Raw genomic sequence first — 110,161 nt, forward strand, 5'->3', positions numbered from 1 at the left:
TCCGGGGCGAGGCCGTCATAGGAGCGTTTCTTGATGCTTTTGTCCATCACGGCCATCTTGTAGATGAAGTTCATCCACTCCCATTTCGTGCGCAGTTGACGCGCCTGCGGGGTGCGCCGGAAATTCTCGTAGTATTGGCGCACGAAATGGCTCCACACGCCGTCGATCAGATTCAACTCGTCCGCGTCGGGAAGCTCGGGGCCGATAGGCTCCAACTCCTCGAACGTCCAATCCTCCGGCACCTCTTTCAACGGCGCGGCATTCCCATAGCCGCCGCCGATGTCAGGCTTCGCCGCCTTCCTTCCGTTTCCTGCCATGTCCTCCGGCCTTCCGCCCATGACGGGCATCACGCTCGACGGTGCGTGAGACGTGGCGTCCCAGACACCGATAGTGAAAGATCGTCTTGTTCCGCAACGAAGGCTCGCCGCCGTCGGCCAACGGCACGATCCACGCGGGAGTGCCCAGATCAGGCGACTCGTAATCACGGGACGCGGGCAACCCGCACTCGTGACACAAGCCATTACATGAATCCCACACGTCCGCTTCGGTGAACGACACGTACGCCATACGCCGTTTCGGCTTCTCCGGTATCGGTATGGACGACACCACCGGCAACGGCGACGCATCCAACGGCAACGGGGACTTCCTGCGTTTGCGCTCGAACCGTTTACGGCATCTCGCGGAACAGAACTTGCGAGACGAACGTTCCAACAGGAACGGACGCCCGCAGAACAAACACAATCGGGAACGCCGCCGTCTGACTGGATCACCCGAATAGTACTGCCGGTTGTAATGCGACCGGCACAACCCTTTGCTGATGGCCGGTTCGTCGCATCCGTCGATCAGGCACTCGAACGTCGATACGCCGGGTGCGAATACCATTCGTCTTCCCTCCGACGCTTCCGGTTCTCACGCCGCTGCTCCGCGGACTCGCGCGCGGTCTTCTGCGCATGATGCCAGTCGCACAACGCCCACAGATTCGACGGTGAGTCATCATCCGGTTCGCCGTTGCGGGCTCGTACCTTGTGATCGACCTCGTTCGCCGGCAGGCCGCACGGACTCACCACCCCGAAATCATCCACTACAGGCCACTGACACCGGTAATCATCCCGCTGCAGTATCAGCCTGCGCGTGCGAGGCCAATCCGGATTGAACCGTGTCTTACGCTTCGAGTTCATCCAACGCGCCACGATCCACTCCTTAACATAGGACGGCGTCGATGGGTGCGTGGCAGGTGATATGAAGCCAAAGGGATTAGCCCAGAACACAAGGGAGCGGCCCACGATCGCATCGACGCCTAGTGCATCATGCAGGAATCGAACCTGTAACCCAAGGCTTAAAAGGCCTCTGCTCTACCGATTGAGCTAATGATGCGTGAGATAATGAAACGCATGGAGTTGATGAACCACGCGGTATCTAAAGGCCCGGTGATTCCACCGAGCATCGAACAGTATTTAAACCTCGTCACGACGATCAGCATGAACGACAGAGAAGTAAACGCTCTTTCCATCGCCTTGCGATGGCCGCCTACCCGGGAATGCGACCTTTGATGATTAGATTGTCGGAAGTCGGCATATCCTCAGAGCTTGGAGCGAGGTAGTTCGCCACGTCGCGTAGAATATCGGCGGCGAGTCGGCGCATGCTCTCGTCGCTTGAAGCCCCCATCGTTTGCATGGAAGAACTGACATGCCCATTGTCGAGTTGATAGTCTCTTTCATCGTGCGAGGTCATCGGGATCCTTTCTGTCTAGAGCCGCCAGCGGGACTCGAACCCGCGCCTGCACCTTGGGAGGGTGCCGCTCTACCACCTGAGCTATGACCGCAAGCGGGTGCGCCGATCGGCCGCACCCATGTTTTCAGTTATCGTCCCCATCCAGGCATGAAGCCCTCGTGGAGACAGGCGGCGGTCGCGTCACCGCCAAAGCAAGCCACGTACGCGGCTTCGCATACCCGGTCGGACTCGAACCGACGACCCTAGGTTTTGGAGACCTACGCTCTAGCCATCTGAGCTACGGGCATGTACGGGAGTCACTTGTTTACGGTGGTCGACTCGACAAACCCACACAGCGGAGAGAGCGGGAGTCGAACCCACACGCGCATACACGCAAACTGTTTTCGAAACAGTCGCCGCCACCCATCGGCTGGCCTCTCCAAAATCTCGCAGTACCGGGTTAGTCCGTGCTGATCGGCTATCTTCCACGCGCATCTAGAATCCCGCGTGGCTGCTCTATCATGACGGCCACGGCATGAAGCCGCCCGCCGGGCGTAATGAGCTACCTGCGATTGTGGCGGCAGAGAGAATCGAACTCCCAGCATCCGAAGACAGTCGGGTTACAGCCGACCCGCACCCCACGTGCATACCGCCATGACCGCAGTTGTTTATTTGCCTTGGGACGCGCGATCAAACGTCCCCCGCGGATGATGAGGGGATCGAACCCCCGGACGCATTACCGTCTACGGCCTAGCAAGCCGCCGCATTACCACTCTGCCAATCATCCGAATCGAGGTGGTGGATTGCGTTTTACCACCAACGCCGAGCTTGTGATGCACTTACCGTGTACCGCTGTAGCGTTCCTCATCCCACTTCCGCCGCTAAGCGGTGCCGCTAAGCCGGGACGCAGCCTTAACCGGGCATACAAGCAATCCCGGTTTATTCGGCCAACCTCATAACACGACAGGGGAGCGACCCTTGCCGCATCGCAGCGATGAGAGGACTCGAACCTCCACTATTCCGATCTTGAATCGGACGCCTCTACCATTGGGCTACACCGCCTCATATTTGCTGGACAGTCTTTCGCAATGCTTGACCACGAAAAAGAGCAGCAAAGTTCCGATGTACCCCATCAGAACCAGAAAGACCGCAGCGATTCGTGCTGTCGCAGTGCCGCTGGAAACGCAGGCCGGCATGACCAAGCCGCACAGAAGCATTCCGACGAACACGCCCCATACGACATACAGCCAGACGTTGTCCATTCGTGCTCCCGCCAATAAAAATCCCGCCGCCAGAAGCGAACGGGATGATGTCGAATCATTGTTCTCGACCGAGCTACGCTCCGTCACCAACAACATATCCAAGCGATAGCTTACTCAGACAACACGTTGCAGGCTACGTTGCACAAAAAAATCTTCTGCGAAGCCCCACTGATTCCAACGATCCCAGCTCCGCGAGCATGGCAAACGATACGCAACGAATGCTTCAAACCTCAATGATTCCAACGGTTCGCGGCATGTCACGCTAATTCAAAAAAGCCCTGAAAACAGCATTCACGGCCAGAACCAGAGACCAAGCGGCCGAGTTTTTGATGTCGGGGGTACCCCTCCCCGCCCGGGGTTGTTGTATGTGCAACTGTTGTATGTGGAGCAATGGTACGGTTGTTCGCGCCTCGTTTCGAGGGGTATGGTACAGATGTTCGTTTTGTCCGTATTGTGGTCGTGGTTTGACGTGTGGTTGCGTTGTGTGGTATTCGCGCGTGCGTTGCGCGTGACGTGACGTAGGCGGGACGCGCGGGACGTGTGGCGTACGCCTATGAAGTGCGTATGTCTCTGTGCATAGGTGTGGCAGTGATAGGCAGTGTGTGACGTCATAGCGTCGCGTATGGCGGTATGCGCTCAGGCAGTGTGTGGCGTCGCGTAGGTATGTGAGTGGTGTGATTTTTGGTGTGGTTTTGTGGGTTGCGACACGCCGATGGATACTAGTGTTTGCAATGTGTTTGGCGCGGTTGTTCCATGCTCGATTTGCTATACGTTCGTATACCGCGTATTGTGTGAGTTGTCAGCCGGAAGGGCGGACAGAGAACAGACAGACAGCGAGGTACAGAGATGAGTCACAGACCAACCACTAGACCGGCCGGCATCGATCGCATGACATGGCGCGAGTACACGACACGGGTAGCCGAGGAACGCAACCCGGTACGGCGCAAACGATTGGCCGACAAATACGGGTTGCCATACATCCCACTAGCTGAGATGTGACAGCGCCGCCGATAGGCGGGTACCGGGTTCGAGTCCCGGCGGCGCACTTATCCACGCTGATATGTGAGAGGTATCGACGTGCGAACTGGATGCTTGATAACTGAACAGTGTTGCCGAATGTCGGTGGCTTCCAGCGGAAAACATTCCCAAGGCGTGAGCCGGGCGGGATATGCGAGTACGTCATACATGGAAGCTGTCAAATGGTGTAGCGGCCTACCGGCGTTCATCGTGTCGAGTGAGACGACATGGTGGTGAGGATAAGGGAGCGGCACGGTAGAGTGCTGCGAGTCGGTGCGTAGCGTAATGGCGGCCACGAGATGGTAGAGCGCACTAGGCGATTAGGTATGATTGGACTCACCATAGATAGCAAGGTGGTGGGTCAATGAGTCTTAAGGAATGGCGGGAAAAACGCGGCTTGACGCAACGTCAACTAGCCGATAAATCGGGCGTGCCGCATAGTCGTATCGCGGCAACCGAGACGGGAGCGCGGCCGATTGAGCAAGCCTCATTTGGTACCGTGCTTAGATTGGCTGATGCTTTGCGTGTGTCTAACCCGCGTAAGCTATTGGACGACTCAACGAGTCAGAAAGAAAACAACGCCGACTAGTTCGGCGTGTGTGTGCCCTAAGACTATTACGAATCTTTTCACGTCCACTCCGTACGGCCGGCCAATTGGCCGGGTAAGGCGGTTGTCTATGACGTGAGCCCTACGGGTAGCGGGGTGCGGTAAAGCTATGCTACCCGGCCTGACCGATTGTCTTTACGGCAGTAGTCAGGCGCGATAAGTGTATCCCAAGGTGGACGGGATACACTGGTTACTACTAGTGAAAGGTGGTGTGTGTGCCGCTTGGTGATGTTGTAGTCGATCCGCGTGTTAACGTGCGTCACCCTGACGTGTCCGAGTATTCGGTATATGTCGCGTGGCGTAACGTCGTGCGGTTCATGCCGCGTGAGGGTACCGACCCGTTGCGTTATGTGGCGGTCGGATACGACGAGCGTGGTCGTTTGTTGGAAATGGTCGCGGTGCTGGACGAGTCGGATAGGTGGCATGTGTTTCATGCCATGAAGGCGACGCCGAAGGTGTTGCGTGAGTTGGGAATCTCGTAAGGGGGTTGTCATGGCTTTTGTTGCTAAGGGTGGCCGTGTGGTCACTGACGAGATGCTGGACGAGTGGGCGGACGCTGCGGATAACGGAGAGTTCGGCGGTGAGCCGGGTGCCGTGTATTCAGGGCCGGTTGTTCCGGTTGCTCAGGCGGACGCGGTTAGTCGTACGTTCTCGTTTAGTGCCGACATGTCGGCCATGTTGGATGCCGTGGCGAAACGTCGTGGTGTGTCCGCTGATGATGTCATGCGGCATGCGCTCGTACGTGAATTCGCATCTGTTTGAGTGAATCGGCGTGCTCGTTTGCGACACGCCGATTTGTTTACCGCAGAATGACGCTGTATAGTGTCAAATATCAAGCTCAATCGAGCAAGACAATCGTTGTTTGAGAACTCAAGAGTGTTTCCCTACATGCAAATGACACCGTCTGGTGTCATAATCGGACTCACCTACTACTGAGAAGGCAGGTGAGTCTATGGGACTTAAGGAAGTGCGCAAGGCTAGGGAGCTGACGCAAGTACAGCTTTCCAAACGTTCCGGCATCCCGCGTAGCGTGATCAGCGATTACGAAACGGGGATAAGGGACGTGCGCAACATGACATTAGCCACGGCTAAGAGTCTGTGCGACGCCTTGAACTGTCACCCCTACGATCTTCTGGGGTAAAAGAATGCGCCTAACCGGCGGCCACCGGGTAGGCGCGTGCCTTAAGTTGAGTTCTCAATCACAAGTAACCAATTCGAGGCGTGCTATATTCTAGCACGTCTCACAAGGAAGTGAGGAATAATCATGGAAAACTACAACTATTCTGACGCCGTCCGTTCGGATATCCTCGATTGGCTCGAGGACAATCACTCGCTTTACATGGACGCGGACGACGCTCGGGACTCGTGCGAACTAACCGTAACCGGCAATGACAACGGTTCCTACACGTGCAGTTCGTACCAGGCCGCCGAATACGTGCGGCCGTTCATCTGGGGTAGCGAGTGGGACGCGTTCACCGACTACGTTACCGATGAACTGGGTATGGATATGGGCAAGGCCATGCAGGACGCGGAAACATTAGACGTGTACGTGCGCTTCTACTACTTCGGTCAAGTATGGCAAGAGTTGGTCGACGATATCGAGGACTGGGGCGACTTGGACGTAGCCGAGCTGCGCAAGGCTGCCTGACTCTCAATCTTGTAGCGTCGCGCGGCGCTTCCAATACCGCGCTTCTAGCCCATTCGGGCAAATCAAATCACATTCAATCAATCACTTATTCAACGAGGGAGTTTCATCATGCTTGTTACATCTGCAATGCTTATCGCCGCCATCAGTGTCGCGCCCGCGCCGCAAGCGCCTGTCGCGTCGGTTGACGTGGATGCTACCGCCATCGCCGTAGTTCGGGGTGATTACGGTACCGGCGAGGAACGCCGCGCCCGGTTGGGTGCCGATTACGATGTCGTTCAGTCCCGCGTTAACGAGCTGCTGGACGCCGTGGGCTACACAGTCGACTATGTGGAGCCGGAGACGGTAGCGCCCGCCGTGGTACCTGAGCCGGTACAGACTGAACCAGTGCCGGTGGAAACGGTGTCCGAGCCGCCGGCGGTAGAATCCGTGCAGACCGAGGCTGAGCAGGTCGGGCCGCAATCGTATACCGTCGAGGATATTTACGATCTCGCCATGTCGGAGGACATGCCGATGTGCATGTTGGAAGACGGTAGTGATCGGCCGATGTGCTACTGGCATGACGAAAATACCGGTATTGATTCGCCGTCGGTTGACATCGTGTACATGCCTGACGGGTACGGGTATCAGGTGACCGGTGATACGACGGTGAGCGTGTTCCAGCGGAATACGTGGGAATGATGTCGTGGCGTCGCGCGGCGCTTCCAATACCGCGCTTCTAGCCCATTCGGGCAAATTCAATTCTATTCAATCTATCGCACTAAGGGGTGTGTCATGGGTAAATACGTTTTTAATCATCCTGTTCTGAAGCGGCTTCTGGATATTGACAGTGAGCTTGGCGGTGGGTTCGTTGTCTGTGATCCGTACAACGTGCCCAATGGTGGCATAATCGCGCCGCTCAAGTACAACGGCGTGCAAGTCGGCCGTTTCTGGTTCCGAAACGGGACGCTTCGCCGTGTCCATATTGATGGTGGCGGTTATATCAAGGCGCGTCGTCGGCGTGCTGTCAACATCGCCGCGGACATTATGAAGGCGGTGGCGTGATGAATCTGCATGATATCAAGACGTTCATTCGTGATTACATCACGAACTGTGGTTTTTCGCCGTCTGATTGGGATGTGGACGCGTGGGCGCGTGAAGCGCGCGACTACATGGCCGCGCACGGTTTGACCGACTGTGATGCCATCGACGCGGACGTGTGGACGATGATGGCTCAGGGCAATGATCGGACTGGTGCGTGATGTCATGGCGGTTCAATTGTTTTCCGGCCGCTTGCGCCATGCGCGCCATGCTCGAGGCTCGAGGCTTCCACGCGGTAATCATGCGATGGGGGAGAGGCTGGCGGGTATGCGTCGCCTGATTCCCCTCGTGGTCACTGTCGTATTGTGCGCGACTGTTGCCGTGTTCGCGCGTCCTATCCCGGACTGTCGCAGTGTTTATGGTGTGGATGATCCCGGCACGTGCGTGTATGGGGGTTATCCGTATCGGCATGGCGAGCAGGTCGGCTAATTCATTCGTGCCGGCGTGGCGAGGTTGTCGCGCCGGCTTCAAATCAAGGTTTTCAACGTAAGCGAGGTTATTGTTATGGTCAGTCGTACCGGTTTCTGGGTTGACGCTGAGAATACGCGCGTGTTGTGGGCGCGTGACAATGGCAGTGATAAGCGTAGTGAGTTGTGGGAGCTGGCTGTTACCGCTGATTCGTATGAGTGGCGGGACGTTTCGGCGGAGTTCAAGCCGTATGGTTTTGCCGGGTATATGGGCGTGCTTCAGTATCGCGGGTATGTGTGCGTGCAGCAGCCGAACGGGTTCACGCGCAACATGGTGGAATTGCCGAAACTGCCGTATCCCAGCGGGTTGCTGGCTGGCACTACGGCTGAAGACGGCGCGTGGCGGTACGTGCCGGCGCAGACCGTGGAACCGTCCGCGGACACACCGGGCTACACGATTTCAGGCTATTGGACGTGTCCCAAGGCGGCGGGCACTGATAGCGTGGATGATCTGCCCGACATGCTGCCCGACGATAGTGTGCCTGATAGTGGCGTGTGGGATGATGCGGAGCCTACGCCGGCTGAGACGGCCGAGTATTACGCGATGCTGGCGGACGATTACGCGCCTACCGAGGAGTTTCCGGAAGTACCGCCGACGGTCAATGCGGACGCTACCGTTATTGTCGCGGTCGAGTCGGTGATACCGGCCGGCGTCATGAGCAAGGACATACCCGCGCTCAAGCCCTATAAGCGTAAGAATGTGCGTTACTTCCGTGACAAGACGGGCCGCAAGCTCGCCTATGTCGGGCATGACGACACGTCATGCGCCGTCGTGTGGCGTGACTGGTATATGCATGATGATGCCGAGCTGGATGCCGAGGTCGCCGATTACGTGACGTCGCTCGGCTATCGTCTCGCCGCCTGATCGTTCTTATGGTGCTGGCGCGGCACCGTTTCCGCGCCATTTTCAACCAAGATTTTTACAAAGGAGTTTATTATGTTCGTGTATTTCGATTCCGGTAGCGTTCTGCTGGTGCTGCCGTTCGCCAAGAAGATGTTCCTGTGCGATACGAGGAATGATCTGACGTATGGTACGGGTATTCGTGTCGAGGTGCGTTCCGTGGCTTTGGTCATGAACGATCTCGCTAAGCGTGGTTATGAGAGTGATTTTAGCGTGCCTCAGATCGAGATGATGTCCAAGCGTATCCGCAAGGCCGTCGATCTGTTGACCGAGGCGGCGTGATTATGAGTGAGATTCGTGACATGGCGACGCGGCTGACGTTGAGGGCCGCGTATGAGATGGCCGAAGACAATGAGTCTGATTTGTCCGCTGTCTTCGATTGTCAGCATGGGTTCATCGATGAGCTGCGTAGGCGTGCGATGTGCATGCTGGACGATAATTGTCCGCCGCCCGTCGCCGATGAGATGGAGCGGCTTATCGGTGAGAGCGGTTTATCGATGGACATGCTGGACAGGCGTGCTCGAGAAACGTACGGCCGTCCGTATTCCACCGTCTCCGAACGTTACCTGTGCGCCATCGGCTGGTGCATCGATGACATGCTGGGAGAGAACGCATGAACGTGAGGATATCGATGGAGCTGATTCGTGCCGTATTGGAGGCGCGCGGCGTACAGTACACGGACGCGAACATCAAGGCCGTGAAGGCCGCGATACCCGATCATCTCACGGATATGGTGCTTGCCGTGGTCGACATCACGAAGATGCCTGACGCGGCGATCATGGTGCCGATGTTCTGAAGTCTTGCCGTCCGGTATTCTTCCTCGCTTCGCCGGACGGCATATTACTTTTGTTAACCGTTTTGGTATATGATATGTACCATCTAGTCACCAATGATAAGGGGGTTGTGATGGGTAAGCTGGTTGCCAACGTCGATGACGATGTGAAGGCGCGTGCCGCCGAACTGTACGAGTCGATGGGCATGAGCCTGAGCACCGCCGTGAACATGTTCCTGCGCCAGTCGATAGCGGACAACGGTATGCCGTTCAGGCCGCGCCGCTACGAGGGCGTGCGTCTGACGCCGACCGAGACGACGCGCAAGGCCATGATCGAGGCCGAGGCCAAGGAGCTGGGCATCATCCCGGACGATTCCACCGCATGCGACACGGCAGGGTCGGCGCGTGAGCATCTGCGCAAGCTACGGGAGGCCGAGTGACGTACCGTATCGTGTTCGAGCCGCAGTTCGATGCCGATTACACCGAACTGAGCCGCGTGCATCCCGAGCTGATGGACGATCTGGACGACGCCATCGACTATTTGCAGGAGTACGGCGAACTGCCCGAAGGGTACATGCCTCACGTGCTGAACAATTCGGGCGGCAACTACAACGGCCATTGGGAGTTTCACTTGGCCGGCGACATCGACGTGCTCGTCTTGTATTGGAAGCGTGCCGATCGTACCGTGATACGCATGGTGCGCATAGGTTCGCATTCCGAGCTGTTTCAGGGTGAGCTGGTCTAGGCTCGTTCTTATACAATCATCATTATGGGCGCTGTAGGAGGTTCCTACGGCGCCCATTCTTATACAAACTATCATTAAGCGGCGTTGTTTTATGCCGCTAATGGTTGATGAATCGATTAACTGACCAATAGGCGCGTCTAACTCGCATGTTTTCGCGCCGTTAATGTGCAAAAGGGGCAATAGCAATGAACGATCTTGAAAAACTGTGGGACATGGTGTCCGAGCGTGGATTGGCCGAGTTGAGTCAGACGACCACGGTCGGGGAGAACGGGACGACGTGCCTGTTCACGTCGTTCGCGATCAGGTGTGGTGAGAATGCGTTGTACGTGGTGGTGCCGTGGACGACGTTGCAGGACGTGGCCGACGTGCTGCGGGAGCGCTTGGAATCGTATGACGTTGACACGGAGGGCCGTCGCCTGATGGACAGTGGCGTGGGCATCATGGAGGCCGCGCAACAGGCCGGCCGCGTGCGTAACAAGCTGGAGAGCATCGTGGGTTTGGCCGACGAACTGTTGCATCCCACGTCATCGTATTGCGTCGTCAAGCATGTCGTGACCGAGGAGTCGGCGTCGTTCGATGGCCCCGCCGGCATGGACCCGGACGAGGCCGAACGCTGGTTCGGGGAGAACGTGGACGAGGACGATCTGAACTGGATGGGCGGCGACGTCATCGACAGCAGCATCGAAAACGTGACCGAGGAGGAATAGTGATGGAACGCAGTCTTGAAAAGGTTCTCGCTGCTGGTGTTGACGAGTGCGAGGGCGTGTGGTTCGGCAACGGGGACCATTGGGCGTGGCTGCCGATGGTCATGCCCGAGGACGTGGACGAGGAAAGCATTGTCTGGTCGGGGTTGGACAACGTCATCCGATACGGGGTGGCGCGCTTCTACGGTCGTGACACGTTGACCGCGTCCATGCTGAGCGTGTCCGAGCATCTGGCGGAGCTTGCTTGCACCCTGTGGAAGCGCGGCGAGTACGACGCGACGATAACCGTCCTGCTGGAGTATTGCGAAAAGGTGCATGTGACACTGCGCATGCGTTTCGAGAAGGAGATGATGCGATGAAAGTCTACCGTTACGTGGGTTTCGACCCGGAATCGAACCGTGAAAGGTGGCGGCGCGTCCACTGGCTGCGCTTGCGCGTGGACTGGCTGCGTGCCCTGCTGGCGGGCGATCGGTGCGCCAAGGCCGGCTATCGGGCGTGGCTGTACTGCAACGTCACCGAGGGCGACATGTGCACCGTGGAAATGCTGGACTGGAAACAGGAGGTAATCAGATGAACCCCGAACGCATGTATGAAGCATTGAGCGAGGTACTGCCGTACTACGACGAGGCCGGAGAAGCCGGGCGCAACTACGAGATCAGCCCGGACAATCTACGCCGGTTCGCCGCCGACCTGTGCAAGGAATACGAAAGCAGCGCGGGGGACGTGACCATGAAGAAGGAGGCATCGGAATGAGTGGGTATGAGCAGTTGCCCGACCGTCTCGTGTCGGAGTGGCTGGGTGGCGGCTACGCGCCGCGCACCGTGAAGAAATAGCGGACGGCGCTCGAGTCTTGGACTGCATGGTGCCGCGACCATGAGCTTGGCATGCTGTATGTTACCCGTCCGGATATCGAGGCGTTTTCCAAGCATCTGGAAGCGACCGCGTCGCCCAACTACCGGTATTCCACGCTGTCCGCCGTCCGGTCGCTCTACCGGTACGCGCACGAGGAGGGATGGATACCGGACGATCCGGGCGCTTTGGTGCGCATGCCCGCACGTCCCCGCTATTCGACCGGCACGTGGCTCACCAAGGACGAGGCTCGGCGCATGATGGACGCGGCCGCGCGTGATCCTGATCCTCGTGCCGGCGCGTTCTACATGATGCTGTTATTGACCGGCATCCGCATGGCCGAGGCGTTGGCGTTGGACGTGACGGATATCGAGGAACATGGTGATGTGCGTACTGTCACGGTGGCGCGAAAGCGTGCCGGCGGCGAACTGTGCGAGCAAAAGCTGCGGTTGCCGAACGCCGCGTATGACGCGATCCGCCGCATGCTCGGCACCCGGTCCGAGGGCGCGTTGTTCCTGAGCCTGACCAGCCGGCGGTTGGATGATGATGCGGCGAACCGGTTGCTCAAACGTCTCGCCGCGGAGTCTGGCATCGACAAGACGATCACGGCGCACTCGTTGCGACGCACGTTCTGCACATTGTCCTTGGATGCGGGCGTATCGCCGCGTGACATCATGGCGTCCGCCAACTGGCACAGTGCCCGGATGCTGCAACGGTACGACTGCGAACGCGCCGCCGTCGACCGTCAGGCCGGTGTGCGGTTGTCCGAATGGCTGGACGCGGATGAGTGATGGGTAGCCGAATATCTGTTCACGTTCGGAGAGATTGAATCAACCAAGGTGAGTCCGATTGTACAAACACATGTAGATGGTGTGAAGCCCTCGAAACCGGTATACGACATACCGGTTTCGAGGGCTTCACACTGTTAGAGTCCCAGTTCTTTGATGGCGGTGTCCCATAGTGCGAGGTCGGGCAGTTCGACGCTCGTGCTCGACGTGACGGGGATGCCGTTGTCGATGAACGGGATGCGCCCGTCGTCCTCGCGTTTGCACGTGTATTTGCGGCGTCCCTGTCGTGCCAGTGCGACGAGTTCCGCTAATGGTTTGCGGCTGATCGTGTGCGCCGTGTACAGGGCGTTGATCGTGTTGCGGATGATCATCACGTTCTGATAATCCAGTTGTTTCTGTGTGAGCTGGGGCATTTATTGTTTCCTCATTTCCTCGATGATGATGGCGATGATGAGCAGGATGAGCAGGCCGAGTGGCAGTGCGAGCATTACAGTTCCCCTTTGATCCTGCGCGTGTAATACTCTTCGGCGGTCAGCACTTCGCGGGGATGCATGTCCCCGGCCAGGACATCCCATGCGCTGTATGTGTTCTCGGATACGAGATACGTATTGTTGTTGCCGGTCCGTGAGAAAACCGGATCGGGTATGACGAGCAGCTTATGCCAGCCGTTCTCGTTCCTCAGCCAGTATTCCCCGCCGCGTGTCGGAACCGTGACGCGATGCGTGTCGGACAGGGGTCGTGTCGCGTACGCGAAATCACGGTACAGGATGACCACGTTCGGCATCACGTCTGAGAAGCCGTCTCCGATGGGGTGGATGCCGGCGTCGTTGAAGTCCACGAAAGAGTACTCCGTACCTTCGACCGGCGCGAAGCCCCCCGCTTTGGTGAGACGGTCCTTGCCATGCTGGACGAACCGGTACGTGTTCTTGCTGCCCTTGACATGGATCAGGTCGCCGGGCAGGAGCTCGTCCCATGTAACGCGCATGTTCTTGGTCATTTCTTCCTCCGTTTCTTGGTAAGTCCGCTGATCTGAATGCTGGGATACTTCTTGTGGACGGCGGCACGCACCTTGGCCTTCTCGGAAGAGTTGCCGTGTTGCGCCACCCGAGAGAGGGCGCTGATAGCCCTTGCCCTTGTGTCGATCGGATAAGCGCGTTTCGACGGCAACGCGAACGAACTGGCCTTCATGCGTTTGCGTCCGCGACTCGTGAGCTTCGCCATCAGTCATCATCTCCCGCACGAACTAATTCGCTGTTTTTCAGGGCTATTGCCGCGTCCAACAGGCCACGCTCATATACATGGTGATGGGGGTAGGGCGAGATGATGCAGACATCCTCCCAGACCATGCTCGCGTCTACAACGACCACGTACGGTAGTGCGAGTATGTCATCAAGCGCTTCGCGCACTTGTTTTGTCATCCTCCAACGTGCGGAAGATTCAGATATCCCATCCCGTTGATCTTTCGTGTACTGCATTAGTCTTTTACCTCCAGTTTGTAATCGGTCTTATCGTCTGCGGTAGTGAAGAAAGTGTCAGTCATCCCATCGAACGTTAGAAACGCCCAATAGTCTTCGTATTGAACTTCGAGTTTGATCTTCGTGATTTTGCCGGTAATATGCGGCAACCCGTCACGATACAAGGTCGCGGTTTTGCCTTTCAGCGTGAGGGGAATATCCGGGAGTCGGTACACGCTCATGACATGTCCTTCTGGAATGCGGTTTGGAATGCCTCGCACGCGCTGTTGAACGCGTAGACGATGCGGCGTGAATCGTCCACGTAGCCGGTGATCCCGTTGATGTCGCGATAACTGTCCGATGCTTTGCCGTCCGTGATGTACGGCAGGTTCAACGTGAGCGTCCCCGTATGCTCATTGCCGCTGGGAGTGAGGGGAATGCTGACCGTGTGCTTGAGTTTCATGCGTCTACATCCCTGTCCAGGTCGATGCCGAGCTTGCCGGCGCAATCGTACAGGGCTTCGCGCAGTTCGCCGCCGACGCGGATGAGCCGGTTCACGACATCCTCGGGTACGGGCAGCTTGTGTTCCTGCGGGTTGTTGTCGTGCAGCAGGGCGACGCTGTTGAGCCGTTTCCACGCGTCGTCCAACTGCCAGACGGCCTCTTTGATCTGCATGTCGTCATCGAGCGTGTCCACGATCTCGGTATGGGCTGGTTGAATGGCGGTGACGTTGGAGAACGGGACGATCATGGTGAGCATGCCGTCGGGGTCATCGTTCTGTTCGTAGTCGTCGGAGTCGTCTCCCCACTGGGTTTCGCACAGGAGGAAACCGACGTTGGGTAGGAGGGACATGCCGGCCGCGAACACGACGTGATGTCCCATGACCGGGGTGGCGAGGTGAACGAGCACGGCTTCCACGCCAAGGTATTTCGGCAGGTCGAGTTCCGTGATCTCCGAACGCAGGGCGGTGGTGAGCGGCAGGGTGATGTTCATGATGGTTCCTTTCATGCGGTGATTTCGAGGGTCGGCTGATCCTCGGCTTGGCTGATGGTTTTCTGTAAGGTGTGTTCGTTCCAGCGCCGGTGCAAGAGGGCGAGTCCCTTGCGGGTGACGCGCACGGTCGGCGGGTAGAGGAACGTGGTGCCGTCCGAATGGGTACCGTGATCGCGATGATCCTTCATAAACAGGTATCCGTCATCGATGCGTTCCTGCTTCGCGGCCCATGCGCCGTCACGCCGGTAGATCCAGCCGAGTTCGTACATGAACTGGAACAGGCGGTCACGGCCGATCGGCGCTCCCGCGTTGGAGATCAGGTTGGCCGCAGCGGCCACGCTCATGGTCCCCTCGACGTTCGTGAAATCGTCCAACGCTTTGGCCTTCGGCTCCAGTTGCGAGTTACGGGACGCGAGCTGGCGGTTCTCGGTCTGGACACGGTCAAGCTCGAGGAACACGCCGGCAATCGCTTTCGGATCACGCATGAACGCCCTCGCAAGGTCCAGTCCAACGCCGGAATCTTCCACGCGGATGGCTGCGCCCTTGTTGAAATAGTTGTCAAGGGCATCGGCTGCCTCGTCCTGATATTCGTCCACCTTTGCCCGAACTGCCATGTCGGGGATACGGTTGGTGTCGATTTCGGCAAGCCATACGGTCATGGTTTTCCGGTCGATTCCTACCATTTCGCGGGTTTTCCCGTCCGCGCCAACTGTGGTGAAACCTGCCACGGTTGCCCATTTCTTGGCTTTGAGCTTTTTAAGCTGCGAACTGTACTCGACGCCGAGGTTTTCGCAGAGCCGGCGCAGGGACACCAGCCAGGTGCCGTCTCCGCGCCATACTGCTTCAATGGTGTCCCCGTGGAACGGGATGGACTGGATCTGGTTGCTCATGGTTACTCCTTCGTGTTGATCGTTTGCCAGATGTTGTCGGATGGTGTGGTTGGTGGTGTGGGGCCTTCGGTGGCGAGACGGTATGCGTCGGCCAGCCGGTAGACGGGTTTCGAGCATTCGTTTTCGCCGGCTTGGGGCAACTGTCCGCGGTGTACCCAGCTGCGCATGGTGGTCTTGTTGACGTGTACGCCGCATGCCTTGAGCAGTTCCGTCAGTTCCGACTGGGTGCCGAGCTTCGGGCTGCGGAGGATGCGTTCGCGTCGTTGCGCGATGAGATAGTCGGTCGCCCACCTGCTGTGGCAGTGCGGGCATTGCACGTCCTTCGCGTCCATGCGTCCCGACAATGGGGTGCCGCAATCCTTGGCGGGGCAGGGGCCGAGGATGACGGTTTTCCCGTCGTCGGGTTCGAGGAAGCGGCGCAACCGGGTCACCTGTTCGTGGAGTTGGCGCGCGTACACGGGTGTGGCGGGGTTTTCCATGAGCCGGTAGCAGGTGCGCAGACGATGCGTCAATGATGCGAGAGCGCATGCGGCGGGCACGTTCAACGCGAGGCTTCGCGCCCACTCGTACAGGGTGGGTTGCAGTCCGGGATACCCTTGGTCGTCCGCACGGTACAACAGATCGCTCAAGGTTTCGCGCAATGGTGCGGGCGCGGTGCCGGACGATCCGCCGGCACCTTCCCCGTGCCCGTACGCGCGGTTGATCCGGTAATGCTCGAGATCGTCGAGGTTGCGGGCGAGCCAGTCGAACTCGTCGCGCACCTGACGCTCATGCACCATGCACATGAGCGACTTGTTCTCGGCGACGATCACCCCGATCAGTGGGGAGGGGGCGTCGGTGACGACCTCGCGCCAGCACGTCGCATACGCGCAGATACGAGGGGCGGTGGTTTGAATCTGACTTGTTTCAGACAACACGAATCCTAACCTTGGTGGTCCAAGGTCAGGCGTTCAACAAGATCGACATTACTCCCCGACACGCGGGAACTCGGACAGTTTCGTCTTCCGTTCCCTGCGTTGCCGTCGACGCCGTTCCAGATGGGCCTCGTATGCGGCGGGATCGTTCGCCCGCATGGCGGCCATCTTCTCCCTGCGTCGCCGGTTCTCCCGCTCCCGTGCTTCGGGATGGTTTCGATAGTAGCGGCGGTGCCGTTCCGCGCACGCCTCCCGGTTCTTCCGTTCCCAGCGTTTCTGGTTCTCGCGCTGGCGTGCCGTCTGTTCCGGCGTCGGCTCATGCGATTGCCGCCATTCACGCATCCTGTCGAGCTGCGCCTGCCGGTACTCGGGGTCGGAATTGTATTTCAACCGGCGTTGCTCGTTGCGCGCGTCGTGGTCGAGATTGCGGAAGTAGGCGCGCAGCTCCTCCCTGTGCGCTTCCCGGTATGCGGCCTGTCTGCGGCGGATCTTCTCACGGTTCGCCTCGTAATAGGCTTTCTGCCGGATCTTCTTGCGGGCTTCGGCGTCCGGTGGAGCATTGCGCAGCTCCGACACCATCAGCTTGATCTCGGGGTCATCCAAGTCGATGTTCACGGTGAAACCTCCGATAGGCTAAAACGTCACGTAATCGGGTCGTACACGCGCTTCCATGCGAAACGCGACTCATTGCCCATGTCCGGTTCCGATCACGTCTGTGAGACTGATTTTCAGATTCGGGTTGAAGCCGACGCCCGGGCGCGGCCGCTTCTTCGGCTTCGCCGCTTCGATCTGTGGCCGGTAACCGGTCGCGATCCGGTTCGCCTCAGCCTGCGGCTTGCCCAACATGCGCTGTCTGCGGTACATCCACGACTGGTCCGCATCCAAACCCAAGCGTTCGCATTCACGGCCGATCTGCGCCTCCGTGGGCTTCGACTGGTTACGCATGCCGGTGACGATCGCGTTCACGTTGCCGGCCATGCACCAACGGCCGGTCACATCCTGCGAATAGAAGCGCCTGACAGCCTCCAACGCCTCCGCCACGGTCATCGACTCCTTCAACTCGCTGCGGAACTGCTCCACCTGCTGCGCGTCGATCATCGCATTGCCATGATGGCTGCGGATCGCGGCGAGAACCACGCCCGCCTCACTAAGCGAAAGCATCCGAATGCTCCTTCCGGTAACGGTCGCGTTCCTCCGGGGTCATCAAATCCCACACGACCTGACGATTGTGATCCAAATTCTGCTGACTGCGGCTCACGGGCGGCTTCACGAACGCCGACTGGGATGGCGGCAACTGCTTCTGCCAGTTGCGCGCGTACAGCTCCTGCGCGAGGAACCGGCTGAACCGGCACACGTAGCATTCCTCCGTCGCATCCACGTACGCGCGACACTTCGCCTCGAAGAACGACACGGGGTCAGCGTCGCCGGCAGCTCGGATGACCTTCGGCCATTCAGCCTCCAAATCGAACCTGACCTGCGTCACCCGACCATCGAACCTGTTCGTCGGATAGAACGATTCGACCCGATCCAGCAGCCTGTCGAAATCAGGCCGCGAGGGGGTAGGGGGAGTGAAAGAAGAATGTTCTGTAGTTCTGTTGTTCTGTAGTTCTGTAGTTTGTCCCGAAACGGCGTCGTTTTTCGGCGCTTCGGCGGAGGTTTCGGCACTTTTTTGTACCGTATCGTCCGAATCGGGGAACAAAAGCGGCACTTCGGCGGAGGTTTTCGCGTTTTCCGGTACCGAATCAGCATCATTCGGTGTCTTATTGGCTGAATTGGTGCTGCGTTTCTTTGTTACCTGCTCGTTACTGCGGTTATGGCGCAGGTAATCGTGCACCATGTAATTGTCGCCGGTCTCGTCCTTGACGAGCATTTCGACCCCGCACAGGGCGTTAATCTCCTCGTCGGATGCGCCGATCACGTATCGCAAATCGTTGTACGTGATCCAACCGTCCGACAGTTTGAACCCGCAATACGACAGCACCATCGAGAACACGCCCAACGCGGTCGGCGCGGTTTCGCGTAGTCGGCGCACCTTCCAGTTCATGAAATAGCTGTTGACCAGCTGCACATATCCTTCAGTGGGTTTCCGAGCCATTGTTATGTCCTTTTCTGAAGTCGATTACCTTGGTGTGCTTCCACGAGTTGCACGATTGGCATAGCGTCTGGAAGTTGTCGATGTCGTCCCGGCCGCCCATCGACCACGGATAGATGTGATCGATGGTGAGGTTCTTGGTGCTTCCGCAACGAAGGCATTTGTATCCGTCACGGGCGTAGACCCGTTTGCGGGTGCGTTTAGGAATCGGCACGCGATTCTCTAATTCGGAGCGAGTGCGATCTGCTTGACACTCGTGAAAATCATGTATCAGCCAACCGCCAGGCACAGGCTCGAAAAATCTGCTCTTTTCTAGTACTGTCAGGTCTCTCTTTTTCGCAGCGAGGGTCGTAGCTGCTACCGATGTCGGCACGAAACCGTCCGTGAGATTACGAACCGCGTACATGATCGCCCACGTCCACACGCGATACGCGGACGGATGATCGAGCGCGAGAGTCATGAGTTTCGGATTCTCATAGCCCCTCGCGCTGAACTTCGCGAAGATCTCCATGTCGTCAGCCATGTTCCTGGGTCTCCTCTAGCAGTTCGGATAGTATGACGGGGATCATTTCGGTGTCTTCGGCCAGCAACGCCAGCCAGAAGTCATGTTCCGTGCCGGTCACGGTGTCCGCTTTCATACGCAACAGCGTGCCGGACCAGTAGATGGACTCGATGCCGCTGACGTTGGAGTCGCTGGCATCCCTGTCGCACTCATGGAACGCTTCACCGTTCTGCATGGCCCGGTTCGCGTACCAGAGCGCCTTCTGCAGATCCTCGACGGGATGGCCTTTCAGCCTGTATCGCCATACGTATTTGATCATGTTGCCGACATTGAACGAGTATTGTTCCGTGAGTAGGATGCACTCATACGGGCCGGACTCGTAATGCTGAGGATGTTCGACGTTGTCAGTCATTGTCGCGTCCTTCCAATCGTTGTTCGGTCAACCCGATCAAATCAAGCCATGCCTCCCATGCGACGCCCGGACTTGTATACCAGCCGGTGCTCATATGCCCCCGCGGGCATGCGTACCGGTAGATGGACGACCACGAGTCGTTCGCACCATGCCGGACGATCGGCCTCCACCCACATACGGGGCAGCACAACCGCTTGTCGGTTTGACGTCGTTTTATTCCGAACATTCGTATCTCCTGATGTCGTGAAGCAGGTTCTTGTAGCTGTTGCGGTCGGAAGGGGTCAGGCTCGTCGTGGTGACGAGCCTGCCGTCGCGAGTGATCTTCCAATGGCTGGAGTTAGCGAGTTCCACCGTGTACCCCTTGCGTTCCAGCCATCGGCGTATCTTCCTGTCGTCGCCGCGTGAGGTCATGATCATTCCCGCACCAGGTACAGGGGATGGTCGAGACAGTATCGGCGTAGGACGCGCAGCCAGTTGGTCGCGCCGGCGACGCTGCCCCAATTGTTCGCAGGATTGTACAGATCGGCGAGCATGCCCTGATCCTCTTGTTCGATGTCGCGTAATGCGGTGTCGATGCGGTGGGCGCACTCCTTGGCTGTCAATCCGTCCAAGTCGCGTATCGGGTTGACCTTGTATGCGGTGAGGAACCGGCCGAGATTGTACGTGTAGTTGAAATACGCGCCAGTATCGGGATCGCCATACGATTCGATGCCGGTGTCGTAGCCGCGCGTGTCAGAACATGCGTCCCACAGATCGTCTTCGCCTACCGTCGCCGGTGCGACGAACAGGTCGTAGCTCATGATTTACTCCTTATATATAAGGTGCGTTGTCTTCTCTCGTTGATGAACTCGATGTCGGCGAGCATCAACGCCAACAGTTCCGGATCACTGCGTTTCATCGAATACGGGCCGATATGCCGGCCAGTGCGGTCGGGGTTCGATTTGACGGTGCTGCCGCGTATCGGTTGGGGATGATTGCTATACGGCATCGCTCACCTAAAGAAAGCCACGAGAGAGAAGACGATGGCTCCGCTGAACAGCATCCACAGGAACGCTCCCAACCAAAGGTCTTCGTCCAGCAGGTAGAAGGCCGGCGCGAACACGAACGCCAGTCCCAATCCGACTGCTCCCATGTACAAGAGCATCGGCAGCAGGTAGTTGGTGAGATAGTCGATCATTCAATGTCCTCCATGACCAAAGTGATGATGTGAAGCCCTTTCGGGGCGGGATGGTCGGCCTTCCGATAGTCGGGGCCGACCAGATGCATGCTGTCGTCATCGGGAAAATAGCCGGCTGTGGTGCATGCGTCGATAGCCGCTTTGACCATAGGGGAGGCGTTACCGGGATCGTATCGGCGCGCGTTGGGCGGGTAGGCGATGTACGCGGTCACATGACATTTCTCGAAGACAGGGGAGCGCAGCTTGTGTTGGGTTTTCAGGTTCCTGGCCTTGATCCACGTCAGCTCCTTGACCGCGCGCGTCCGTTTCCATTTCTTCTGCCACGGGCCACGACTGTTGCTCGTCCACCACAAGTCGGAGGGAATCGTCAACTCCAGTTCGAGTCTCACTCATCCCTCCAACCGTCGTACGGGTCGTCATGCAGCCGTTCCTCCATGCAATGCCCCCACGCGTTCAACGGGCTACCGCACAAAGGGCAGCATTCGTCGTCAGGCGGCGTCTCATCCGCGTACAGGTGCAGTGTCATCTGTCTCGCTCCCGTACGGGTTGATGGTCGGGTGTTCGATATGGATGCGGTCGTGAGTGCCGGCTACATCGTTCAGGCACGCCAAGTAGCCCGCGTTCCACGCGGCACGTTTGACATGTCGCAGAATCGACGCCGGTTTCGAGGATTCAGTTTGCGTCTTGCCCATCGGATTCCTCTTCCTTCTTCTTAAGCGGCGTCTTGATCTCGATGACGTGCCATTCCATGTTCCGCAGCTTGTCGATCGTCAGGTAGCCCCACGTCGCAAGACACACGGCCTGGATCGTGAAGGCCGGCCAATTCGTCCGCGCGAGGAAGAACCCAGCCCAGAACGCGCTCCAGACGATCCAGAACAGGTCCCACCACAAGCCCTTGAAATCAGGGCGTTCCCCATGACGGTAGATCAGCACGATTCCTCCTTGAACAGTCGCTTGGATTCGATACGAACCACGGACGTGAGCGCCGTGATGATCTCCCGGCTTTCCATGTCCTCGGGAATCGACTCGCACTCCCACGACTTCGTGTCACGGTTGTACGTGTACTCGACTACGTCGTTGTCGTCGTAATAGACGTCGATACGATCGATGATCTGGCCTAGCATTGCTTCACCTCGATCGACCTGGTCCAACAGTCAGGGCAGTACCAGTCGTCATCCTCTTCCACCCAGCCGGTCGCATCATCAGGACGGAACCTGCCGCACACGTCACACTGCACATGCCTGCAATCCGGACAATAATGAGCGCCGTCATGCTCCTGCCAGCCGTCATCCACGGCAGCATCCTCGGCCTGCTGTGGGTAAAACCACCAGTCGAAGTCGTCACCCTCATACGGGTGCCCGCACTGGTCGCACACCACGCGGTAGAACAATGCGTTCTCATAACTCATGTTTCCCCCTGTAGTACGTATCAGTCAGCTCGATAAGGATGCCGATGGCCTGCGCGATGGCACCGGACGGGAATAGGGCGAACACGCAGGTATGCCGTTCCGCGTATATGGTGGGCCGGCTCGTTCGTGTTTTCGCATACACGTTCCAACAGAACGGGATGATCGTCCATCTCACCTCGACGTAGCCAAAGTCGTCGTGATAGGAATGAACCAGATTGTTCATGATTCCTCCAATTCGATTCGTGTGATGATGTCGAACCGACTCGCCGCGATCAGTTCGCGCAGCTGATCGGGATAGACGCCGTGGTTGCTGGTCTCCACATCGCAGGACAGAACGTTTTTCTCGAAGCAAGGGGGATAGCGGTCCGGCATAATGTTGCGAAGCCCCTCGATGACGACCTTCATGATTCCTCCGGTTCGCTGATGTCCGTGGGGTGAAGCCATTGTTCCAATCGGTCGGCTTGCTCCTGTGGGGTGCTGCCGTCCCATTCGGGCGCATGCTCGTATTCGGGAATGTCGAACAGATCCCAGTACTTGAGCTCGTAATGGTTCGCGACGATGCCTGTATCCAAGGAAGCCCACACGATGAACCAACCGCCACCGAAGCAAGGCTTGCCGTCCGCATGCACCTTGGACTTGCCGATACTCCCGTCGGCAATGGTCCCGTTCTCTTCGGCGGCCAGATGCGCGGCGATCGCGTACATGACGTTGAGGAACGCCGCGTTGTACAGCATTCGATACCGGTACAATTCCCCGAACGTGTGATACCCGTCCGACGTGGAATCACCCACCGGCTCGCCATGCTGGTCGTACAGTTCATCCGCCGCGTCCTTGGTCGTGTACAACGCTTTCGCGGGCGCATGCTCGTAGTCGTAGATTGCGGCAGAGATGACATCACGGAACTCCTCGCGCGTGAACACTTTGCCGGTATTCACCAGACCACCTCCGCGATCTCGTCCTCGCCGATCAGCAGCGTGCATGTTGAACCGTACCGCCATCCACTACTGCCCGTCTCCATATCGATCTCGGCCAGCTTTTCGTTCTCATGGAACACGGTCACCTTCAACGTCGCCGGAGGATTGTCTTCACCAGCGTCTTCGGAAACGGTTTCGACTTTGGTGATGACCCCCTCACCGTGGAACGCGATCTCACCATCGGCGTACGTGCAAGCGCACTGGTCGCAATCCTCGATGAAATGAATCTCTTCCCCGTCGATGTAATATTTGCCGTCCTTGGCGGTGATCCTTGTTCCAAGAAGCACGTTTGTAATGTCGCTCATGGGTTTCCTCTCCCTGTACATGTCTTCGATGAATGCCATGACCTGCCGGAACGCGTTACTGCTCCCGTCGTATCCGGCGGCCGTGTACTTGTAACCGCCTGCGACGCATCGCTCGTGTTGTGCATCGTCTTCGTTGCGTCGTTTGATGAGCCAATCCCACAAGCGGCGCATTTCCTCACTCATGGTCGGCCTCCGGCTTGTTGATGTAGCGTTTGTGAATCTCATAGACACCGGGATATGCTCGCGCCGCGGCTTCCGCTTCCCCATAGGTATTGAACGACATCCAGCTCATAGCATCGTGTTTCAGCACATCCTCGACAATGAAAATAACGTCAGTCTTCATCGTCGTCACTCCTCGCCTAGCACGACATGTCCGGGATGGAATGGTGCATACCCCTCGATATCAGCTTCACAAACAAGCATCGCCTGTCGGAGATTGAACATGGGGCTGGGCGCACCTTCGGTCTTCATGACGCATAGTCCATCCGGTTCCACGTTCCATGCGAGCCAAACAGCGCCTTCATTGTCCACCCACAGGCCGGGCTTATCCGGCAGTTGAAGCTTCCGGCGTAGCACGTAGCGGATTTCACCGACGTCGAGGCTAAAGGGTGAACCGGGGTCCTCAAGCGTGCGGCATTTGACGAAGTCACTGCCCTCACGCGTGGCAAGAACCTTGTATCGGTTCCCTATGAGAGTGACGATGAGATCACCCTCGCGCAGATCATGACGACCGGTGATACGCTCATAGGAGGGATCATCCAACGGTTCGATGGACACGACATTCGGATCGAGTGCTCGCATGTCATCATCGGTGATGTACAGTCCCGTGTTTTCCTCTCCTAGCAGGGGACACAGATCCGCATCCTCATTCACGATCGGACCGGTATAGATTCCGCCGCTCTTATACGTGACCTTGGCTTGTTCTCGTTCGCCCATTTTCAGGTTCTGCCACCAATGCTTTTCACTCGTAGTCATGTTCCTGCTCCCATTCGGTTTTCAATCGGTTGAATACCTCTGGCGGGAGTTGTTCCCACCAGAGGGGATAGAAAGGCTGTTGTTCGCGTTTGATGGCGTCTACGTCAACGGACTTGCACACGGCGTCCACCCGCCCTCGTCGTCCAACAACACCCAGCCGTGCAGTCTGGTCAGGACCGGCACCAGTTCCGGGTGGTCGTCATAGCCGCTGACGATCCACCCGTATGCCTTGGCTTCCGTCTGGTGGGTGTGCACCCACAGGTGACAGCCCTCGGCGCTGCCGTTCCCACACAGGAGAATCAGATTCGACGCTTCATGCAACCGTGGGTAGGGATGGCTGCGCAAATGCCGGTGATGACGGCTGAAACCCGCCCAATGGTAGGTTTCCCCGCATCGCATGCACCGCCAGCCATCCCGCGCGTCCACCAAGTCGCATACGCGCACGCTCGGCTGTTTGCGCTTAGACGAACCCGCCATCGTTGTACCTCTGCGCCCACGGTTCCGTCGGCTGCTGTTGCGGATACTGTTGCACGCCCTGTACGGGTTGCGCGTCCCCGAACGGATTCTGATTCGAGAAACCATCCTGCGGCTGATACTGTTGCGGTGGGAGAGCGCCGTTCGGGCTTGCGCCCTTCTTCGGTTTCGCGCTCAACAACGCGATCGTGTCGGCCGCGATATCCAGATTCTCGTAGGTTTTCCCGTCCTTCTGACTGATACGCTTCGACAGCGTGCCGCGCACCAGCACCTTGACGCTCAACCCCTGCGACTTGTATTGGCGGATCATGTCGATAGCGTCCTTCGCGTCATTCGACAGGGGATGCACGTCGAAGTACAAGGTCGGCTTGTCGACGTATTGGCCGGTGTTCTTGTCCTTGTAGGACGGCGTGTTCGCGACCTTGACGACGCAGCCACCGTTCTGGAAGTCCTTCACGTCGACCACATATGCCTTGCCGTCAACGTTGAACTCGTTAGCCATAGTATTTCCTCATCTTCCTGCGTTTCCTCTCCCGGTCGTCCGCGATCTTGCGGGGGCAGTCGTAACGCTCATCCACTGCGTGAGGGCAGAAATCCCGGCCTTTGTCGGGACGATGACAGTAACCGCAGATCACTCGTCGGCCTCCGGATAGTACATGCCGACGTTCATGCTGACGCGGGCGAACGGGAAACGATGCGCCGCCAAGGAACGCTTCAGGAACGTGCCCGCGCCCACGGTCGGCGTGCCGGTGGCCGGCGCGAGCTTGCCCTCACTATCCAACACGGGCGCGTACAACTTCCCGTCGAACTTCCACACGGAACCGGTCGCGGCACGGTAGAAGCCTGGCTCCTTCGGAAGATCATCCTGTGTCCACGAATCGTATGGGCGTCGTTCCGCATAATCGAACACGTACGAGAAGCCGTTCGGCTCGTAGCGCGCGTCATAGCCTTCCAGGAACCTCGGATCATCCACGAATTTGATGCTCACGCCTTGGGCTTCGTACAGTTCGCCGGACCGCATCGCATCATAGACACCTTCGACCTTCGTCTCGCCCTTGTGCAGATGCACGCGGTCGCCCTGACGCAGATCGTGAATGTCGGTGATACGCAGCATGGCCGGCTCATCATCCTCGGCAGCCTGCGGGCCGTCCTCTTCCGTGTGGCCGAGCGGACGATAACAGGAACGCAACTGCCAGGAATTTTCGTCTTCGCCCACGCAATATCCGGGGGTCATGTTCTCGAACCACACGTGGAGCAAACCGTCATCTTCCGGACATTGCGTGACCAATGTCACGATCCCGTTCACCGTGGTCAACCTCTTGCCGATGGACAGCAGGTCGCCCGGCTTCACGTCCTCGATATGGTCAATGCGTTCGTTCGTCCGCTCATCCGACAACGGTGACGGATCATCCGACGGGATACGGCCGATGAAGATGTCCTTCATCAGATCGGACAGGCCACTGCCCGGCTTCACGGTCGCAGTGAACGTCATCTCACTGTAAGTGGTTTCATGCTTCGTTTCCATTGGTTTCCTCCTTGTTGGTGGTTTTCTGAATGTTGTTGTACGAATCGATGAACTGTTGCGCGTCCAAGCCGGTCAACTGCTTGTACGCGACGCCACGGTTCAACACCTTGCTGATGAACTGGCTCTCGAAACCGGGAGCGACCTTGTACTCGTTGAGAATCCGGTCGATGGCCTGCTGCTGGTCGTCGGTCATGCCGCCCGAACCATGACGCCGATACCCTGAGGTTTCGCCGTCGTCATCCGTGGTCGCCAAACCGAACGCGGCAAGAGTCGAATACCGTCTGGCGTAGGTGAGCGCCGAACCGAGCGCCTGCATGACGCTCATGCCACGACTGTCACCCACCTCGACGGGAATCCAACAACACGTGTCCTCCCATTTCGATTCGCCCTGTCTGCGGATCATCGTGTTGACGTACAATCGTCCGTCCTTCACGTCGGTCGGCCAACGCAGCTCATACCCGTGGTCCTCCACGTAGTTCACGACCTGTTCGAGCGTCGCGTACCGGCCTCTGCCGCCTTGGGCTTTCTTCTTGATCACCGCCATGAGTCGATCTCCGTCTCCTCCTCCAGCAGCTTCCAATCAGGGAACTGGATGGGCTGCGGCGTCTTGTCGTAACCCCAGTCACGCATCGCCTTCAACGGGTCCTTGTGGTTGTCGCGGAACCATTTGATGCCCTCGAGCGCATGGTCGATCTGCTTCGCGGCGATCTCCGTGATCTCCGGACTGTCCTCGTCGAACCGCCATTCCATCCAGTCGTACGGAGTCTGTTTCTCCTGCACGATGAACGAGAAGCCCAAGCGTTGCCGACGCAATTCCGGATAGCACAAGCGCCACAGGCGCAAGTAGAACGCGGCTTGAACGTGATAGCCGAACATCCAGCAGGCTCGGGGGAACTCGGTCGCCGGCTTTGACGTGGTCTTGTAGTCGTAGATGCGCAGAATCCCGTCGTCATCCGGCTTGGAGGGGAGCCAGTCGGCCTTGCCCTTCAACGGCAACCCGGTCTTCGCGTCCTCGGCGAACATGGCCTGTTCCGGCCTGCCGTCCAACTTGGCGAAGAACCCGCGGGTCATGTCGGCCATCATGTGAACCGCATCCCAATCATCCTGGGACAGCCACACGATGTCCTCGCCGTCATGCTCGGCCAGCAGCTCCTCATACTCCGTCTTGCCGGCCTTCGACCGCAGACTCGGCTTCACCAACACGCTCGGACCACTGCCCAATACGAGACTGTGAGCCGCCTTGCCGAACTCCAACACCGAAGACGACGGGTGCTCGCCCGTCACATACTCCGCGTACGCGAGCGGACTGATCAGATACTTCTTCAACGACGTCTGGTCGATCGCCGGATCAGCGAAATACTCGCTGTCACTCATCGTCAGCACCGGCATCGTTGACTCCTTTCTCCGCTTCCAACACGGTGATCCGATCCTGCAGGACACTGATCTGCTTCAACAGGGCCTTACGCTCCTTCAACAACTCCGTCCGCGCATTGAACAACGCTTGCAACGAGTCCGCCACCGAGTCCAGAAACTCGTCAACCGGATCAGCGAAATACCATTCACGCCTCGAAAACACCGACGTTTTGCACGGGAACTCCACTTGCCGAACCTGCTTAGCGGTCACCAACATGACGACCCTCGCTTTCCAACCTGAGCTGTTCACGTCGTTCCAGCAGATCCGACTTCCTGTAGGTCATCGCATTGCCCTGCTTGACACCGCAGAACGGCTTGTAGTTCTCCTCGAAAAAGATCCGCGAAACCCCTAGAAACTCATAGGCTTTCGCATCGTTGGCGAAGATCTCGTCGAACAAATCCCGGAGCGTGCTGCGCAGCACGTCAGCCATGTTGTCCACGCGCCGGCCGACCAGTCGCGCCGTCTGATCAACAGCCATCAGCTCGTCTCCTTCCTTCCCAAAATCCGCGCATACACGTCGTACTTGCCCTGTGGATTGCGCCTGACCGCCGTCTCCGTCAGATACGGTCGGAACGCCTTGTTGCCATGTCTCAGGTTGCTTGCCAACGACTGCGCCTTCACCTTGTCGGGCTTCGTGTCCACGATCGCCCACTTGCCCAGGTGAGCCGGCATGGTCATGCTCGTCACGGCCTCAACCCATTTCGACCTGACCGTGCGCTTGGCCTCCAAGTCAGGCGGCAGCTCATCCACGTACCGGATCTTCTGCAGACTCACTTGTCCGACTCCTGAATGCGCGACCACACCGTCTCCATCAACGGCCGGTCGATCTCGTAATACAAGTACGAACTGCCATGCTTCGGCGGTTCGACGCCATGCGCCTTCTTATACGCGGTCGCCAGCTCGTACCCGAACCGGAGCGCGCTCTTCTTCAACGGCTCCACGCCCTTGCTGCGCATGAACGCGCTGATCGTCAACGTGGGAGACTCCACATTCGGCTTCGCATCCTCGAGCACGGACTCCACGTACATGTCGATCAGATGGTTCGCGCGACGTTCCAACTCGTCCTGCGGGACAATGCCGCGCGCCACGCCCAGCAATCTCATCTGATCGATCGGATTCAGTTTCTCCGCCATCATCGGCTCCTTACCTATAGAGGTGGTTAGTGGTTGTCCCATGAGCCGGGAGTTGAACGCCTGACCTTGGAGTTTTTGGAGACTCCCGGCCGGAACCGACTCTGGGGGATTCAGTTATGTGCGCGTCGTGGGGGAGAGTCGAACTCCCCGCATCCCGCCCAGTCCATTCGGAAAGCTGGGTTGATACGGCAATAGCCGGCACCACGACCACCACCCGACCGGGATCAAACATGTAAAAGGCTGGAACACGGGTTCGGCTGGTGTGTTCCACACCCGGTCGGGAAACTTCAGTTATGTTCCCCACAAAGGGGGAGTGGCCGGTCAAGGATTCGAACCTTGAGCGTCCCCTGTCACCGCGAACCACAACCAACCCGAGAGAAAGGAAGGCAACCGCAATGTGAATGACGAGTCCATTCCGAAAAGAACGATGACAAGGGGTAACGCGTCCAGACACCCGCAAGGGGTACCGGCCGGAATATCAGACTTCCTGCGGATAATCCAAGGATTCCCTGTCGTTGGTGGATCCCTCGCAGCTTTCAACGGTCATGACGCCGATCAGATCACGACAGGAATCCATTTTGACGTTGATAGAGGCCGAAAAGAACTCGTCGGGACGGAAATCGACGTAACCGCCGTTGGCGAGAATCATGCGATATTCCCCGTTCTCCCTCTTATATAGGTGACTGACGGGAACGGTATGCAGCCCGACTGGCTCATTGGGATCGGAATTGTAGAACACGGCACACGTGGGAGCCGTCACGCGATGCTTGAGCATCTGCGCGTACTCTTCCAAGGTGGAGAAGGCGCGAATCTGCTGATAATACGTGTAATCCTCATCTTGGGTATCCGGTTTACGATTAGTGTCGTTCATGACATCGCTCCTGTGAAAGGTGTTCATATGACTGGTGTGTTGTCCGAGATCGTCAACTGGTTGGCGATCCTCACGTTCGGCGCATTGCTATGGCAGTTGGTGAGAGCCGAAGGAGAGCAGCCGCCCGAATCGGTCGAAGTGGATATCGACTGGTTGGATGCGAGCAAGGTGATCGACTCGCATCTACCCGTATGGGTCGTTGACCTTTCGGTGACCGCAGAAACCGCCGGAGTCCTATATGACGTGAGCAGTAAACCGATCGGAGATGCGACTGCCATGCACCCGGACGCCGGCTTCGCCTCGTGTCTCATGCACGGCGATCACCCGGTCGTTTCCAGATTCGCCGCGCCAATCGGACGAACCATGAGAATACTGGTGCAGTGGCATTGCCTGTCTCCCGTCCTGAAACTGCCTGTAGCGCAGGCGGTGTTGCTGGAAATTGAGTCACCGCTACCGGGACGCCCCGACGGTTCAGCCAGACACATAGATAAATATGTGTGGCATTGGTTCTGGTTTGCTTGGCTGAGGCGTCTACTGAACGGCATCTTGGGGATGACAGCCATTGAATTCCGGTTTCGTCTCGGGGAATTCCGCAAGCCGAAGGAGTGGTGGAAGTCGACCCTTCCCGACGGTTCCTGGTTACGCTAACCATCATTGATCTTCATGTCATGCCGCCAGTTTCTGAGGAGAAGCAAGACGATGCTCGGTGACGATGGCGGGGAGGTTTTCTACCGTCTCCGTCGTGCGAATTGCCGTCAGCTCTTCTTGAAGGCGCTTCCCAGCTTCCGCAAGTTCTTCGATTCTTCGGTTCATCTGCTTTACCGCCTTTACGACGTTCTTGTCTGGCTTTTCTCTGACGATCGTTCGCTTTTCAGTGATGACCGTGGAGGGAGAAAGAACTCGCTTCTTGTTGCCGGACGCTTTTTCTCGTATGAAGTCTTCAACCGATTGCCCGTTTCCGTTCATGTGGTACGAAATAACGCTCGGAGTGCAGTCCAACAAGGTGGCCCATGCTCGTAGGTTTCCTTCCACGCCATCGACAGATATGATGGTTTCCGCTGCTTTCCGAGTGTTGTCGGCTGAGGAAATCCACTGGCAGTTAGCCGGTTCATAGTTGCCGTCGTTGTCGATGCGGTCAATAGATAAGCCTTCTGCGTAGCCGTTCGACAGCGCCCACTTTTCAAAACACTGAAACGAGTGCCATTCCGGGCAGACTCTGATTCCGCGCCCTCCATACCAGCGATAACTAGGCATCTTGGGATTCTCACAGCGGCGCTTCATGTTGTTCCATATGGCATACAGCTTTCGGTTCTCGATCATGCCGCCACCTCGGTTTCCACGGTTGTCGTTGCTCCAAAGAACTTCTGTCGCATGTCGATGGGAATGGAGAGCAGAGTGTCAAAGTCGACGCCAAGGATCTCGGCGATGGTATCGAGTTCATCCACCTTGAACGCGGGCTTCCCGGCGAGACGGCGAGAGAGCCTACTGACATCCCATCCGAGCTGTTTCGCCAGCCATCTCTGACTCTTGTTGCTGATGTAGAGGCGGTAGCGAATGCCTGCTGCGGAAAGGTTCTGTGTTGCGCTGTTCATGGCTTTTATAATATATGTTATATTCAAAAAGTCAAAGCATGACACGCCGTATCGCATATGTTATACTTTAGGTATGGCTAATACAGAAGAAACAAGAGTGCTAAGCGGCTTTGCCTTAGCATTTGCTATAGAATATAAGGCATATATGAAGGCGCATGGTATAACGCAGGTTCAGCTTGCGGATACCTTAGGGCGTACGCAGCCTTATGTCAGTAAGGGAATCAACGGGAAGCGTCCGCTCGACACGGATGATGTTGACGCCTTGGCTTCCTTGTCTGGCACTACAGGTCGTTCTCTGATGATCGAGCTGGCCCGACTGACCCGCGAGCAACTGCATCGTCCGGCCGGTCAATATCAGTCGGTTGTGGACCAGCTCGAACATGCGCTCGGCCGGAAGATTCAAGTCGAGAAGGCCGCCTATCGCGATCCAAACAAGGAAGTGGAGTCTGGCCACGGTGAAGACATGGAGTGACCTATGCGACGAGGCGGCTGATCTCGGCGTAGCTGTCCGAGATCGTCGCCTCCCCGCGGGCCAGTGCGGCGAATACGATCCCGACCTGCGAATCGCATACATTGATCCGAGCATGAGCGAGGAACAGCGGGTCTGCACACTCCAGCATGAGCTGATCCATGCTCAGCATTCGGACGATGGTTTGATGAAGCTGCTCTCCTCGGAAAAGGAGGAGAGGCTGACTCGCAGGGAAACTGCTCTTGCTTTAATTGACTCCTTCGAATACGCAAATGTAGAAAGGATCTACGAGGGCGAACCGTATGCTATGGCTGAGGCGTTGGGCGTAACTTACGCGGTGCTGATCGATTACCAGACATGGTTGCACGACACGGTGTTGCTCTAGGCGACGTGCGGTGTGTGATAAGTGACAGGTAGAATCTTCTTATCATCTAGTACAAGGAGGTTCTACCATGCCGTTGAATTTCACTGCCGTCGATTTTGAAACAGGCAACGGGGAAATATGCGCGATCGGAGCTGTCAAGTATAGAGATGGTCAGAAAATAGGAGAGTTCCATCATCTCGTCAACACAAATAATGGCGACTATACGAACATATTCGAGGTCAGAAAGAATGGTAATATAACCGCCGATATGGTCAAAAATGAGCCAGAGTGGCCTGAAATATACCCTTCGCTAATTGAATTTATTGAAGACGATATATTGGTTGCCCATAATGCGGCTGCGGCGGATAAAAAATATGTGGAGAGAGCTTGCCGGCGCTACCGCATTTACCCTCCTATAGGAGAATGGTTCTGCACTCAGATATTTTATGACAATGCGATGCCCGAGCATAAAGAGATGAAATACAAATATCAACAGGCATCTGATCTGAAAAGCGCGTCCCGAGTTGTCCTCGGAGAAAAACTTGAACACCATCATGACGCGTTGTGCGATGCATTGGCTTGCGCTCGTGTTGCTGTTGCCCTCGCAAACAATCTGTATGCGGACGACTTGCAGCAGGCGGATTCGTTGGCGAGAGAAAGGAGCGGGGCGTGGCGTTCCTCAATGATAGGTCCTATAGATGCTTTTCATTGTATTTTTCCTGAATCTGAGCTGAATGAGATGTTCAGAAACAGATACTAGCGGTGGTAAGACATGCGCATATAGGGAGGGGTGTTGCGGGTTTCCTGTTGGAACCTGCAACACCCCTCACTCGTTTTATTGGCTGGTCAGAGTCGTGTTTTGACCATGCCGATCACATCCGCGTTGATCTCGCGCATGTGCGGGTCGGCGAGCATCTGATCCACGGTCATCCACATGCAATCCTTCGAGTCCACATGGAACCGGTCGGCCTTCCACGCTTCCGGCATCCTGTGGATCGTCGCCTTGTACAGCGTGTAATCGTAGAAGCGCGTCTCCTTATGCTCGGTGGAGTACTTTTCGTGCGATTCCATCGTGACCCGTTCGAGAGTGAAATCCGACAGGGGGATGTCGAAGCCGTTGGACAGGTAGTCGGCAAGCAGTCGCAGGTTCTCCGACTCGTTCTCGTCGGTCGCATGGTTCGGGAAGAAGTCGCAATCCCAACCGGTGTCATGGTAGAGGAGATACCGGTTGCCATCGTTGATGGCGATGATGCTGCTGCGTATCATGATTGTTCCTTCCATTCGATCTGTTCCAAGTCCAGTTTCTCGCCGATCGTCTCCATGCCGGCGAACAGTTCCTCGATCGGCACCGTACGGTAATGCTCACTCATCGCGATGGACGAATGACCGAGGATGCGTTGGATGATGCCCGGATCCACGCCCATGCTGAACAGTATCGTGGCTGCACTGTTCCTACATTCATGCCCGTACCTGTGTTCGGGGTCGGGAATGCCGGCCTTGCGCATCAGATCACGGAACGTCGCGCGATCGTCGGTTGCGTCGATGGGCATGCCTTCCAGCGTGCGAAACAGCAGGTTGTATGGGTTGGGAATGTCCTTCGTCGCCTCCAGATAACGGCGGGTTACCTCGGCCAACTGGTTGACCACAGGGATGGTTTTCCCTCTGTGGGATTTCGGAGGAGTCAATGCGAACCGACCGCATAGCGGGATCATGTCATAGTCGTCCGGTGCCACCCATCGCGAGTACGGGCACTTTGACGGCATCTTGTATCCGCAGGGGTACAGGCCGTTCTTGTCCCGCTCGCCGCACCCGTGCCGACGGTTCAGCTGTTCCAGCTTCCAGTTCGCGGTGTACTGGCCGACCCAGATCTCCGGGCCTCCGGGCTGCTCCTTCTGAACGTTTCGCCACAATTTCAGATCGTCCAACGTGATTCCCAGAATCTCGCTTTGTCGCATGCCCATGAGCAGCCGCCACCAGTGCCGGGTGCCGAGCATGATATCATCCGTTGATGCCTCCAGCATTCGTATCATTTCCTGTGGCGTGAACGCATGACGGTTCTGCTTGCGGGATCGTTCGTCTTTTCGCATGCTTTCGTCCTCCTTGTCATCATCGTTGGGTTTCGGTTCGATCAGCGTGCCCGTTTTGATCGGGGAGAGTTTTTCGTCCTTCTCCTTCGGCACCAGCCCCTTGGTGACGGGACTGGTGGGAATGATGCGATCGGCGACGGCGCAATCGAAGACCTGGTTCAATACGCTGAGCAGTACCTTCCTGCGGCTTTGGGATGTCGGAGTGCCGTCGAGGTTCCTCATGTTCGCGAAAAGTCTTCTCAACAGGGAAGGCGTGACATCGGCGAGCTTCACATCACGGTATCTGGGCAGATGCACGTTCGTGACGGACTGGTACAGTTCAATGCTGCCGGGGTCCAGCGTGTGGCCTTTCGCCTCGAACCATTTATCCAGATATTCGCCGAGCGTGGTCTTCCTGTCGTACAGCATTCCCCATTCGCCGCGTTCACGGAGCTTGGCCTTGATCTTCTCGTCGCATGCCTTGAAGGTCTTGCCGGACACCCATTTGCCGTCCACCTTCGCATGCCAGTATTCGTGGATGGCGACGGTTCCGTCCTTGCGTTTGGTTTTCACCGTGTATTTGACCGGATAGATGGAGCCGGTTCGTCTTTGTCTTGGCATCACATCCCCCTGTTCTCGGTTTTAGCAAATTTTAGCAACATTCATTTGACGGTCAATGATACTTCAATGATATACCAATGACTTGTAAACGTTGGAATTGCAACGTTCTTGTTCTCAGACCCCTTTGTTATCAACAATACTAGCAGAACCACTTGTTCTGAGTGTGAAGTTCGCGCACGTCAGCGATCCGCAGCCAGTCGAGATTCGATCTTCTCGGCTGGCTGTTTCGTATTGGTCGCATGGGCGACCGCCTGCGCGTCCGCCACGCCGTTGGCCGCCGCCGACGCCGCGATGTCGAGCCGGTCGGCCTGCACGCGTACCAGCTGCATCTGCACACGGTCGGCCTCGATCGCCGCGATCTGACGAGAAAACACGATGAACCAGCCAAGGAAGAACGCGCATGCCAGCGCCTCGAGATTCGTGAGCGTATCGTAGCCGCGCAGCATGTAGATGCCGAACCCAGCGCAGATCGCGATCGCCAGATCGGAGATCGCGTACATCGCCTTCGGCATGCGCGGCGCCAGCCACGGCAGCGCGAGCAGCAGCACGCCCATGATGAGCGGCAGACCCTTCGCACACACGTTGTGCATGATGTAGTGCGGCGTGTAGCGGAACACGCCGATGCCGACGAACGCGAGTCCGGAGACGGTCAGCAGCAGCGAGAGGATCGCGATGCGCACCTTGAAATGCTTGATCTCGGGATGGTCGACCTCGTCGCCGTACTGTTCGTGCCACAGCCGCTCGAGCCGCTGCGTGGTGATCAGTTCGGACACGGCGAAGTAGCTGACGATGATGATGCACGTGCCGGCGAGGATGAGCGTCGCGTTGAACATAGTCGCCGCGAACGTGGTGCGGTCGCCGAGTTGCGAGAAGTTGTTGTGATACCAGTACGGGTCGTCGGTGGTCAATCCTGCGGTGCTGACTCCCGAGATCACGAAGAACGGCAGCAGCGAGGCGAGCGTCTTCGCGTTCATGAGTTCGGCCTGTACGAACGTCATGTAGCCGGCCACGCCCGCGAATCCGGCGCAGGCGGCCGGCATGTAGCCGGCGAGCAAGTGCATGCCCATCACCGTGTTCACGACGCTGAACAGGGCGAACGAGGACAGGAAGATCGTGGCCGCGTACACGACCGACAGTGCGAGGATCTCGAAGATGCGGCGGATCGGCACCCACCAGCCGTGCTTGAGCGTGAACGAACGCGAGTTGCTCGCATAGCCGATCACGAACGAGATCACACCGCATGCCGCGATGATGGCCGCCGCCACGCTGAACCGGCGTTGCGTCACCTGCCAGATCGCGGGGGCGAGGTCAAGATACAGTTTCATGCCGAAGAACGCGACGATCGCGCAGATCAGGAACGACACCAATCCCAACGTCTCCGCCCGCTGATGCCGTCCCATCGGTGAACCTCCCTGCCGTGTTCGCGCCGTATTGCGCTCCGACCTCATTGTAGTAGGGGAGCGGATGGCGCGGCATATGCCGTTTTGTGGCAGGGTGCGATCGCATGGTGCGATCGCATGGCCGAACGTGGGCGTGTCAGTCACGTCCACGCGTCCGGTACAATGGGTGATTGTCGTTTTCGCGTGGGCATGATTGTGCGTGACGACGGCATCGGGGCGTAGCGCAGCTTGGTAGCGCGCCTGCTTTGGGAGCAGGATGTCGCAGGTTCGAATCCTGTCGCCCCGACAAGAATGGCGGAATTTCAAGGGTTTTGGTGTCCTTGAGATTCGGGTCTCTGTCGATCGGGTACTAATCGGGTACATTGCTGGGGTTGTTTTCCCTTATTCCAGAGGAACGACGATCTGCTGTTCGACCCATTGGTCGAGGTCTCGTCGTCGGTATCGGATCAGGCGTCCGATCTTTGCGTACGGGAGTTCCCGTCGTTGCTGCTTTTGATCCATCGGATACTGATACATCAGCGTGTTTCTTCCTGTCATGTGACGAGACCTTCTCGTCGCGTCACACCTATGCGGCGAACGACGGGCGGAGACACGAAGACCCGCCCATGGCAATGAGCGGGTCTTCGTCGTATCGTTTACGGGTCGGTGTGGCGCGGGTCTCCGATTGCCGTTGGAGCGGCGTCTCACGTTGTCGTCATCGATTGGATAGGGGTATGAACATCATCTTCGACCGGTCGATGTGCCTGAATCCGTAATGCTCGTAGAAGCGGGTCGCCTGTTCCGTGGCGGGTTCCACCATGAGCGCCCGCGCTCCCACGATTTCCGCGGCGTTCATCGAACGGATGATGGCGTCGCGGAGCAGTTGTCCTCCGATGTGCTGCGTCTGGTAGCGTATGTCCACTCCGAGCATGCCGAGCAGAATGACCGGGATCGGGTCGGGGGTGTTGCGTTTCAGCCATCCGGAGGATTCGCCATGGCTGACGCTGTAGGCGCTGAGCGTATAGAAGCCGACGAGCGCATCGTCTGTGAAGACGCCGTACGCCACTGCGGTATGCTGTCGGGATGATTTGAGCAGGTGCCTGGCAAGCCAGTCGTTGATCAGAGGAAGACCGCAGTCGAATCCGTCGATATGGTCTTCCTGTCGTATGCGGCGTGGTCTTGAGATGTCGTTCATTGCCAGATGGGTTTCCTGCCGATCAGTTCCAGCGTCTGTTCGGGCATGGGGCCGTCCAGCGCGGATGCGAAGGATTCCCACGCCTCGTCGTCCAGTTGGATGGTGTGCGAGGACCTTATGTCCCGCTCGGCCGCATCCAATAGGTTCGACAGCGCCCACTGGGATGAGGATAGTCCTTTGTATTCGGCCGCCTGATCGATCCGGTCTCGCTGATCCTGTGTCAGCCGCATTTCGAAACGGCTGCTTTTCGTTGTATTTGCACTCACCATGCCATTTATTGTACGGCAAATGTACGACCGTTGGCCGTTCGTGGCCAAAGACATCGTCACGCCCTCTTTCCGGTGTAGTGCTCTATTGGCCCCCAAGGGTAGCCTCCTGTTGGAGTGAATCCCCTCAAATGCGGGACGGTCATATTGGACGAAGGCCGGTCGTCCGATGTTCATGGATGACCGGCCTTCCGATCTTTGAATTGATTAACCCCGAAATCCTCTCTGTCGCCGGTTCGGTTGCAGGGGACGACGGTGCCGGGTTTGCCGTCGGTGCCGCCTGGCACACACGTTGTCGTTGGTGTCCGCGTCGCTGGAGTTCCACCAGTTGGTGCCTACCTCATGCTCCTGCTGAGCTGGCTGTTGTATCGTCTGCTGCTGCGTGGTGTTTTGGGGTGTCGTCGGCTGGTCGGTCTGCTGCTGTGGGGGTGACCGTCGTCTGCGGGGTTGTGTTCGTGTGCGGATTTGGGATCAAGCCATTATTGCGACTGCATCGTGGGATGTTTACTGTATCGGAGGAGGATTGCCGCGCTATGTGCGTGTCGCGATTTGACGGAATCGCGATTGGCCTATACAGTACCTATCTGTTGTCTGAACAACGCACTCGTCCGGGTGGCGGAATGGTAGACGCGCTAGCTTGAGGTGCTAGTGCCTATTTTATACAGGCGTGTGGGTTCAAGTCCCATCTCGGACACGAGCGAAACCCCCGTGGAAACACGGGGTTTTCTTGTATCTGTCGCTGATCGCGGCGGCATATGCCGTCATATGCTTGCCTGATAAGGAGGGACCTCACATGCTCGTTGCGTCATGCGTGTTCGCGATGCTTGCCGGTCTGCTTCACGTGCTGATCTTCGTACTGGAATCGTTCCGGTGGACAGATCCGAAGACGATGCAGACGTTCTCCATCGACTCGGTCGAAGAGGCCGAAGCGACGAAGGAGATGGCCTACAATCAGGGATTCTACAATCTGTTCCTTGGCATCATGGCCTTGGCCGGTGCCGTGACCGTCCTGGCCGGGCATCATACCGTCGGCATCACGCTGATGGCGACGGGCACGCTGTCCATGGCGCTCGCCGCCGTGGTGCTGTTCGCGGGCAGCCCCGACAAGTGCGGGGCGGCCGTCAAGCAGTTCGCATTCCCCGCGCTCGCGCTGGCGTTCCTGCTGATCTCCGTCGTCCTGTAAGAGGCTTGCATCGCGTCGCACTGGCGACTGTTCGCGATCGACCGGCGTAGACAATCGCAAGGTGAATCATATGGAGCATCCAATACCGTTGCGTATCCGCGCATACCGACCGGATGATGCCGCCGCGACGATGGATGTGTTCCGCCGCGCCGTCACCGAGACCGCGTCGCGTGACTACGACGACGAGCAAGTTCGCACGTGGGCCGGCAATACGGGAACATCGACGCAGTGGGATGCGCGGCGGTCGGCCGTACACACGTGGGTCGCTGAGACGACGGATCGCCGGCCATTGATCGTGGGCTTCATCGATATCGACGACGACGGCTATATCGACATGCTGTTCGTTGATCCCGCGGTCGCGCGTCGCGGCGTCGCCTCGCGACTGTTCGACCAGGCGGAACAGTATGCGGCGGCCAACGATATCGCTCGGCTCTCCGTCCACGCCAGCATCACCGCGCGGCCGTTCTTCCGCCGTCACGGGTTCCGCACGGTCGAAACACGTCACCCGCGCATCGGCGAGGTGACGTTCGTCAACTATCTCATGATCAAACCGATGCCGGTATGATCGATGCCATGCGCATTGCGATCATCGGATACAGCGGCAGCGGCAAATCGACGTTGGCGAGGAAGCTCGGCGAACGGTTGGCCATCCCGGTCATGTACCTTGACCAAGTACACTGGCTGCCCGGATGGAAAGAACGTGATGACGATGACGCTCGTGCCGTCGTCGCCACGTTCATGAACGATCACGAATCGTGGGTCATCGAAGGCAACTATACGAATCTGCTGTATGACGAACGCATGACGCAAGCCGACGTCATCATCGTCATGCTGTTCGGCCGATTCCGATGCTTCGCGCGGGCCGTTCGCCGCTGGCTGCGCTACCGCGGCGCCAGTCGACCGGACATGACGCCAGGCTGTCCGGAGAAGATCGATGCCGAATTCGCATGGTGGCTGCTCATCAAGGGACGCAATGCCGCCCGCCGGCAACGATTCGTCGACACGGCGCATGCGCATCCCGACACGGCGATCATCGTACGCAATCCCGCGCAACTTGCACGTATACGCCGATATCGGATGATCCGCAGGAACAACCGGCAGACGGATGCAGTGACGGCTGCGCGACCGTATCGGAATCACCGCTGATGTCGGTGTCCGTCATGCAATGGGCGTATTGCCGGTATGCGGCAAACGTAGCATCATGATCGTCAGTCATATGTGAGACGCATGGTTGAAACGGTCAGAAAAAGGAAGGGACGGCATATGGTCACGTCGCATCGCAGTCGGGTAGTGATCGTCGGCACGGGCAGCGTCGGCGCGGCGACCGCCGGTGCCATCGTCCTGCAAGGGTTGTGCGATGAACTGGTGCTCATCAACCATAATCCCGACAAGGCGTCCGGACTGGCCATGGACCTCATGGACGGCTCCGATTACACGGGTCGGTTCGTATCCATCCGCCGTGGCGACTGGCCCGACTGCCGCGATGCCGACATCGTGATCGTCACGGCCGGGCCGAAGCCGAAACCCGGCGAGACGCGGTTCCAGGAGCTCGGTGCGGCCATCGACATCGTCGATCCGATCCTGTGCGCCATCCGCGATTCCGGATTCGACGGCATCCTCATCATGGTCTCCAATCCGGTCGACGTGCTCAGCTGGTTCGCATGGAAGCGCACCGGGCTGCCGCGCGCCCAGGTCATCGGCTCCGGCACGGCACTCGACACATCCCGCATGAAGGCGATCATCGGCGACATCACCAGGCTCGACCCGCGCATGGTGTCCGGCTATGTGATCGGCGAACACGGCGACTCCCAGTTCGTGCCGTGGTCGACAGTCTCGTTCGTCGGCAAAAGCTTTACCCGATATCTGCAGGACAATCGGTCCCGTTATGCGGATATCACCTTGGATGGCATCGAGGAGCGGACGCGGCGGCGCGGTCTGCTCATCAAGTCGCTGCGCGGCGGCACCAGTCAGGGCATCGCCGCCACCGTGGCCGGACTGGCGCGCACGATCCTGTGGGACGAGCGGCGCGTGGTCCCTGTCTCCACGCTGATCGACGGCGAATACGAATACGACGAGCACGACGTGTTCCTGAGTCTGCCGGTCGCGTTGAACGCCGACGGCGTGGGTGATTTCGTCGACCTGCATCTCGACGAGAGCGAACTGGCCAAGTTCCATCGGTCCGCGAGCATTGTGCGGGAGCATTGCGCGATGATCGCAGACCGCCTGTAGAGGGGCGCTTGGCCGTGATGGTGCCTGTGTACATCCGCACATACCGACCGGAGGACGCTGCAGCGACGATGGATGTGTTCCGCCGCGCTGTCACCGAGACCGCGTCGCGTGACTACGACGACGAACAGGTGCGCGCGTGGGCTGGCAATACGGGAACATCGACGCAATGGGATGCGCGGCGGTCGGCCGTGCACACGTGGGTCGCTGAGACGGCGGATCGCCGGCCATCGATCGTCGGTTTCATCGATATCGACGACGACGGGTACATCGACATGCTGTTCGTTGATCCCGCGGTCGTGGGTCGTGGCGTGGCTTCGCGACTGTTCGATCAAGTGGAGCGGTACGCGGCGGCCAGCAATATCGCTCGGCTCTCCGTCCACGCCAGCATCACCGCGCGGCCGTTCTTCCGCCGTCACGGGTTCCGCACGGTCGAAACACGTCACCCACACATCGGCGAGGTGACGTTCGTCAACTATCGTATGGTGAGGGAGATTCGGTTCCCGGGATTTTTCCGGAACAATCCCGGGAACCGAACCATGTCCATATGAACATGCACATGCGCGTCATGATGCGGTTGCCCGTCGTCAGGATGTTCGTTATTGTGCGGTTTCCGGTTCCCGGGATTGTCCCGGAACAATCCCGGGAACCGGATTCATACAGAAATCCTGTATCACACGTTGCTCTACCTGGACAGATGCCCAATAATCAAGGCATCAAATACCCGGACACAGGGGAGCGAGCATATCATGAAACGTCCGTCACATATCCGCACCGGCATCCTGCCGCGCATAATCATCGCCGTCGGCGTGGCCCTCGCCCTCGCGGCACTGCTGATCCCGCTGGGACGGTCGCTAACCGTGCGCGCGTCCTATGCGCACGTCGCCATCACGTCATCCGACCAGTGGGCCGATCATTGCAGCGATATCACAGCCGATGACGAGGCGCTCGCGATCGATCGTACGCGTGCCGTCATGATCAATGGCCAAGCCAATCCGCTGATGTGCACCTTCCGCGATCCGGCCTCCGCGTTGCGCGCGTTCCGTGACACCGCCGATCTGTCTGATATTCAACGGCACTGCATCCTGCCATTGAACGTGCTGACCTGGCGGTGCTATGCGGGCTGGGTCGCCGGGCATGCGCCGTACGATGATCCGCGGATCGCCGCATTCTTCGACATCTACGAGAACACGGACGACAACGACCGCATCGTCACGACGCTCGCCGCCATGCAGCGGCGCGCCGAGGACGGCACGCTCACCGACACACAGCTGAGCGAACTGGCCATGCTGTTTCCCGACTATGCGCCCGTCAGCCGGTATATGCATACGTATGCGGACGATGCGGCGACGGTCGATGACTGACGTCGACATAACCGGTCGATTGAGGGAAGCTGATATGACGGGCATCATGGACCGGATGACGGATGATCATGACGGCCGCGGCCGGATGTCGTCGATGATCGCGACGGTGCTCGCCGTTGCGGTGCCGGTGCTGTTCATCGCCGGCGGACATCGCCACCGTCGACCTCACTTGCGACGGCAGCGACAAATCGCTCACTTCAGGCGAACAGTCGATGACCGACTATCTGTATCTCAACGACGACGGCAGGACATGGACCGAAATCGACCACGGCAACGGCTGAGCAATCGTCAGCCGATGCTTGACGGACGTTCGCTTTTCGATGAACTGACGATTAGCCGGCGGCGCGGCATAATGGATGACGGCATCATTCATGCCGTCAAGGAGGAAAGTATGGCCATCGAGAACGCCAAGGCACTGATCATCGTGAACAACTGGGGCATCGAAGAGACGGAACTGACCCGTCCGCTGCGCGATCTCAAAGCCGCGGGCGCCAAGGTCACGCTCGCCGCGACCGAACTGGAACCGTGTGAAACCGTGCAGCACGACCGCTACGAGGGCGAGACGCTCACGCCGGACGTGAAGCTGTCCGACGTGCAGGCCGCCGACTACGATCTGCTCGTCGTGCCCGGCGGCACCTGCAACGTCGACCGTCTGCGCGTGAACGAGGACGCGATCACGCTCGCCCAGGAGTTCGCGCACGAAGGCAAGCCGATCGCCGCGATCTGCCACGGCGCATGGCTGCTCGTCAACGCCGGGCTGATGGAAGGCAAGACCGCGTCGCCGTGCCGCTACATCGCCGCCGACATCGAAAACGCGGGCGGCCATTACATCAACGAGGAAGTGACCGTCGACGACACGAACGGCTGGCGGTTCATCACCTCACGCACGCCCGCCGACCTCGACGCGTTCGTCGGCGCAATCAAGAACACGCTCGCCTGATCCGCCGGTGCCGCGACGATATCAACGTTGATTCCAACGTTCGCCGTACGACGGCAGTTCGTTGCGCGGATTGGCGTCCTGCGCGGCCTGCCAGTTGGTGCGGTCGGCGAACAGCAGACTGTCGTTGATTCCGTTGCGCACCGCGGTTTTGACGACGTAGTAGAGCATCAGCAGCACGACCGCGATGATCGCGATGCCGGCGGCCAGCCAGATGATGGCATACAACGGTTCCAGCATGACAAGCTCCTTTGCTTGTGTGAATGACGGTTGCTATCAAGAATATCGCGGGGGTACGTCAGGCGACGAAGCGCAGGTAGGTGCGGTCGTCGAAGGATGCCTGGCCGGGCGTGAAGCCTTTGGTGGTGCGGTAGTCGCGGATGAGCTGCGGGTCGTCGCGACGCAGACGGTCCAGTTCCCGCTCCGATTCGGCCAGCGTCGGGCGCAGCAGGGGATAGCCGTCCGAGGCGAGTACCACCTCGTCGCCAGGATCGATGGCGACCGTGCGAATCGGATACGTCGGGTCGGTGAACCCGTCGAACACGAAATAACCGTATTCGCCGCGCCGGTTCGCGAACCGCGACTGCAATCGCAGGAACGGCAGAATCATGTTACGGGCCGGATCATCCGCTCTGGACGTCGCCGTCCAGCCGATGGAGGCCGGTGACGATGCCATATCATCCTGCGTGCGGTCCGACGCATCGTCATCCAACGCCAACGCCTGCGCGGCGAACGATCGCAGTTCGCCCAGCAACTCGTCCACGCGCTTCACCGTCGGCGTCTGCACGCCGTTCACCATGATCTGACAGTCGCCGAACAGCCACGCCTCATGCCGGGCCGCACTGTAGACCACCGCGTTCGCCTGCAACCGTTCCCACGGTTCACGTTCGAACAGGCACGCGTCGGCAGTCATGTTGTATTGCGCCTGCAAGCAGCCATCCAACATTGACTGCACCTGCCGCATCGTCGCATCCGCCGGCAATCCAGCGATCGCGCCCAGCAACAGATCCTTCGCAACGACCCCGCCGCTCGGCCGCCACACATGCCGCACGCTCTTGCTCGTCACGCCATCCACCACAGCCGCGAACCCGTCCGTAACGACCAGACCATCCTCGTTCAACGACCGGTCGGCCCTCTTGCCCCGGCAGCACCGTTCGATCACACGCATGCCTCCACCATAGTCCCATAGCCGCAGCATGCGAATGCGGACGCGCACCCGCCGTTTTTCGATAGAACCGATACGATAAGGCACATGAGCGAAACGAACAATCCCGAACTGTGGCCCGCACCAACGGCGAACGGGCCGATCAACGCCACCGTCACCATCCCCGGCAGCAAATCACTGTCGAACCGCTACCTCATCCTCGCCGCACTCGGCTCCAAGCCGGTGAAGCTGGTCGGTCTGCTGCGCTCGCGCGACACCGAACTCATGATGGGCGCGCTCACCGCGCTCGGCGTGCGCTGCGACATCGATCCTGATGTTGAGACGACCGTCACCGTCACGCCTCCGGACTCCGGGCGATTCAGCGGCAACGTCGACGTATACTGCGGCCTCGCCGGCACGGTCATGCGCTTCGTGCCCGGACTGGCGCTGTTCGCCGACGGGCCGGTGCGGTTCGACGGCGACGAACAGGCGTATGCGCGTCCGATGAAGCCAGTGCTTGACGGACTCGAACAACTTGGCGCGACCGTCGACTACCACGGTGAGATTGGGCGGCTGCCGTTCACGATCACGCCGCCGGCGCAGTTGCCGGGCGCTGACGGTGCCTCTGGCGCCGCGCATGTCGCGATCGACTCGTCCGGCTCATCACAGTTCATCTCCGGACTGCTGCTGATCGGCTCGCGACTGCCCGGAGGACTATTGCTGACGCATACCGGCGAGAAGACGCCGAGCCTGCCGCACATCCGCATGACCGTCGCCGACGTGAACGGGGCCGGCGGACATGCGCTCGCCGACGAGAACGCACGCGTGTGGACGGTGCAGCCGGGCGCGTTGCAGCTGCCGGAACGCGTGGTCGTGGAACCGGACCTGTCGAACGCGGCGCCGTTCCTCGGTGCCGCGCTGATCGCGGGAGGCACGGTGCGTGTGCCGCATTGGCCGGTCGAGACGACCCAGCCGGGCGGCCTGCTGCCGGGATATCTGGAACGCATGGGCGCGACCGTCACGTTCCCGGAGCTCGACGGGATTCGCTACTGCGAAGTGACGGCCGCCGCCGGTGCGATTCGCGGTCTTGGCGACTTCGATCTGACGGCGGCGGGGGAGATCGCGCCGTCGCTGGCGGCGATCCTCGTATTCGCGGACGCGCCGACGCGCATGATCGGCATCGGGCACCTGCGTGGGCATGAGACGAACCGGCTCGAGGCGCTGGTCACTGAGATCCGACGCGTCGGGGGAGAAGCCCGCGAACTGCCGGACGGCATCGAGATCACGCCGGTGCCACGCGAGCAACTGCATGGTGCGGTGATGGAATCGTACGCCGATCACCGCATGGCCACGTTCGCCGCGATGATCGGACTCGCGGTACCGGGAGTGGAGATCGTGAATGTGGCGACCACGCGCAAGACACTGCCCGACTTTGTGGGCATGTGGACGGGCATGCTGATGTAGCCGTAGCGTAATGGTTCGTTCTCGACGCGCGGACATGAAGAAAGCCCCAACGGTGAAGACCGTCGGGGCTTTCTTCGCATCAGCCGATCAGCATCTCAGCAGACCGGTCTGAATGGCTCACTTGGCGAACTTGTTGCCGTAGGTGTCCTCGCCGGCTTCCGCGATGGCGGCGGACTTGCGGGCGATGGCCAGCTCCTCGTTGGTCGGGATCACGGCGATGACTGCGGACGAATCCGGGGTGGAGATGACGCGCGGCTCCTTGGAACGCTTCGCGTTCTTCTCCTCGTCGAGCTTGACGCCGAACGGGGCGAGCTTGTCGCACACCATCTTGCGCACGATGTCGTCGTTCTCGCCGACGCCGGCGGTGAAGGTGATCACGTCCACGCCACCCATCTGAGCGGTGTAGTTGCCGATGTAGCCGACGATGCGGTGCACGTACACGTCGAGCGCCAGCTTGGCGTCCTCATTGCCCTCGGCCACCAGACGGTGCACCTCGCGCAGATCGCCGAAGCCGGTCATGCCCATCATGCCGGAACGCTTGTTGAACAGGGCATCCAGCTCGTCCACGTTCATGTGGGCGTTGCGGATGAGGTGGAAGACAACGGCCGGGTCGATGTCGCCGGTGCGGCCACCCATGACGAGGCCCTCGAGCGGGGTCAGGCCCATCGAGGTCTCGACCGGCTTGCCAGAGATCTCGGCGGAGGCGGAGGCGCCGTTGCCGATGTGCAGGACGATCTGCTTGAGGCCCTCGGCCGGCTTGCCGATGACTTCCGGCACCACGGAGGAGATGAACTCGTGGGAGGTGCCGTGGGCGCCGTAACGGCGGATGTGGTACTGGTCGGCGATCTCCTTGTTCAGCGCGTAGGTGCTGGACGCCTTCGGCAGCTGGAAGAAGAAGGAGGAGTCGAACACGAAGATCTGCGGCACGTCCGGCAGCAGCGCGCGCATGACCTCGGCGCCCTTGGCCTCCGGGCCGTTGTGCAGCGGGGCGAGCACGGCCAGATCCTTGACCTGGTTGATGGTCTTGTCATTGACCAGAGCCGGCTTCGGGAAGAGGGAGCCGCCCTGGACCACGCGGTGGCCGACGGCGACGATGTTCGCGTCGGCGAGCTTCGGGCCGTACTCCTCGAAGAAGCCGAGCACGCGCTTCAAGCCCTGCTCGTGGTCGTGGATCGGCTCCTCGAGCTCGTGCTTCTCGCCGTTGTACTCGTGCTTGTAGTGGCCGTCGATCGGTTCGCCGATCTTCTCGACGAGGCCGGACGCGAGGCCTTCGCCGGACTCGAGATCAACCAGCTGGTACTTGATCGAGCTGGAACCGGAATTGATGACAAGGACGGTTTTCGCCATTGTGGGCATCCTCCATATTGTTTGCCGTGCCGCGAAAACGCGGCTTTCCAAATCTTCAGATTACTCGTTGCTTGCTACAAACGACGTGGCAGCATCACTGTTGGGCTTCGATGGCGGTGAGGGCGATCGTGTTGATGATGTCCTGCACGAGCGCGCCGCGCGACAGGTCGTTGACCGGCTTGTTGAGGCCCTGCAGCACCGGGCCGATGGCGAGCGCCCCGGAGGAGCGCTGCACGGCCTTGTATCCGATGTTGCCGGCGCACAGGTCGGGGAACACGAACACGTTCACGTGGCCGGCGACGTCGTTGCCCTTGGCCTTGGTGGCGGCCACGGTCGGCGACCATGCGGCGTCGAACTGGATGGAGCCGACGACCGGCAGATCCGGCGCCTTCTCCTTGACGATGCGGGTGGCCTCCTCGACGACGTCAACGTCCGGTCCCTTGCCTGATCCGAGCGTGGAGTAGGAGAGCATGCCGACCTTCGGCTCGATGCCGAACGCCTTCGCGGTCTCGGCGGACTGGATGGCGATGTCGGCCAGCTGTTCGGCGGTCGGGTTCAAGTTGATCGCACAGTCGGCGAAGACGGCCACATGGTCCTTGAAGCACATGAGGAACGAGCCGGAGACGAGCGACTGGCCGGGCTTGGTCTTGATGACCTGCAGGGCCGGACGCACGGTGTTCGCGGTCGAATTGACCGAACCGGAGACGAGGCCGTCCGCGTAGCCGAGCACGACGAGCATCGTGCCGAAGTAGCTCGCGTCCTTGAGCTGCTGGCGCGCCTGATCCTCGGTCATGCCCTTCTTGGCGCGCAGCTCGCACAGCTTGGCGACCATCGGCTTGACGATGTTCTCGTCGTTCATCGACTGGAAGCGCGCCTTGTCGAGCGAATGCAGCCCGAGCTCGGCCCCGCGGGCGAGAATCGCGTCGCGTTCGCCCACGATGATGAGGTTCGCGACCTCGCGTTCGAGCAGGTAGTCGGCCGCCTTGAGGATGCGGTCCTCCTCGCCCTCGGGCAGCACGATCGTCTTCTTGTTGACTTTCGCGCGGCCGAGCAGGCTGTGCTGGAACGCGTACGAGGTGACGGGGAAATCGATGTCGACGTCGAGCGCTTTGAGCACCTCTTCGGTCGGCACGTTGTCCTGGAACGCCTTGAGCGCGGCGTCCGCCTGCGATGCCTCGGTGAACGGGGTCTGCGGGATGGTCCACACGGGCAGGCCGAACTCGGCGAGCGTGTTCTTGACGAACACCGAATGGCGCGGGTCGCAACCGGTCACGAAGATGCCGAGCACCTTGTTGCCGGCTGCCTCCATGCCTTCGATCGACAGCTGCACGGTCTCGCGCAGCTCATCGGGCCAGCGGTCGATCGTGCATACGGCGAGGAAGACGCCGGCCTGCAGGTCGGCGGCGATGTTCGCGTTGAACTCGTAGGCGGTCGGATCGTTGACGTGCGATTTGTCGGTGCCGACGATCAGCGCCGCGTCGGCGCGCGAGACGCTCATCGCATCGTCGAACGCCGCGACGATGTCGCCGCGCGACGCCTCCTTGTCGCGGCGCACCTTGTGGATGTCGAGTCCGGAGGACAGCGCCACGCCGAGGCCGGCGTTCGATGCGTTCAGCAGGATCGGAGTGAAATGGTCGTGGTTGGACACGGCAGGACGGAACACCGCGGTCTTGTACTTGGTGGTCAACGCCTTGAGCACGCCGTATGCGACGACGTTGCGGCCGTTGGCCCCTTCGGGAGAGGCGATGTAGATGTTGGTGACTGCCACAGTGAAACTCCTTGCTTGGGAATGATGCTGCCGTGTGACCACGCTGTTCACACTTACCGTTCATTCTAGTACTCGGTCACCGCGGATACGGTTTGCCCCGCAATGTGACCTGCGTCACACTTGCGGGGCAAAGCTCCGTCGTCAGAGCACGTGATTACTTGTGGTAGAGGCTTACGCGCTCGTACTTCGGCTCGCAGCACACGTTGATGCCGAGCTTGCGGTACAGCGCCTCGTCGGTCGGGGAGAGGATGACCGAGAAGAACGCGTCGCAGCCGCGCAGCTGTTCCAGTCCGGCGATCACCTTCGCGGCGAGCGGGCTGACTGAGCTGGTGATCGATAGCGCGATGAGCGTTTCGTCGGAGTGCAGACGGCGGTTCGTGCTGTTGAGGTGCTCGGTCTTGAGCCGGCAGATCGGTTCGATCGTGTTGTCGTCGATCACCGGCAGTTCCGCGTCCACGCCGGTCACGGCCTTGAGCGCGTTCATGAGCAGCGCGCTGGCCGCTCCCATGAGCACGCCGGTCTTGCCGGTGACCACGCGGCCGTCGGGCAGCACCATCGCGCCGGCCGGAGCGCCGGTCAGCTCCTCCTTGCGCAATGCGGCCGCACGCGCCGGCGACAGGTTCTCGTCCACGCCGGCACGCTGCATGATCGAACGCAGCCGTTCGACCTGTTCCTCGCCGGTGCCAGTGCGCCTGAGTTGTTCGGCGGCGGTGAAATAGCGCCGCACGATCTCCATCTTCGCGGCTTCGCGGCACGCGTCATCGTCCGAGATCGCGTAGCCGGCCATGTTCACGCCCATGTCGGTGGGGCTCTGGTACGGGCTTTCGCCCATGATCCGCTCCATCATGGCCTTGAGGACGGGGAACGCCTCGACGTCGCGGTTGTAGTTGACCGTCGTCTTGCCGTATGCCTCGAGATGAAATGGGTCGATGATGTTCGCGTCGTCCAGATCGACGGTCGCCGCCTCGTACGCGATGTTGACCGGATGGTTGAGCGGCAGGTTCCAGATCGGGAACGTCTCGTATTTCGCGTAGCCGGCCGTGATGCCGCGCTGATGCTCGTGGTAGAGCTGCGACAGACAGGTGGCGAGCTTGCCGGAGCCGGGGCCAGGTGCGGTAACGACGACGAGCGGGCGGCTGGTTTCGATGTAGTCGTTGCGGCCGTAGCCTTCCGCCGACACGATGTGTTCGATGTCGTGCGGGTAGCCGGCGATGGGGTAGTGCAGGTGGCAGGTGACGCCGAGCTGGGCGAGACGGCGGCGGTAGACGTCGGCGGCCGGCTGATTCGCGTATTGCGTGAGCACGACCGAGCCGACGTGGAAGCCGCGTGAGTGGAACACGTCGATCAGGCGCAGCACGTCCTCGTCGTAGGTGATGCCGAGATCGCCGCGCATCTTGGCCTTTTCGATGTGGTTGGCGTTGATCGCGATGACGATCTCCACGTCCTGCTTCATGCTGTCGAGCATGCGGAATTTGGTGTCCGGCTGGAATCCGGGCAATACGCGCGAGGCATGGTAGTCGTCGAACAGCTTGCCGCCGAATTCCAGATACAGCTTGCCGCCGAACTGCGCGATGCGCTTTTTGATGTTGTCGGCCTGCAGCGCGATGTATTTGTCGTTGTCGAATCCCTGTCGCATGGGCGTCCATCCTTTTCGAACGTCGTCGTAAACGCAAGGATTATACCGGAAAACCGCTCCGGCCGCGACATACAAAAGCGGGTCGGAACCGTCATGATTCCGACCCGCCTGTTAGTTCCTTCAACCGGCAAGGACCATCTGGTGAAGGATTCCGAAGGAATAATTGAACAACGTGTGCGGCCTCTAGGCGCACCGAGGGAGAGCGTACTCAGTACGCCGACCGAGGAGCAACGACGAGGACGCTCCGTTGTTCAATTATTCCCATTCGATGGTTGCCGGGGGCTTCGAGGTGCAGTCCAGCACGACGCGGTTGATCTGGCGGCATTCGTTGGTGATGCGCGTGGAGATCGTGGCGAGGACGTCGTAGGGCAGGCGCGACCAGTCGGCGGTCATGGCGTCTTCGGAGGAGACGGGACGCAGGACGATGGGGGAACCGTAGGTACGCTCGTCGCCCTGGACGCCGACGGAGTGGACGTCGGCGAGGAGCACGACGGGGCACTGCCAGATGTCGCGGTCGAGACCGGCCTTGGTAAGCTCCTCGCGGGCGATGGCGTCGGCTTCGCGCAGCAGGTCGAGGCGTTCCTTGGTGATTTCGCCGATGATGCGGATGCCGAGGCCCGGGCCGGGGAACGGCTGGCGCCAGACGATCTCGTCGGGCAGACCGAGCTCGGTGCCGATGGCGCGCACCTCGTCCTTGAACAGGGTGCGCAGCGGTTCGACGAGCTGGAACTTGAGATCCTTGGGGAGTCCTCCGACGTTGTGGTGGCTCTTGATGTTGGCCGCGCCGTCGCCGCCGCCGGATTCGACGACGTCCGGATACAGCGTGCCCTGCACGAGGAACTTGACTTCCTTGCCGCGTGCGCCAGCCTCTTCGAGGACCTGGCGCTGGGCCTTTTCGAAGGTGCGGATGAACTTCTCGCCGATGATCTTGCGCTTCTTCTCCGGTTCGGAGACGCCCTTCAAGGCGGTGAGGAAGTCGTCGGCCGCGTCGACGGTGATCAGGCGGATGCCGGTGGCGGCGACGAAGTCGTGCTTGACCTGCTCGACTTCGCCCTTCCTGAGCAGGCCGTGGTCGACGAACACACAGGTGAGCTGGTCGCCGACGGCCTTGTGCACGAGGGCCGCGGCGACGGCGGAGTCGACGCCGCCGGACAGGCCGCAGATCACTTCGGCGTCGCCGACCTGTTCGCGGATCTTCTTGACCTGGTCTTCGATGATGCTGGAGGCGTCCCAGTCGTTGGGCAGGCCGGCGCACTGGTGCAGGAAGGTTTCGATGAGCTGCTGGCCCATCGGGGTGTGCTTGACCTCGGGGTGCCACTGCACGCCGTAGAGCTTGCGGGATTCGTCCTGCATGGCGGCGACGGGAGCGCCTTCGGTGTGGGCGAGGACCTCGAAGCCGGCCGGCGCGGTCTTGACGGCGACGCCGTGGCTCATCCACGTGTTCTGTTCGGCCGGGGAACCGGCGAGGATGCCGTCCGCGTGGTCGATCGTGGTTTCGGTCTTGCCGTATTCGCCGAGCGCGGCCTTGTCGACGTCGGCGCCGAGCGCGTAGGCCATCGCCTGGAAGCCGTAGCAGATGCCGAGCACGGGGACGCCGGCGTCGAACAGCTTCGTGTCGACGCGCGGGGCGCCCGGCTCGAAGACGGAGGCCGGGCCGCCGGACAGGATGATGGCCTTGGGATCCTTGGCGAGGATCTCGTCCGCGGGCATGGAATGGGGCACGAGTTCGGAGTACACGCCGGCCTCGCGCACGCGGCGCGCGATGAGCTGGGCGTACTGGGCTCCGAAGTCGACGACGAGCACAGGACCTGTTGCCATAATTCTCCCTTATATAACGAGATGACTGACGGACGGATAACAGATCCATTGTGGCGGCGCAAGGCGACATTGGGCCGTATCGCCACGCTGGTCAAGTAGATGACCGCAATGTGACATCGCGTTATGTTCAGTTGAACAACACGCGCGTGTCTATCGGGAGAAACGAACGCGGCGAAACGGTTCGAGATGCCGGTTTTACGCGAAATGGAGCCGTTTTTGGGTTACGATAGAGTGAACTGCGTGTTCACAAAACGACCATGAAAAGCAAACAAAAGAGAAAATTTCCATAACAATTACGAACACACATGCAAAAAAACGGCCAAAAGTCGGGCTTCGATCGTATGATGCCAAGTGATTGGGATTGAGCACGGCTAAATCGCAAGGTTCGGCACGGCCCATGACCTACCGATAACAATCAATCGCACAACACAGTGCAGGAGTACAGGAGTACATATGACGAGTCCTGTTATTGGCACCCCTTGGAAGAAGCTCAACGCTCCGGTTTCCGAGGAAGCCCTCGAAGGCGTTGACAAGTACTGGCGCGCCGCCAACTACCTTTCCATCGGCCAGATCTATCTGCGTTCCAACCCGCTGATGAAGGCGCCGTTCACCCGTGAAGACGTCAAGCACCGTCTGGTTGGCCACTGGGGCACCACTCCGGGCCTGAACTTCCTCATCGGCCACATCAACCGCTTCATCGCCGACCACGGCCAGAACACCGTGATCATCATGGGCCCGGGCCACGGCGGCCCGGCCGGTACCTCCCAGTCCTACCTGGACGGCACCTACACCGAGACCTTCCCGAAGATCACCAAGGACGAGGCTGGTCTGCAGAAGTTCTTCCGTCAGTTCTCCTACCCGGGCGGCATCCCGTCCCACTTCGCTCCGGAGACCCCGGGCTCCATCCACGAGGGTGGCGAGCTGGGTTACGCTCTGTCCCACGCTTACGGCGCCATCATGGACAACCCGTCCCTGTTCGTGCCGGCCATCGTCGGCGACGGTGAGGCCGAGACCGGCCCGCTGGCCACCGGTTGGCAGTCCAACAAGCTCGTGAACCCGCGCACCGACGGTATCGTGCTGCCGATCCTGCACCTCAACGGCTACAAGATCGCCAACCCGACCATCCTGTCGCGTATCTCCGACGAAGAGCTCCACGAGTTCTTCCACGGCATGGGCTACGAGCCGTACGAGTTCGTCGCCGGCTTCGACGATGAGGACCACATGTCCATCCATCGCCGCTTCGCCGAGCTGTGGGAGACCATCTGGGACGAGATCTGCGACATCAAGGCGACCGCCCAGACCGACAATGTGCATCGTCCGTTCTACCCGATGCTCATCTTCCGCACCCCGAAGGGCTGGACCTGCCCGAAGTACATCGACGGCAAGAAGACCGAGGGCTCCTGGCGTTCGCACCAGGTGCCGCTGGCTTCCGCCCGCGATACCGAGGCTCACTTCGAGGTCCTCAAGAACTGGCTCGAGTCCTACAAGCCGGAGGAGCTGTTCGACGAGAACGGCGCCGTGAAGGAAGACGTCACCGCCTTCATGCCGAAGGGCGAGCTGCGTATCGGTGCCAACCCGAACGCCAACGGCGGCGTGATCCGCAAGGATCTGGATCTGCCGAACCTCGAGGACTACGAGGTCAAGGAAGTCAAGAAGTACGGCCACGGCTGGGGCCAGCTCGAGGCCACCCGTACCCTCGGCGCCTACACCCGCGACATCATCGCCCGCAACATGCACGACTTCCGTATCTTCGGACCGGATGAGACCGCTTCCAACCGTCTGCAGGCCTCCTACGAGGTCACCAACAAGCAGTGGGATGCCGGCTACATCTCCGACGAGGTCGACGAGCACATGCACGTCTCCGGCCAGGTTGTCGAGCAGCTGTCCGAGCACCAGATGGAAGGCTTCCTCGAGGCCTACCTGCTCACCGGCCGTCACGGCATCTGGAGCTCCTACGAGTCCTTCGTGCACGTGATCGACTCCATGCTCAACCAGCACGCCAAGTGGCTTGAGGCTACCGTCCGCGAGATCCCGTGGCGCAAGCCGATCGCCTCCATGAACCTGCTGGTCTCCTCGCACGTGTGGCGTCAGGATCACAACGGCTTCTCGCACCAGGACCCGGGCGTCACCTCCGTCCTGCTGAACAAGTGCTTCCACAACGACCACGTCATCGGCATCTACTTCGCGACCGACGCGAACATGCTGCTGGCCATCGCCGAGAAGTGCTACAAGTCCACCAACAAGATCAACGCCATCATCGCCGGCAAGCAGCCGGCCGCCACCTGGCTGACCCTCGACGAGGCTCGCGCCGAGCTCGAGAAGGGTGCCGCCGCTTGGGATTGGGCTTCCACCGCGAAGACCAACGATGAGGCCGAGGTCGTGCTTGCCGCCGCCGGCGATGTCCCGACTCAGGAGATCATGGCCGCCTCCGACAAGCTGAAGGAACTGGGCATCAAGTTCAAGGTCGTCAACGTGGCTGATCTGCTCTCCCTGCAGTCCGCCAAGGAGAACGACGAGGCCCTGACCGACGAGGAGTTCGCCGACATCTTCACCGCCGACAAGCCGGTGCTGTTCGCGTACCACTCCTACGCTCACGACGTGCGCGGCCTGATCTACGATCGTCCGAACCACGACAACTTCAATGTCCACGGCTACGAGGAGGAAGGCTCCACCACCACGCCGTACGACATGGTTCGCGTGAACCGCATCGATCGTTACGAGCTGACCGCTGAGGCCCTGCGCATGATCGACGCCGACAAGTACGCCGACAAGATCGCCGAGCTCGAGGCCTTCCGTCAGGAAGCCTTCCAGTTCGCGGTCGACAACGGCTACGATCACCCGGACTACACCGACTGGGTGTACTCCGGCCTGAACACCGAGGAGAAGGGCGCCATCACCGCCACCGCCGCCACCGCCGGCGACAACGAGTGACGATAGCCTGATCGCTAGGTCATAAGGGAGCAACGCTCCCCGAGGGAAACCTCGGGGAGCGTTTTTATATTTCATGGCCCTGTTGAGGAAGTAACAAGGAACAACACGACACGAATGATGTGACTACGTAGCCACGTATCGTATACAATCGGACTGTTCGATTCCCGCCCCTCGAAGAAGAAGGACCGATTCCCCGTGGATGTGTCCCTGTCGTATTTCGTCCAACAGGTGCTTTCCAACCCTGCACTGGCCGTGACAACGTTGCTAACGCTCGGCGTCATCTTCGTCAACGGATGGACCGATGCTCCCAACGCCATCGCGACCTGCGTGACCACCCGGTGTATGCGTGTGCGCTCGGCCGTCATCATGGCCGCCGTGCTCAACTTCCTCGGCGTGTTCCTCATGACGCAGCTCAACGCATCGGTCGCATCCACCATCTCCAACATGGTCGACTTCGGCGGCGACACGCACGCCGCGCTCATCGCGTTATGCGCGGCGCTGTTCTCCATCGTCATCTACAGCGTCGGCGCATCCATGCTCGGCATCCCCACGTCGGAAAGCCACAGCCTCATCGCCGGCCTGTCCGGTGCGGCTATCGCCATCCAGGGCGGCATGGGTGGCATCAACATGGGCGAATGGGTCAAGGTGCTCTACGGCCTCGTGGCCAGCCTCGTCATCGGCTTCGGCATGGGATGGATCGTATGCAAGGCCGTCACCCTGATCTGCGCCGGACTCGACCGCCGCCGCACCAACGGGTTCTTCACCTACGCGCAGATCGTCGGCGCGGCCGCGATGAGCTTCATGCATGGCGCGCAGGACGGTCAGAAGTTCATTGGCGTGCTCTTCCTCGGCATGGCGTTCTGCAACGGCCAGCCGAGCGTGGCCGGAGTGGTGATCCCCGTATGGCTCATGATCCTGTGCAGCACCATCATGGGCGTCGGCACATCGGTCGGTGGCGAGAAGATCATCAAATCCGTCGGGCAGGACATGGTCCGTCTCGAAAAGTACCAGGGCTTTTCCGCCGACCTGTCGAGCGCGCTGTGCCTGCTGCTCATGACCGTGCTCGGCATTCCCGTCTCCACCACGCACACCAAGACCAGCGCCATCATGGGCGTCGGCGCGGTCCGCCGCCTGTCGGCCATCAACTTCGGCGTGGTGCGCGACATGATGCTCACCTGGGTGTTCACGTTCCCCGGCTGCGGCATTATCAGCTTCGTCATGGCCAAACTGTTCATGTTCGTGTTCTAGACCGCCGTTATCTGAGTAGGTTCAGGAGGAAACCCCAATGGCAAGGAAAAACGACTCGTTCTATTTCGACGGCTTCAAGCAGAGCGCCGACTACGCCTGTCAGGCCGCGCATCTGCTGAGCGACGTCATGCACACGTTCGACCCGACGCAGCTGCGGACACGTATGGATGACATGCACCGCATCGAGCAGGCCGCCGACGAGGTGCGCCACCGGATGCTCGACGAACTGGTGACCGCATTCATCACGCCGTTCGACCGCGAGGACATCGCCGAACTGAGCCACATCCTCGACAACGTCACCGACAGCATCGAAGGCGTGCTCGACCGCATGTACTACGACAACGTGACCGTGATGCGCGAGGACGCGCTCGAGCTGGCCGACATGGTCGTGCGCGCCTGCGAGCGGATCGCGGAGCTTGTCGCTCAGCTGCCGCAGTTCAAGCGTTCCAAGACGCTGCGCGAACTTGTGTTCGACATCAACACCATCGAAACCGACGCCGATCATGTGTTCATCGAGGCGATGCGCATCTTGCACACCACCTGCGATGATCCGATGCAGGTGTACGCGTGGCATGACGTGTATCGTCACCTCGAACAGTGCGCCGACGACTGCGAGCACGTGGCCGACGCCATCGACAGCATCGTCATGAAGAATAGCTGACGGTGGCCTCTCCGGCCGGCCGAGGGCTTCGAAAAATTGCTTGACTCGGCTTTGCCTCGCTCGAAATGACAGGGCTGCGTCACAAACCGAGGAGACGATCAGCGGTGGGCGTTGATCCACATGATCGCAAGCTGCGTGCGGTTCGTCAGTCCCAGCTTGTCAAGGATGCCGCTGATGCGGTTGCGCACCGTGCCCTCGCTCAGGAACAGTCTGGCGGCGATGTCACGGTTGTCGAGTCCCTCGGCGACCAGCGCGACGATGTCGAGATCGCGGTCGGGCAGCATGGAGAACGCCTCACGGTCGGCCGCATGATCGGCCTGGGCAGGGGATTCCGATTCGGACAGTTTGCCGAGCACTTCGGCGCCGAGCACGATCTGCCCGGCCATCACCGCCTGCAACGCCGGTCCGACCGACGCGACATCCTGCTTGATGAGATAGCCGCGCGCGCCCAACGCCACCGCCTGCGTGATATACGACTTGTCCGCGAACGTGGTCAGGAACAGGATCTTCGCGGCCGGGTCCTTCGCGAGAATCTCCCGGGCCGCCGTCAGCCCGTCCTTGCCGGGCATCTGCACGTCGATGAGCAGCACGTCCGGCCGGCTCGACGGCGAGCGGAAATACTCCGTCACCGCAGCATCGCCGTCGTTCGCCGTCCACAGTACATCCGACACATGCGTCGCCGTCAGGATCGTCGCCAATGACTGGCATACGATCGGATCGTCGTCCACAATCGCCGTTTTCATGTCAGCTCCTTGATGCGCTTCCGTCAACGATCCCGTCATGTTTGCCGTCAGCATCATGGTACGTCCAGCGCCGTTTGGGAATCGTGACGAACACACGCCACCCGTCATGATACGGGCCGCACGACGCCGTGCCGTCAAGCGCACGCACACGGGCGTCGATATCGGCCAGCCCCATGCCGCGCATCGCCTCGGGGTCGGACTCGGCATGACGGGTGGACTCAGGCTTCGCCGGCCCCGGATCTTCGACGACCAGCTGCCAGATCGCCGGAAAATCACGCAGCGTGACCGTCGCGGATGCCGCGTCGCTGTGCCGCGCCACGTTTGACAGTGACTCGCGGATCACCGCGGCGAAACAGCGTGTCACCGGCGCCGGAGCATCCGTGATTTCGTTCGACAGGGTCGCCGTGAATCCGGCGGACGTCTCGCCGAACGAGTGCGCCGCGTCCGCGATCTGCGCGACGAAATCCGTGCCGTCATCCTCCAGATCATGCACGGAGCGACGCACCATCGTCATCGCCTCATCCAACGTGCCGTGCAATGCGCCGAATCCTTGCGAGGCGACCGCGTCTCCCGTCGCATCGGCCACCGCCTTGCCGGCCTGCGCCTGCATGATCGCGCGGGTGAGCAGATGGCCGACATTGTCATGGATCTCGCGGGCGATGCGCGTACGTTCGCCCAAGGTCGCCATACGCACCGACTGGGCGCGTTCCTCGGCGACATCGGCCATGCGGCGGCGGTTGGCGCGATTGCCGTCACGGGCAAGATCCTGCGTGTGCCGCAACGATCGGCGAAGACGCATCGCCGTCGCACGCGACAAGCCCAGCATCAGGCCGATCACGGTGACCGCCGCGGCCACAAGCAATATCAGATGGTCGGCGACGGCGGTCGTCCGAACCATCGCGACGGCCACCGGCGCCACCGGCAGCAGCCATCTGATCAGCCGGTCCGCACGCGCATCATGCAGCATCGACGGCAGACGCGCCAAGTCGTAGGCGACGGTCGGCATGAACACGCACCAGCCCGGCACGAGCAAGGACGCCGTCATCAAGACGAGCGCCGGCACGGCCGCCATGGCGCCGCGTCGCGCCATCAGCCATTCGGTCAGGCACGACAGGGAGATTGCGGCCAACAGGCCGATCAGCGAGAGCACATTAACGCCGGAGACCGCCGCCATGGCCGTCGAACAGGCCAGAAGCAGCGCTTTTTCCAGCAAGATGAGCATGCCCCCATGGTAGCCGGTTCCCGGGATTCGACGTGAACATCCCGGGAACCGGCATACCCGTGACAAATGTCACGGATGAGCGCCCAAGTCGTGACGGATGACTGTGGTGTCACCGCCGCCGACGCGCGATGATGAAACCACCCCCAAGGAAAGGAGCGGACATGACCGACAACACACCGGCCGTCCACGTCAGCCAACTGGTCAAACGATACGGCGACATGGTCGCGCTCGACTACTTCGACCTCGATGTGAGCCAAGGCGAGATCTTCGGTCTGCTCGGCCCCAACGGCTCCGGCAAGACCACCGCCATCAACTGCATCCTCGCGCTGCTCACCTACGATGCCGGCACCATCCGCGTGTTCGGCCAACCGATGACGCCGACCAGCTACGCGCTCAAACGCCGCATCGGCATCGTCCCGCAGAACGTCGCCGTGTTCAACGAACTGACCGTCGCCGAAAACATCGACTACTTCTGCTCGCTGTACGTGCCCAAGAAAGCCGACCGTGCGCCGCTCGTCGAAGAGGCGATCGACTTCGCCGGACTCAACGAGTTCCGCAAGTTCCGCCCCGGCAAACTCTCCGGCGGCCTCCTGCGCCGACTCAACATCGCCTGCGGCATCGCGCACAAGCCTGACCTGATCTTCTTCGACGAGCCGACCGTGGCCGTCGACCCGCAGAGCCGCAACGCGATCCTCGAAGGCATCCAAAAGCTCAACCAGGCCGGCGCGACCGTAATCTACACCAGCCACTACATGGAGGAGGTCGAACAGATCTGCGACCGCATCCTCATCATGGACCACGGCCGTCACCTCGCGCTCGGCACCGCCGACGAATTGAAGGCCATGATCGACACGGGGGAGCGGATCACCATCGAGACGTTCGACCTGAGCGACGACGCGCTCGCGGCCGTACGCGCGCTCGCCTTCGTGATCGAAGCGACGTACGACGGGCACGAACTGACCGTGCGATGCCGGCGCGGCGACCACAACCTCGTCGACCTGATCGGCGTGCTGCGCGGCGCGGGCGCGAACCTCGGCCATCTGACCAGCCGGCCGCCGACCTTGAACGATGTGTTCCTTGAACTGACCGGCAAGGCGCTGCGGGACTGAATGCCCCGTCACTCAGTCCAAGGAAAGGAGAACGCTATGTGGAGCACCTTCATCGTCACCTTGAAAACGAACCTGCGCGACAAGAGCTCCCTGTTCTGGCTCATCGTGTTCCCGATCGCGCTGTCGACCATGTTCAACGGCGTGTTCGGCGGACTCGACAAGGCCATGAGCATCACCCCGGTGCCCGTCGCCGTCGTCCAGGACACGAACTGGACGAACACGCTCGGCGCGGACACACTGATCGACGCGCTCGCCGGCCAATCCGACGGCGGCAAGACCAGCGGTGACAACGCTGACAAGACGATCGGCGACATCGACATCGGCGTACGGCTGCTGGACGTCACCAACGTCGATTCCGCATCGCAGGCGCGCGACCTGCTGACCCAAGGCAAGACGGACGGCATCATCGCCGCGGACAACGACGGGCGCATCGAACTCACGCTCGGTTCCGACACCGTCGCCACCGCCAACAACGGCACGCAGGACGTGGGACTCGACGTCTCCCTGGCCGCGCTCGACAACGTGATCGACCAATACAACCGCACCAGCGCGACCGTGAAGTCCGCGCTCAAGGACAACCCGACCGCCGCCCTCACGCGCACGTTCTGGAACGGCATCGGTTCGTCCGTGAACGGCACGAAGGAGATCTCGCTCACCAATTTCAAACCCGACGTGATGGCCAGATACTACTACGCGCTCATGGGCATGGCCTGTCTGCTCGCCATGTCGTACATGATCCATACGGTCACCACCGCACAGGCGAACCTCTCCGCGCTCGGCATCCGCCGCACCGTCGCACCGCTCGGCCGCGCCAGACAGCTGCTCGCCGGATTCCTCGCCGGATGGCTGTGCGCATGCGCGTGCCTGCTCGTCGCGCTCGCCTACATCCGCTACGTGTGCGGCATCGAGGTCGGCGGTCGCGAACCATTGGCCGTTCTGGCCGTACTCGTCGCCTCGTTCATGGCCTGCTCGTTCGGCACGATGATCGGCGCGATCCCCAAACTCACGGACGGTGTCAAACAGGGCATATCCACCGCGATCGCATGCGGACTGTCGCTGTTCAGCGGCCTGTACGGCGGATTCGCGATGGACCTGAGCGACATGATCGCACGCAAGACGCCGATCCTCGCCGTCATCAACCCCGCCCAACAGGTGACCGACCTGTTCTACTCGCTCATGTATTACGACAGCACCCAACCGTTCGTCCGCACCTGCACCATCCTGCTCGCGATGAGCGCAGTGTTTCTCGCGGCCGGCGTGATCATGCTCAGGAGGCAACGTTATGAACACCTGTAAGGCCACCGTGCGCGTCCTGCTCGCGCACCGCACGTACATCATCATCTATCTCGTGCTCATGGGCGTCATGATGTTCACGCTCAGCTGGTCGCAGATCACCGCCGCCAACCGGCCTGTGGCCGACACGTACGAGCCGGCCAAGGTCAACGTCGCCGTCGTCGACCGGGATGAGAACCGCGGCGGCATCGCCGACTCCCTGCGCGACTATCTGTCCGAATCCGCCACGCTGGTCGATCTGGACGACGACTCCGAATCGCTGCAGCAGGCCGTCGCCTCGAATTGGACGGATCTCATCGTCATCATCCCCGACGGCTATGCCGACCGGTTCCTCAAGGCCGCACGTTCCGGCGGCGACATGCCGCAAGTCGAGACGGTCACCAGCTACACGTCGGGAGCCGGCACGATCGGCGGCATGAACGTGAGCGGGTTCCTTTCGCTGGTCCGCGTCGCGTTGATCGGCGGGCACGCGCACGTCGATCAGACGGAACTCAAAGCATGGTATGAACGCATGGCGGGCACGATGAACGGCGGGGGAGCGCAGGCCGGTTCGTCCGCAAGCCCGGATGCAGGAACGGCCGGAGACTGGTCGAATCTCACGATCGACCCGTCGACGTTCGACTTCGACACGCTGCCGGAAGGCACGCTGACCGATCTGACGATGAACGATGTGCGCGACGCGGCCGGGAACGCCGCGAAGACCGCGCACGACGCGGACGTCAACCGGCCGGTCGCCGTGGAGAAGACCGAATCGCAGGACGAACGGGACGCCGGTGCGGTCAATCCGGTCGCCTCCGGATTCGGCGACACGATGAAGACCGCGCTCTACCCGCTGTTCCTCACGCTGAGCGTATGCGTGAGCCTTGTGGCCCGCGTGTTCGGCGCCGGCGAACTGCGGCGCAGACTCACGGCATCCCCGGTCGGCGCGTCGATCGGATTGAAGCGCATGGGCGTGCTGTGCGTGTTCGCACTGCTGATCTGCATGGCCTATCTGATCGCCGCGCTGGGACTGACGGCGGCGGCCGGGGCGAATCCGGCCGCGTTGCCAGCAGGCGGCGTGGCCATGGCGTTCGGTTCGGTGTGCATGTTCAGCCTCATGTGCGTGGCCTGCGGATTCATGCTCGGCGAATTCGGGGCTTCCGACACGGCCGCCAACGGGTTCGCCAACGTGTTCGGGCTGCTCATCCTGTTCACGTCGGGCATCGCGTTCCCGGTGAGCATGATGCCCGACGCGATCATCCCGTTCGTCAGGCTGACGCCCGGCTGGTGGTACACGTCATCGATCGATGCGGCGCTCGGCGTCGGCGCGGGCGGTGCGGATGCCGTCGGCTGGATGGGCGGGATCGGCATCATCGCCCTGTACGCGGTGACGTTCGTGTGCATCGGGCTCGCCGTGGGACGTGTGCGCAGGATGCGGCCCACGGATGCGGCCGCCGCGACGACGCAGCTCGCGGAAGCGTAAGACGCATCCCCTGCGGCGTCGGCCGTTCGGTCAGGAGTTGTGACCGATATTCAACCGGTACCGCTGGTCCGGGTCATCCTGGAATCGCACCGGGGTGACCCGGCCTTCGCGCAGCAGTTCGCGCAGACCGGCGGTGGCGGCGAGCGGGGTCAGTTGCAGCTCGCGCATGATCTCCTTGACGCTCATCGCCGAATGGCGTTCCAGCACCGTGGTGATCGCCTTGGAAATGTCGCTGGGCGAGCCGAGCCGTGCGGTGCGCTGCTTGGTGATCGTCATGGTGAACGTGTTGATCGTGTTCACCGTGGTCGCCGGTTCGATGCCGGCCTCCCGCAGTGCGGCGGCGATGCGCTGGTAGCCGTCGCCGCCCTCGGGGTTCACGTATCCGCCGTTCGGATACGGGGTCGATTCGAGCAATGTGAACAGGAACTGGTTACGGGTCGACTGGAACGGCGTTCCCGATACCGGATGGGGATCGGTGAGCACATCGTGCGTGACGGTGCCATACAATCCGCCCGGATTGGCGATCTCGATGCGGTCGGTGAACACGCTGACATGCACCTGCGTGCCGCGGGCATCGGGGGAGTAGTCGCGGTGCGTGAGCGCGTTCGCGATCGCTTCGCGCAGCACGACGGGCGGATAGTCGGGCTTCTTCGCGCCGATCCAATGCATCAGCGATTCCACCGCATCGTCGATCATCACCGGGATCGGTCCGACGATCGATTTCGAGGCGACCAGCCGTTCGTCGCCGCGGAACACCTCGTCCCTGCTGATACCCGGGAACACGGCGATCGAAATGCCGAGCCGCGGATAATACTTCTGCGGGTAACGTCCCAACGCGAGCAGGCCGGCCAGCGTCGGCCGCAGCACGCCGCCGACCGTCGACGGATCCGAATCGTCGTGGCGCATCACCTGAAGGTCGAGCAGTGCATCGGCGTCGGCGCGATCGGCGAACACGTGCGGATGCTGTTCGCGAACCCGTGCCAGCAATCCTGACACCAGTGTGGGATCGAGATCGTCGATCGTGGCGTTCGGCACGATATCCAGATCGTAGGTCGGTTGCAGATGCTCCTCGATGAGCCGGTCGACCTCGTACGAATTCATATGCCGGTCGCCGTCGCCGGTGCGGATGTACGAGCCGTTGTACGGCCCTTGTTCGGTCAGGAAGCAGGGTTTGTCGCGCGGCAGCATCTCATCCACGCGGGCGAACACGAGGTTGGTGCCCTCGAACGGGCACGTTACGATCGTCGGACGCACCACCGGTGTCATCTTCTCGCATGCCTGGCTGAGCGACTCCTGCATGGCACGCGCGTTGAACCCCTCGACCGGCGTGAACCCGGCCTTTTCCGACAATCCCAGAATGATCCAGCCGCCCGAGCCGTTCGAGAACGCGGACAGCGTGTCGGTGATGGTCGATGAAATGCGGCGTTTGCACTCCTTGACCTCGCATTGCTGGGTGTCGTTGCCGATCAGACGCATCAGGTCGATCAGCTCGGTCATCTTCGCGGTGTAGTCGTCGGTCATGGCCAGCCTCCTTGACACCATTGTGCCGCAGGTTAGGCTGCTGGGACGGCGGTTCATGGAGAATTCACATACAGGAAAGGGTTCCCGTCGAAATTGGCGAGAACCCTTGGAATGATGATTATGACCGGTGCTTTGTCGGTTTATTCCTCACCGCTCGCGGCGAGACCGTGCCTGTTATTCCTCACCGCGAGCGGCGAGACCGTGCCTGTTATTCCTCACCGCGAGCGGCGAGGAAGTGCTCCTCACTCGGCAGGACGGCGTTGAGGATGACGGCGACAACGAAGGCGACGGCGATGCAGTTCGAGGCGAAGATCTGCTGGAACAGGGCCGGGAACTGGCTGAAGATATCGCTCACCTGCGTGAAGCCGATACCGATCGTAAGGCTCAGCGCCGCGATCGTGATGTTGCGCTGCGAGAAGCCGGCCTCGGCGATCATCTGGAAGCCGGAAAGGATGATGTTGCCGAACATCATGATCGTGCAGCCGCCGAGCACGGCCTGCGGCAGCGAGTTGAACACCTCGGCGATGGCCGGCACGAAGCTCGCCAAGACCAAGATGAGTCCGCCGGAGAGGATCACCTTGCGGTTGACGACCTTGGTCATGGCCACCAGACCGATGTTCTGCGCGAACGAAGTCAGCGGCAGGCAGCCGAACAGGCCGGACACGGAGGAGATCAGGCCGTCGCCGGCGATCGCGCCCGCGGTCTCACGTTCGGTAGGCTGACGGTTCAGACCAACCTTGGTCAGCGCGGCCGTGTCGCCGAGCACCTCGACCGAGGAAACGACGTAGAGCAGGCCGAGCGAGATGATCGAACCCCAATCGAACGTCGGCTTGAACGGCATGAACTGCGGCAGGGAGACGATCGCCAGGTTCTGGAATCCGGAGAAATCGACCTTGCCCATGCAGATCGCGACCACATAGCCCACGACGAGGCCGAACAGCACGGACAGCTGCTTGGCGGTACCCTTCATGAGCAGCTGGAACGCGAGGCATGCGACCAAGGAGATCAGACCAAGCGTGAGGTTCTGCCACGAACCGAAGTCCTTCGCGCCCGAACCGCCGCCGAACGAGGTCGCGCCCACGTTGAGCAGCGAGAAGCCGATCGACGTGACGACGATCGCGGAGACGATCGGCGGCACGAACCGGCGCCAGTACTTCGCCGTCAGACCCAGCACGAGTTCGAGCAGACCGCCGACGATCACCGCGCCGACGACTGCGCCGTAGCCCTTGTCGGCTGCGATCGCGCATGCGGCCGCGACATAGGTGAACGAGATACCGGTGACCATCGGGAGCCTCGAGCCGATCAGCCACGCGCCGTACAGCTGCAGGCAGGTGCCCAGGCCCGCGACCAGCAGACCGGCCTGGATGATCGCCGCGGACTGGACGGCATCCATCTTCGCGGCGGACGCGACGATGAAGATCGGGGCGAGGTTCGCCACGAACATGGCCATGACATGCTGCAGGCCGAACGGAATGCCCTTCCAGAACGAGACGGGCGCGTCGAGGCTGCTCAGCGCCTCGAACGAGACGGCTTCGGATTGCTTCTTCTCAGACAATGGGTTCCTCTCTTGTTGTTCTTCTCTTGGAAATCAGTGATCTTGGAAATCAGTGACGGAATTCGATCTCGCCGGTCGCAGGGTCCATCGACTCGACGATCGCGAGCGAATCCACATCATAGCCTTCCTCGCGCAGCTGGTCGCCGCCGCCCTGGAAGCCCTTCTCCACGGCGATGCCGATGCCTTCGACGCTCGCGCCGGCATGCTTACAGATGTCGATCAGGCCGTGCAGCGCCTTGCCGTTCGCAAGGAAATCGTCGATGAGCAGCACATGGTCCTCGGGGCCGAGGTACTTGCGCGAGACGATCACCGGGAACTCGCGCTGCTTGGTGAACGAGTACACGGTGGTCACGTACTGGTCGCCGTCGAGGTTGATCGACTGCGCCTTCTTGGCGAATACGACCGGCACGTTGCCGAAGTGACGCGCGGCCACGCATGCCATGCCGATGCCGGACGCCTCGATGGTGAGGATCTTGGTGATGTGCTTGCCGGCGAAATGCTCGGCCCACGCCTTGCCCATGGCATCGTAGAGCGCCACGTCGCACTGGTGGTTCAGAAAGGCGTCCACCTTCAGCACGTTGCCTTCCTTGACGGTTCCTTCCTTGCGGATGCGATCCTCGAGTTCCTGCATACCACTCCTTTGACGAATCTGGATGGGCGAATATTGTGTAAGTTGTCAGTCTACGCCGGCCAGATGACCGCGCCGGGGAATGGAAACACGCTTGCCATGCGGACGCTCGCGATGCCCCGCCGCCTTGCAAATCGGCCAAAAGCACCCCTTGAACACCCCGATTTCGCGCGTGCCCGATCATCCCACGCCGACCATCCCGTTTCTGTCCGCTCCCGTCGTAACATGACGGGGTGATGGAAACGCAAGCACAATCGACCAGACAGCATTCCGCGGCCCGATACCGTTGCATGGACGGCATCAAGGGCATCGCACTCATCGGCATCATGTGGTACCACCTGTCGCAGCGCACGCTGCCCGGCGGCTTCGTCGGCGTCGACATGTTCTTCACCGTTTCCGGATTCCTGCTCGGCACGAGCCTGCTGCGAGAACTCGACCGCGATGGTCGGATCGCATTCGGCTGGTTCTATCTGCGCCGGCTGGCCCGTCTGTGGCCGGCCATGCTACTGACGATCGCCGCGTCGGTGGGACTCGGCTGGCTGGTGGACCGGGATACGCTGGTCCATATCGGCGGCACGAGCGCCGCGTCCGCGCTGTTCGCGTCGAACTGGTACGAGATCGCCACCGGCGGCAGCTATTTTGACTCGACGTCGCCGCAACTGTTGCGCCACCTGTGGTTCGTTGCGTTGCTGGCCCAGTTCACGATCATCATGCCGTTGCTGGTGATGCTGTTGCAGCGACTCCGTTCGTTCGTGGCGCGTCTGTCGGCGATCGTCGTGCTGGCAGCGCTGTCCGCCGTGGGCATGGCGTTGCTGTACCGTCCGCAGACCGACCCGACCCGCGTGTATTTCGGCACGGACACGCATTGCTTCGGACTGCTGATGGGACTTGCCCTGGCGTTGCTCGTGCACTGTCTCGAAACGGCGACCGCTAACGGGCAGCCGGCCGAGACGAAGATCGGAGCGGGCAAGTTGCCCGTGGCGATCCCGGCATCATGGACGCGCACCGGTGCCCCATGGCTGGCGACGGTCGCGTTGCTGACGCTGCTCACGCTGATGATGCACGTCGGACAGAATGCGTCCGCGTTCCGCGGCGGCCTGTTCGCGGCGGCGATCCTGACCGTGATCGTCATCGGCGGCAGTATTGTCGACGATTCGTGGATGAATGACCTGTTCACGTGGCGTCCGTTGGCGTTGCTCGGCAAGTATTCGTACGGCATCTACCTGTGGCATTGGCCGCTGTTCCTGCTGATCCAACTGTTGCTGCCGGCTTGGCGCGGCCGCGGCATGTGGCTGATCTGGCTCTTGACGCTGGTCGCCAGCGGACTGATGGCGGCATTGTCGTGGTGGATGGTCGAGCGGCCGGTCGCCGAGTGGATCGCGGCGCTGCGTACTCGCCGGGACAAGTCCGGCGTCGGTGCGCAGGCTGCGTCTACGGCATCTGTACGGGTCGTGTCCAATGTGGATCGTGATATGCCGGCGTTCGTCCCGATGAGCGAACAGGAACAGGCCTCGCTGCGCCCGGTGCGTGGCATCCCTTCATGGCAGCGGGTGACGGCCACCGTGGTCGTCGTCATGCTGGCCGCCGTCGGCTTCCTGATGGGCGTCAAGGACGCTCCCGCCAAGTCGCGCATCCAAATGGAACTTGAGCAGAACCAGGGCGTGCTTGACCAGCAGGCCGACAAACGCCAAAGTGATGCGGACGCGGCGAAGGCCGCCGCCGAAGCAAAGAAGCGCGCCGAAGAGGCCGCCCGCAAGCGCGAACAGGCCAAGCAGGAGGCGTTGAAGCATCTCGACGGCAAGAACGTGACCGTGATCGGCGATTCCGTGACGGTCGGCGCGTCGCCGTCCTTAAGCAAGCTGCTGCCCGGCGTGGTCGTCGACGCTCAGGTGTCCCGCTCGGTGCTCAAGGGCCCGGGCATCGTCTCCACGCTCAAGGCACAGGGCCAGTTGCGCAAGTATGTCGTGATCTCGCTCAACACGAACTCCGAAACCAACGCCGAGGAGCTGGATGCCATCGTGAACGCGGCAGGCGACGGTCATGTGTTCGTGCTCGTCACCGCATACGGCGACCGTTCGTGGATCCCGCTCGCCAATCAGGCCACCTTCGACTATGCGAGCGCCCACGCCGGCAACGTGACCGTGGCCGACTGGAACGCGGCCATTGGCGCGCATCCCGAATGGCTGGGCGCGGACGGCATCCACCCGGGCGCACAGGGCCAGGAGCTGTACGCGCAGACGGTCAAGGACGCGATCGCCGGCTGGATCGTCGATCATGGCGCCTGACCGTGACTTATGGTAGACAAGTAAGGCCGAAAACGGCGCAACGAACCGAACGAACGTGAAGGGGAGCAGCGTGCAGCAGGATCCGGATCTCATCGCACGAACCGCAGACGAACTCGTGGGCGATCTCAACCCTCAGCAGGCCGAAGCCGTCCAATACCGCGGGCCGGCGCTGCTCATCGGCGCTGGCGCCGGCTCGGGCAAGACGCGTGTGCTCACTCGGCGCATCGCCTACATCCTTAGCCAGTTCAACGCATGGCCGAGTCAGATTCTCGCCATCACGTTCACCAACAAGGCCGCGGCCGAAATGCGCGAACGCCTCGCCACGCTTATCGGTCCGGTCGCCGAACGCATGTGGGTGTCCACGTTCCATTCGGCCTGCGTGCGCATCCTGCGCCGCGATGGCAAAGCCATCGGACTCAACTCCGGATTCTCGATCTACGATACGGCTGATTGCGAGCGGCTTGTCAAGCTCATCGCCGCCGACCTCAACGTGGACGTCAAACGCTACACGCCGCGTGCGATCCTGAGCCGCATCTCGGACTACAAGAACAATCTCGAAAGCTGGCAGAGTCGGCTCAAGCAGCATGCGCCCGACTACAAACCCGGCCAGCGTGGATACCGGATTGGCAATCCCGGCGACGTCGAAGCGCTGTACGCGGTCATCTACGCCGAATACCAGCACCGTCTCGCCGCCGCGAACGCCGTCGACTTCGACGATCTGATCGGCCGCACCGTCGAACTGCTGCGCACCGACCCGGCCGTCGCCGACTACTACCGCCACAAGTTCCGGTACATCCTCGTCGACGAGTACCAGGACACGAATCACGCGCAGTACGTGCTGGTACGCGAGCTGGCCGGCGTCGATGCCGTGCAGCACTCCGGCATGGCGCAGGGAGCCGTTTCCTCCGTGGCATCCCCCGTAGCGGCTCCCGTCGCGCAGCCGATGCCGGTGATGTCTCCCGCACCGCAGGACGAATGGGACGACTGGGGCGGCTGGGGAGACGAAACCGCGTTGCCGATGATGCCAGCCGCCGCGCCGCCCGCACCCGTTCGTGCCATGCAGCAGCCCGTCCAGACCCCGCGCAACGCCGGCCGCGACGGCCAGGCATGGATCACCGTCGTCGGCGACTCCGACCAGTCGATCTACGCGTTCCGCGGCGCGGACATCCGCAACATCCAGGACTTCGAACAGGACTTCCCGAACGCGAAGACCATCATGCTCGAACAGAACTACCGGTCCACGCAGACCATCCTCGACGCGGCGAACGCGGTGATCGCCCGCAACGAGGGACGCAAGCCGAAGAAACTGTGGACCGCGCTCGGCAAAGGCGAGCCGATCGTCGGCTATGCGGCCGACAACGCGCAGCAGGAGGCCGGCTGGATCGCCAACGAGATCGCCCGGCTGCACGGCGAGGAAGGCATCCCATACTCGGACATGGCGATCATGTACCGCGCCAACGCGCAGTCGCGCTCGCTGGAAGAAGGCCTCATCAACGCCGGGCTGCCGTACCAGCTGGTCGGCGGTACGCGATTCTACGAACGTCGCGAGATCAAGGACGCGATCGCCTACCTGCAGGCCATCGTCAACCCGGCCGACAACGTGAACATGCGGCGCATCCTCAACGTGCCCAAACGCGGACTGGGTGCGCGGGCCGAAGCGGTGATGGCAGACTATGCCGACGCGCACGCGATCCCGTTCTATGGGGCGATCGAACGGCTCGACCAGATCGAAGGCGTGCCGACCCGCACCGCGAACCAGCTGCGCGCGTTCCGCGACCTCATGGACGGGCTGCGTACGTTCGCGGCCGACCCGGCCAACAAGCCGAGCATGATCGTGGCCGAAGTACTCGAGAAATCCGGACTGCTCGACGAACTCAAGAAATCCGAGGACCCGCAGGACGCCTCGCGCGTCGAGAACCTGTCGCAGCTGCAGTCCGTGGCGGCCGAATTTGAGCAGAACACGCCGGACGCGACACTGGCCGGGTTCCTTGAAACGACCGCGCTGGTGGCCGATTCCGACCAGCTGCCCGCCGAAGGCGAGGATTCCGGCAAGGTGACGCTCATGACGTTGCACACAGCCAAGGGCCTCGAATACCCAGTCGTGTTCCTGACCGGCATGGAACAGGGCACGTTCCCGCATTCTCGCGCGCTCGAGGACACCAGCGAGCTGGCCGAGGAGCGGCGGCTTGCATATGTGGGCATCACGCGCGCCAAGCGGCGGCTGTATGTGACGCGCGCCGCCGTGCGCGCCCAGTGGGGGCAGGCCAACGAGATGATGCCGAGCCAGTTCCTCGACGAGATTCCGGACGGGCTGATCGACTGGAAGCGGCGCGAGGCCGGCGTCGAGCGTATGCGCGGCGGCTGGCAGGGCGGCTTCGGCGACGACGACGAGTTCGGCGGCTGGGGCGACGATGACTTCGGTTCGGGCACCACATTCGGCGGTTCGTTGTACGGTTCCGGTTCCTCGTCATATGACAGGGGCTCGTCGTACGGGGCGCGCGGATACGGCTCGTCGGGGCGTTCGACCTACGGCGGGTCCTCGTATGGATCGTCGTCCTACGGTTCCGGCTCGTCGTACGGTTCGGGAACATCCGGCCGGTACGGTTCCGGCTCGACCGGCGGCTCGCGTTCGTCGTACGGTTCCGGCTCGTCGTCCCGATACGGTTCGCGCTATGGTTCATCGTCCGGCTCGGGTTCGTCGCGCGGCGGCAAGGTGACCACGCGTCGCGTCGCGCCGAAGAGCGCCGGTTCGTCGTCCGGCGTGCCCTCGTCGTCACTGAACAAGGACAATCAGCTCAACATCGCCGATTTCCATGTCGGCGACCGCATCACGCACGACCAGTACGGTCTGGGCAAGATCGTCGACACTCAGGACAAGGGCCGCAACTCGATCATCACCGTCGATTTCGGCTCCGCCGGCGTCAAGCGCCTGATGCTGCGTGTTGCTCCTATTGAAAAGCTCTAGCGAGATTTCGATAGGAGTCTTCGCGGCGGTGATGTAGCAGAAAAAGCGGATAAGTCAAGTCTTGTTTTTCCATTTCGTTACTGGAATAATCTGCACAGTTCGCAGACATCTACGAGAGGAAGACATGACCCGCAAACTGTTCGCCACCCTGCCCGCCATCGTGCTCGGCACGCTGATCGCCATCGCCCCGCAGACCTTCGCCTACGTATGCAAGGTGGAGGACGGCATGAAGATGGCCTGCCACTACACCGCGCAGGCCGCACTCGGCCTCGGCGTCGTCATCGCGCTGCTCGGCGTGATCGGCCTGTTCGTCGAACCCAAGGTGCGTGCCGGCCTCAACATCGCGGTCGCGCTTAACGCCGCGCTCGTCATCGCCGTGCCGACCGTGCTCATCGGCGTGTGCAAGGGCGCGATGATGCACTGCCATATGGTCACCCTGCCCACGCTCATCGTGCTCGGCGTGCTCATGATCATCTTCGCCGCCATCGCGGTGTGGTTGGACATCCGCGGCACCAAGACGGCGCGGTGATCATGCCCCGCATCACCCTCGGGCGACTGCCCTTCGAGAATCTCAAACGCAAGCCGTTCCGTACGGCCGCGCTCGTCATCGTCGTCACCATGCTCACCGTCGCGTTCTACGGCGGCGCGCTGCTCGCGACGAACCTGAGAACCGGCTTGGACAGTATGCAGGAACGCATGGGAGCCGACCTCATGGTTGTGCCGCAGAACACCGGGGCCAAAGCCGAGGCGCTGCTCACCAGCGGAAGCTCGAGCACGTTCTACTTCACCAACGACATCGCGGGTCTCGTCTCCAAGGCCGACGGCATCGGCCAGGCGACCGCACAGACGTACATCTCGTCGCTCGCCGCCGCCTGCTGCGACGAAAAGGTGCAGATCATCGGCTTCGACCCGGCCACCGACTTCGTCATCGAACCGTGGATCACCTCGCAGTACGACGGCACGCTCAAGAACGGCGAAGTCGTCGCCGGCGCGAACATCAACGTGTCCGAAAACGGCACGATCAGACTGTACAACCACGATTTCCCCGTCGCCGCGCAACTCGCGTCCACCGGCACCAGCCTCGACAATTCGGTGTTCGTCAACGAGACCACCATCCCCGACGTCGTCTCGTACTCCGCCAAGGTTGGTCACGCCGCCATCCCTCAGGAATACGCCGACACGGCCGTCTCCGCGGTGCTCATCAAAACCGCGGACGGCTACGACGCGCACGCCGTGGCCGACAACATCGCCAAGGCCAGCGGCATCAGCACCCTCGGCTACGTGTATCCGGGCGGCGTAACGGCCACCACGCGCGCCAACCTCGACGCGCTCGTCGGCTATGCGGGCCTGTTCCTCGCCGTGTTCTGGACGATGGGACTGATCGTACTGCTCGCGGTGTTCGCCTCCGCGATGAACGAACGCAAACGCGAGTTCGCCGCCTACCGCATCATGGGAGCCACGCGCGGCATGCTCGTCGGCCTGATCGTCAGGGAATCCGCGACGATCGGCCTCATCGGCGGTGTGGCAGGCATCGCCGCCGCGACGCTGGCAATTCTGCCGTTCAACACGTTGATCGGCAAACAGCTGCAACTGCCCTATTTGCAGACCGGAGTCGTGACCGTGTTCGTATTGATCGCGGCGGGACTGCTGTTCGCCGTGGCGACCGGCCTGATCGCGTCGATCGTGACCGCCGTGAAACTGTCCGCGCCGGAAACGTATCTGACGCTGCGTGAGGGGGAGTGAACATGGCGGTACTGGACATCCATGATCTGACCCGCACCTTCACACGACGCGGCAGCGCGTTCGCGGCCGTCGACCATGTCAACCTGAGCGTCGACCGAGGTGAGTTCGTCGCGATCGTCGGCCGGTCCGGCAACGGCAAAAGCACGCTGCTCAACCTCGTCACCGGACTGCTCAAGCCGACTTCGGGCACGGTGAGCGTCGACGGCCGCATGGTCGGCTCGCTGAACGACCGTGACATGGCGCGGCTGCGCAACCGCACGATCGGATTCGTCACCCAGTCGGCCACGCTGCTGGCGAACCTGACGGTGCTGGACAACGTGATCCTGCCGGCCGTGATGATGGGGGAGCCGGCGGCCGATGACGGCGCCGGAGATGCGCGATCCGGCGATGACATGCCGCAGGACGCGCCAGAACCCGATCCGGACATGCCTGATGTGATCGCGCCGGCCGGACACGAGACGCAGACCGAGGATGCGGTCACGCGACGCGCCCGCACGCTGCTCGACGCGTTGCAGGTGTCCGATCTGGCCGACTGTTATCCGAAGGAGCTTTCCGGCGGCGAGATGCGTCGCGTGTCGATCGCCCGTGCACTGATGAACCGACCGACACTGCTCATCGCCGACGAGCCGACCGGCGACCTGGATGCGGAGAGCACGGCCATCGTCATGACACTACTGCGTGAAACCGCCGATGCGGGTACCGCCGTGCTCATGGTCACGCACGATCCGGACGCGCTCGGCTATGTCGACCGCACCTACCGGATGGATCGCGGCGTGCTCACGGAGGCATAGCCGAGTGGCCGGCGGCACGGGTCGACATGGTCTGTCCGCACCTCCTGTGTATAGTCGACATTTGGTGTGTGCCGTCAGGCCATACCGTCTGGGAGCCTTAGCCCGTCAGCGGGTCGGCGACCGGGAACCGCAAGATTCCCTGTCGTTCGCGCGTCGCGCGAGACAAGCGCTGGAGAGGCCGGCTCAGCGGGGGCGTCACCCGATGCCCGCGTTCCGTTCAGACAACGACAGAACAACCAAAGGAATAAACCAATGACGAACGTTCAGCGTTCCCGCCGTCAGGTGCGCCTGTCCCGCGCCCTCGGCATCGCACTGACCCCGAAGGCTCAGCGCATCTTCGAAAAGCGCCCGTACGCTCCGGGTGAGCACGGCCGCACCCGCCGTCGCACCGAGTCCGATTACGCGGTGCGTCTGCGCGAGAAGCAGCGTCTGCGCGCCCAGTACGGCGTGTCCGAGAAGCAGCTGCGCCGCGCTTACGACGAGGCCACCCGCACCGCCGGCCAGACCGGCAACGCCATGCTGACCGATCTCGAGACCCGTCTCGACAACCTGGTTCTGCGTGCCGGCATCGCCCGCACCACCGCCCAGGCCCGTCAGTTCGTGGTGCACCGTCACATCCTCGTCGACGGCAACATCGTGGATCGCCCGTCCTACCGCGTCAAGCCCGGCCAGACCATCCAGGTGAAGGCCAAGAGCCAGACCATGGTTCCGTTCCAGATCGCCGCCGAAGGCGTGCACCGTGACGTGCTGCCCGCGGTTCCCGGCTACCTCGACGTGAACCTCGCCTCCCTGAAGGCGACCCTGACCCGCAAGCCCGAAGCCGAGGAGATCCCGGTTCAGGTCAACATCCAGTACGTCGTCGAGTTCTACGCTCGCTGATCTGGATCCTCTTCACCCTGTAAGAATTTACAGCTTAAGGACATACATACGCACGAACGCCCCGTGGCATACGCCCCGGGGCGTTCGTGTATCCGGCCAAGAGTCGTGTGAGGGCCCGCGACCCGGCATCCGCGGCACGACCACATGCGGTGCCATAATCGAACCATGATTCTGCATCTGCATCTGGTCCGCCACGGGCAGACCACGTTCAACCGCTACAACCGACTGCAGGGCTGGTGCAACGCGCCGCTCACCGAATCCGGACTCGCCGACGCCGACAAGGCCGGGCACAAGCTTGAACACTACGATTTCGCCGCCGCATACTGTTCCGATACGTCGCGCGCGCAGATCACCGCCGCCCGCATCCTCGACATCAACGAGGCCGCCGGGCACGCGCGCCCCGAACTCGTCTCGGACATACACTTCCGCGAACAGTGCTACGGCTACTTCGAAGGCCAGGACATGTCGCTCGCCTGGACGGCCGCCGGCGGTCCCCACGGTGCGAAGAACTACAACGACATCGTCGCCAAGTTCGGCCTCGCCGCCACGCGCGACTTCCTCAAGGAAGCCGACCCGTTCCACGATGCGGAATCCGACGCCGAATACTGGAGCCGCGTCGAGGGCGCGTTCGCACTGATCGCTGCCAACCCCAGTCTCAAGGACGGCGACGACGTCCTGCAGATCTCCCACGGCAACACGCTGCTCAGCCTCGCCCACCGCTTCGGCAGCGACGATCTCGACTTGAGCGAGCGGCCCGCCAACGGGTCGGTCACCGACGTCGACTTCGATACGACGAAGCCGTTCGATCAGGCACTCACGATCGTGCGATACAACCAGTGAGCATTCCGCGGCGCTTGCGTGCGTCGCGCCCGTTGGCTAGGCTTGTGCGGGTATTGTGTGCACGGCCATGCCGTGATGCAGGAAAGAGGTTCAGATGGGTGTAGGAGAAATCGCCGGACTGATCGCCGCGATCGCGTTCGCCGTGCTTGCGGGATTCATGATCTACCCGCTGATCCGCCTCGGCAAACTGTTCGATCAGATCTCCGAGACGGTCAGGGAGTCGGGCGAGCATGCGATTCCCGCGCTTGACGAGGGCGTGACCACCGTCAAGCAGGTGAACAAGTCCCTCGAGGACGTCAACCGCATCTCCGCCGCCGCATCCACCACGGCCAACAACGTCGGCGCGCTGACCGACCTGTACGGCTCGTTCCTCGGCAAGCCCATCATCAAGATCGTCTCCGCCACCTACGCGCTCAAGTCCACGGCGCGCTCCTTCCTCGCGAAGCAGTCGGCCGGCAAGACGACCAAGGGGGAGTGATGTTCAAACGACTCTTCTGGATCGGACTCGGTTTCGCGGCCGGAGTGATCGCGGTATCGAAGGCGAACGCCTATGTAAAGGCGAACACGCCCGACGTGATGCGCCAGTTCGTGCTCGGCCCCGATCAGGACCACGTGACCATGCGCACGCTCGAAGGACTGGTCAACGAATTCAACGCGACCCGCCGAGCCCGCGAGGCTGAACTGACCAAGACCTATACGGAGCGCGCGGACCGGTAGCCGTAGGCGTTCCGCAGTCTTCCATCCAGCACAGCCCTATCGGACGGCAACGCAAACATCCGGGCGGCTCGCATCGAGGTCCCGTCCAAAAACAAGGAGTTCAAACCACCAATGCGCACTTCAGAAATCGCGAAGCGCTATCTTGACTATTTCGGCAAGCACGACCATCTCATCGTGCCCTCGGCATCCCTGATCTCGCCGAACCCGACGACGCTGTTCACCATCGCCGGCATGGTGCCGTTCATCCCGTACCTCATGGGCGAGCAGACCCCGCCGAAGCACCGTATGGCCTCCAACCAGAAGTGCGTGCGCACGCTCGACATCGACGAGGTCGGCAAGACCACCCGTCACGGCACCTTCTTCCAGATGCTCGGCAACTTCTCCTTCGGCGACTACTTCAAGGAGGAGGCCATCCACTACGCGTGGGAGCTGCTGACCACCCCGCGCGAACAGGGCGGCTACGGCTTCGACCCGGAGAAGCTGTGGATGACCACGTTCACCGACGACGAGGAAGCCCGCTCGATGTGGAAGAACGAGGGCGTCGACCCCGAGCACATCCAGATCATGGGCATGGAAGACAACTTCTGGACCACCGGCGGCCCCGGCCCCGGTGGCCCGTGCTCCGAGATCTACGTCGACCGTGGCCCCGAATACGGCGTCGAGGGCGGCCCGATCGCCGACGAGAACCGCTATATCGAGATCTGGGATCTCGTGTTCGAGAACTACGAGGTCGACAACGTCAAGTCCAAGACCGACCTGCACATCGTCGGCGAGCTCGAGAACAAGAACATCGATACCGGTGCCGGCCTTGAGCGCCTCGCTTACCTGATGCAGGGCAAGCAGAACATCTACGAGACCGATGAGGTCTTCCCGGTCATCGAGGCCGCCGAACGCCTGTCGGGTCGCAAGTATGGCGAGGACGAGAAGGCCGACGTGAAGTTCCGCGTCGTGGCCGACCACGTGCGTTCCGCCCTGATGATCATGTCCGACGGCGTGCGTCCGTCCAACGTCGGTCGCGGCTATGTGCTGCGCCGTCTGCTGCGCCGCACCATCCAGGCCATGCGCGTGCTCGGCGTGACTGATCCGGTCATCCCCGAGCTGCTGCCCGTGTCCAAGGACGCGATGGTCGCCAGCTACCCGGAGCTCAACGACACGTTCCACGACGTGTCCGAAGCCGCCTACGGCGAGGAGGACGCGTTCCGCCGCACGCTCGACAACGGCATCCAGATTCTCGACGTGGCCGTCAAGAAGGCCAAGGAATCCGGCGTCGACGCCACCGTCTCCGGCGCCGACGCGTTCACGCTGCACGACACCTACGGCTTCCCGATCGAGCTGACCCTCGAAATGGCCGCCGACCAGGGCGTCAAGGTCGACGAGGCCAAGTTCCGCGAGCTCATGGCTGAACAGAAGTCCCGCGCCCGCGCCGACGCGCTCAAGAAGCGCCACAACGTGGACCTGTCCGTCTACGACGACTTCAAGAAGACGCTCGTCAAGCCGATCGACTTCCTCGGCTACACCGAATACTCCGCCCGCGGCACCGTGCTCGGCATCATGCAGGAAGGCAAGGGTTCCGTGCCGGTCGTCATGGCCCCGGCGAACGTCGAGGTCATCCTCGACCGCACCCCGTTCTATGCGGAGGCCGGCGGCCAGCTCGCCGACCAGGGCGAGATCCTGACCGACGACGGCGCCGTGCTCGAAGTGGACGACGTGCAGAAGCCGATCAAGGGCCTGACCGTCCACCAGTGCCGCCTGACCGAAGGCACGCTGCGCGTCGGCGCGCCGGTCAGCGCCAGCATCGACCTCGATCGCCGCGGCGCCATCGCCCGCTCGCACACCGCCACGCACATGGTGCACAAGGCGCTGCGCGAGGAGCTCGGCCCGCAGGCCACCCAGCGTGGTTCCGAGGACGCCCCGAACCGTCTGCGCTTCGACTTCCAGTGGTCCAAGGCCCCGTCGAAGTCCGTGATGAATGCCGTCGAGGCCCGCGTCAACGAGAAGTTGCGCGACAACCTCGCCGTCACCACGCGCGAGATGAAGTTTGACGACGCGATCGCGCTCGGCGCGATGCACCTGTTCGGCGAGAAGTACGGTGACATCGTGCGCGTCGTCTCCATCGGCGAGGACGGTTGGAGCCGTGAGCTGTGCGGCGGCACCCACGTCGACCACGTCGGCAAGATCGGCATGGTCAACATCATGTCCGAAGCGTCCATCGGCTCCGGCGTGCGTCGTGTCGACGCGCTCGTGGGCGCTGGAGCGTACGACTTCAACGCTCGCGAGCACGCGCTCGTCTCCCAGCTGAGCGACAAGCTCAACGCCCGTCCCGACGAGCTGGCCGAACGCGTGAACACGCTGCTCGCCAAGCTCAAGGAATCCGATCGCCGTCTCGCGGCCATGTACGAAAGCCAGCTGGCCGCGGCCATGCCGGCGCTCGTCGCCGAAACCCGCGCCTCCGCGGCCCCGATCAAGGTCGCTGCAAAGAACGTCGGCCACTTCGGCTCGTTCGATGCACTGCGCAAGACCGTGCTCGACGTGCGTGCCCAGCTCGGCGACGAGGCCCCGGTCGTGGTGGCCCTCGCCGGCGTGTCCGAAGACGACAAGCCGATGGTCGCCGTGGCCACCAACGAAGCCGCCCGCAAGGCCGGCATCAAGGCCGGTGACCTCGTGCGCGGCGCATCCAAGATCCTCGGCGGCGGTGGCGGCGGCAAGCCGGACTTCGCCCAGGGCGGCGGCGCCGACGCCTCGAAGATCGACGAGGCAGTCGCCGCGCTGAAGAACGAGGCACAGAAGGGCTGAACCGCCTAGTGGTATGGCTCGGTGTTGATCTGGGTGACGCCCGGGTCGGACTTGCATTGTCCGACCCGGAGCTCACCCTCGCGCACCCCGCGGGCAACGTGCGGGTGTATGGAGACTCTTTTCAGGCCCTTGACGAGGTCATCGACGTCATCGAAGACGAATCGGTGGAACACGTCGTGGTAGGGCTGCCGCTGATGCTGGACGGCACGGAAGGCAAAAGCGCGAAAAAGGCCCGACGGTGGGCGGCGAATCTCGCCACCCGCATCCAACGGCTGATTGACGACGGGGAATGTGACATCGAGTCGGTTCCCGAGATAGACCTGCTCGACGAGCGGCTGACCACGGTCAGCGCGCACCGGCAGCTGCAGCAGGCGCAATTGAAAACGAAGAAGCATCGGCCGTTCGTGGACCAGCAGTCGGCCGTGGTGATATTGCAGACGGCGCTGGACAGACGCGCCCAAGCATAGCGAAGACGGTACGGAACACAGGCGGGAGCAGTCCAATGGCTGAGGATTTCGAGAATTTCTTCTCCGATAACACCCAGTGGGTCGACGACAAAGGGGCGTCCATGAGCGCCGCGGCTCCGCCGAAGCCGCCGAAGTCGCGTAAGGAGATGCGCCGTCGCCGCGCGCAGCGTCAGCAGAAGATGGTTGTCGCGGTGATCGCCGCGATCGTCGTCGTGGTCTTGGCGATCAGCGGCTTCGCATTGTGCTATGGCAAGCTCAAGACTTGGAGCGCCACGCGCGATACGACCACGATCATCGAAGACTACAGCGGTCCGGGCACCGGGTCGGTTGCGTTCACGGTCGAACAGGGACAAGGACCCGCCGAGATCGGTGAGAACCTGCTCAGCCAGGACATCGTCAAATCGTCCGCCGCGTTCACTTCCGCAGTGGCGTCGGCCAATGCCACGCTGTATCCGGGAACCTACCAACTCAAGCATCAGATGAAGGCGTCCGACGTAGTGGCCGTGCTGTCCGACCAAAGCAAGGCGGGTGGATTCCTCGAGGTCAAGCCGGGCGAGCGCGTGAGCACCGTGCTGGCCAACGTGGCCGCGATCGACGGGGTCGACGCCGACGATTTCACGTCGGTGCTCACCGGAGACGGTTCCGGCATCCTGCCCGCCGAAGCCGAAGGCAGTTTCGAAGGATGGCTGGAGCCTGGCACCTATACCGTGACGAACCGCAGCGCGTCCGAAGTTGTCAAGGACATGGTCGACGCGCGCATCGCCAAGCTGGATTCGCTCGGTGTCGCGGCAGCCGACCGGCATCGCGTGCTGACGATCGCCTCGATCGCCGAGGCGGAGGTCAACAAGGACGAATACTACGGTAAGGTCACGCGGGTGATCGAGAACCGGCTCGAGCAGGACATGACGCTCGGCATGGATTCGACGGTCGCCTACGGCAACGACGTCGAACCCTCGATGATCACGCAGGACATGCTCGACGACGCCAGCAACCCATACAATACGCGGCAGAACAAAGGACTGCCGCCCACGCCGATCAGCAATCCGGCGGACAAGGCCATCCAGGCCGCGCTGAATCCGGAAGAAGGCGACTGGCTGTACTTCGTCACCGTCAACCTCAAAACCGGCGAAACGAAGTTCACGACAGGCTCGCTGGACGAGCAGAGCAGCCAGTTCGAGCAGTACGTGAACGAGTACAAGACCAATAACGAGAACGCGAACTAGATCAGCGACGCCGCACACGCCGCGAGAAGACCCGCGATCACGATCACCGGAGCGAACGGCACCTTGCCGGCATACGGCGTATCGGATTGCGGGTCGAATCGTATCCATATCGTCATCCATGCCAGTCCGACCAGTCCCATCGCCAGCCACCAGATGACCATCGCGGTCAGCCCGAGCAGTCCCACGCCCAGGCCGACCGCCAGCGTGCAGGTCACGTCGCCGAATCCCAGCGCGCCCGGCTTCGCCAATGCGAGCAAACATTGCAGCACGGCCGCGACAGCCGCGAACAGCAGCGCCTGCACGGCGACGAACAGACTGTTGATCGCCAAAGCATAGACAACGTTTGCCGCCAATTGCGTCAGAACGCCGACCGCGATCCACGCACGCGGCACGCGGCGGTGGCGCACGTCTTCGACACTGACCGCCAGTCCACAGATCAGACTCGGCAACAACGCAAGGTAAGGCATACCGCTACAATAGCCCGCAGTTGACGACGACAAGCAAAAAGGAGAACGGCATGTTGCGCTGGCAGACGGCGGGCGAATCACACGGCGAGGCGCTGGTCGCCATGATCGAAGGACTACCGGCTGGCGTGGAGGTGACCAGCGGCGACGTCGTGGACGCGCTGGCACGCCGCCGCCTCGGATACGGACGTGGCGCGCGCATGAAGTTCGAACAGGACAAGGTGCGTCTGCTCACCGGCGTGCGCCACGGGCTCACGCTCGGCTCGCCGGTCGCGATCGAGATCGCGAACACCGAATGGCCCAAGTGGACCGAGGTGATGAGCTCCGACCCGCTCGATCATGACATTCCGCGCGAAGGTCGCAACGCGCCGCTGAGCCGTCCGCGCCCGGGCCACGCCGATTTGACCGGCATGCGCAAGTACGGATTCGACGACGCGCGTCCGGTGCTCGAGCGTTCCAGCGCCCGCGAGACCGCCTCGCGCGTTGCGCTTGGCGCGGTGGCCGCGAAGTTCCTTGAACAGACGGTCGGCATCCGCACCGTCGCCCATGTGCTGTCCATTGGCGGGGCCGGCGTGGACGAGACGGCCGGCGACCGCGTGCTGCCGACGCCGGACGACGTCGCCGCATTGGACGCGTCGCCCGTGCGCACGCTCGACAAGGATGCCGAGGCCCGCATGATCGCGCGCATCGACGAGATCAAGGCGAACGCCGACACCGTCGGCGGAGTGATCGAGGTGATCGCCTACGGCGTGCCGGCCGGACTCGGCACGTACGTCGAATCCGACCGCCGACTGGACGCGGCGCTGGCCGGTGCGGTCATGGGCATTCAGGCCATCAAGGGTGTGGAGATCGGCGATGGCTTTCTCGAAGCCGTGCGTGCCGGCTCCCAGGCGCACGACGAGATGGTGCCGGGCGAAGACGGCCATATCACGAGGCTCACGAACCGTGCGGGCGGTATCGAAGGCGGTATGTCGAACGGCGAACCGATCCGCGTGCGCGCCGCGATGAAGCCGATCCCGTCCATTCCGCGGGCCCTGCGCACCGTCGACGTCGCATCCGGCGACGCGGCCGCCGCCATCAACCAGCGTTCCGATTCGACCGCCGTGCCGGCCGCGTCCGTCGTGGCCGAAGCGATGGTGCGACTCACGCTGGCGAAGTTCGTGCTTGAGAAGTTCGGTGGCGACAGCGTCGAAGAGATCCGCCGCAACGCGGCCGGCTACCTCGCCTCCTGGCCGGAGCACATGCGATGAGCGATTCCGGTACGCGACATCCCGTCGCCGTCATCATCGGCATGATGGGCGCAGGCAAGACCCGTGTCGGCCGAGAGGTCTCGCAGATGCTCGGTCTGCCGTTCCGCGACGCCGATCTCGAGATCGAACGCGAAGTCGGCATGTCGATCCCCGACTATTTCGCGCAATACGGCGAACCGGCATTCCGAGAGGTCGAAAGCGACTTGATACGCCGCACGCTGACCAATTTTGACGGTCTGTTCGCGCTCGGCGGCGGCGCCCCGATGACCCCGGCCACGCAGGACGCGCTGGCCGGCTACATCGCCGATGGCGGCCGTGTGATCTATCTGCAGGCCGATCCGAAGGAAGCGATGGAACGGGCCAACCGCGGCGGCGGGCGTCCCATGCTCAACGGCGGCGACGCCAACGAACGCTGGATGCGGCTGTATCAGCAGCGCGACCCGGTGTTCACCCGCATCGCCAACATCCACGTACGCACCCACGGATCCACGCCGCAGATGGCAGCGAGAAAGGTGATGAACATGATCGAGGAACGCGTCGTCCACGTCGATGTCGTCGCCGCGGACGACTACAACGTGCGCATCGGCGAAGGGGCGCTCAACCATCTCGCCGGCGTGCTCGGCGACAAGCCGGCACGCATCGCGCTCATCCACACGCAGCCCGTGCAGCGGCACTCCGATCGCGCCCGCGCCCTGCTGCGCCAGGCCGGCTACGAGGTCTCTGACATCGTCATCCCCGACGCCGAGGCCGGCAAGACCATCACCGTGGCGAACGGCATCTGGGAACGTCTCGGCAACGAGGGCTTCACCCGATCCGACGCCGTGGTCGGCGTGGGCGGAGGAGCGGCCACCGATCTGGCCGGCTTCGTCGCCGCCACATGGATGCGCGGCATCCGTTATGTGAACTGCCCGACCTCGCTGCTTGCCATGGTCGATGCGTCCACCGGCGGCAAGACCGGCATCAACACGAAGGTCGGCAAGAACCTCGTCGGCTCGTTCTACACGCCGGCCGGCGTGCTCGCCGATACGACCACGCTCGCCTCCCTGCCGAACGACATCTTCATCGAAGGCCTCGGCGAGGTCGCCAAATCCGGATTCATCTCGGATCCGGAGATCCTGCGCATCCTCGAGGACCACGCGGACGAACTGCGCGCGTTCGACGGCGCGACGCTCATCGGCTCGCCGCTTGAGGACGTGGTCGCCGAACTCATCGAACGCACCGTGAAGGTCAAGGCGCGGCACGTCTCCGCCGACCTCAAGGAGGCGGGCCTGCGCGAGTTCCTCAACTACGGGCACACGCTCGGCCACGCGATCGAGAAGCTTGAGCACTTCCGCTGGCGGCACGGCAACGCGGTCGCCGTCGGTATGGTGTACGCGGCCGAACTGGCCTCGCTGCTCGGCTACATCGACCGTGATCTGGTCGATTACCATCGTTCGTTGCTCGCCTCGCTCGGTCTGCCGACCTCATGGAACGGCGGTTCGTTCGAGGACGTGCTCGCGCTCATGCATCGCGACAAGAAGGCACGCGGCAACAAGCTGCGCTTCGTCGTGCTCGACGGTATCGGACACCCCGTGCATCTCGACGACCCGCCGGCGGACGCGGTCGAAGAGGCGTTCCGCCGCATTCAGCACTAAGCCAAGCCGCCAGCACATCAGCAAAAAGGAGCCATCATGACCACAGTCATCGTCGTCAACGGACCGAACCTCGGCCGTCTCGGTGTCCGTCAGCCCGACGTCTACGGGCGTCAGGATCTTGAGGAGCTGCGCCGCCTGTGCACCGCATGGGGCGCCGAACTCGGTCTCGACGTCGAAGTACGACAGACCGACGACGAGTCCGAAATGGTGCACTGGATGCACCAGGCCGCCGACGAGAAGACGCCAGTCGTCATGAACCCGGCCGCGTTCACACACTACTCGTATGCGCTCTCCGACGCGGCGCACATGGTCGGCGACGCCGGCTTGCCGCTCATGGAGGTGCACATCTCCAACCCGTCCGCCCGCGACGAATTCCGCAAGCGCTCCGTCATCAGCCCGGTGGCCACCGGCACCATCACCGGGCTCGGTTTCTACGGCTACAAGCTCGCCCTCGAAGCCATCGCGCACCTCGTCAACGAGTAGGCGGACCGCGGCCACGCGCACCAGCGTGTCCTGCATGATTCCATTACCGGGCCCGTCCAGGCATGATCCCACGCGAACCGTGGATGCTTGGGCGGGCCTGTTTGCGGTAACACGCCGGGTCATATGTGGATGATAGAGTGAAATTCCATGGTTAGAAGACAACATGGTAATTCCCAAGAACACGTCACCAAGCATATCTTCGTCACCGGCGGCGTGGTTTCCTCCCTCGGCAAGGGCCTGACCGCATCTTCACTTGGCCGCCTGCTGCGCAGTCGCGGCATCCACGTTCTCCAGCAGAAGCTCGATCCGTACATCAACGTGGACCCGGGCACGATGAACCCGTTCCAGCACGGCGAGGTCTACGTGACCGAGGACGGCGCCGAAACCGATCTCGACATCGGCCACTACGAGCGCTTCCTCGACGTCTTCCTGAGCCAGAAGGCCAACGTCACCACCGGCCAGATCTACCAGGAGGTGCTGCGCAAGGAGCGTGCCGGCGAATACCTCGGCCAGTGCGTGCAGGTCATCCCGCACATCACCAACGAGATCAAGTCCCGCATGCGCGCCCAGGCGTCCGACGACGTCGACGTGATCATCACCGAGATCGGCGGCACCGTCGGCGACATCGAATCCCAGCCGTTCCTCGAGGCCGCCCGCGAGGTGCGCCGCGACCTCGGCGCGGAGAACTGCATGTTCGTGCACGTCTCCCTCGTGCCGTACATCTCCGCCGCCCACGAGCTCAAGACCAAGCCGACCCAGCACTCCGTCATGATGCTGCGTCAGCTCGGCATCACCCCGGACGCGCTCGTGCTGCGTTCCGACCGCCCGCTCAACAAGTCCATCAAGGACAAGATCTCCCTGATGTGCGACGTGGACGAGGAGGGCGTGGTCAACTGCGTGGACGCGCCGAGCATCTACGACGTGCCGAAGATCCTGTTCAACGAGGGTCTCGACGCGTACGTCGTGCGCGAGCTCGGTCTGCCGTTCCACGACGTCGACTGGGACGAGTGGGCTGACCTGCTCGAACGCGTGCACCACCCGAAGCACGAGGTCAACATCGCGATCGTCGGCAAGTACATCGACCTGCCGGACGCGTACCTGTCCGTCACCGAGGCCATCAAGGCCGGCGGCTTCGCCAACTGGGCCAAGGTCAACGTCAAGTGGGTCGCGGCCGACAAGTGCGAGACCGAGGAGGGCGCGGCCGCCGCGCTCGACCAGGTCGACGGCATCGTGATCCCCGGCGGCTTCGGCATCCGCGGCATCGACGGCAAGATCGGCGCGCTCAAGTACGCGCGTGAGAACAAGCTGCCGGCGCTCGGCCTGTGCCTCGGCCTGCAGTCGATGGTCATCGAATACGCGCGCCACGTGCTCGGCATCGAGGACGCGAACTCCACCGAATTCGAGCCGGAGTGCGCGAACCCGGTCATCGCCACGATGGAGGAGCAGAAGGACATCGTCGCCGGCCACGGCGACATGGGCCACACCATGCGCCTCGGCTCCTACCCGGCCGTCCTCGAGGAAGGTTCGCTCGTGGCTGAACTGTACGGCACCACGCATGTGACCGAGCGTCACCGTCACCGCTACGAGGTCAACGTGGCGTACAAGGACCGTCTGCGCGAGGCCGGCCTGTGCATCTCCGGCCAGAGCCCGGACGGCGAACTTACCGAGTTCGTCGAGTTGCCGCAGGACGTGCACCCGTTCTACGTGGCCACTCAGGCGCACCCGGAGTTCAAGTCCCGCCCGACCAAGCCGCATCCGCTGTTCGCGGGCCTGGTCAAGGCCGCGCTCGACCATCAGGAGGCCGGTCGCCACTGATGTGATGCGCCGTACTGTGAAATGATTCACAGCCTGTGACGATCATGGCCATGAGCTCGTATGAGTTCATGGCCATGATGCATAATGAGGGGCAGTGCACGATATGCCGGTACCATCCGGCAACTGAAGGAAACGAACCGCGATATGAACGAGAACAATATGAGCAAGGCCGGTGCCTCTGCTGACGGCGAGTCCACCGCCGTCTTCGCTCCGCTTGATCTGAGCGCTTTCGCCGCGTCCGCACCGTCGGACGAGGCCCGGTCCTCGATCCGCCCTCGCAAGCGCCATGTGATATGGCCGTGGATCGTACTGGCCGTCCTCGCGGTTCTCGGAGCCGTTGCGGGAGGCGGCATCTGGTTCTTCCAATCCCATGCGCTCCCCGGGGTCACCCTGTGGGGCACGCCGGTCACCGGTCGTTCGTACGAGCAGATCGTCTCCCAGATCGACGATGCCGTGAACGGCACGGCCGTCAACGCCTCCTACAACGGCACCACCGCGAAGGTCACGCTCAAGGATCTCGGCCTGAGCGTCGACTCCGACGCGATCGCGACGCAGGTCATGGACGCCAAGCGCGACGATGCATGGTGGCAGCGCTACGCCTTCTGGAACACCGCGGACGTCAGCACGGAGCCGGCCAATGCGGATGCCGCGGTGCCGGATACGCTGAACGCCAAGCTGTCCATCGAGGAAGTCAAGCCGGTCGATGCCGCAGTGCAACTCAACGCCGACGCCAGTGGATTCGACGTCGTCCCCGGCCAGCAGGGCCAAGGTGCCGACCCGGTTCCCGTGGCGCAGGCGGCGGTGAAGGCCGTTGAGACGCTCGGCGGCGCATCGACCCAGACCGTCGAGGTGAAGCTCGACGCGACCTCGCCGGCGGTGAGCGACGATATCGCCAACCAAGCGAAAGCAACCCTCGACAATCTGGTGCAAAACCCCGTCTCGATCACCATCGACGACCATCAGATCGCCACGATCGATGCCGCGGCACTGGCTGCATCGACGCGCATCGACGCCAATGAGAACGGCAAGCTCGCCGACAGCGAGACGCGCAGCGGATACGTCGTCTTCGACGCGAACAAACTGCAGCAGTACTACGACGACTCCATCAAGACGACACTGCAAACAAACCGCGAGGATCGAGACGTCATCGTCAACAACAACGGCGACGAGATCGACGTGCTCAAGGAAGGCCATGACGGCGTGACCATCGCCGCCGACGGCGACACGAACGTCGGCCACGACGCGGTCGCGGCCCTCGCCAACGGCGGCGGATCCGTCACCGTCGAAGGCACCGTCGACCCGATGCAGACCAAGAAAACCAAGCGCCACGTCATCGTCGACCTGTCCGACAACAAGGTATACGCCTACGAGAACGACAAGCTCATCCGAACGATGAGCATGTCCGCCGGCCAGGGCAACGACCGCAAGACCGGCGAATGCACGGGCGGCGACCTGTGCACGCCGACCGGCGACTTCACCATCTGGCTCAAGTACGAGTCGCAGGACATGAGCGGCAACCTCACCCTGTCCGACGGTTCCAAGGAATCATGGGACGTCAAGGGCGTCGGCTACGTCAATTACTTCTCGCACTCCGGCTGCGCGATCCACCGCATCGCCACGCAGACCGCCATGAACGACTCGCAGGTCGCCGCGCTCGGCAACACCTCCCACGGCTGCGTCGGCATCGGCTGGGACCAGGCCGAATGGTTCTACGGCTGGGCCGTCATGGGCACCTCCGTGCACGTTCAGGTCTGACCTTTCCCGGTGAGCCGATACGAACCCCGCCCCAGGGCGGGGTTCGTCCGTTTCGGGCCGTGCCGCGCCGGCGGCGTGCTGTTACGCTCATCACGTTTGCGCTGAGCCAATATTCGACGCGGACGCTTAAGTCGGACCCCGGTATCTGTTAGGTTTACGTAGGAACGTTGTGAAGTCGATTGGAGGGAAGCGTACGGTGAGCGAAAACCAAGCGCCAAACGCCGCGGCTGACGTGGAGATGAGCCAGTATGTGGCCGATCGTGCCCGCGTCAACGAGGAGAAAATCAAACAGGATGACGAGATCATCCAGCAGTTCGGCGACTACAGCTACGGCTGGCATGATTCCGATGCGGCCGGCGAGGCCGCGAAGCGAGGCATTGACGAGAACGTCGTACGAGCCATCAGTGCTGACAAGGGTGAGCCGCAATGGATGCTCGACATGCGTCTGCGTGGCTTCAAGGCATTCCTTGACAAGCCGATGCCTGACTGGGGCGTCGACCTGTCCGGCTTCAACGCCGACGACTTCAAGTACTACGTCAAGCCGATCGACAAGCAGGCCAAGACGTGGGAAGAACTGCCGGACGACATCCGCTCCACGTACGACCGTCTCGGCATTCCGGAGGCCGAGAAGAAGCGTCTCGTCTCCGGCGTCGCCGCGCAGTACGAATCCGAGGTCATCTACAACTCCATTCAGGAGGACCTCAAGAAGCAGGGCGTGATCTTCGTCGACACCGACACCGCCGTGCGCGAATACCCTGATCTCGTGCGCAAGTACTTCGGCACCGTCGTCTCCCCGGAAGACAACAAGTTCGGCGCGCTCAACACCGCCGCATGGTCCGGCGGCTCGTTCGTCTACGTCCCCAAGGGCGTGCACGTCGACATCCCGCTGCAGGCCTATTTCCGCATCAACACGCCGGCCATGGGACAGTTCGAACGCACGCTCATCATCGCCGACGAGGGCTCCTACGTGCACTACGTCGAAGGCTGCACCGCCCCGATCTGGTCCGAGGATTCGCTGCACGCCGCCATCGTCGAGATCATCGTCGAGAAGCATGCCCGCGTGCGCTACACCACCGTGCAGAACTGGTCGAACAACGTGTACAATCTCGTCACCCAGCGTGCCTACGTGCGCGAGGGCGGCACGATGGAATGGGTCGACGGCAACATCGGATCCAAGGCCACTATGAAGTACCCGGCCTGCATCCTCGCCGAACCGTACGCCACCGCGTCCACGATGTCGCTCGGCTTCGCCGGCAAGGGCCAGTACCAGGATACCGGCGCGAAGATGATCCACCTTGCCCCGCACACCAAGTCCACGATCGTTGCCAAGTCGATCTCGCGCGGCGGCGGACGTTCCGCCTACCGCGGCCTCGTCAAGATCGTCGACGGCGCGTATGGTTCCTCGAACTCGACCGTCTGCGACGCGCTGCTCGTCGACGACTTCAGCCGTTCCGACACATACCCGCATGTGGACGTGCGCGAGGATGACGTGACGATGGCGCATGAGGCGACCGTCTCCAAGGTCTCCGAAGACCAGCTGTTCTACCTGATGAGCCGCGGCCTCGAGGAGAAGGAAGCCATGGGCATGATCGTGCGCGGCTTCGTGGAGCCGATCAGCCGCGAGCTGCCGATGGAATACGCGCTCGAACTGAACCGTTTGGTCGAACTGCAGATGGAAGGATCGGTGGGCTGATTCCCATGGCATCGAACACAACTGAACTCAACATTCCCGTCGCTGACCCGAACGACCCGTACGCGATCCCGGCGGCCATGCCGTCGAGCGCCGACAAGGAACCGCGCTCGTTCGACGTGGCCGACTTCCCGCAGCCGACCCGCAAGCAGGAGGACTGGCGCTACACACCGCTCGAACGCATCGAGGAATTCTTCGACGTGTTCAAGCCGAGCGGCGAGACCACGCTGGTCATCTCCAACGTCGACGGCACGCCTGTCGACCCGGATCATGTGACCGTCAGCCAGACCAAGCTCGGCGAAGGCGGCTCCGGCACCGTATCCAAGCCGAACGACCGCGCGTCCGTCGTCGAATGGAACTCCGGTCACACCGCCACCGTCGTCGAGCTGAAGGGCGAGCTCGCCCAGCCCGTGCTCATTCGCGTGATCGGCGGCGGCGAGGATCTCGACGCGCTGCATCTGGTCATCGCCGCGGCCGATGGCACGCACGGCGACGTCGTCGTCGAGCACAACGGCACCGCGCGCCTCGCCGAAGGCATCGAAATCACCACCGGCAAGGACTCCCACGTCTCCGCCACGTTCATCCAGGAATGGGACAAGGGCTCCAAGCACGTCGGCAACCACCGCATCCACGTCGGCGAAAACGCCTCGCTGCGCCACTCCGTCGTCACACTCGGCGGCGACGTCGTGCGCATCCGCATGGACCAGGACTTCGGCGGGCCGCAAGGCGACCTCAACATGCTCGGCATCTACTTCGTCGACCCGGGCGAGCACATCGAACACCGCACGATGGTGGTGCACAACCATCCCGAATGCAAGTCCCGCGTGGTCTACAAGGGCGCGCTCGACGGCAAGGACGCGCACTCCACGTGGGTCGGCAACGCCCTGATCGCGCCCACCGCGCCCGGCACCGACTCCTACGAGCTCAACCGCAACCTCGTGCTCACCCCCGGAGCGATCGCCGACTCCGAGCCGAACCTCGAAATCGAAAACGGCAACATCATCGGCGCCGGCCACGCCAGCTCCGTCGGCCGCTTCGACGACGAGGAACTGTTCTACCTGCAGTCGCGCGGCATCCCCGAAACCGAGGCCCGCAAGCTCGTCGTGCGCGGCTTCTTCGGCGAACTCGTCGAGGAGATCGGCGTGCCCTCCGTCGCCCAGCATCTCATGGACGTGATCGACCGCCGCCTCGCCCGCGGCGAGGACGCGGCCATGCAGGCAGTGCTCGAAGACAAGTAACCCAAGACTTTCATTCGTCAATCACAGGAGAATCCAATGTCCACTCTGGAAATCAAGGACCTGTACGCCTCCGTCGAAACCAAGGAAGGCCGCAAGCAGATCCTCAAGGGCGTGAACCTGACCGTCAACTCCGGCGAGACGCACGCCATCATGGGCCCCAACGGCTCCGGCAAGTCCACACTCGCCTACACGCTGGCCGGCCACCCCAAGTACGAGGTCGATTCGGGTGAGGTGCTGCTCGACGGCGTCGACATCTTGAAGCAGACCCCGGACGAGCGTGCCAAGGAAGGCCTGTTCCTCGCCATGCAGTATCCGGTCGAAGTGCCGGGCGTGTCGATGACCAACTTCCTGCGCACCGCCAAGACCGAGGTCGACGGCAAGGCGCCGGCCATCCGCACCTGGACCAAAGAACTGTCCGAAGCCATGAAGCGTCTGCGCATGGATCCGAAGTTCGCCACGCGCTCCGTCAACGAAGGCTTCTCCGGCGGCGAGAAGAAGCGCGCCGAAGTGCTCCAGCTCGAACTGCTCAAGCCCAAGTTCGCGATCCTCGACGAAACCGACTCCGGTCTTGACGTCGACGCGCTGCGCATCGTGTCCGAAGGCGTGAACCGCGCCAAGGAGGCCAACAACTTCGGCATCCTCATGGTCACGCACTACACTCGCATCCTCAAGTACATCAAGCCGGACATCGTGCACGTCTTCGCCGACGGCCACTTCGTCAAGACCGGCGGCCCGGAGCTGGCCGACGAACTCGAAGAGCACGGCTACGACGCGTACCTGCCCGAGGGCGCCGACTCCGAATCCGCGCTGGCGTAAGTCGCTTTCGTTCAGCTAGTTCGCTCAGTTCCAGCGTTGCCGTGTGGAGCGGGGATATGCATATCGTGACACGCTCCGGGCCGCTCGGCCGAGTCTTACGGTCTCGATACGCATATCCCCGCCCCACACTCTCTTGCACTCAGCTGTTACGTTCTGACAACTTGAGTTTGTATTACGTAAGTTGATCAACGACGGAGCGGTAGGGTGGGGGATGTTCTGTTCGCGACCGTAAGACTTGGGCGAGCGCCCCGGAGCGTGTCGAGAATAGAACATCCCAGCCTACCGCGGCCACTGCTGGAACTACAGTGAAGGGCTGTGCCGGACGTATAAATAAGGGGAATATATGGTTGATTTTGCAGCGATTCGGGGGCAGTTCCCGATTTTGGATCAGGAGGTGCATGGGCATCCGCTCGTGTATCTCGATTCGGCGGCGACCTCGCAGAAACCGCAGTGCGTGATCGACGCGGAGGCTGACTTTTACCGTACGATCAACGCCGGTGTGCATCGTGGTGCGCACGAGCTGGCGGCCCGTTCGACCGTCGCGTTTGAGGAGGCGCGTGCCAAGGTCGCGCGTCTGGTCGGCGCGAACGCCGAGGAAGGACAGGAGGAGGTCGTCGTCACCGGTGGCGCGACAGCCGGCCTGAACCTGCTGGCAACGGCATTCGGCAACGCAAGCCTCGGGCGCGGGGGAGCGGCCGCCAAGCGGTTCGCCTTGAAGCCCGGTGACGAGATCGTCGTGTCCAAGGCCGAGCACCATTCGGTGCTGCTGCCGTTCCAGGAACTGGCCTACCGCACTGGCGCGACGCTCAAATGGTTCGACCTGACCGAAGACGGCCGCATCCGCTCCGATATGGCCGACGAGGTCATCACCGAGCGCACCAAGGTCGTGGCGATCACGCACGTGGGCAACACCACCGGCGCGATCACCGACATAGCTCCCATCGTGCGCCGTGCCCATGAGGTCGGTGCCGTGTTCATTCTTGACGCATGCCAGTCGGTGCCGCATCTCAAGGTCGATTTCCATGCGATGGACGTCGACTTCGCCGCGTGGAGCGCGCACAAGATGTACGGTCCGACCGGCGTCGGCTTTCTGTACGGCAAGCGCGAGCTGCTCGAGGCGCTGCCGCCGGCGAACTTCGGCGGGTCGATGGTCGAACTCGCGTGGATGGACAAGCCCGCGCAGTACATGGAACCGCCGGCACGCTTCGAGGCCGGTACGCAGCCGGTCGCGCAGGTCGTGGCCGCCGGTGTGGCCGCCGAATGGATGATGACCATCGGGTTGGAGAACATCGAGGCGCATGAGAAGACCATCGCCGCGGAACTCCTGAAGCTCGGAGACATCGACGGCGTGCGCATCTTGGGACCGCGCGAGAACGTGGATCGCATCGGCACTGTCGCGTTCGACGTGGCCGGCGTGCACCCGCACGATGTCGGCCAGTTCATCGACGCGCAGGGCATCGCCATCCGCGTCGGCCACCACTGCGCCCAGCCGGTGCACCGTCACTTCGGCCTGTACGCGTCCAACCGTGCGTCGAGCGGCGTGTACAACAGCGTCGACGACGCGGCTGCGCTGGTCGAGGCAGTGGCGAAAGTCCGTCCGTTCTTTAAGGTGTGATACATGAACGATTTTGGTATGAGCGGCGATGATCTCGAACAGATGTATCAGGAGGTCATCCTTGAAGCCGCGCGTGATCCGCACGGCAAGGAATCCTTCGCGCCCGATCTCGCGTCGGAAGACAGCGCGTCGGCCGGCGACAGCACGATCCGAGCCAGCCATGAATACTGCACGCCGGGAGAATCCCACCAGTTCAACCCGACCTGCGGCGACGAGGCGACCGTGCACGTCGAAGTCTCCGACGCCGAACCGCATCGCATCGAACGTCTCGTATGGGACGGCCATGGTTGCTCCATCTCGCAGGCGAGCCTGTCGGTGATGGTCGATCTGTGCGCGGGCAAGACCGTGGACGAAGCGATGGACCTGTTCCGCGACTTCCACGAGCTGATGGAATCGCGCGGTGCCGGACTGAACGACGACGCCAAGGAGGAGAAGCTCGAGGACGCGGTCGTGTTCCAAGGCGTGTCCAAATATCCGATGCGCATCAAATGCGCCCTGCTCGGCTGGGAAGGCATGCGCGATTCGGTGGCCAAGGCGCTGGCAGCGAAATGATGGTTCCGGCTCTCCTCGGGAGAGGGGAGCCGGAGTATATTGAATACCAACTGTTTCCCACAATGTCTGGAGTGATATGAGCGACAATCTGGTGCCGGAACCCGAGCCGTCGGTGTTCGATGCGGTGAACAAGGTGCTGGGCGACGAGGAGGCCGCTCGTCGCGTGATGGCCAATCCGAATCTGGCTGCGGGCTTCCCGAACGGACGTCCCGCGCCGGCCAGCTCGGCAGCGAACGGCGACGTCGAAATGTGCGCGTGCGGTCGTCATCCGAAAAGCGAATGCGGCCATGAGGGTGAGCACAGCAGCGAGGATGACATTCCGCTCAAGGCCGTGGACGACATCGGCCGCGCCACCGCTGAGGATGTCAAGGAGGCCCTGCATCAGGTCATCGACCCGGAGCTTGGTATCGACGTGATCGACCTCGGCTTGGTCTACGGTATCGAAATCGACGAACTCGGCCGCGCGATCATCACGATGACACTCACCACCCCTGCCTGCCCGCTCACCGATCTCATCGAGGACGAGTGCGCGAGCACGTTGGCCGGTCTGGTTGAGGAATTCCGCATCGACTGGACGTGGCAGCCGCGTTGGACGATGGACAAGATCACCCCGGAAGGCCGTGATCAGTTGGCCGCGCTCGGATTCAACTTCGACAATCTGCCGAAGTACTAACCGACCAAAATCATCGGTATTCGGTGGCATGACAGGCATACGCTTGTTGCGCCACCGTTTTCTTCGGTACAGCAACGACAAAGCCCCGGCCATATGGTCGGGGCTTTAGGCTATCTGATGAGTTTTGCCGATCAGTCGTCGACGATCGTGCCCTTCGGCACCACCGTGATGCCTTCCGGGGTCACAGTGAAGCCGCGTTCGAGATCATGCTCGGTGTCGATGCCGACGGTCGAGTTCTCGGTGAGCACGACGTTCTTGTCGAGGATCGCCTTGTACACGCGCGCACGACGGTTGATGATGACGCCGTCGAACAGCACGGAATCGACGACCTGCGCCCACGAGTGGATACGCACGTTCGGCGAAAGCACGGAGTGGTGCACTTCGCCGCCGGAGACGATCACACCGGGGGAGACGATCGAATCGGTCGCGTGGCCCAGACGGTCGCGGCCGGCATGCACGAACTTGGCCGGCGGCAGCGTACCGGAATCGGTGTAGATCGGCCACGCCTGGTTGTACAGGTTGAACTCCGGCACATAGGCGATCAGATCCATGTGCGCATCGTAGAACTGCTTGATGGTACCCACGTCGCGCCAGTAGGCGTGATCGGTCTCCGTCGCGCCCGGGATGACGTTCGTGTTGAAGTCGTACACGCCGGCTTCGCCGCGTGCCGCGAAGTACGGGGCGATGTCGCCGCCCATGTCGTGCTTCGTATCCTCGGCCTTCTCGTCCTTGGCAAGCGCGTCGAACAGGGCGTCCGTGTTGGCCACATAGTTGCCCATCGAGGCGAGGAATGAATTCGGATCGTCCGGCAGACCTTCGGTCGTGGCCGGCTTCTCCTGGAACTCGCGGATCTGGTTCGGGTGGTTCGGGTTCACGCTGATCACGCCAAACTGGTTCGACTGTGCGAGCGGCTGACGGATGCCGGCAACCGTGAACTCGGCGCCGGATTCGATGTGCTGCTCGACCATCTGGCCGAAGTCCATGCGGTAGACGTGATCCGCGCCGACGATCACGACGATGTCGGGCTGCACGTCCTCGATGATGTTGATGGTCTGGTAGATCGCGTCGGCCGAACCGAGATACCAATGCTTGCCAAGACGCTGCTGCGCGGGCACGGGGGAGACGTAGTTGCCCAGCAGGGAGGAGAAACGCCACATCTGCGAGATGTGACGGTCGAGGGAATGGGACTTGTACTGCGTGAGCACGATGATGTGACGGTAATCCGAATTCACCAGGTTGCTCAACGGGAAATCGATCAGGCGGAACACGCCTCCGAAGGGGACTGCGGGCTTCGCGCGATCACGGGTCAACGGCATCAGGCGAGTTCCTTCACCGCCAGCCAGGACGATGGACAGGATTTTCTGCTTGTTCTTCGCCATCCGATGCTCCTCTCTTTCGGTCATCCACAGCGTCTTGCGACACCGAACTGCTTGCACCCACGCTTCATCGCAGGGGCGACACTGTCAATACTCGCACAAATTCGGCGACACGCAAGGCAACCACGCTGGCATGTCGCCGTAATTTCGTGACTTTTCAGCGAACTGCGGTCGAATAGAAGGCGACGGCACTCGACGCGGCCACGTTGAGCGAGTCCACGCCGTGGCTCATCGGGATCTTCACCGTCAGATCGGCGTTCGCGATGGTGTGCCGGCTCAACCCGTCGCCCTCGGTGCCGAAGATCAACGCCAGTTTGTCGATATGGTCGGACGCCGCCGCATCGTTGTTCAGCCGGCGCACCAATTCGTCCAGGCTGATCGAGTCGTCGGTCAACGCCATTGCCACGGTGGTGAAGCCGAGATCATGCAGCTCCTTCAGTCCGTCGAACGGCCATGCGTGCTTCGATTCCGTGCCGATGCGGGTCCACGGGATCTGAAAGACGGTGCCCATCGACACCCGGGCGGCGCGCCGGTACAGAGGATCCCCGCATGAGGGGGTCACGAGCACGGCGTCCACGTCGAGGGCCGCAGCCGAACGCATGAGCGCGCCGACGTTCGTATGGTCGACGATGTTCTCCATGACCGCGACGCGACGGGCGTCTCGACACACCTCGGCCACGGACGGCAGCGGCCATCGACGCATCGCGGCCAGCGCGCCGCGGTGCAGACGGTATCCGGTCAGCTGCTTCAGCTGTTCGGGAGAGGCGACATACACGGGAATGTCAGGCCCCCAATGCGCGTCCACGAACGCGAACGTGCTGGCCATGCCTTCGATCCACGGTTCCTCGACCAGCAGCGAAATCGGCTCACGACCAGCCGCGAGCGCCCGGTCGATGACCTTGGGGGATTCTGCGATGAACAGGCCTTTGGCCGGCTCCAAGCGGTTGCGCAGCTGGATTTCGGTCAGGTTCGTGTATGCCGCGACACGTTCGTCGTCGATGGAATCGATGGTGATGAACCGCAAGGAAGCCTCCGCTGATCGTCGATAGTCACGGTAGATACAAGAAAACCCCGTGTTTCCACGGGGTTTCGCTCGTGTCCGAGATGGGACTTGAACCCACACGCCTGTATAAAATAGGCACTAGCACCTCAAGCTAGCGCGTCTACCATTCCGCCACCCGGACGAGTGCGTTGTTCAGACAACAACCGATAACTATACTCACTCGGCACCGATCGTCAAATCGATTCTCTCTTGCGGCGTGTCGTCAATGGCCGCAACGGTTTTCGTTTCGTTGCAGGGATTGTGTAGCCTAGTGCCCATGACGAATCCTCTGTTTCTTCTCGATCCTGCGCATGACGATGTGCCGGTGAACAGCGACGAGCTCAACACCGGATGGAAGCTCACGTTGCCGTCTTCGGTGCGCCGGCACGCCATCCAGGCGATGCGGCTGGCGGACGGCGACGAACTGGATCTGTCCGACGGCGAAGGGCTGCGCATCCACGCCGTGATCGCCGACGCCGCGGCCGGGTTGGCCGAAGTGCGCGAAGTCGGCCGCGAACCCCAGCCGGTCGCCAGACTCGCCTTGATCCAGGCGCTGGCGAAGACCGGCCATGACGAACAGGCCATCGACATGGCCACGCAGATCGGCGTCGATCAGGTGATCCCGTGGCAGGCCGACCGCTCGATCGCCAAATGGAAGGCCGGACGCACCGACCGTAAATGGAGCCAGGTGCTCGCCGCCGCAACCGAGCAGTCTCGTCGCGCATGGATGCCGGAACTGTCCGAATGCGTCACCAGCAAACAGATGCTTGCCATCTGCCGGCGCGCCTGCGTGCACGGCGATCTGGTCGTCGTGCTTCATCAGGACGCGACCGATACCTGGGACGGCATCGAGACGTTGGCGCGGCAGTTGGCTGACCGGTGCTTGGACGACGGCAGGACTCGCACCATCAACGTGATGGTCGGCCCGGAGGGCGGCATCAGCGAGGACGAGGTCTCCGCGTTCCGTGACGCGGGGGCACACGTGTGCGTGCTGGGCGGCAACATCCTCAGGGCGGCAACCGCCGGCCCGGTCGCGCTGACGCTGCTGGCCCGCACGCTTGGCCGCATGTAAGCGGATTCCCCAAGGCGTGGGAAATGCGCGACGCCGGCCGTCGGACCGATCGTCCGCATGCGACCCCATATTCCCGCAGCCAAACGACCACCCTGCGCAATAGCATGGAAGACGGCAACGAAACGCAACAAAGGAGCGATATGAGCGAGTCCACGGACTGCCTGTTCTGCAAGATCATCGCGGGTCAGATCCCCAGCACGAAGGTGTACGAGGACGACACCACCTATGCCTTCAAGGACATCAACCCGAAGGCCAAGGTGCACGTGCTCATCGTGCCGCGCAAGCATTACGCGAACGTGGCGGAGCTCGCCAAGGACGATCCGGCCGAACTCGCCCACATCGTCGAGGTCGCCCAGTCCATCGCCGACCAGGAGTTCCACGGCGCGTACCGCCTGATCTTCAACACCGGCCTTGACGCCGGCCAGACCGTGTTCCACGTGCACGCCCACGTGCTCACCGGCGAGACCCTGGACGAGTAGCCCGTGGCGACGACGACACGAACCATCACCATCCCCGCCGAACTTGACCCGGTCGCCGTGCTCGGTCCCGTCGACGAGGTGCTGCGGGAAGTCGAACGAGCGTTCCCTGAGCTGACCATCATCGTGCGCGGCAACCGCGTCGCGATCATGTCGCACGGCAAGCAGACCGAATCTCAGGCCGCGCAGGCCGAGGACGTGGTCAACACGATCATCCAGGCGGCGTACAGCGCGCCGATGGACGCCGACACCGTGCGCAGGATGATCGACCAGCAGGTGCTGCCCAACCGTGTGCGGCAGGAACGGTTCGCGGGACGTACCGGACAGCCCGGTCGTGCCATGCGATCCGGCCGATCGATGTTCCTCTCGGGCGGCGGCCCGCACGCCTCCGAGACCATGCCCGACATCCATGCGGACGATGCGGCACAACGCAAGCCCCGCGTACCGGGCGTCATCACCTATGCGTTGGGAGTCCCGGTCCGTGCGAAGACCGCCGGCCAGATCGCCTACGTCAACGCGATCGAATCGCATACGATCACGTTCGCCATCGGCCCCGCCGGCACTGGCAAGACGTACCTTGCCGTGGCCAAGGCCGTGCAGGCGTTCCAGGAGAAGAAGATCCGACGCATCATCCTGACGCGTCCGGCCGTCGAGGCGGGGGAGAACCTCGGTTTCCTGCCGGGAACGCTCAACGAGAAGGTCGATCCGTACCTGCGCCCGTTGTACGATGCGCTCTCGGACATGCTTGGCTCTGACCAGATGCGCCGTTACATGGACGACGGCACGATCGAGGTCGCGCCGCTCGCCTATATGCGTGGCCGCACGCTCAACGATGCGTTCGTGATCCTCGACGAGGCACAGAACACGACCGAGCAGCAGATGAAGATGTTCCTGACCAGATTGGGTTTCAACACGACGATGGTCATCACCGGCGACATCACGCAGGTCGATCTGACTGTGCCGAGGTCGGGCCTGGCCACCATCGAGCATATCCTCGGCGGCATTGACGACATCGCGTTCGCGCATCTGGAAGCCGCCGATGTGGTGCGTCACCGGCTCGTCGGCCAGATCGTCGCCGCATACGAACGACATTCGGCCATCGCCGGCGACCACAGCACCAAGGCCCGCCGCGAATACGGCGAGGCCAAACAGCGCGGACTGCATATCGGTGCCGCGAACGGTGCCGCGCCGGCCGATACGACGAGAGACAGCAACGAAGGAAAGGACGAACGGCGATGAGCGTCGATGTCACCAACGAAACCCCTTGGACCATCGATCCGAAGGTGTTCTCCGACCTCGGCGTGTGGGTGATGGACCAGATGCGCGTGAGCACGCAGTCCGATCTGACCATCCTGTTCGTCGACCCCGAACCCATCGCCGAGCTGCACGAGCGTTGGATGAATCTCGAGGGGCCAACCGATGTGATGAGTTTCCCGATGGACGAGCTGCGCCCCGGTGACGGCAAGACCGTGATGGAAGGTGTGCTCGGCGATCTCGTCATCTGCCCGTGGGTGGCCGCCCAGCAGGCCGCTTCGGCAGGCCACAGCACGCTCGAGGAGATGATGCTGCTCACCATTCATGGCATCCTCCATCTGCTCGGCTATGACCATGTCGGACCCGAGCAGGAGCGCCAGATGTTCGGTCTGCAACGTCAGCTGTTGCTCACGTTCATCGCGGTGCGCCAGACCATCGGTGACCCGGTCGTCCTGCCGGCCGGCACCCCCGACGTGCTCGCCGAATACGATCGGGTCCACGGTAACAACCGTCAGCTCGGTCACTGAGTGAGTCCTGTCGGTGCGTCGTCGTGTCGGTCGACTTTCCGGCATGACGACGCATAGTCGCCGCGCATGAGCGTCACCGTCAATCATCAAGCCACCCATCCTTCCAATCCACGAACCGTCCTCAACCTGTAAGGAATCCAGATGCCATCCGACACGTCGGCGATAGTGCTGACCGTTATACTCATCCTCGTGGCCGCCCTGCTGGTGTGGCTTTCGCTCACGCTGGCCGCGGCCGAAGGTGCCGTCTCGCGCGTGACGCGGGCCAGCCTCAACAACCTCATCCTCGAAGTGCAGACCGATGCGGAGACTTCGCAGTTCCTGCGCATGAAGAAGATCGGCCGGATCCACAAGGTGCAGCATCTGATCGCCGACCGGTACGCGACGGCCGGCTCATGCGCGTTCTTCCGCATCACCTGCAACGTGCTCGACGGCGTGCTGGTCGCCTGCATCGCCGCGCTGTTCGAGGCGCCGTTGTGGGCGGAACTGCTCGTCGGATTCGTGTTCGCGATCATCGTGGGCGTCGTGTCGATCCTCGTGCGCCCGCGTTCGGCGGGGGCGCTCAAACCGGTCGACATCATGCTCGGCCGTGCCACGCTCGTATCGATCGCCGCGTGGCTGACCCCGTTCGCCCGCGTCGGCGGCCAGCGCGACCCGAAGAAGCGCGACCGCGATTCCGATCTGTCGGACGACGAGGAACTTGAGAAGATCCAGCTCGAACAGGGGCGCGCCACCATCGACCGTCTCGTCGAGGCGAACGATTTCGATCCGGAAGTCTCCGAAATGCTGCGCAATGTGCTCACGTTGTCGGAGACGCTCACGCGTGAGATCATGGTGCCGCGCACCGACATGATCTGCATTGAGAAAACCGAGACGCTCGAAAGTATGCTCAAATTGTGCTCGCGCTCTGGCTTCTCCCGTGTGCCGGTGATCGGCGACGATGTGGACGATCTGATCGGCGTCGCCTATCTCAAGGACGCGGTGCGGGCCACGGCGTTCAACCCTGCGGCGACTAGCCGTGAGGTCGCGTCGATCATCCGCCAGCCAATGCTCGTGCCCGAATCGAAACCCGTGGACGACCTGTTCCATGAGATGCAGCGCACTCGCCAGCATGTGGCCATCGTCGTGGACGAATATGGCGGTATAGCAGGACTCGTGACCATCGAGGATGCGATCGAGCAGATCGTGGGCGAACTCGAGGACGAGCACGATCGCACACAGCACGCCGAGCCAGAGAAGATCGGGGACCACAAGTGGAGCATGCCGGCGCGTACGCCGATCGCCGACCTGGAGGAGATCTTCGAGATCGACATCGACGAGGACGACGTCGACACGGTGTACGGCCTGCTGACCAAGCTGATAGGTCGGGTGCCGATCGTCGGGGCGTCCGCCGTGACGCGCGGCCTGCGCCTGACCGCCGTGGATTCCGCCGGACGACGCAAGAAGGTATCCACCATCGTTGTGGAACCGGCGCACGTCGAGGGCGTCGGGGAAGATGTCGATTCATCGAGTGAAGCAGACGACAGCGCCGACAATGGTACGCAGACCGCCGAACGCGCGGGCCGTGACGACAGCAGCAAGGAGTGACATGAGCGATATCGAGCAGCAATACGACGAGGACGGTGCCAGCGTGCACGAGACGGCGGCGGATACGGCGAACGACGGTCCGGTGCAGGGCGAACAGCCGTACCGTTCCGGTTTCGTGGCGGTGGTAGGCCGTCCGAACGTCGGCAAATCCACGCTGATCAACGCGCTGATCGGCAAGCAGATCGCCATCGCGTCGTCCCGCCCGGAAACCACGCGTAAGGCCATCCGAGGCATTCTCACCACCGACAACGCGCAGCTTGTGCTGGTCGACACGCCGGGCATCCACCGCCCGCGCACGCTGCTCGGCCAGCGTCTCAACGATATCGTCGAGGAATCGCTGTCCGAAGTCGACGTCGTCGCGTTCCTGCTGCCGGCGGATCAGGAGATCGGTCCCGGCGACAAACGCATCCTGAGCAGGCTCCGCGCCGATTTCGCGACCAAGCGCGACGACGGCACATTCAAGTGGAAGGTGCCGCTGATCGCGATCGTCACCAAGATCGACGAGCTCAACCGCGAACAGCTCATCAACAAGCTCATCGAGATCAACGAATTCGCCGACTTCTCGGACATCGTGCCCGTGAGCGCGCTCGAGCACGACAATCTGAATGAAGTGAAGAATGTGCTCATCGACCACACGCCCGAAGGCCCACAGATGTATCCGGACGACCAGATCAGCGAGGAGCGGCCCGCGGAAACGATCGCCGAGCTGGTGCGCGGCGCGTTCCTCGAGGAGCTGGACGACGAGCTGCCGCATTCGCTGGCCGTGGTCGTCGACTCGATCGAATACCCGCAGGACAATGAGTCCGGCGCGTCCTACGATGGCAAGATTCAGGTGCTCGTCTCCGTGTATGTGGAGCGTGATTCGCAGAAGCCGATCATCATCGGCAAGGGCGCGGAGCATCTCGTACGTGTCAAAAAGAAGCTGCGCACGCCGGTCAACCGCATCGTCGGCGGCAAAGCCAAGCTTGACCTGCACGTCAAGGTTGCCAAGGGTTGGCAGTCCGATCCTAAGCAGCTGGAAAAATTAGGATTCTAATGTTTCCAGCTGCTTAGGATCGCTTCGCGGCTCGCTATCGCGGCCGCTCACTTCGCCTACGGACAGTCCACTGGACTGTCCGTTTAACGGCTCAGCCAAGCAGCTTGAGCGGCTGGGATTCTAATTCTTCCAACTCTTAGGATCGCTTCGCGGCTTGTTGCCGCGGATATGAGTAAGGCTCCCGATTGGGAGCCTTACTTCGTTGTTGGAGCGGATGTTACTTCCGCTTGGTGTACATCTGCGTGTTGAGCAGGGTGGAGTAGCGCTTGATGACCTTCGGACGGATCACCTTGAGAGAGGCGGTCATCAGACCATTCTCCTGGGTGAAGTCCTCGGGCAGGATGATGAACTTGCGCACGGATTCGGCGCGGGAGACGCCCTCGTTCGCCTGATCGACCCACTTCTGCACTTCGGCGCGCACGGCCGCGTTGGCCGCCGCGTCCTCCAGCGACATGTTGCGGTCGAGGCCTTTCGCCTCCAGCCACGGACGCAGTGTCTCCTCGTCCAGCGTGATGAGCGCCGAGATGAACGGACGCTTGTCGCCGAGCACCAACGCGTGCGAGACGAACTCGCAGCGCTGAATCACCTCTTCGATCGGACCGGGCGCCACATTCTTGCCGCCGGCGGTGATGATGAGATCCTTCTTACGGCCGGTGATGTACAGGAATCCATCGTCGTCCAGCCGGCCCAGATCGCCGGTCGCGTGCCAGCCGTCCGGCGTGAACGCGTTCTCGGTCGCCTCGTCGTTCTTGTGATAACGGTGGAACACGACCGGACCGCCGACCTGGATCTCGCCGTCCTCGGCGATGCGGATCTTGAAGCTCGGGAACGGCACGCCGACCGAACCTTCGTGGAACGGCACGCCGAGCGGGTTGAACGCGCACGGAGCGGTCGTCTCCGTCAGGCCGTAGCCCTCGTAGACCGGGATGTTCGCGCCGCGGAAGAAGTTCATCAGCTCCGGGTCGAGCGGGGCGCCGCCCGAGACGATCCACTTGGCACGTCCACCGAGCGCCTCGCGCAGCGACTGGTAGACGATCGGATCGAACGAGGCGCGACGCATGGCGGTCAGCGTCTTGGCCTTGCCGAATTCGCTGACCTCCTTCATGTACTGCTGCGCGGCGGTGACGGCGGCTGCGAACACGACGCCCTTCGCGCCATGGCCGGCCTTCTGCGAGGCCGCATTATACACCTTTTCAAGCACACGCGGCACCACGATCATTACGGTCGGGCGGGCCACCTGCAGGTCGGCGAGCAGCGTCTTGATGCCGGTCGCGATGTAGATGCGCATGTTGGAGGCCACGCAGATGTAGTTGATCGCGCGTGCGAACGTATGCGCCTGCGGCAGGAACAGCAGGATGGATCCGGACTTGTCGTGCTGGAGCAGATCGGGCATGTAGTCGCGCAGGTTGAACGCGTCCGTGCAGTAGTTCTCGTGCGTCATCTCGACGCCCTTCGGCGCGGACGTGGAACCGGACGTGTAGATGATCGAGCACAGGTCGGTCTTCTTGAGCGAGGCGATGCGCTCGTCGAGCTGCTCGTCGCTCACCGAGCTGCCGTACGCGGCGATCTCGTCCAAGCCGCCCGTCTCGATGCAGATGATGTGCTCGAGCGACGGGCATTCCTCGATCGCGCCGTCCGCCTTCTCGCGCATGGCGGTGTCCTGCACGATCAGCAGACGTGCGTCGGAGTTGTTCACGATGTTGCGGATCTGCTCTGCCGAATCGGTGTCGTAGATCGACGCGAGCACGCCGCCGCACGACATGATCGCCGCGTCGGCCAGATCCCACTCGTACGACGTGCGGCACATGAACGCGACCGCATCACCCTTCTTCAAACCGTAGTGAAGCAGGCCCTTGGCCACCTTGCGCACTTCGGCAAGGAACTCGTTGGCCGTCTTGGTCACCCATTCACCGTTCGACTTGAACGTGTACAGAGGCTCATCACCCATGCGCTGGGCGCGGTCCTCGTACACACTGTAAATGGTCGTATGCTCGTCCAACGGCGGATTGCCGGCCGTTTCCGCGGTCAACAGACCGGTCTGCGGGTCGATGAACGTGGTGGTCGGGTATCCCGGGCCCCATTCGTCGGTGTGCGGCAGGGCGCGGTTGTCGTCGACGATGCTCTCGGGGGAGATGTAATCGGGTGCGTCCGACGAGTCGTCGCTGATCGGGTGAACGAAATCACCCCCCAGCCGCAGTGCCTTCTGCACAAGACCGGCCGCTTGCTTGTTCAATGAGGTGATGACGGACACGTGACTCTCCTTGACGTTCTCAAAACCACTTCGATGGTCAATCAATCTTCACATCTTAATCGCTCTTTACCGCGCCGTCACCTTACGGTAGCGTAAGGAAAGGCGGCATATGGCCGTTTCGGGTGGAGGCGGATGGGTCTGAACGACGGCGATGTGCGATTGACAGCGGTTGCATACGTATTCACTACGTGGGATGCTCGCGCCGAAATTCCGCAGACTCGCTACACTGAGGCCATGTAAGCAATGGTTGCTTAGGAAAGAAAGGGCTCTCATGGCTGAAACCCAGGAAGCCGTCGTGACGTTTGGTGTTCTTAACGAAACATCTGAGCACGAGTCGCGCGTCGCATTGACGCCCGACATCGTCACACGGTTGCGCAAGGCTGGCGTATCCTGCCTGTTGGAAAGCGGCGCCGGACTGGCCGCGCAATACACGGACGATGACTATGTGAAGGCGGGGGCGCAAGTGCTGGCCGCCGACGAGGTGATCGACAAGGCCGACGTGCTCGGATTCGTCGACCGGCCGTCCACGGAACTGATCGGACGGCTCAGGCCGGGCACATGGGTGATCGGCATGCTCGGCTCGTTCACCGACGCCGAATATGTGGCCGCGCTCGACAAGGCCGGACTGGTCGGCGTGGCAATGGAGAAACTGCCCCGCCAGCTCAGCTCCGCGCAGTCGATGGACGAAATGACCTCGCAGAACTCCGTGATGGGCTACAAGGCCGCACTCGTCGCCGCCAACGCCTACGGATCGTTCTTCCCGATGATGACCACGGCCGCCGGCACCATCCGCCCGGCCAAGGTGCTCATCCTCGGCGCCGGCATCGCCGGCCTGCAGGCCATCGGCACGGCACGCCGGCTCGGCGCGGTCGTCACCGCATACGACGTGCGTCCGGCCTCGCGCGGTGAAGTCGAATCGCTCGGCGCGAAGTTCCTCGACCTCGGTCTCGACTTCTCCGCCGGACAGGGCGAAGGCGGCTACGCGCGAGCCCTCACCCCGGAGGAACAGGCCGCCCAGCAGGCGGCCGTCGACCAGAAGGCCACCGGCTTTGATGTCATCATCACCACCGCGAAGGTGCCCGGCCGTAAGCCCCCGGTACTGCTCACCAAGGCCGGCGTGGACGGCCTTAAGCGCGGCGCGGTGATCGTCGACTGCGCGGCCAGCGATCTCGGCGGCAACGTCGAAGGTTCCACGGTCGGCACGAGTGTCACCGACGGCGGCGTCACCATCATCGGCGCGCCGTATCTGGCCAGCGACGTCTCCAACACCGCGACGAACCTGCTCGCCCGCAACGTCGGCGACGTGCTCGCGCACTTCGCCAAGGACGGCAGACTGGTCATCGACCTGAACGAGGAACTCGACGACGCGCTCATCGTCGCCGGCCGGCCCGCAGCGGCCCCGGCACAGGCGTAGGGGAAGAAAGGGGAGAACCATCATGGATATCGTCGTAGCGATCACCCTGTTCGTATTGGCGCTGCTCATCGGCGTCGAGGTCATCGGCAAGGTGCCGGCGACCCTGCACACGCCGCTCATGTCCGGCGCGAACTCCATCCACGGCATCGTCATCGTCGGCGTCGTCATCGTCGCCGCGCACGCCACCAGCCCGCTCGCATGGGTGTTCATCTTCCTGGCCGCGGTGCTGGGCACGATGAACGTCGTCGGCGGCTACGTGGTCACCGACCGCATGCTCGAGATGTTCAAGTCCGACAAGACCAAGAAGCAGGACGCCGACAAGAACGAGGAGGCCAAGTAAATGGGTACGCTGGAACAGACGCTGGGCACGCCGCTCGGTGTCGTCGAATGGTTCGTCTACCTGCTGGCCGCCGTCATGTTCGTCATCGGCCTGCACCTCATGAACTCGCCGAAGACCGCACGTCGCGGCAACCTGATCTCCGCGGCCGGTATGGTCATGGCCTGCGTCATGGCGTTCATCGTGCTGTTCGTCGGTGAGATCGGCAACGGCTTCCAGCACGGCGTGGCCGTCGTGCTGCTCATCGCCGGCATCGCGATTGGCGCGATCGCGGGCGTGTGGAGCGCCAAAAAGGTCAAGATGACCGACATGCCGCAGCTCGTGTCCGTGTTCAACACGGTCGGCGGCGGCGCGGCCGCGCTCGTCGCGCTCAATGACATCCTCAACTCTGAGGACGCGGCCGGTCCCGGCCTCGTCGTGCTCATCACCGCGGGACTCGGCATCATGATCGGTTCGGTCACGTTCACCGGATCGCTCGTCGCCGCAGGCAAGCTGCAGGGCGTCAAGTTCCTCAGGAAGCTCACCCTGCCGGCCAAGGGCGTGTGGAACATCGCGTTCATCGCACTTACCGTCATCGCGTTCGTCATGCTGTGCGTGCAGCCGTCCAACGCGGTGCTCTGGTGCATCCTGACCACCGTGTTCGCGCTCGGTTACGGCCTCGTGTTCGTCATCCCGATCGGCGGCGCCGACATGCCGGTCGTCATCTCCGTGCTCAACGCGTGCACCGGCACCGCCGTCGCCATGAGCGGCCTCGCGATCAACAACATCGCGCTCATCGTCGCCGGCGCCCTCGTCGGCGCGGCCGGCGTGACCCTGTCGCTCGCCATGAGCAAGGCCATGAACCGTCCGCTCATGAGCGTGCTCGCCGGCGGATTCGGCGGTGGCTCCGATGCGGCCGGCGGCGCGGAAGGCCCCGAAGGCACCATGAAGGAGACCTCCTCCGACGATGTGGCCGTGCAGCTCGTCTACGCCGACAAGGTCATCTTCGTGCCCGGCTTCGGCCTTGCGCAGGCGCAGGCGCAGCGCGAGCTCGCCGACCTGGGCGAGCTGCTCAAGGGCCACGGCGTCGAGGTCGAATATGCGATCCACCCGGTCGCCGGCCGCATGCCCGGCCATATGAACGTGCTGCTCGCCGAAGCAAACGTGCCTTACGAGGAGCTCGTCGACCTCGACGACATCAACCCGCAGTTCCCGAGCGCCAACGTCGCGCTCGTCGTCGGCGCGAACGACGTCACCAACCCGGCCGCACGCCGCCCCGGCACCCCGGTCTCGGGCATGCCGATCCTCGACGTCGACAAGGCACAGAACGTCGTCGTCATGAAGCGCGGCCGCGGCAAGGGCTACGCCGGCATCGAAAACGAGCTGTACTTCAAGGACAACACGCAGATGCTGTTCGGCGACGCGAAGGCGGGACTGCAGGCCGTCATCGCAGCCGTCAAGGAGCTCATCGCGTAACACGCCCAACAAGAAAGGGCGGTCTTCCTCCAATAAGGAAACCGCCCTTTCTTCGTATCTACAGCTCTTCGTATCTACAACCCGAATACGCCGCGCACGAAGCCGGTGACCTTGCGCCAGTACATATCCGGGGCCGTGCTCGCGCTCATCGCATGTCCGGCGCCGGTGATGAGCAACCGATCCCGGTGCAGGCTCGCGCACGCCTGATAATTGCGATCGAGGAACGACGGGTCGACGAAGGTGTCGGCCGCGCCGTGGATAAACAGCATCGGCACCGTAGCGTGCCTGAGCGACGCCACGCTCGACGCCTCCGTGAAGCTGTATCCCGCGGTCCGGCGGCATGCGGCGCTCATCGCCCTGACCACCGGTACGGCAAG

The 110,161-nt window shown here is 61.7% G+C and carries 136 protein-coding genes and 10 tRNA genes (2 of these 146 only partly in view); 71 read left to right on the forward strand and 75 right to left on the reverse strand.

Annotation, left to right across the window (positions count from 1 at the left end):
• The 12 genes from JS541_RS04970 to JS541_RS05025 form a co-directional block, all read right to left on the reverse strand.
• On the reverse strand, positions 1-317 hold the 5' portion of the coding sequence (locus JS541_RS04970) for a hypothetical protein (RefSeq protein WP_214373387.1). 163 nt of this gene lie to the left of the window's left edge; the window shows 317 of its 480 coding nt (coding positions 1-317); it begins with the start codon at positions 315-317; its stop codon lies off the left edge, out of view.
• Positions 283-882, reverse strand: a complete 600-nt coding sequence (locus JS541_RS04975; RefSeq protein WP_214373388.1) for a hypothetical protein — start codon at positions 880-882, stop codon at positions 283-285. The genes JS541_RS04970 and JS541_RS04975 overlap by 35 nt, the downstream gene beginning before the upstream one ends.
• On the reverse strand, positions 843-1,190 hold the full coding sequence (locus JS541_RS04980) for an HNH endonuclease signature motif containing protein (protein ID WP_346428289.1): 348 nt from the start codon (positions 1,188-1,190) through the stop codon (positions 843-845). Before JS541_RS04980 ends, JS541_RS04975 begins: the two co-directional genes overlap by 40 nt.
• Before the next feature lie 111 nt (positions 1,191-1,301).
• Positions 1,302-1,374 (reverse strand) — tRNA-Lys (locus tag JS541_RS04985).
• Positions 1,375-1,527: 153 nt separating this feature from the next.
• Entirely contained in the window at positions 1,528-1,731 is a 204-nt protein-coding gene (locus JS541_RS04990; protein ID WP_214373389.1) for a hypothetical protein, read from the reverse strand.
• A gap of 19 nt (positions 1,732-1,750) precedes the next feature.
• Positions 1,751-1,822 (reverse strand) — tRNA-Gly (locus JS541_RS04995).
• Between the two features lie 122 nt (positions 1,823-1,944).
• Positions 1,945-2,018, reverse strand: a tRNA-Trp gene (locus JS541_RS05000).
• A 48-nt stretch (positions 2,019-2,066) separates the two neighbouring features.
• A tRNA-Ser gene (locus JS541_RS05005) sits at positions 2,067-2,151 on the reverse strand.
• A gap of 134 nt (positions 2,152-2,285) precedes the next feature.
• Positions 2,286-2,364: transfer RNA gene (locus JS541_RS05010), tRNA-Tyr, on the reverse strand.
• 50 nt (positions 2,365-2,414) lie between these two features.
• A tRNA-Ser gene (locus JS541_RS05015) sits at positions 2,415-2,497 on the reverse strand.
• Between the two features lie 202 nt (positions 2,498-2,699).
• Positions 2,700-2,772: transfer RNA gene (locus JS541_RS05020), tRNA-Leu, on the reverse strand.
• Entirely contained in the window at positions 2,763-3,068 is a 306-nt protein-coding gene (locus JS541_RS05025; protein ID WP_214373390.1) for a hypothetical protein, read from the reverse strand. Before JS541_RS05025 ends, JS541_RS05020 begins: the two co-directional genes overlap by 10 nt.
• Before the next feature lie 1,285 nt (positions 3,069-4,353).
• Here JS541_RS05025 and JS541_RS05030 point away from each other — a divergent pair.
• The 18 genes from JS541_RS05030 to JS541_RS05120 all read left to right on the forward strand — a co-directional run bounded on the left by JS541_RS05030 (position 4,354) and on the right by JS541_RS05120 (position 12,550).
• Positions 4,354-4,578, forward strand: coding sequence for a helix-turn-helix transcriptional regulator (locus tag JS541_RS05030; protein ID WP_214373391.1), 225 nt, complete (start codon positions 4,354-4,356; stop codon positions 4,576-4,578).
• A 233-nt stretch (positions 4,579-4,811) separates the two neighbouring features.
• Positions 4,812-5,078, forward strand: a complete 267-nt coding sequence (locus JS541_RS05035) for a hypothetical protein (RefSeq protein WP_214373392.1) — start codon at positions 4,812-4,814, stop codon at positions 5,076-5,078.
• 10 nt (positions 5,079-5,088) lie between these two features.
• Complete coding sequence (locus JS541_RS05040) at positions 5,089-5,358, forward strand: hypothetical protein (RefSeq protein WP_214373393.1); 270 nt, start codon at positions 5,089-5,091, stop codon at positions 5,356-5,358.
• A gap of 502 nt (positions 5,359-5,860) precedes the next feature.
• Positions 5,861-6,244 (forward strand): hypothetical protein, encoded by a 384-nt coding sequence (locus JS541_RS05050; RefSeq protein ID WP_214373395.1) that lies wholly within the window; start codon positions 5,861-5,863, stop codon positions 6,242-6,244.
• 108 nt (positions 6,245-6,352) lie between these two features.
• Complete coding sequence (locus JS541_RS05055) at positions 6,353-6,922, forward strand: lysozyme (protein ID WP_214373396.1); 570 nt, start codon at positions 6,353-6,355, stop codon at positions 6,920-6,922.
• Between the two features lie 93 nt (positions 6,923-7,015).
• Positions 7,016-7,285 (forward strand): hypothetical protein, encoded by a 270-nt coding sequence (locus JS541_RS05060; RefSeq protein ID WP_214373397.1) that lies wholly within the window; start codon positions 7,016-7,018, stop codon positions 7,283-7,285.
• Positions 7,285-7,482, forward strand: a complete 198-nt coding sequence (locus JS541_RS05065; protein WP_214373398.1) for a hypothetical protein — start codon at positions 7,285-7,287, stop codon at positions 7,480-7,482. The genes JS541_RS05060 and JS541_RS05065 overlap by 1 nt, the downstream gene beginning before the upstream one ends.
• A gap of 514 nt (positions 7,483-7,996) precedes the next feature.
• The gene (locus JS541_RS05070; protein WP_214373399.1) at positions 7,997-8,653 is read left to right on the forward strand and encodes a hypothetical protein; all 657 of its coding nucleotides are present in this window, start codon (positions 7,997-7,999) and stop codon (positions 8,651-8,653) included.
• 72 nt (positions 8,654-8,725) lie between these two features.
• Complete coding sequence (locus JS541_RS05075; RefSeq protein ID WP_214373400.1) at positions 8,726-8,971, forward strand: hypothetical protein; 246 nt, start codon at positions 8,726-8,728, stop codon at positions 8,969-8,971.
• Between the two features lie 2 nt (positions 8,972-8,973).
• Positions 8,974-9,306: a hypothetical protein gene (locus JS541_RS05080; RefSeq protein ID WP_214373401.1), complete on the forward strand. Its 333-nt coding sequence runs from the start codon at positions 8,974-8,976 to the stop codon at positions 9,304-9,306.
• The gene (locus tag JS541_RS05085; RefSeq protein WP_214373402.1) at positions 9,303-9,485 is read left to right on the forward strand and encodes a hypothetical protein; all 183 of its coding nucleotides are present in this window, start codon (positions 9,303-9,305) and stop codon (positions 9,483-9,485) included. Before JS541_RS05080 ends, JS541_RS05085 begins: the two co-directional genes overlap by 4 nt.
• 110 nt (positions 9,486-9,595) lie before the next feature.
• Positions 9,596-9,901: a type II toxin-antitoxin system RelB/DinJ family antitoxin gene (locus JS541_RS05090; RefSeq protein ID WP_214373403.1), complete on the forward strand. Its 306-nt coding sequence runs from the start codon at positions 9,596-9,598 to the stop codon at positions 9,899-9,901.
• The gene (locus JS541_RS05095; protein WP_214373404.1) at positions 9,898-10,206 is read left to right on the forward strand and encodes a type II toxin-antitoxin system YafQ family toxin; all 309 of its coding nucleotides are present in this window, start codon (positions 9,898-9,900) and stop codon (positions 10,204-10,206) included. The genes JS541_RS05090 and JS541_RS05095 overlap by 4 nt, the downstream gene beginning before the upstream one ends.
• Positions 10,207-10,391: 185 nt before the next feature.
• Positions 10,392-10,913: a hypothetical protein gene (locus tag JS541_RS05100; protein WP_214373405.1), complete on the forward strand. Its 522-nt coding sequence runs from the start codon at positions 10,392-10,394 to the stop codon at positions 10,911-10,913.
• Positions 10,914-10,915: 2 nt separating this feature from the next.
• On the forward strand, positions 10,916-11,269 hold the full coding sequence (locus tag JS541_RS05105) for a hypothetical protein (protein ID WP_214373406.1): 354 nt from the start codon (positions 10,916-10,918) through the stop codon (positions 11,267-11,269).
• Complete coding sequence (locus JS541_RS05110; protein ID WP_214373407.1) at positions 11,266-11,484, forward strand: hypothetical protein; 219 nt, start codon at positions 11,266-11,268, stop codon at positions 11,482-11,484. Before JS541_RS05105 ends, JS541_RS05110 begins: the two co-directional genes overlap by 4 nt.
• Positions 11,481-11,663 carry a hypothetical protein gene (locus JS541_RS05115; RefSeq protein ID WP_214373408.1) on the forward strand — a complete coding sequence of 61 codons (183 nt, stop codon included), beginning with the start codon at positions 11,481-11,483 and terminating at the stop codon, positions 11,661-11,663. Before JS541_RS05110 ends, JS541_RS05115 begins: the two co-directional genes overlap by 4 nt.
• Positions 11,664-11,794: 131 nt before the next feature.
• Positions 11,795-12,550, forward strand: a complete 756-nt coding sequence (locus tag JS541_RS05120; protein ID WP_214373409.1) for a tyrosine-type recombinase/integrase — start codon at positions 11,795-11,797, stop codon at positions 12,548-12,550.
• Positions 12,551-12,684: 134 nt separating this feature from the next.
• Here the strand turns inward: JS541_RS05120 and JS541_RS05125 are convergent, their stop codons facing one another.
• The 38 genes from JS541_RS05125 to JS541_RS05310 form a co-directional block, all read right to left on the reverse strand.
• Entirely contained in the window at positions 12,685-12,960 is a 276-nt protein-coding gene (locus tag JS541_RS05125) for a hypothetical protein (protein WP_214373410.1), read from the reverse strand.
• A 74-nt stretch (positions 12,961-13,034) separates the two neighbouring features.
• A complete protein-coding gene (locus tag JS541_RS05130; RefSeq protein ID WP_214373411.1) occupies positions 13,035-13,544 on the reverse strand; it encodes a hypothetical protein in 510 nt (169 codons plus the stop codon).
• A complete protein-coding gene (locus JS541_RS05135) occupies positions 13,541-13,768 on the reverse strand; it encodes a hypothetical protein (protein WP_214373412.1) in 228 nt (75 codons plus the stop codon). The genes JS541_RS05130 and JS541_RS05135 overlap by 4 nt, the downstream gene beginning before the upstream one ends.
• A gap of 253 nt (positions 13,769-14,021) precedes the next feature.
• Entirely contained in the window at positions 14,022-14,243 is a 222-nt protein-coding gene (locus JS541_RS05140; RefSeq protein ID WP_214373413.1) for a hypothetical protein, read from the reverse strand.
• Positions 14,240-14,464 carry a hypothetical protein gene (locus tag JS541_RS05145; protein ID WP_214373414.1) on the reverse strand — a complete coding sequence of 75 codons (225 nt, stop codon included), beginning with the start codon at positions 14,462-14,464 and terminating at the stop codon, positions 14,240-14,242. Before JS541_RS05145 ends, JS541_RS05140 begins: the two co-directional genes overlap by 4 nt.
• On the reverse strand, positions 14,461-14,994 hold the full coding sequence (locus tag JS541_RS05150) for a hypothetical protein (RefSeq protein WP_214373415.1): 534 nt from the start codon (positions 14,992-14,994) through the stop codon (positions 14,461-14,463). Before JS541_RS05150 ends, JS541_RS05145 begins: the two co-directional genes overlap by 4 nt.
• An 11-nt stretch (positions 14,995-15,005) precedes the next feature.
• Positions 15,006-15,884 (reverse strand): phage antirepressor N-terminal domain-containing protein, encoded by an 879-nt coding sequence (locus JS541_RS05155; RefSeq protein WP_214373416.1) that lies wholly within the window; start codon positions 15,882-15,884, stop codon positions 15,006-15,008.
• 2 nt (positions 15,885-15,886) lie between these two features.
• Complete coding sequence (locus JS541_RS05160; RefSeq protein WP_214373417.1) at positions 15,887-16,798, reverse strand: hypothetical protein; 912 nt, start codon at positions 16,796-16,798, stop codon at positions 15,887-15,889.
• Positions 16,799-16,849: 51 nt separating this feature from the next.
• Positions 16,850-17,413, reverse strand: a complete 564-nt coding sequence (locus JS541_RS05165) for a hypothetical protein (RefSeq protein WP_214373418.1) — start codon at positions 17,411-17,413, stop codon at positions 16,850-16,852.
• A 69-nt stretch (positions 17,414-17,482) separates the two neighbouring features.
• Positions 17,483-17,959 carry a hypothetical protein gene (locus tag JS541_RS05170; RefSeq protein WP_214373419.1) on the reverse strand — a complete coding sequence of 159 codons (477 nt, stop codon included), beginning with the start codon at positions 17,957-17,959 and terminating at the stop codon, positions 17,483-17,485.
• Positions 17,946-18,782 carry a hypothetical protein gene (locus JS541_RS05175; protein ID WP_240539251.1) on the reverse strand — a complete coding sequence of 279 codons (837 nt, stop codon included), beginning with the start codon at positions 18,780-18,782 and terminating at the stop codon, positions 17,946-17,948. Before JS541_RS05175 ends, JS541_RS05170 begins: the two co-directional genes overlap by 14 nt.
• Before the next feature lie 91 nt (positions 18,783-18,873).
• Positions 18,874-19,413, reverse strand: coding sequence for an HNH endonuclease signature motif containing protein (locus JS541_RS05180; protein WP_214373421.1), 540 nt, complete (start codon positions 19,411-19,413; stop codon positions 18,874-18,876).
• Positions 19,406-19,804: a DUF3310 domain-containing protein gene (locus JS541_RS05185; protein WP_214373422.1), complete on the reverse strand. Its 399-nt coding sequence runs from the start codon at positions 19,802-19,804 to the stop codon at positions 19,406-19,408. Before JS541_RS05185 ends, JS541_RS05180 begins: the two co-directional genes overlap by 8 nt.
• A 213-nt stretch (positions 19,805-20,017) precedes the next feature.
• Positions 20,018-20,215, reverse strand: a complete 198-nt coding sequence (locus JS541_RS05190; RefSeq protein WP_214373423.1) for a hypothetical protein — start codon at positions 20,213-20,215, stop codon at positions 20,018-20,020.
• A gap of 2 nt (positions 20,216-20,217) precedes the next feature.
• Positions 20,218-20,604: a hypothetical protein gene (locus JS541_RS05195; RefSeq protein ID WP_214373424.1), complete on the reverse strand. Its 387-nt coding sequence runs from the start codon at positions 20,602-20,604 to the stop codon at positions 20,218-20,220.
• Positions 20,601-20,792 (reverse strand): hypothetical protein, encoded by a 192-nt coding sequence (locus JS541_RS05200; RefSeq protein WP_214373425.1) that lies wholly within the window; start codon positions 20,790-20,792, stop codon positions 20,601-20,603. Before JS541_RS05200 ends, JS541_RS05195 begins: the two co-directional genes overlap by 4 nt.
• Before the next feature lie 3 nt (positions 20,793-20,795).
• Positions 20,796-20,981, reverse strand: a complete 186-nt coding sequence (locus JS541_RS05205) for a hypothetical protein (RefSeq protein ID WP_214373426.1) — start codon at positions 20,979-20,981, stop codon at positions 20,796-20,798.
• Complete coding sequence (locus tag JS541_RS05210) at positions 20,978-21,370, reverse strand: hypothetical protein (protein ID WP_214373427.1); 393 nt, start codon at positions 21,368-21,370, stop codon at positions 20,978-20,980. The genes JS541_RS05205 and JS541_RS05210 overlap by 4 nt, the downstream gene beginning before the upstream one ends.
• Positions 21,367-21,507 carry a hypothetical protein gene (locus JS541_RS05215; protein ID WP_214373428.1) on the reverse strand — a complete coding sequence of 47 codons (141 nt, stop codon included), beginning with the start codon at positions 21,505-21,507 and terminating at the stop codon, positions 21,367-21,369. The genes JS541_RS05210 and JS541_RS05215 overlap by 4 nt, the downstream gene beginning before the upstream one ends.
• A gap of 146 nt (positions 21,508-21,653) precedes the next feature.
• Positions 21,654-21,914 (reverse strand): hypothetical protein, encoded by a 261-nt coding sequence (locus JS541_RS05220; protein ID WP_214373429.1) that lies wholly within the window; start codon positions 21,912-21,914, stop codon positions 21,654-21,656.
• The gene (locus JS541_RS05225; protein WP_214373430.1) at positions 21,908-22,105 is read right to left on the reverse strand and encodes a hypothetical protein; all 198 of its coding nucleotides are present in this window, start codon (positions 22,103-22,105) and stop codon (positions 21,908-21,910) included. The genes JS541_RS05220 and JS541_RS05225 overlap by 7 nt, the downstream gene beginning before the upstream one ends.
• The gene (locus JS541_RS05230) at positions 22,099-22,389 is read right to left on the reverse strand and encodes a hypothetical protein (protein WP_214373431.1); all 291 of its coding nucleotides are present in this window, start codon (positions 22,387-22,389) and stop codon (positions 22,099-22,101) included. Before JS541_RS05230 ends, JS541_RS05225 begins: the two co-directional genes overlap by 7 nt.
• Complete coding sequence (locus JS541_RS05235) at positions 22,379-22,612, reverse strand: hypothetical protein (RefSeq protein WP_214373432.1); 234 nt, start codon at positions 22,610-22,612, stop codon at positions 22,379-22,381. The genes JS541_RS05230 and JS541_RS05235 overlap by 11 nt, the downstream gene beginning before the upstream one ends.
• Positions 22,609-22,794 (reverse strand): hypothetical protein, encoded by a 186-nt coding sequence (locus JS541_RS05240; protein ID WP_214373433.1) that lies wholly within the window; start codon positions 22,792-22,794, stop codon positions 22,609-22,611. Before JS541_RS05240 ends, JS541_RS05235 begins: the two co-directional genes overlap by 4 nt.
• Positions 22,791-23,324, reverse strand: coding sequence for a hypothetical protein (locus JS541_RS14740; protein WP_240539252.1), 534 nt, complete (start codon positions 23,322-23,324; stop codon positions 22,791-22,793). Before JS541_RS14740 ends, JS541_RS05240 begins: the two co-directional genes overlap by 4 nt.
• Positions 23,321-23,851 (reverse strand): hypothetical protein, encoded by a 531-nt coding sequence (locus tag JS541_RS05250; protein WP_214373434.1) that lies wholly within the window; start codon positions 23,849-23,851, stop codon positions 23,321-23,323. Before JS541_RS05250 ends, JS541_RS14740 begins: the two co-directional genes overlap by 4 nt.
• Positions 23,844-24,011 (reverse strand): hypothetical protein, encoded by a 168-nt coding sequence (locus JS541_RS05255; protein WP_214373435.1) that lies wholly within the window; start codon positions 24,009-24,011, stop codon positions 23,844-23,846. The genes JS541_RS05250 and JS541_RS05255 overlap by 8 nt, the downstream gene beginning before the upstream one ends.
• A 5-nt stretch (positions 24,012-24,016) precedes the next feature.
• Complete coding sequence (locus JS541_RS05260) at positions 24,017-24,604, reverse strand: hypothetical protein (RefSeq protein WP_214373436.1); 588 nt, start codon at positions 24,602-24,604, stop codon at positions 24,017-24,019.
• 138 nt (positions 24,605-24,742) lie between these two features.
• Positions 24,743-25,120 carry a hypothetical protein gene (locus JS541_RS05265; RefSeq protein ID WP_214373437.1) on the reverse strand — a complete coding sequence of 126 codons (378 nt, stop codon included), beginning with the start codon at positions 25,118-25,120 and terminating at the stop codon, positions 24,743-24,745.
• A complete protein-coding gene (locus tag JS541_RS05270) occupies positions 25,104-25,619 on the reverse strand; it encodes a hypothetical protein (RefSeq protein WP_214373438.1) in 516 nt (171 codons plus the stop codon). The genes JS541_RS05265 and JS541_RS05270 overlap by 17 nt, the downstream gene beginning before the upstream one ends.
• A gap of 129 nt (positions 25,620-25,748) precedes the next feature.
• Positions 25,749-26,642: a hypothetical protein gene (locus tag JS541_RS05275; protein ID WP_214373439.1), complete on the reverse strand. Its 894-nt coding sequence runs from the start codon at positions 26,640-26,642 to the stop codon at positions 25,749-25,751.
• Positions 26,626-27,186 (reverse strand): ERF family protein, encoded by a 561-nt coding sequence (locus JS541_RS05280; protein WP_214373440.1) that lies wholly within the window; start codon positions 27,184-27,186, stop codon positions 26,626-26,628. The genes JS541_RS05275 and JS541_RS05280 overlap by 17 nt, the downstream gene beginning before the upstream one ends.
• Positions 27,177-28,031: a PD-(D/E)XK nuclease-like domain-containing protein gene (locus tag JS541_RS05285; RefSeq protein ID WP_214373441.1), complete on the reverse strand. Its 855-nt coding sequence runs from the start codon at positions 28,029-28,031 to the stop codon at positions 27,177-27,179. The genes JS541_RS05280 and JS541_RS05285 overlap by 10 nt, the downstream gene beginning before the upstream one ends.
• Positions 28,009-28,272, reverse strand: coding sequence for a DivIVA domain-containing protein (locus tag JS541_RS05290; protein WP_214373442.1), 264 nt, complete (start codon positions 28,270-28,272; stop codon positions 28,009-28,011). The genes JS541_RS05285 and JS541_RS05290 overlap by 23 nt, the downstream gene beginning before the upstream one ends.
• Positions 28,256-28,534 carry a hypothetical protein gene (locus JS541_RS05295; protein WP_214373443.1) on the reverse strand — a complete coding sequence of 93 codons (279 nt, stop codon included), beginning with the start codon at positions 28,532-28,534 and terminating at the stop codon, positions 28,256-28,258. Before JS541_RS05295 ends, JS541_RS05290 begins: the two co-directional genes overlap by 17 nt.
• Complete coding sequence (locus JS541_RS05300; RefSeq protein WP_214373444.1) at positions 28,534-28,830, reverse strand: hypothetical protein; 297 nt, start codon at positions 28,828-28,830, stop codon at positions 28,534-28,536. Before JS541_RS05300 ends, JS541_RS05295 begins: the two co-directional genes overlap by 1 nt.
• A complete protein-coding gene (locus JS541_RS05305; RefSeq protein WP_214373445.1) occupies positions 28,827-29,189 on the reverse strand; it encodes a hypothetical protein in 363 nt (120 codons plus the stop codon). Before JS541_RS05305 ends, JS541_RS05300 begins: the two co-directional genes overlap by 4 nt.
• Positions 29,190-29,667: 478 nt before the next feature.
• Complete coding sequence (locus JS541_RS05310) at positions 29,668-30,060, reverse strand: hypothetical protein (RefSeq protein ID WP_214373446.1); 393 nt, start codon at positions 30,058-30,060, stop codon at positions 29,668-29,670.
• A gap of 27 nt (positions 30,061-30,087) precedes the next feature.
• Here JS541_RS05310 and JS541_RS05315 point away from each other — a divergent pair, with 27 nt between their 5' ends.
• Positions 30,088-30,708 (forward strand): hypothetical protein, encoded by a 621-nt coding sequence (locus JS541_RS05315; RefSeq protein ID WP_214373447.1) that lies wholly within the window; start codon positions 30,088-30,090, stop codon positions 30,706-30,708.
• An 18-nt stretch (positions 30,709-30,726) separates the two neighbouring features.
• Here the strand turns inward: JS541_RS05315 and JS541_RS05320 are convergent, their stop codons facing one another.
• Positions 30,727-31,380, reverse strand: coding sequence for a hypothetical protein (locus JS541_RS05320; RefSeq protein ID WP_214373448.1), 654 nt, complete (start codon positions 31,378-31,380; stop codon positions 30,727-30,729).
• Entirely contained in the window at positions 31,377-31,652 is a 276-nt protein-coding gene (locus JS541_RS05325; protein WP_214373449.1) for a helix-turn-helix transcriptional regulator, read from the reverse strand. The genes JS541_RS05320 and JS541_RS05325 overlap by 4 nt, the downstream gene beginning before the upstream one ends.
• Before the next feature lie 73 nt (positions 31,653-31,725).
• Here JS541_RS05325 and JS541_RS05330 point away from each other — a divergent pair, with 73 nt between their 5' ends.
• From JS541_RS05330 to JS541_RS05340, 3 genes are all read left to right on the forward strand, one after another.
• Positions 31,726-32,124, forward strand: a complete 399-nt coding sequence (locus JS541_RS05330) for a helix-turn-helix transcriptional regulator (protein ID WP_214373450.1) — start codon at positions 31,726-31,728, stop codon at positions 32,122-32,124.
• A 112-nt stretch (positions 32,125-32,236) separates the two neighbouring features.
• Complete coding sequence (locus JS541_RS05335; protein WP_240539253.1) at positions 32,237-32,506, forward strand: hypothetical protein; 270 nt, start codon at positions 32,237-32,239, stop codon at positions 32,504-32,506.
• A gap of 67 nt (positions 32,507-32,573) precedes the next feature.
• Complete coding sequence (locus JS541_RS05340) at positions 32,574-33,245, forward strand: exonuclease domain-containing protein (RefSeq protein WP_214373452.1); 672 nt, start codon at positions 32,574-32,576, stop codon at positions 33,243-33,245.
• Between the two features lie 86 nt (positions 33,246-33,331).
• On the opposite strand, the gene JS541_RS05345 is transcribed toward JS541_RS05340, so the two are convergent.
• From JS541_RS05345 to JS541_RS05355, 3 genes are all read right to left on the reverse strand, one after another.
• Entirely contained in the window at positions 33,332-33,751 is a 420-nt protein-coding gene (locus tag JS541_RS05345) for a hypothetical protein (RefSeq protein ID WP_214373453.1), read from the reverse strand.
• Positions 33,748-35,172, reverse strand: coding sequence for a tyrosine-type recombinase/integrase (locus tag JS541_RS05350; RefSeq protein ID WP_214373454.1), 1,425 nt, complete (start codon positions 35,170-35,172; stop codon positions 33,748-33,750). The genes JS541_RS05345 and JS541_RS05350 overlap by 4 nt, the downstream gene beginning before the upstream one ends.
• A 179-nt stretch (positions 35,173-35,351) precedes the next feature.
• On the reverse strand, positions 35,352-36,572 hold the full coding sequence (locus JS541_RS05355; RefSeq protein ID WP_214373455.1) for an ABC transporter permease: 1,221 nt from the start codon (positions 36,570-36,572) through the stop codon (positions 35,352-35,354).
• 212 nt (positions 36,573-36,784) lie between these two features.
• On the opposite strand from JS541_RS05355, the gene JS541_RS05360 reads away from it, so the two are divergent.
• Positions 36,785-36,858: transfer RNA gene (locus tag JS541_RS05360), tRNA-Pro, on the forward strand.
• Positions 36,859-36,953: 95 nt separating this feature from the next.
• Here JS541_RS05360 and JS541_RS05365 read toward each other — a convergent pair.
• The 3 genes from JS541_RS05365 to JS541_RS05375 form a co-directional block, all read right to left on the reverse strand.
• On the reverse strand, positions 36,954-37,109 hold the full coding sequence (locus JS541_RS05365; RefSeq protein WP_214373456.1) for a helix-turn-helix domain-containing protein: 156 nt from the start codon (positions 37,107-37,109) through the stop codon (positions 36,954-36,956).
• Positions 37,110-37,266: 157 nt separating this feature from the next.
• Positions 37,267-37,746, reverse strand: coding sequence for a GNAT family N-acetyltransferase (locus tag JS541_RS05370; RefSeq protein ID WP_236036801.1), 480 nt, complete (start codon positions 37,744-37,746; stop codon positions 37,267-37,269).
• The gene (locus tag JS541_RS05375; RefSeq protein WP_236036802.1) at positions 37,743-37,976 is read right to left on the reverse strand and encodes a DUF1778 domain-containing protein; all 234 of its coding nucleotides are present in this window, start codon (positions 37,974-37,976) and stop codon (positions 37,743-37,745) included. Before JS541_RS05375 ends, JS541_RS05370 begins: the two co-directional genes overlap by 4 nt.
• 642 nt (positions 37,977-38,618) lie before the next feature.
• Here JS541_RS05375 and JS541_RS05380 point away from each other — a divergent pair.
• From JS541_RS05380 to JS541_RS05415, 9 genes are all read left to right on the forward strand, one after another.
• Positions 38,619-38,706, forward strand: a tRNA-Leu gene (locus JS541_RS05380).
• 99 nt (positions 38,707-38,805) lie between these two features.
• Positions 38,806-39,195, forward strand: coding sequence for a DUF1304 domain-containing protein (locus JS541_RS05385; protein WP_214373458.1), 390 nt, complete (start codon positions 38,806-38,808; stop codon positions 39,193-39,195).
• 70 nt (positions 39,196-39,265) lie between these two features.
• Entirely contained in the window at positions 39,266-39,760 is a 495-nt protein-coding gene (locus tag JS541_RS14745; RefSeq protein WP_236036803.1) for a GNAT family N-acetyltransferase, read from the forward strand.
• The gene (locus tag JS541_RS14750; protein WP_236036804.1) at positions 39,757-40,341 is read left to right on the forward strand and encodes a hypothetical protein; all 585 of its coding nucleotides are present in this window, start codon (positions 39,757-39,759) and stop codon (positions 40,339-40,341) included. The genes JS541_RS14745 and JS541_RS14750 overlap by 4 nt, the downstream gene beginning before the upstream one ends.
• A gap of 117 nt (positions 40,342-40,458) precedes the next feature.
• The gene (locus JS541_RS05395) at positions 40,459-41,424 is read left to right on the forward strand and encodes an L-lactate dehydrogenase (protein WP_214373459.1); all 966 of its coding nucleotides are present in this window, start codon (positions 40,459-40,461) and stop codon (positions 41,422-41,424) included.
• A 17-nt stretch (positions 41,425-41,441) separates the two neighbouring features.
• Positions 41,442-41,972, forward strand: coding sequence for a GNAT family N-acetyltransferase (locus tag JS541_RS05400; protein WP_236036818.1), 531 nt, complete (start codon positions 41,442-41,444; stop codon positions 41,970-41,972).
• A 198-nt stretch (positions 41,973-42,170) separates the two neighbouring features.
• Positions 42,171-42,785, forward strand: coding sequence for a hypothetical protein (locus tag JS541_RS05405; RefSeq protein ID WP_214373460.1), 615 nt, complete (start codon positions 42,171-42,173; stop codon positions 42,783-42,785).
• Positions 42,786-42,901: 116 nt separating this feature from the next.
• Complete coding sequence (locus JS541_RS05410) at positions 42,902-43,066, forward strand: hypothetical protein (RefSeq protein ID WP_214373461.1); 165 nt, start codon at positions 42,902-42,904, stop codon at positions 43,064-43,066.
• A 110-nt stretch (positions 43,067-43,176) separates the two neighbouring features.
• On the forward strand, positions 43,177-43,725 hold the full coding sequence (locus JS541_RS05415) for a type 1 glutamine amidotransferase domain-containing protein (protein WP_214373462.1): 549 nt from the start codon (positions 43,177-43,179) through the stop codon (positions 43,723-43,725).
• A gap of 21 nt (positions 43,726-43,746) precedes the next feature.
• Here JS541_RS05415 and JS541_RS05420 read toward each other — a convergent pair whose 3' ends face one another.
• A complete protein-coding gene (locus JS541_RS05420) occupies positions 43,747-43,962 on the reverse strand; it encodes a DUF6019 family protein (protein WP_214373463.1) in 216 nt (71 codons plus the stop codon).
• A 58-nt stretch (positions 43,963-44,020) separates the two neighbouring features.
• Positions 44,021-44,890: a hypothetical protein gene (locus JS541_RS05425; protein ID WP_214373464.1), complete on the reverse strand. Its 870-nt coding sequence runs from the start codon at positions 44,888-44,890 to the stop codon at positions 44,021-44,023.
• A gap of 84 nt (positions 44,891-44,974) precedes the next feature.
• On the opposite strand from JS541_RS05425, the gene aroA reads away from it, so the two are divergent.
• Positions 44,975-46,330, forward strand: a complete 1,356-nt coding sequence (gene aroA, locus JS541_RS05430) for a 3-phosphoshikimate 1-carboxyvinyltransferase (RefSeq protein ID WP_214373465.1) — start codon at positions 44,975-44,977, stop codon at positions 46,328-46,330.
• 117 nt (positions 46,331-46,447) lie between these two features.
• Here aroA and JS541_RS05435 read toward each other — a convergent pair whose 3' ends face one another.
• From JS541_RS05435 to guaA, 4 genes are all read right to left on the reverse strand, one after another.
• Positions 46,448-47,677, reverse strand: a complete 1,230-nt coding sequence (locus JS541_RS05435) for an acetate kinase (RefSeq protein WP_214373466.1) — start codon at positions 47,675-47,677, stop codon at positions 46,448-46,450.
• Positions 47,678-47,771: 94 nt separating this feature from the next.
• The gene (gene pta / locus JS541_RS05440; protein WP_214373467.1) at positions 47,772-49,445 is read right to left on the reverse strand and encodes a phosphate acetyltransferase; all 1,674 of its coding nucleotides are present in this window, start codon (positions 49,443-49,445) and stop codon (positions 47,772-47,774) included.
• Positions 49,446-49,599: 154 nt separating this feature from the next.
• On the reverse strand, positions 49,600-51,081 hold the full coding sequence (locus tag JS541_RS05445; RefSeq protein ID WP_214373468.1) for a DUF1846 domain-containing protein: 1,482 nt from the start codon (positions 51,079-51,081) through the stop codon (positions 49,600-49,602).
• Positions 51,082-51,336: 255 nt separating this feature from the next.
• A complete protein-coding gene (guaA, locus tag JS541_RS05450; RefSeq protein ID WP_214373469.1) occupies positions 51,337-52,899 on the reverse strand; it encodes a glutamine-hydrolyzing GMP synthase in 1,563 nt (520 codons plus the stop codon).
• A gap of 453 nt (positions 52,900-53,352) precedes the next feature.
• On the opposite strand from guaA, the gene JS541_RS05455 reads away from it, so the two are divergent.
• The 3 genes from JS541_RS05455 to JS541_RS05465 all read left to right on the forward strand — a co-directional run bounded on the left by JS541_RS05455 (position 53,353) and on the right by JS541_RS05465 (position 57,739).
• Complete coding sequence (locus JS541_RS05455; RefSeq protein ID WP_163230528.1) at positions 53,353-55,830, forward strand: phosphoketolase; 2,478 nt, start codon at positions 53,353-53,355, stop codon at positions 55,828-55,830.
• 195 nt (positions 55,831-56,025) lie between these two features.
• Complete coding sequence (locus tag JS541_RS05460; RefSeq protein WP_214373470.1) at positions 56,026-57,078, forward strand: inorganic phosphate transporter; 1,053 nt, start codon at positions 56,026-56,028, stop codon at positions 57,076-57,078.
• Between the two features lie 37 nt (positions 57,079-57,115).
• A complete protein-coding gene (locus JS541_RS05465) occupies positions 57,116-57,739 on the forward strand; it encodes a DUF47 family protein (protein ID WP_214373471.1) in 624 nt (207 codons plus the stop codon).
• A 98-nt stretch (positions 57,740-57,837) separates the two neighbouring features.
• Here the strand turns inward: JS541_RS05465 and JS541_RS05470 are convergent, their stop codons facing one another.
• Together JS541_RS05470 and JS541_RS05475 are read right to left on the reverse strand one after the other, a co-directional pair.
• Positions 57,838-58,482 (reverse strand): response regulator transcription factor, encoded by a 645-nt coding sequence (locus JS541_RS05470; RefSeq protein WP_214373472.1) that lies wholly within the window; start codon positions 58,480-58,482, stop codon positions 57,838-57,840.
• A 1-nt stretch (position 58,483) separates the two neighbouring features.
• Positions 58,484-59,704: a histidine kinase gene (locus JS541_RS05475; RefSeq protein WP_214373473.1), complete on the reverse strand. Its 1,221-nt coding sequence runs from the start codon at positions 59,702-59,704 to the stop codon at positions 58,484-58,486.
• 161 nt (positions 59,705-59,865) lie between these two features.
• Between JS541_RS05475 and JS541_RS05480 the strand changes: the two genes are divergently transcribed.
• Genes JS541_RS05480 through JS541_RS05490 form a run of 3 tightly spaced genes read left to right on the forward strand, consistent with a single transcriptional unit; the run spans position 59,866 to position 63,568 of the window.
• Complete coding sequence (locus tag JS541_RS05480) at positions 59,866-60,813, forward strand: ABC transporter ATP-binding protein (protein ID WP_240539254.1); 948 nt, start codon at positions 59,866-59,868, stop codon at positions 60,811-60,813.
• Between the two features lie 36 nt (positions 60,814-60,849).
• Positions 60,850-62,109 carry an ABC transporter permease gene (locus JS541_RS05485; RefSeq protein ID WP_214373475.1) on the forward strand — a complete coding sequence of 420 codons (1,260 nt, stop codon included), beginning with the start codon at positions 60,850-60,852 and terminating at the stop codon, positions 62,107-62,109.
• Positions 62,096-63,568 carry an ABC transporter permease gene (locus JS541_RS05490; RefSeq protein WP_214373476.1) on the forward strand — a complete coding sequence of 491 codons (1,473 nt, stop codon included), beginning with the start codon at positions 62,096-62,098 and terminating at the stop codon, positions 63,566-63,568. Before JS541_RS05485 ends, JS541_RS05490 begins: the two co-directional genes overlap by 14 nt.
• Before the next feature lie 30 nt (positions 63,569-63,598).
• Here JS541_RS05490 and JS541_RS05495 read toward each other — a convergent pair whose 3' ends face one another.
• The 3 genes from JS541_RS05495 to JS541_RS05505 all read right to left on the reverse strand — a co-directional run bounded on the left by JS541_RS05495 (position 63,599) and on the right by JS541_RS05505 (position 67,275).
• Positions 63,599-65,089, reverse strand: a complete 1,491-nt coding sequence (locus JS541_RS05495) for an ATP-binding protein (protein ID WP_214373477.1) — start codon at positions 65,087-65,089, stop codon at positions 63,599-63,601.
• 208 nt (positions 65,090-65,297) lie between these two features.
• A complete protein-coding gene (locus JS541_RS05500; RefSeq protein ID WP_214373478.1) occupies positions 65,298-66,644 on the reverse strand; it encodes a nucleobase:cation symporter-2 family protein in 1,347 nt (448 codons plus the stop codon).
• 49 nt (positions 66,645-66,693) lie between these two features.
• Positions 66,694-67,275, reverse strand: a complete 582-nt coding sequence (locus JS541_RS05505) for a xanthine phosphoribosyltransferase (protein WP_214373479.1) — start codon at positions 67,273-67,275, stop codon at positions 66,694-66,696.
• A gap of 233 nt (positions 67,276-67,508) precedes the next feature.
• Here JS541_RS05505 and JS541_RS05510 point away from each other — a divergent pair, with 233 nt between their 5' ends.
• From JS541_RS05510 to mltG, 12 genes are all read left to right on the forward strand, one after another.
• Positions 67,509-69,557 carry an acyltransferase family protein gene (locus JS541_RS05510; RefSeq protein ID WP_236036806.1) on the forward strand — a complete coding sequence of 683 codons (2,049 nt, stop codon included), beginning with the start codon at positions 67,509-67,511 and terminating at the stop codon, positions 69,555-69,557.
• Positions 69,558-69,627: 70 nt separating this feature from the next.
• A complete protein-coding gene (locus JS541_RS05520) occupies positions 69,628-72,522 on the forward strand; it encodes a UvrD-helicase domain-containing protein (protein ID WP_338023568.1) in 2,895 nt (964 codons plus the stop codon).
• Between the two features lie 124 nt (positions 72,523-72,646).
• The gene (locus tag JS541_RS05525; RefSeq protein ID WP_214373480.1) at positions 72,647-73,051 is read left to right on the forward strand and encodes a DUF4418 family protein; all 405 of its coding nucleotides are present in this window, start codon (positions 72,647-72,649) and stop codon (positions 73,049-73,051) included.
• A 2-nt stretch (positions 73,052-73,053) separates the two neighbouring features.
• Positions 73,054-74,265 (forward strand): ABC transporter permease, encoded by a 1,212-nt coding sequence (locus JS541_RS05530; protein WP_214373481.1) that lies wholly within the window; start codon positions 73,054-73,056, stop codon positions 74,263-74,265.
• A 2-nt stretch (positions 74,266-74,267) separates the two neighbouring features.
• On the forward strand, positions 74,268-75,056 hold the full coding sequence (locus tag JS541_RS05535; RefSeq protein WP_214373482.1) for an ABC transporter ATP-binding protein: 789 nt from the start codon (positions 74,268-74,270) through the stop codon (positions 75,054-75,056).
• A 252-nt stretch (positions 75,057-75,308) separates the two neighbouring features.
• Entirely contained in the window at positions 75,309-75,935 is a 627-nt protein-coding gene (rpsD, locus tag JS541_RS05540; RefSeq protein WP_214373483.1) for a 30S ribosomal protein S4, read from the forward strand.
• 165 nt (positions 75,936-76,100) lie between these two features.
• Positions 76,101-76,775 (forward strand): phosphoglycerate mutase family protein, encoded by a 675-nt coding sequence (locus JS541_RS05545; protein ID WP_214373484.1) that lies wholly within the window; start codon positions 76,101-76,103, stop codon positions 76,773-76,775.
• Positions 76,776-76,869: 94 nt separating this feature from the next.
• Positions 76,870-77,253 carry a DUF948 domain-containing protein gene (locus JS541_RS05550; protein WP_214373485.1) on the forward strand — a complete coding sequence of 128 codons (384 nt, stop codon included), beginning with the start codon at positions 76,870-76,872 and terminating at the stop codon, positions 77,251-77,253.
• Positions 77,253-77,492 (forward strand): hypothetical protein, encoded by a 240-nt coding sequence (locus tag JS541_RS05555; RefSeq protein ID WP_214373486.1) that lies wholly within the window; start codon positions 77,253-77,255, stop codon positions 77,490-77,492. Before JS541_RS05550 ends, JS541_RS05555 begins: the two co-directional genes overlap by 1 nt.
• Positions 77,493-77,603: 111 nt before the next feature.
• Positions 77,604-80,285 (forward strand): alanine--tRNA ligase, encoded by a 2,682-nt coding sequence (gene alaS, locus JS541_RS05560; RefSeq protein WP_214373487.1) that lies wholly within the window; start codon positions 77,604-77,606, stop codon positions 80,283-80,285.
• A gap of 8 nt (positions 80,286-80,293) precedes the next feature.
• Complete coding sequence (gene ruvX / locus JS541_RS05565; RefSeq protein WP_214373488.1) at positions 80,294-80,752, forward strand: Holliday junction resolvase RuvX; 459 nt, start codon at positions 80,294-80,296, stop codon at positions 80,750-80,752.
• 35 nt (positions 80,753-80,787) lie between these two features.
• Entirely contained in the window at positions 80,788-81,975 is a 1,188-nt protein-coding gene (gene mltG, locus JS541_RS05570; RefSeq protein ID WP_214373489.1) for an endolytic transglycosylase MltG, read from the forward strand.
• Here the strand turns inward: mltG and JS541_RS05575 are convergent.
• Positions 81,972-82,442: a prepilin peptidase gene (locus JS541_RS05575; RefSeq protein ID WP_214373490.1), complete on the reverse strand. Its 471-nt coding sequence runs from the start codon at positions 82,440-82,442 to the stop codon at positions 81,972-81,974. The two genes, mltG and JS541_RS05575, sit on opposite strands and share 4 nt — an antisense overlap.
• A 50-nt stretch (positions 82,443-82,492) precedes the next feature.
• Between JS541_RS05575 and aroC the strand changes: the two genes are divergently transcribed.
• The 11 genes from aroC to JS541_RS05630 all read left to right on the forward strand — a co-directional run bounded on the left by aroC (position 82,493) and on the right by JS541_RS05630 (position 95,960).
• On the forward strand, positions 82,493-83,689 hold the full coding sequence (gene aroC / locus JS541_RS05580) for a chorismate synthase (RefSeq protein WP_214373491.1): 1,197 nt from the start codon (positions 82,493-82,495) through the stop codon (positions 83,687-83,689).
• Positions 83,686-85,323, forward strand: coding sequence for a bifunctional shikimate kinase/3-dehydroquinate synthase (locus JS541_RS05585; protein ID WP_214373492.1), 1,638 nt, complete (start codon positions 83,686-83,688; stop codon positions 85,321-85,323). The genes aroC and JS541_RS05585 overlap by 4 nt, the downstream gene beginning before the upstream one ends.
• Positions 85,324-85,359: 36 nt before the next feature.
• Positions 85,360-85,806: a type II 3-dehydroquinate dehydratase gene (gene aroQ / locus JS541_RS05590; protein ID WP_214373493.1), complete on the forward strand. Its 447-nt coding sequence runs from the start codon at positions 85,360-85,362 to the stop codon at positions 85,804-85,806.
• Positions 85,807-85,953: 147 nt separating this feature from the next.
• Positions 85,954-87,621, forward strand: coding sequence for a CTP synthase (locus tag JS541_RS05595; RefSeq protein ID WP_214373494.1), 1,668 nt, complete (start codon positions 85,954-85,956; stop codon positions 87,619-87,621).
• Positions 87,622-87,765: 144 nt separating this feature from the next.
• Entirely contained in the window at positions 87,766-89,376 is a 1,611-nt protein-coding gene (locus tag JS541_RS05600; RefSeq protein ID WP_214373495.1) for a L,D-transpeptidase, read from the forward strand.
• A 238-nt stretch (positions 89,377-89,614) separates the two neighbouring features.
• Complete coding sequence (sufB, locus tag JS541_RS05605; protein ID WP_051923850.1) at positions 89,615-91,069, forward strand: Fe-S cluster assembly protein SufB; 1,455 nt, start codon at positions 89,615-89,617, stop codon at positions 91,067-91,069.
• A gap of 5 nt (positions 91,070-91,074) precedes the next feature.
• Positions 91,075-92,304 (forward strand): Fe-S cluster assembly protein SufD, encoded by a 1,230-nt coding sequence (gene sufD / locus JS541_RS05610; protein ID WP_214373496.1) that lies wholly within the window; start codon positions 91,075-91,077, stop codon positions 92,302-92,304.
• 36 nt (positions 92,305-92,340) lie between these two features.
• The gene (sufC, locus tag JS541_RS05615; RefSeq protein WP_152358532.1) at positions 92,341-93,120 is read left to right on the forward strand and encodes a Fe-S cluster assembly ATPase SufC; all 780 of its coding nucleotides are present in this window, start codon (positions 92,341-92,343) and stop codon (positions 93,118-93,120) included.
• Positions 93,121-93,463: 343 nt separating this feature from the next.
• Positions 93,464-94,735 (forward strand): cysteine desulfurase, encoded by a 1,272-nt coding sequence (locus JS541_RS05620; RefSeq protein ID WP_214373497.1) that lies wholly within the window; start codon positions 93,464-93,466, stop codon positions 94,733-94,735.
• A 3-nt stretch (positions 94,736-94,738) separates the two neighbouring features.
• Positions 94,739-95,287, forward strand: coding sequence for a Fe-S cluster assembly sulfur transfer protein SufU (sufU, locus tag JS541_RS05625; protein WP_214373498.1), 549 nt, complete (start codon positions 94,739-94,741; stop codon positions 95,285-95,287).
• Between the two features lie 76 nt (positions 95,288-95,363).
• Positions 95,364-95,960, forward strand: a complete 597-nt coding sequence (locus JS541_RS05630; RefSeq protein WP_214373499.1) for a metal-sulfur cluster assembly factor — start codon at positions 95,364-95,366, stop codon at positions 95,958-95,960.
• A gap of 131 nt (positions 95,961-96,091) precedes the next feature.
• Here JS541_RS05630 and glgC read toward each other — a convergent pair whose 3' ends face one another.
• From glgC to JS541_RS05645, 3 genes are all read right to left on the reverse strand, one after another.
• A complete protein-coding gene (gene glgC, locus JS541_RS05635; RefSeq protein ID WP_214373500.1) occupies positions 96,092-97,339 on the reverse strand; it encodes a glucose-1-phosphate adenylyltransferase in 1,248 nt (415 codons plus the stop codon).
• Between the two features lie 154 nt (positions 97,340-97,493).
• Entirely contained in the window at positions 97,494-98,360 is an 867-nt protein-coding gene (locus JS541_RS05640; RefSeq protein ID WP_214373501.1) for an RNA methyltransferase, read from the reverse strand.
• A 72-nt stretch (positions 98,361-98,432) separates the two neighbouring features.
• Positions 98,433-98,520, reverse strand: a tRNA-Leu gene (locus JS541_RS05645).
• Positions 98,521-98,655: 135 nt separating this feature from the next.
• Here JS541_RS05645 and JS541_RS05650 point away from each other — a divergent pair.
• The 6 genes from JS541_RS05650 (at position 98,656) to era (ending at position 104,327) form a co-directional block, all read left to right on the forward strand.
• Entirely contained in the window at positions 98,656-99,450 is a 795-nt protein-coding gene (locus JS541_RS05650) for a 16S rRNA (uracil(1498)-N(3))-methyltransferase (protein WP_214373502.1), read from the forward strand.
• 140 nt (positions 99,451-99,590) lie between these two features.
• The gene (locus JS541_RS05655) at positions 99,591-99,929 is read left to right on the forward strand and encodes a histidine triad nucleotide-binding protein (protein WP_214373503.1); all 339 of its coding nucleotides are present in this window, start codon (positions 99,591-99,593) and stop codon (positions 99,927-99,929) included.
• A 3-nt stretch (positions 99,930-99,932) separates the two neighbouring features.
• Entirely contained in the window at positions 99,933-101,165 is a 1,233-nt protein-coding gene (locus tag JS541_RS05660) for a PhoH family protein (RefSeq protein ID WP_214373504.1), read from the forward strand.
• Complete coding sequence (gene ybeY / locus JS541_RS05665) at positions 101,162-101,707, forward strand: rRNA maturation RNase YbeY (RefSeq protein ID WP_214373505.1); 546 nt, start codon at positions 101,162-101,164, stop codon at positions 101,705-101,707. Before JS541_RS05660 ends, ybeY begins: the two co-directional genes overlap by 4 nt.
• Positions 101,708-101,848: 141 nt before the next feature.
• Positions 101,849-103,291 carry a hemolysin family protein gene (locus tag JS541_RS05670; RefSeq protein ID WP_214373506.1) on the forward strand — a complete coding sequence of 481 codons (1,443 nt, stop codon included), beginning with the start codon at positions 101,849-101,851 and terminating at the stop codon, positions 103,289-103,291.
• Position 103,292: 1 nt separating this feature from the next.
• Positions 103,293-104,327: a GTPase Era gene (gene era, locus JS541_RS05675; RefSeq protein WP_214373507.1), complete on the forward strand. Its 1,035-nt coding sequence runs from the start codon at positions 103,293-103,295 to the stop codon at positions 104,325-104,327.
• Between the two features lie 217 nt (positions 104,328-104,544).
• Here era and JS541_RS05680 read toward each other — a convergent pair whose 3' ends face one another.
• Entirely contained in the window at positions 104,545-106,578 is a 2,034-nt protein-coding gene (locus tag JS541_RS05680; protein WP_214373508.1) for an AMP-dependent synthetase/ligase, read from the reverse strand.
• A 271-nt stretch (positions 106,579-106,849) separates the two neighbouring features.
• Here JS541_RS05680 and JS541_RS05685 point away from each other — a divergent pair, with 271 nt between their 5' ends.
• The 3 genes from JS541_RS05685 to JS541_RS05695 are packed head-to-tail and all read left to right on the forward strand — an operon-like array spanning position 106,850 to position 109,784.
• The gene (locus JS541_RS05685; protein WP_214373509.1) at positions 106,850-107,992 is read left to right on the forward strand and encodes an NAD(P) transhydrogenase subunit alpha; all 1,143 of its coding nucleotides are present in this window, start codon (positions 106,850-106,852) and stop codon (positions 107,990-107,992) included.
• 22 nt (positions 107,993-108,014) lie between these two features.
• On the forward strand, positions 108,015-108,332 hold the full coding sequence (locus JS541_RS05690; protein WP_152359064.1) for an NAD(P) transhydrogenase subunit alpha: 318 nt from the start codon (positions 108,015-108,017) through the stop codon (positions 108,330-108,332).
• Positions 108,333-109,784: an NAD(P)(+) transhydrogenase (Re/Si-specific) subunit beta gene (locus JS541_RS05695; RefSeq protein ID WP_214373510.1), complete on the forward strand. Its 1,452-nt coding sequence runs from the start codon at positions 108,333-108,335 to the stop codon at positions 109,782-109,784.
• 74 nt (positions 109,785-109,858) lie between these two features.
• On the opposite strand, the gene JS541_RS05700 is transcribed toward JS541_RS05695, so the two are convergent.
• Positions 109,859-110,161: the final stretch of an alpha/beta hydrolase gene (locus JS541_RS05700; RefSeq protein WP_214373511.1), read on the reverse strand. It continues 696 nt past the right edge of the window; only the last 303 of its 999 coding nucleotides appear in the window; its start codon lies beyond the right edge, outside the window — the gene reads right to left on this strand; its stop codon occupies positions 109,859-109,861.

The organism is Bifidobacterium sp. SO1 (assembly GCF_018555335.1).
Taxonomy (GTDB): Bacteria; Actinomycetota; Actinomycetes; order Actinomycetales; family Bifidobacteriaceae; genus Bifidobacterium; species Bifidobacterium simiiventris.

Coding starts and splice junctions, on each gene's coding strand:
- JS541_RS05595 (WP_214373494.1), top strand. CDS start 85,954: ATGGTTAGAAGACAACATGGTAATTCCCAAGAACACGTCACCAAGCAT.
- JS541_RS05345 (WP_214373453.1), bottom strand. CDS start 33,751: ATGATACGCAGCAGCATCATCGCCATCAACGATGGCAACCGGTATCTC.
- JS541_RS05415 (WP_214373462.1), top strand. CDS start 43,177: ATGGCCATCGAGAACGCCAAGGCACTGATCATCGTGAACAACTGGGGC.
- JS541_RS05115 (WP_214373408.1), top strand. CDS start 11,481: ATGAACCCCGAACGCATGTATGAAGCATTGAGCGAGGTACTGCCGTAC.
- JS541_RS05530 (WP_214373481.1), top strand. CDS start 73,054: ATGCCCCGCATCACCCTCGGGCGACTGCCCTTCGAGAATCTCAAACGC.
- JS541_RS05400 (WP_236036818.1), top strand. CDS start 41,442: ATGGTGCCTGTGTACATCCGCACATACCGACCGGAGGACGCTGCAGCG.
- JS541_RS05265 (WP_214373437.1), bottom strand. CDS start 25,120: ATGGCGGGTTCGTCTAAGCGCAAACAGCCGAGCGTGCGCGTATGCGAC.
- JS541_RS05330 (WP_214373450.1), top strand. CDS start 31,726: ATGGCTAATACAGAAGAAACAAGAGTGCTAAGCGGCTTTGCCTTAGCA.
- JS541_RS05275 (WP_214373439.1), bottom strand. CDS start 26,642: ATGGAAACGAAGCATGAAACCACTTACAGTGAGATGACGTTCACTGCG.
- sufD (WP_214373496.1), top strand. CDS start 91,075: ATGGCATCGAACACAACTGAACTCAACATTCCCGTCGCTGACCCGAAC.
- glgC (WP_214373500.1), bottom strand. CDS start 97,339: ATGGCGAAGAACAAGCAGAAAATCCTGTCCATCGTCCTGGCTGGCGGT.
- JS541_RS05180 (WP_214373421.1), bottom strand. CDS start 19,413: ATGGCTGACGACATGGAGATCTTCGCGAAGTTCAGCGCGAGGGGCTAT.
- JS541_RS05040 (WP_214373393.1), top strand. CDS start 5,089: ATGGCTTTTGTTGCTAAGGGTGGCCGTGTGGTCACTGACGAGATGCTG.
- JS541_RS05185 (WP_214373422.1), bottom strand. CDS start 19,804: ATGACTGACAACGTCGAACATCCTCAGCATTACGAGTCCGGCCCGTAT.
- sufC (WP_152358532.1), top strand. CDS start 92,341: ATGTCCACTCTGGAAATCAAGGACCTGTACGCCTCCGTCGAAACCAAG.
- JS541_RS05365 (WP_214373456.1), bottom strand. CDS start 37,109: ATGACAGGAAGAAACACGCTGATGTATCAGTATCCGATGGATCAAAAG.
- JS541_RS05690 (WP_152359064.1), top strand. CDS start 108,015: ATGGATATCGTCGTAGCGATCACCCTGTTCGTATTGGCGCTGCTCATC.
- JS541_RS05250 (WP_214373434.1), bottom strand. CDS start 23,851: ATGAGTGAGGAAATGCGCCGCTTGTGGGATTGGCTCATCAAACGACGC.
- JS541_RS05150 (WP_214373415.1), bottom strand. CDS start 14,994: ATGAACATCACCCTGCCGCTCACCACCGCCCTGCGTTCGGAGATCACG.
- alaS (WP_214373487.1), top strand. CDS start 77,604: ATGCGCACTTCAGAAATCGCGAAGCGCTATCTTGACTATTTCGGCAAG.
- JS541_RS05405 (WP_214373460.1), top strand. CDS start 42,171: ATGAAACGTCCGTCACATATCCGCACCGGCATCCTGCCGCGCATAATC.
- JS541_RS05025 (WP_214373390.1), bottom strand. CDS start 3,068: ATGTTGTTGGTGACGGAGCGTAGCTCGGTCGAGAACAATGATTCGACA.
- JS541_RS05075 (WP_214373400.1), top strand. CDS start 8,726: ATGTTCGTGTATTTCGATTCCGGTAGCGTTCTGCTGGTGCTGCCGTTC.
- JS541_RS05670 (WP_214373506.1), top strand. CDS start 101,849: ATGCCATCCGACACGTCGGCGATAGTGCTGACCGTTATACTCATCCTC.
- JS541_RS05325 (WP_214373449.1), bottom strand. CDS start 31,652: ATGAACAGCGCAACACAGAACCTTTCCGCAGCAGGCATTCGCTACCGC.
- JS541_RS05465 (WP_214373471.1), top strand. CDS start 57,116: ATGGCAAGGAAAAACGACTCGTTCTATTTCGACGGCTTCAAGCAGAGC.
- JS541_RS05335 (WP_240539253.1), top strand. CDS start 32,237: ATGAGCGAGGAACAGCGGGTCTGCACACTCCAGCATGAGCTGATCCAT.
- JS541_RS05495 (WP_214373477.1), bottom strand. CDS start 65,089: ATGACCGACGACTACACCGCGAAGATGACCGAGCTGATCGACCTGATG.
- JS541_RS05475 (WP_214373473.1), bottom strand. CDS start 59,704: ATGCTCATCTTGCTGGAAAAAGCGCTGCTTCTGGCCTGTTCGACGGCC.
- JS541_RS05295 (WP_214373443.1), bottom strand. CDS start 28,534: ATGGCTGTTGATCAGACGGCGCGACTGGTCGGCCGGCGCGTGGACAAC.
- JS541_RS05445 (WP_214373468.1), bottom strand. CDS start 51,081: ATGCGACAGGGATTCGACAACGACAAATACATCGCGCTGCAGGCCGAC.
- sufU (WP_214373498.1), top strand. CDS start 94,739: ATGAACGATTTTGGTATGAGCGGCGATGATCTCGAACAGATGTATCAG.
- JS541_RS05190 (WP_214373423.1), bottom strand. CDS start 20,215: ATGACCTCACGCGGCGACGACAGGAAGATACGCCGATGGCTGGAACGC.
- JS541_RS05225 (WP_214373430.1), bottom strand. CDS start 22,105: ATGCTAGGCCAGATCATCGATCGTATCGACGTCTATTACGACGACAAC.
- JS541_RS05145 (WP_214373414.1), bottom strand. CDS start 14,464: ATGAAACTCAAGCACACGGTCAGCATTCCCCTCACTCCCAGCGGCAAT.
- JS541_RS05130 (WP_214373411.1), bottom strand. CDS start 13,544: ATGACCAAGAACATGCGCGTTACATGGGACGAGCTCCTGCCCGGCGAC.
- JS541_RS05080 (WP_214373401.1), top strand. CDS start 8,974: ATGAGTGAGATTCGTGACATGGCGACGCGGCTGACGTTGAGGGCCGCG.
- JS541_RS05125 (WP_214373410.1), bottom strand. CDS start 12,960: ATGCCCCAGCTCACACAGAAACAACTGGATTATCAGAACGTGATGATC.
- JS541_RS05135 (WP_214373412.1), bottom strand. CDS start 13,768: ATGGCGAAGCTCACGAGTCGCGGACGCAAACGCATGAAGGCCAGTTCG.
- JS541_RS05270 (WP_214373438.1), bottom strand. CDS start 25,619: ATGGCTAACGAGTTCAACGTTGACGGCAAGGCATATGTGGTCGACGTG.
- JS541_RS05240 (WP_214373433.1), bottom strand. CDS start 22,794: ATGAAGGTCGTCATCGAGGGGCTTCGCAACATTATGCCGGACCGCTAT.
- JS541_RS05290 (WP_214373442.1), bottom strand. CDS start 28,272: ATGTTGGTGACCGCTAAGCAGGTTCGGCAAGTGGAGTTCCCGTGCAAA.
- JS541_RS05385 (WP_214373458.1), top strand. CDS start 38,806: ATGCTCGTTGCGTCATGCGTGTTCGCGATGCTTGCCGGTCTGCTTCAC.
- JS541_RS05630 (WP_214373499.1), top strand. CDS start 95,364: ATGAGCGACAATCTGGTGCCGGAACCCGAGCCGTCGGTGTTCGATGCG.
- JS541_RS05685 (WP_214373509.1), top strand. CDS start 106,850: ATGGCTGAAACCCAGGAAGCCGTCGTGACGTTTGGTGTTCTTAACGAA.
- JS541_RS05420 (WP_214373463.1), bottom strand. CDS start 43,962: ATGCTGGAACCGTTGTATGCCATCATCTGGCTGGCCGCCGGCATCGCG.
- JS541_RS05455 (WP_163230528.1), top strand. CDS start 53,353: ATGACGAGTCCTGTTATTGGCACCCCTTGGAAGAAGCTCAACGCTCCG.
- JS541_RS05205 (WP_214373426.1), bottom strand. CDS start 20,981: ATGATCGACTATCTCACCAACTACCTGCTGCCGATGCTCTTGTACATG.
- JS541_RS05255 (WP_214373435.1), bottom strand. CDS start 24,011: ATGAAGACTGACGTTATTTTCATTGTCGAGGATGTGCTGAAACACGAT.
- guaA (WP_214373469.1), bottom strand. CDS start 52,899: ATGGCAACAGGTCCTGTGCTCGTCGTCGACTTCGGAGCCCAGTACGCC.
- JS541_RS05620 (WP_214373497.1), top strand. CDS start 93,464: ATGGTTGATTTTGCAGCGATTCGGGGGCAGTTCCCGATTTTGGATCAG.
- JS541_RS05100 (WP_214373405.1), top strand. CDS start 10,392: ATGAACGATCTTGAAAAACTGTGGGACATGGTGTCCGAGCGTGGATTG.
- JS541_RS05090 (WP_214373403.1), top strand. CDS start 9,596: ATGGGTAAGCTGGTTGCCAACGTCGATGACGATGTGAAGGCGCGTGCC.
- JS541_RS05235 (WP_214373432.1), bottom strand. CDS start 22,612: ATGAACAATCTGGTTCATTCCTATCACGACGACTTTGGCTACGTCGAG.
- JS541_RS05525 (WP_214373480.1), top strand. CDS start 72,647: ATGACCCGCAAACTGTTCGCCACCCTGCCCGCCATCGTGCTCGGCACG.
- aroC (WP_214373491.1), top strand. CDS start 82,493: ATGTTGCGCTGGCAGACGGCGGGCGAATCACACGGCGAGGCGCTGGTC.
- ybeY (WP_214373505.1), top strand. CDS start 101,162: ATGAGCGTCGATGTCACCAACGAAACCCCTTGGACCATCGATCCGAAG.
- JS541_RS04975 (WP_214373388.1), bottom strand. CDS start 882: ATGGTATTCGCACCCGGCGTATCGACGTTCGAGTGCCTGATCGACGGA.
- JS541_RS05375 (WP_236036802.1), bottom strand. CDS start 37,976: ATGCGGCTGACACAGGATCAGCGAGACCGGATCGATCAGGCGGCCGAA.
- JS541_RS05070 (WP_214373399.1), top strand. CDS start 7,997: ATGGGCGTGCTTCAGTATCGCGGGTATGTGTGCGTGCAGCAGCCGAAC.
- JS541_RS05505 (WP_214373479.1), bottom strand. CDS start 67,275: ATGCAGGAACTCGAGGATCGCATCCGCAAGGAAGGAACCGTCAAGGAA.
- JS541_RS05050 (WP_214373395.1), top strand. CDS start 5,861: ATGGAAAACTACAACTATTCTGACGCCGTCCGTTCGGATATCCTCGAT.
- JS541_RS05555 (WP_214373486.1), top strand. CDS start 77,253: ATGTTCAAACGACTCTTCTGGATCGGACTCGGTTTCGCGGCCGGAGTG.
- JS541_RS05110 (WP_214373407.1), top strand. CDS start 11,266: ATGAAAGTCTACCGTTACGTGGGTTTCGACCCGGAATCGAACCGTGAA.
- JS541_RS05120 (WP_214373409.1), top strand. CDS start 11,795: ATGCTGTATGTTACCCGTCCGGATATCGAGGCGTTTTCCAAGCATCTG.
- JS541_RS05280 (WP_214373440.1), bottom strand. CDS start 27,186: ATGGCGGTGATCAAGAAGAAAGCCCAAGGCGGCAGAGGCCGGTACGCG.
- JS541_RS05435 (WP_214373466.1), bottom strand. CDS start 47,677: ATGGCGAAAACCGTCCTTGTCATCAATTCCGGTTCCAGCTCGATCAAG.
- JS541_RS05490 (WP_214373476.1), top strand. CDS start 62,096: ATGAACACCTGTAAGGCCACCGTGCGCGTCCTGCTCGCGCACCGCACG.
- JS541_RS14750 (WP_236036804.1), top strand. CDS start 39,757: ATGATCGATGCCATGCGCATTGCGATCATCGGATACAGCGGCAGCGGC.
- JS541_RS05695 (WP_214373510.1), top strand. CDS start 108,333: ATGGGTACGCTGGAACAGACGCTGGGCACGCCGCTCGGTGTCGTCGAA.
- era (WP_214373507.1), top strand. CDS start 103,293: ATGAGCGATATCGAGCAGCAATACGACGAGGACGGTGCCAGCGTGCAC.
- sufB (WP_051923850.1), top strand. CDS start 89,615: ATGAGCCAGTATGTGGCCGATCGTGCCCGCGTCAACGAGGAGAAAATC.
- JS541_RS05550 (WP_214373485.1), top strand. CDS start 76,870: ATGGGTGTAGGAGAAATCGCCGGACTGATCGCCGCGATCGCGTTCGCC.
- JS541_RS05425 (WP_214373464.1), bottom strand. CDS start 44,890: ATGCGTGTGATCGAACGGTGCTGCCGGGGCAAGAGGGCCGACCGGTCG.
- aroQ (WP_214373493.1), top strand. CDS start 85,360: ATGACCACAGTCATCGTCGTCAACGGACCGAACCTCGGCCGTCTCGGT.
- JS541_RS05370 (WP_236036801.1), bottom strand. CDS start 37,746: ATGAACGACATCTCAAGACCACGCCGCATACGACAGGAAGACCATATC.
- JS541_RS05585 (WP_214373492.1), top strand. CDS start 83,686: ATGAGCGATTCCGGTACGCGACATCCCGTCGCCGTCATCATCGGCATG.
- mltG (WP_214373489.1), top strand. CDS start 80,788: ATGGCTGAGGATTTCGAGAATTTCTTCTCCGATAACACCCAGTGGGTC.
- JS541_RS05575 (WP_214373490.1), bottom strand. CDS start 82,442: ATGCCTTACCTTGCGTTGTTGCCGAGTCTGATCTGTGGACTGGCGGTC.
- JS541_RS05395 (WP_214373459.1), top strand. CDS start 40,459: ATGGTCACGTCGCATCGCAGTCGGGTAGTGATCGTCGGCACGGGCAGC.
- JS541_RS05170 (WP_214373419.1), bottom strand. CDS start 17,959: ATGCTTTCGCTTAGTGAGGCGGGCGTGGTTCTCGCCGCGATCCGCAGC.
- JS541_RS14745 (WP_236036803.1), top strand. CDS start 39,266: ATGGAGCATCCAATACCGTTGCGTATCCGCGCATACCGACCGGATGAT.
- JS541_RS05485 (WP_214373475.1), top strand. CDS start 60,850: ATGTGGAGCACCTTCATCGTCACCTTGAAAACGAACCTGCGCGACAAG.
- JS541_RS05600 (WP_214373495.1), top strand. CDS start 87,766: ATGAACGAGAACAATATGAGCAAGGCCGGTGCCTCTGCTGACGGCGAG.
- JS541_RS05055 (WP_214373396.1), top strand. CDS start 6,353: ATGCTTGTTACATCTGCAATGCTTATCGCCGCCATCAGTGTCGCGCCC.
- aroA (WP_214373465.1), top strand. CDS start 44,975: ATGAGCGAAACGAACAATCCCGAACTGTGGCCCGCACCAACGGCGAAC.
- JS541_RS05470 (WP_214373472.1), bottom strand. CDS start 58,482: ATGAAAACGGCGATTGTGGACGACGATCCGATCGTATGCCAGTCATTG.
- JS541_RS05195 (WP_214373424.1), bottom strand. CDS start 20,604: ATGAGCTACGACCTGTTCGTCGCACCGGCGACGGTAGGCGAAGACGAT.
- JS541_RS05155 (WP_214373416.1), bottom strand. CDS start 15,884: ATGAGCAACCAGATCCAGTCCATCCCGTTCCACGGGGACACCATTGAA.
- JS541_RS05215 (WP_214373428.1), bottom strand. CDS start 21,507: ATGACACTGCACCTGTACGCGGATGAGACGCCGCCTGACGACGAATGC.
- JS541_RS05060 (WP_214373397.1), top strand. CDS start 7,016: ATGGGTAAATACGTTTTTAATCATCCTGTTCTGAAGCGGCTTCTGGAT.
- JS541_RS05310 (WP_214373446.1), bottom strand. CDS start 30,060: ATGAACGACACTAATCGTAAACCGGATACCCAAGATGAGGATTACACG.
- JS541_RS05355 (WP_214373455.1), bottom strand. CDS start 36,572: ATGGGACGGCATCAGCGGGCGGAGACGTTGGGATTGGTGTCGTTCCTG.
- JS541_RS05140 (WP_214373413.1), bottom strand. CDS start 14,243: ATGAGCGTGTACCGACTCCCGGATATTCCCCTCACGCTGAAAGGCAAA.
- JS541_RS05650 (WP_214373502.1), top strand. CDS start 98,656: ATGACGAATCCTCTGTTTCTTCTCGATCCTGCGCATGACGATGTGCCG.
- JS541_RS05315 (WP_214373447.1), top strand. CDS start 30,088: ATGACTGGTGTGTTGTCCGAGATCGTCAACTGGTTGGCGATCCTCACG.
- JS541_RS05085 (WP_214373402.1), top strand. CDS start 9,303: ATGAACGTGAGGATATCGATGGAGCTGATTCGTGCCGTATTGGAGGCG.
- JS541_RS05655 (WP_214373503.1), top strand. CDS start 99,591: ATGAGCGAGTCCACGGACTGCCTGTTCTGCAAGATCATCGCGGGTCAG.
- JS541_RS05030 (WP_214373391.1), top strand. CDS start 4,354: ATGAGTCTTAAGGAATGGCGGGAAAAACGCGGCTTGACGCAACGTCAA.
- rpsD (WP_214373483.1), top strand. CDS start 75,309: ATGACGAACGTTCAGCGTTCCCGCCGTCAGGTGCGCCTGTCCCGCGCC.
- JS541_RS05545 (WP_214373484.1), top strand. CDS start 76,101: ATGATTCTGCATCTGCATCTGGTCCGCCACGGGCAGACCACGTTCAAC.
- JS541_RS05105 (WP_214373406.1), top strand. CDS start 10,916: ATGGAACGCAGTCTTGAAAAGGTTCTCGCTGCTGGTGTTGACGAGTGC.
- JS541_RS05305 (WP_214373445.1), bottom strand. CDS start 29,189: ATGGCGGAGAAACTGAATCCGATCGATCAGATGAGATTGCTGGGCGTG.
- JS541_RS05260 (WP_214373436.1), bottom strand. CDS start 24,604: ATGGGCGAACGAGAACAAGCCAAGGTCACGTATAAGAGCGGCGGAATC.
- JS541_RS05350 (WP_214373454.1), bottom strand. CDS start 35,172: ATGCCAAGACAAAGACGAACCGGCTCCATCTATCCGGTCAAATACACG.
- JS541_RS05320 (WP_214373448.1), bottom strand. CDS start 31,380: ATGATCGAGAACCGAAAGCTGTATGCCATATGGAACAACATGAAGCGC.
- JS541_RS05230 (WP_214373431.1), bottom strand. CDS start 22,389: ATGAGTTATGAGAACGCATTGTTCTACCGCGTGGTGTGCGACCAGTGC.
- JS541_RS05200 (WP_214373425.1), bottom strand. CDS start 20,792: ATGCCGTATAGCAATCATCCCCAACCGATACGCGGCAGCACCGTCAAA.
- JS541_RS05480 (WP_240539254.1), top strand. CDS start 59,866: ATGACCGACAACACACCGGCCGTCCACGTCAGCCAACTGGTCAAACGA.
- JS541_RS05065 (WP_214373398.1), top strand. CDS start 7,285: ATGAATCTGCATGATATCAAGACGTTCATTCGTGATTACATCACGAAC.
- JS541_RS05535 (WP_214373482.1), top strand. CDS start 74,268: ATGGCGGTACTGGACATCCATGATCTGACCCGCACCTTCACACGACGC.
- JS541_RS05340 (WP_214373452.1), top strand. CDS start 32,574: ATGCCGTTGAATTTCACTGCCGTCGATTTTGAAACAGGCAACGGGGAA.
- JS541_RS05175 (WP_240539251.1), bottom strand. CDS start 18,782: ATGGTGCTGTCGTATTGCGGGTTCAAACTGTCGGACGGTTGGATCACG.
- JS541_RS05510 (WP_236036806.1), top strand. CDS start 67,509: ATGGAAACGCAAGCACAATCGACCAGACAGCATTCCGCGGCCCGATAC.
- JS541_RS04990 (WP_214373389.1), bottom strand. CDS start 1,731: ATGACCTCGCACGATGAAAGAGACTATCAACTCGACAATGGGCATGTC.
- JS541_RS05285 (WP_214373441.1), bottom strand. CDS start 28,031: ATGCCGGTGCTGACGATGAGTGACAGCGAGTATTTCGCTGATCCGGCG.